This is a genomic window from Streptomyces sp. NRRL S-646 (assembly GCF_000720765.1).
Lineage (GTDB): Bacteria > Actinomycetota > Actinomycetes > Streptomycetales > Streptomycetaceae > Streptomyces.
In genome coordinates this window covers 1-115,343 of the sequence record NZ_JODC01000010.1, presented here as the reverse complement: position 1 = coordinate 115,343, position 115,343 = coordinate 1, and the positions used below count along the sequence as shown (strand labels likewise).

Here is a 115,343-nt window from a genome sequence, read left to right as displayed (position 1 = left end):
TCAGCGACACCGGGCCCAGTCTCTACGGCCACTTCGGGCAGGGCTGTGTGCACACCCGTATCCCCTTCGACCTGTACTCGGCCGACGGGGTGGCGGCCTACCGGCGGTTCATGGAACGGGCGGCGGATCTGGTCGCCGAGTTCGGCGGGTCCTTCTCCGGGGAGCACGGGGACGGGCAGAGCCGCGGTGAGCTGCTGCCGCGGATGTTCGGCGAGGAGCTGGTCGAGGCCTTCGGGCGGCTGAAGGCGCTCTTCGACCCGCTCGACCGGATGAACCCCGGGAAGGTCGTGGCGCCGTACCGGCTGGACGAGAACCTGCGCCTGGGCGGCGACTGGGCCCCGTACGCACCCCGTGACCTGCACTTCCGCTTCCCGGACGACGGCGGGTCCTTCGCCGAGGCCGCCAACCGGTGCGTCGGCGTGGGCAAGTGCCGGCAGCTGACCAACAAGGGCGGCTCGGTGATGTGCCCCTCCTACCAGGTGACGCGGGAGGAGGAGCACTCCACGCGGGGGCGGGCGCGACTGCTGTTCGAGATGCTCGACGGGCACGGCGACAGCGCGATCCGGGACGGCTGGCGGTCCGAGGCGGTGCGGGACGCGCTCGACCTCTGTCTGGCCTGCAAGGGGTGCAAGAAGGACTGCCCCGCCGATGTGGACATGGCCACGTACAAGGCGGAGTTCCTGTCCCACCACTACGCGGGCCGGCCCTGGCGCAGGCCCCGCTCCGACCTGTCCATGGGCTGGCTGCCGGCCGTCGCCCAGGCCGTCGGGCGGGCCCGGCTCGGACCGCTCGTCAACGCGCTCACCCACACCCCGCCGCTGTCCCGGGCGGCCGTGGCGGTGGCCGGGGTCGAGAACCGGGAGGTGCCGCTGTTCGCGGGGCGGACGCTGCAGCAGTGGTTCGCCGGCCGCCGTGAGCCGTACGGCGACGGGTCCCGCGGGAGTGTCCTGCTGTGGCCGGACACGTTCACCAACTTCTTCCACCCGCATGTCGGGCAGGCGGCCGTGGAGGTGCTGGAGCGCGCGGGGTGGCGGGTCGAGCTGCCCCGGGAGCCGCTGTGCTGCGGGCTGACATGGATCTCCACCGGTCAACTCGCCGTCGCCGAACGGGTGTTGAGCCGCACCGTGCGTCATCTCGCCGGGCATGTCCGGGCGGGCGGGCTGGTGGTCGGCCTGGAGCCGAGCTGCACCACCGTGTTCCGTTCGGACATGAGCGAGCTCTTCCCGGGCGACCGTGACGTGCGCAGGCTCCGCGACCGGACAGTGACGCTCGCCGAACTGCTCACCGAGCACTCCCCCGGCTACCAGCCCCCGCAGGTGCCGGACCGCTCGGCCCGGGCGCTGGCGCAGGTGCACTGCCACCAGCATGCGGTGCTCGGCTGGGACGCCGACCAGGAACTGCTGAAGCGGGCCGGCGTCGACGCCGAACAACTGGAGTCCGGCTGCTGCGGGCTGGCCGGCAACTTCGGCTTCGAACGCGGCCACCTGGACGTCAGCGAGGCATGCGCGGAACGCGTGCTGCTGCCCCGGCTGCGCGAGACGGACCCGGCGACAGTCCTGCTGGCCGACGGCTTCAGCTGCCGCACCCAGGTCCACGAGTTCGACAGCGGCGGCCATGAGGCGGTGCATCTCGCGGAACTGCTGGCCTCGGCGCTGCCCGACGGTGCGCACGGCAGCGCGTACGGCGTCGGCGCGGACGTACGGCCGTCCCCGCCGGGACGCCGCGCCCAGTCCCTCGCCCTGGCCGGGGTCGGGCTGAGCGCGGCAGCCGTCGTGGCGGGGCTGACCCGCGGGCTGCGGCGGTGAGGGCCGCCGCGGTCAGGAGGCCTTGGCGGAGCGGTTGCGGACGATTGCGAACGCCGCTGCCGCCAGGCCCAGTACGCCCACGACCAGCCCGGCGACACCGAGTCCGCGGGCCGTGGAGTCGCTGCCGGGCGCGCTCGACGCGGAGCTGCCGGCGCTCTTGGGCGCCGCCGACGACGAGGCCGAGGCGCTGCCCTCCTCGGCACCCTTGGCGGTCAGCTTGAGGACCGGTGCCGGGTTCTCCGGCTCGTCCGCGCCGGACTGGGCCACGTCGATCCAGCGGACGGTCTTCCCGTCGGAGTACGTCTGCAGGGTCTTGAAGGTCAACTGGTCGGTGTCGTCGGGCAGTTGACCGAAGGCGACGTTGAAGTCCTGGTACTGCCCGGCCCCGATCCTTCCGCCCGTCCAGGTGATCTCGGAGACGGCGTCGGTGATGGTGCCGTCGTCCGTCTTGACGGGCGTCTTCAGCTTGGTGTTCGTGACCTTCGCCGTCCAGCCGTTCTGCGGCGGCGAGACGAGCACGCCGAGGACGGGGTGGTCGGTGGGCAGGTACACCTGCACTTTGGTGGTGCTCGCGGTGTCCTCCTCGTTGGGGACGCGGAAGGTGAGGACGCCGTCCGTGGCGCCCTTCGCATAGCTCTCGGGGTGGACGGTGACGTGCGCGGAGGCCATTCCCGCGGCGGCCAGGAGCCCGCCGGCGGTCAGAGCGGTGACGGTGCCGACACGGCGCAGGGCGGTGCGTGCAGTGGACATGGGTGAGCCGATCTCCGTACTGAGGAAGGGATGTCGAGGTCAGATCGCGTACGACATCCCCGGCGGCGGACCGCGCCGCTGCACCGTGTGCCGCAGCAGCAGCCCTCGCAGCGGCCGCGGGCTCTCCGCCCCCAGGTGTACGGCGTTCGGCGCGGCAGGCAGGGTCTTGGCCCCGCCACGCACGCGCCACCAGGCCGCGAGGCCCGGTACGAGCGTGGCGGCCCGGCGCAGCAGCGACCACAGCGCGACCTCACCGCGCCGCAGCCACCAGGTCAGCACCATGGCCGCGCCGACATGGGCGGCGGTGGCGTGCGGGGTCAGGGCGTGGGAGTGGCCCATGTGCATGGCGCCCATGTCGTGCATGCCGTACATGCCACGCATGAGCATCATGGGGTGCGGGCGTACAGCGTCGAAGGCGAGGTGCAGCCCGCCCTGAGCCATGAGCGTGCCCGCGCCGATCGCGGCCAGCGAGCGCTCCCGGGCGCCCAGCAGACACCCGGCCCCGAAGACCGGTACGAACCCCACGGCCTGCACCCACACGGGCGGCGCCGTCCCGGTCGACAGCGCGTGTCCTCCGGCGGCGAGCAGCACGCACAGCGCGGCGAACACCGCAGCGCGCAGCACGCGTACCGAAGGAGACGCCCTCATGGCGCCCGATCCTGCCATGCGCCGGCAAGGCTCCGCCCGGCGGATCCCCAAGCGCACAGGTGCAGACTGGAGACCCTCGAAGAAGTGCCGAGCAAAGGCGGTGACGGGGTGACGGCCCAACTGCGCATCCGTATCGACGGCGTCGATCTGCCGGGTCGTGCGTGTGGGCCCGACGGCGGCATGCCGTCGTACACGGACATCCATGTGGCCGTGCAGCGCCGGGACCGGCCGGGCGAGCTTCTCGATCCGCAGCCCGGCGACGCCGTGACCGCGAGTTGGACGCTGGAGTGCACGGTCACAGGTACGGACGTCAAGGGGCCGTATGTTCAAGGGCGTCCGGGCGGGCGGTTCGTCTATCTGTCCTGGGGGACGGTCGACGACTCGGGTGCCTTCGGCATGTTCCGGCGCGCCAAGCTGATGCTGGACGCCGTGCCGGCCGACGTGCTCGACACCGCCGTGCGCGAGGGACTGCTGGTGGGGCGCCTGCGGCTGACCGACGCCGGCGGAAACCCGCTGTGCGCACGGGTGGTGCCACCGCGCATCGCCTGGAGCGCGGAACAGGGGTGAGGGCCGGGGCCCACGGCGGTCTGCGTACCATGGGCGCCGTGACAGCCCGTGCACAGCATCGCGATGCGCCGCCGCATTCTGTGCGGTGGCGGGTGCTGATCGTGCTCGGACTACTGGCCGGGCTGCTCGCCATGCACGGCCTGGCGCCCGGTGGTGCCGTCGTCGAGCACTCCGCCGCACCGCACATGACGGCGGCGGTCGCCGTGCACGGCGGCTGTGCGGGCGACGACTGCGGTGGCGGCCATGCCCATCACGCCGACCAGACCTGTGCGTCCGGCGCCCTGAGCGGCGGACCCACGCTGCCCGCGCTCGTCGCCGACCCGGTGGCCGTACCCGCACTCTCCGACGCCCCCTGCCCGTACGCGGGCACGGCCCCGGACAGTGCACGCGCGCCGCCCTCCCTGGCGGAACTACAGCTCCTGCGGATCTAGACACCACCCTGCACCGCGCCCACGCACCACCGGCGACGCGGTGCGCCTCGGCACGTCCGGATCCCTTTCACGCAGCAACGCAGGAGTTCCACCATGCGCAACACCCGTACATCCCTGGCCCGTCGCACCGCCCTGGTGGCCGCGACCGTCACCGCCGGGCTCGTCCTCGCCGCCTGCGGCGGCAACAGCGACAGCGGGAGCGGCGGCCACGACAGCCACACCTCCGGCTCGTCCTCGTCCTCGCCTTCGCCGAGCGCCGCCGCTCACAACGCGCAGGACGTGTCCTTCGCGCAGGGCATGATCCCGCACCACCAGCAGGCCCTGGAAATGGCGAAGCTGGCCGCCGGCCGGGCCTCGTCCGCCAAGGTCAAGGATCTCGCCACGCGCATCGAGAAGGCCCAGGACCCGGAGATCCGCACCATGAGCGGCTGGCTGAAGTCCTGGGGTCAGTCCGTGCCCTCGGCGATGCCCGGCATGGACCACTCGGCCCACTCGGGCATGGCCGGAATGATGGACAGCAAGGACATGGCCATGCTGGAGAAGGCGACCGGCGCGGAGTTCGACACCATGTTCCTGACCATGATGATCGAACACCACAAGGGTGCCGTGCAGATGGCCGGCACGGAGAAGGCAAAGGGCGCCTACGCCCCCGCCACCTCCATGGCCGACGCCATCATCACCGGCCAGACCGCCGAGATCACTGAGATGAACAAGCTCCTCGGCAAGGGCTGACACCCCTGGGGAGGGGCCGCTGCCGGTCCCTCCCCCGCGCCCCATAGGGGCGCGGGGCTGTATTCATATGCGGCTCCGCCGCGTGGGCGCGACCAGCCACGACGGCGCAGCAGACAAAAACGCACCGCGGCCCCCCCACGGCCTCACCGCACAAGCGCGGCCAGCACCTCCGCGCAGATGGCCATGGCGGTCTCCGCCGGCGTACGCGCACCGATGTCCAGACCGATCGGACCATGGATACGCCCGAGGTGCTCCTCGTCCAGGCCCGCCTCGACGAGCCCGGCGGCCCGACGCTCCTGCGTGTGACGCGAACCCAGCGCACCCACGTACGGGATGCCCGAGGTCAGCGCGGCATGAAGGGTCGGGACGTCCACGTCCGGCTCGTGACTGAGCATGATCAGACAGGCGGCGGCCGGACGCTCGGCACACAGGGCGCCCGCATCCCGGGCGACCGACGTCACCGTGGCCTGCCAGCCGAGCAACCCGGCCTGGGCGACCAGGAGTTCGGCGAGTTCGCCACCGCCGACGATGACGAGGTGGGGGACGGCGGGGCAGGTCTCGACGAGGCAGAGTCCGGCCTCGGTCGCGTGCACCTCGCGGCCGGCGTGGTGGCGGGCGAGCAGGTCGCGGGCGCTGGCGGCGGCCTGGGGCGGCACGTCCGGGCCGTCGGCCCTGCCGTCCAGGGTGACGACGGTGCTGACGGCATGCGTACGCCGCTCGTCCAGCCAGGTCACCAGCGCCGCGTCGGCACCCCGTCCGAGCAGCTCCCACCAGCGGGCCGGAACGGCGGCCAGGGGCTGGAGCAGGATCTCGGCCTGGCCCCCGCAGGTCAGCCCGGCCTCCTTCACGCCGTCCTCGTGCACCGCCACCGCGACCACGCGGGCGGTGTGACCGGGCGGAAGCGAGGCGGCCTCGGCGGCGAGCTGCCGGTCGAAGGCGCCCCGGTAGAGCCGGCCGTGGCAGTGCCCGTCCTCGTCGACGAGGATCGCGTCGGCCGGATGCCGCGGCCCGAAGCCCCGCTCGCTGAGCGGACGCGCAAGGACCGCCGCACGGCCCTGCGCCGCCCGCTGTCGTGCCGTACCCGCCAGTTCACGCATGGATCCAGCGTAGTCCGCAGGTCAGTACACGTCCCTGACGTAGCGCTTCTCGCTCGCGAGCTGCTTGACGTACGCCGCCGCGCCCGCCTCGTCCAGGCCGCCGTGCACCACCGCGATGTCGCGCAGGGCCTGGTCGACGTCCTTGGCCATGCGGGAGGCGTCGCCGCAGACGTAGAAGTGCGCGCCGTCCTGGAGCCAGGACCACAGCAGCGGGCCGTGTTCGCGCATCCGGTCCTGGACGTAGACCTTGGCGCGCTGGTCGCGGGAGAAGGCGGTGTCCAGGCGGGCCAGGGTGCCGTCGGCGAGGAAGGCGGTGAGCTCCTCCTCGTAGTAGAAGTCGGTGGCCCGGTGCTGCTCGCCGAAGAACAGCCAGCCCGGGCCTCGGTGGCCGAGGGCTCGGCGCTGTTCCAGGAAGCCGATGAAGGGGGCGACGCCGGTGCCGGGGCCGACCATGACCATCGGGGTGGCCGGGTCGGCGGGCGGGCGGAAGTGTGCGGAGCGCTGGACGTGGACCGGTACCGGGGTGTCCTGCTCGGCGTCGGCCAGAAAGGGGGAGCAGACGCCCTGGCGGGGGCGGCCGTGCAGGTTCTCGTAGCGGACCACGGAGACGGTCAGCGAGACCAGGTGGGGGTCGGTCAGCGGGCTGGACGATATGGAGTACAGGCGTGGCTGCAGTCGGCCCAGCGTGTCGGCCCACTCCTGGGCGTCGGCCCTGACCCGGTGCTCGGTGACCACGTCCACGGCCTGCCGGCCCCAGGACCACTTCGCCAGCTCGCCCTTGTTGTCGGGGCGCAGCAGCTTCTTCAACTCCCTCGGGTCGCGCGCCCGTTCGGCGACGAAGCGGAGCAGGTCGGGGCTGATGCGGGTGATGTCGAGGTGCCGCAGCAGGGCCTCGCCGAGGGGGACCTCGCCGGCGCCCTTCACCTCGACCGCCGCCTCCGCGTCCAGGCCGGTGACGGTCAGCCACTCGCCCACCAGTTCACGGGAGTTGAGCGGACGGACGCCGAGCGCGTCGCCCGCCTCGTAGAGCAGCGGGGTCTCGCTGTCCCGGGTGTCGAAGGTGAAACGGCGGACCTCCTTGCCGGCGCCGGGGAGGCTCAGGAGACGGTTGCCGGTGAGGCGGGCGGTGACGGGGGCGGGTTTCTTCGTACGGGGAGCAGAGGGGGGCGGCGGAGCCGGTGCAGGCCGTTCCGGCGTACCGGACAGGGCCGTGAGTACCTGGTCGAGCCAGGCGTGGGCCGCGTCCTCGTAGTCGGGTTCGCAGTCCGTGCGCGGGGCGAGGCGCAGTCCGCCGAGCTCGTCGAGGCGCTGGTCGAGGCGGCGGCCGTGGCCGCAGAAGTCGTCGTAGGAGGAGTCGCCGAAGGCGAGCACCGCATAGCGCCGCCCGTCCATGCGCAGGGTGTCGGACGCCGCGAGGGTCTCCCAGAACCCGCTGCCGTTGTCGGGCGCGTCGCCGTCGCCGAAGGTGCTGGTGACCAGGAGCAGGTCGGCGCCGGACGGCAGCGCGGCGGGGTCGGCCTCGTCCATGCCCAGCAGCGAGGCGGCGTGCCCGTCGGACTTGACCCGCTCGGCGACGGCGGCGGCGAACTCCTCGGCGTTGCCTGTCTGCGAGGCCCAGAGGATCACGACCTCACGGCCGGGTGATGACGTGGTCGGTACGGCCGTGTCGGCGGCCCTCGAGTACATGCCGGCCAGCACCCCGTTGACCCACAGGGCGTGCTCGGGGCTGAAGGGCGCGGAGGGCGGCAGCACCGGAACGCCCGGGGCGCCGGACGGGATGCCGGCGAGGAACCCGACGAGGTACTGCCGTTCCTGCGCGGTGAGCACGGGCGGCGGAGCGGGCGCGAGCCCGAAGGGATCGGAAGCGGGAGCCGCAACCGATGCGACCTCGACTGCCGCTTCCACGCCCGGCGTTCGCACCGTCACAGGGGTCGACACCTTGGTCAGCGACACCGCGCAGACCTTCAGCTCCGGCTGGAAGGACAGCGGGTCGACGGCGTCGCTCGTCACGGCGTTGACGCTCAGATACTCCCCGAACAGATCGTTCCAGTGGAACGGCGCGAAGCAGCTCCCGGGCCGTACCCGGTCGGTGACGACCGCGGGCAGCACGGCCCGTCCGCGCCGTGAGGCGACCTCCACCGAGTCGCCGTCGGTGACGTCCAGTTGAGCCGCGTCCTGCGGGTGGAGCTCCACGAACGGTCCGGGGTTGAGCTTGTTCAGCTTGGGCACCTTCGCCGTCTTGGTCAGCGTGTGCCACTGGTGCTGCAGCCGCCCGGTGTTCAGTACGAACGGGTAGTCGTCGTCGGGCATCTCGGCGGCCGGAAGGTGCGGGCGGGCGAAGAAGGCGGCACGGCCGCTCGCGGTGGGGAAGGTGAGGGAGCCGTCCTCGCCGACGTAGCGGACGGGGTTGCGGTCGGGTCCGGCGCCGCTCGCGGCGGGCCACTGCACGGGCGTCTCCCGCAGCCGCTCGTACGTCACCCCGCGCAGGTCCCAGCCGGTCTTCGGGTTCCAGGCCTGCTTGATCTCCTCGAAGATCTCCTCGGCGCCGCCGTACGAGAACCCCTGCTCGTACCCCATCTCCCGTGCCACGGACGCGATGATCCGCCAGTCCGCCGTGGCCTCGCCGGGCGGGTCCGCGGCGGGCCGGGCGAGGGTGAGGTTGCGCTCGCTGTTGATGAGGACGCCCTCGGTCTCGGTCCACAGGGCGGCGGGCAGGACGATGTCGGCGTAGGCGTTGGTCTCGGTGTCGGCGAAGACGTCCTGGGTGACGACGAACTCGGCGGCCTCCAGGCCCTCGATGACCGTCTTGCGGTTGCCGACGGAGGCGACCGGGTTGGTGCAGATGATCCAGCAGGCCTTGATCTCGCCGTCGGCCATCTTCTGGAACATCTCGACGGTGCCCTTGCCGACCCCGTCGGCGCGGATGCTGCCGGGTTCCAGTCCCCAGAGCTCCTCTACGAACGCCCGCTCCTCGTCGACGAGCACGGACCGCTGGCCGGGGAGGCCGGGGCCCATGTAGCCCATTTCGCGGCCGCCCATGGCGTTCGGCTGGCCGGTGAGGGAGAACGGGCCGCTGCCCGGACGGCAGATCGCGCCCGTCGCCAGATGCAGGTTGACCAGGGCGTTGGTGTTCCAGGTGCCGTGCGTGGACTGGTTGAGGCCCATGGTCCAGCAGCTGGTCCACTCCCCCGCCTCGCCGATCAGCCGGGCGGCCTCCCGGATGTCGTCCTCGTGGATGCCGGTGATCTCGGCGACGGCGGCCGGCGGGTAGTCGGCGAGGAAGGCGGGCATCTCCTCCCAGCCGTCGGTGTACCGGGCGATGAACTCGGGGTCCGTGTGGCCGTTCTCGTACAGGAGGTGCAGCAGCCCGTTCAGCAGGGCGAGGTCGGTTCCCGGCTTGATCTGCAGGAACAGGTCGGCCTTCTCGGCGGTGGCGGTGCGGCGCGGGTCGACGACGACGAGCTTGGCGCCGGCCGATTTCACCCGTTCCATCATGCGCAGGAAGAGGATCGGATGGCAGTCGGCCATGTTGGAGCCGATGACGAGGAAGAGGTCGGCCCGGTCGAGGTCCTGGTACGAGCCGGGCGGTCCGTCGGCGCCGAGCGACAGCTTGTAACCCGTGCCCGCGCTGGCCATGCACAGCCGGGAGTTCGACTCGATCTGGTTCGTCCTGACGAACCCCTTGGCCAGTTTGTTCGCCAGGTACTGCGCCTCCAGGCTCATCTGCCCGGAGACGTAGAAGGCGATCGCGTCCGGCCCGTGCTCGTCGACGATGGCGCGCAGGCGCCGGGCCGTCTCGCTGACGGCCGCTCGGACGGCGTCCGGCACCGGCTCCTCGCCCCGCTCGTGCCGGACGAGGGCCGTGGTCAGCCGGCCGGGAGCGGCGAGCAGGTCGGCGGTGGTCGCGCCCTTGGTGCACAGGCGGCCGAAGTTCGCGGGGTGCTCCTTGTCGCCGGACGCCTTCAGGACCGTACGGCGTCCGTCCGGTCCGAACCCGACGTCCAGCACGATGCCGCAGCCCACCCCGCAGTACGAGCAGACCGTCCGCACCTTCCTCGTGTCGGCGTTCCGCGAGTCCGGCGCGGCCACGGGCACCCCCTGCCTCTCATGATCGTCCCGTACGGGTGGAGCTTCCGTGACGGTACGAAATGCCCATTACACGGGTGTCTCCAGGGCCGGTCATCAGGGGTTACGCCGGGCGCACAGGGGTCGGACGGGCGGTGTGAGAGGTCTTCCGGGAGGCGGATCGGGGCGTGAGAGGTCAGCTGCCGACTCCGATGGACGCCAGCAGCACCAGCACGAGGGTGGTGGCGCCGAGCAGGCCGTGGCCGGCGACGACCGGCACGGGCAGGTGCCGTTCGGCGGGTGTCATCGCCTCGCTCCCGGCGGGGGCCGCGCGGTACACGGGGATCCAGCGGGCGAGCAGAGTGAAGCCCAGCAGGGCGACGGCGACGAGCACGCCGAAGGACGTCCAGGCCAGGGCGTCCTTGTCGGCGGCGAGATAGACGATCCACACCACCAGTCCGGCGGCCGCCAGCAGGAAGTGGCCGAAGACGAGCGGCGCCGGGAAGCCGGTGGTCCGGGTCTGCTGCTGGCGCAGACCCCCGCCGGAGATCCAGCGGACGAGGAGGACGAATCCGCCGAGGGCGGTGACGATCCAGGCGACGAGAGCGGCGATGTCCATGTCCGGCTCCGGTGGCTCAGGCCCGGTGGTTCTGGTCAGGGCGTCGTACGGGTACTGCGGTAGCCCTCCGCCTGCACGGATTCGGCGGCCACGCGGACGCCGTAGCGGTAGGCGAGCTTGCCGCCCAGATATCCGGAGACGCCGAGGGTGGCCAGGGCGACGGCGGAGAGTGTCAGCTGCCCGTTGCCGACGCTCTGCCCTCCCGCGTAGCCGTCGCCCTGACGCCAGGCGAAACCGGCCGCGTATGCGGCGGTCACGGCGAGATTCAGGGCCATGTGCACCAGCGCCGTACGAAAGGCCGGTGTCCCGGTGGGGATGGCGAACAGGTCGAGGAAGCCGACGCTGGCCGCAGCCAGGGCGCCGAGCACACCGATCGCGATCAGCCAGGCCGAACCATGGGTCAGGAAGCCCGGCCGGTCGACGATCTTGGAGGCGATGTCGAAGACCAGACTGCACACCCAGGCCCCGATCGGAACGGTGACCAGGATCGGATGGAACGGATGCCCGTACGGTCCCGCCAGCGCACCGCTGACCGGCTGCTTCGCCTGACGTAGCTCACTGTCGACCGTCATGGGCCACCTCGCCTGAGAGGCATTTCACCAATAAGTGTTGGTCTTATTTGCCCGGAGGTCAACCGCGAACGCCGAGTACCCCGAATCGGAGTTACCGTGAGCCCGTGACCTCCGGCTCCGACCCCATTGCCGCGCTCGCCGTCCTCGGCGACGAGTCGCGGCGCCGGCTGCTGGACTTCGTACGGCGGGCCCGGCGGCCGGTGACCCGGGAGGAGGCCTCGGCGGCGGTCGGGATCTCCCGCAAGCTCGCGGCCTTCCACCTCGACAAGCTGGTCGCTTCGGGTCTGCTGCAGTCCCGGCACGGCGGCCACGGCCCGCGCCGGGTCGGCCGCGCGCCGAAGGTGTACGAGCCCACCCCGCACACGCTCTCCCTGAGCCTCCCCCCGCGCCGCCACGACCTGCTGGCCTCGCTCCTGACCGAGGCCCTGACGGCACAGAAGCAGGGGGAGAACGCGCAGGAGGCGGCTTTGCGCGTGGCCGAGGCAAGGGGCGAGGCAGTGGGCGCCGAGGCCCGCGCCGGCGACATCATGGCCACCCTGGAATCGCTCGGGTTCGAGCCCGCCGAGGAGGGAGCCGGCCGCACGGTGCTGCACAACTGTCCCTTCCATCCGGTGGCCGCCCAGGCACCGGATCTGATCTGCGGCATGAACCAGGCCTTCCTGCGCGGCTGTCTCACCGCGTCCGGCCACCCCGAGACGACTGCCGTGCTGACTCCCCAACCGGGAATCTGCTGCGTCGAGTTGCGCACCGACCGGTAAGAAACGGCAAGGGCCGGCAGGGAAATGCCGTGCGCGTTCGAATTCACGGTCCCTTCGTTTTCTCCACGGAATGCCACCGGAATGCAATGCGTGCATTGGGGCGGGGAGGTCCGTTCTCACAGTCACCCTCCGGTCGGAAATGAGGCAACGAAACGACCGATTAACTGACGCGTAGCGGACGGGAATCGTCACACCGGTGCACTCCTGGTCACTGTCCTTCACGCACAGCGTCATCAGGAGGGACCATGTCCTTCTTCGCCAGGGCATCCTGGCCAGGAGACCATCGCGACGAGCTCGTCGCGGGCACGCTCGTCGCGGCCGTCGTCGTCGTACTCGGATACGCCTCGGGCATCGGCGCCCAGGCACCGACGACCATCGACACCGCATCCCCACCGGCGTCCGGGACCTCTCCCACGCCGCACCAGCCCTCGGCCCGCTCCGAGACCGGCCCTCCCGACACCACCGCCGGGAATTACGGGTCCGGCCCGGCGGGCGGCTATTGGCCGGGGGGAAACGGCGCCGGAATTCCCGCGGCGGGCAGCACACCGTCCACAGGCGGGGAAAACGGCCACGATCACGGCACGGGTGGAACGGGCGGCGGACACACAACCACCCCCTCGCCTTCCCCCACCCCGACCCCCACCCCCTCGGACCACTGCGACGAGGGTGAAGTCCGGCTCGTACAGCCTCTGTTGAACGGCGTGGCCACTCAGGTCACCGGCCTGCTGAACGGGCTCCTGACGCCGGCTTCCCCGAGCCCTTCGCCCTCCCCGTCGCCGTCGTCGTCGACCGACACCCTCTCCTCGCTGTGCGTCGGTGTCGCCGCGTCACCCTCGGTCATTCCGGAGGTGCTCTCATGAGACGCCGCGCCCCGTCCCTGCTCGCCGCCCTCCTGGCCGCCCTCGCGACCCTGCTGCTCGCCGCACCCCCCGCCTCGGCCCACACGGAGCTGGAGTCCTCCGCCCCGAAGGACGACGCCCGGCTCTCCCACACCCCCGCCACCGTGCGGCTCACCTTCAGCGAGCCGGTCGAACCGGCCGACGTCCGCATCAAGGCGGCGGGCAAGAGGCTGACCGTGTCCCGGGGCGACCACGGCAACAACGCCGTGGAGGTCACCGTCCCGAAGATCTCGGAGCGGGAACAGAGCAAGGACCGGGGCGATCTGACCCTGGTCTGGCAGGTACTTGACATGGAGGACGGGCATCTCACGTCAGGGACGCTCTCCTTCCGCCTCACCGCGAATGCGGGCCACTCGGCCGGAGCAGCGGCGATCCCGGAACCGTCCGAGACGGTGCACTCCGCCTGGGTCGCCGTGCGCTGGGCCGGATATCTCTCGCTCGCCCTGTTCGTCGGCGGTCTGGCGTTCCTCGCGCTGCTCTGGCCGCAGGGCGCGTGGGACCGCCGTACCCGCCGTGTCCTCACGCTCTCCTGGACCACCGGTCTCGCGGCGAGTCTGCTCGCGCCCGGACTCCAGGGCGCATACGGAACGATGGGCACGCTCGACGACGTGTTCCGACCCGGCACTTATACCGACCTGTTGAACACCGAGGTCGGCATCGTGGCCGCCTGCCGGGTGCTGATGTGGGTGCTCGCCGCCATCGCGCTGGCCGCCCTGCTGCAGGGCGGGGACCGGGCCGCACGGTCGCCCGGCTGGCGCGTCGGCGCGCTCGCCGTCGGCCTCGGACTGCTGCGTACGACGAGCATGACCGGCCACAACTCCGAGGGCACGCACCCCGGTTGGGGCGCGGTGGCCGACCTGGTCCATCTGCTCGGCGTCTCGCTGTGGCTCGGCGGTCTGACGGTGCTGCTGCTCGGGGTGCTGCCCCGGCGCCGTCCCGACGAACTGTCGGCCGTCGTGTCCGGCTACTCCCGGCTTGCCGGGGCGTCGGTCGCGGCGATCGTGGCGGCGGGGGCGGTGCTGACCTGGCAGGTGGTCGGGTCCCTCGACGCCCTCTTCCACACCGGCTACGGGCAGCTCCTGCTGCTCAAACTCGCCGTACTGGCCGCGGTGTTGCTGATCGCCCAGCGCAGCCGCGGCTGGGTGAAGACGCGGCTCGACATCGCCGTACTGCTGCGCGGCGACCGCGCCACCGTACGGCCCTTCGTCCACTCGGTCGCGGCCGAGACGGGGCTCGTCCTCGTCGTTCTCGCCGCTACGAGTCTGCTGGTCACGTCCGCCCCCGGCCGCTGACCGGCGCGTGCCCCACCCTCCCCTCACAGGGAATCTCACAAGGGAGAAGCACCACCATGCACACAGAGGAAACCACCGCACCCGCGTCGCACCACCGGCGCTCCCGTGCGGGCAACCGGGTGCTGCTGGCCACCGGCCTCGGCGCCGGCCTCGCCGCCGTCGCCGGCCTCGGCCTGCTCCAGGCGTCCGCCGGGGCCGCGGCCCCGCAGACCGCCACGCCGGCGGCCGAGGCCCAGTCGATGTCGGACATGGACCACTCGTCAGGCAAGGCCGCGGCGGCCGACCACACCATCGAGATCAAGAGCTACAAGTTCGCCCAGCCGAAGCTGACGGTGAAGGTCGGCGACACGGTGAAGTGGGTCAACGAGGACTCCGCTCCGCACACGGTCACCACCACCAGCGGCCCGGCCAAGTTCGACTCCGGGACCCTGCAGAAGGGCGACAGCTGGTCGTACACCTTCACCAAGGCCGGTACGTACGACTACTACTGTGCGGTCCACCCGGACATGACGGCGTCGGTCACCGTGGTCGCGGACAGCGGCGGCGGCTCGGGCGGCTCCACCGGGGGCAGCACCGGCGGCTCGACCGGAGGGTCCACCGGCGGCTCGACGGGCGGTTCCACCGGCGGCAGCACGGGTGGCTCGACCGGCGGCTCCACGGGCGGATCGACCGGTGGGGGCAGCAGCTCCGGCGGGGGCGACGGCGGCGACGAGCAGTGCGTCAGCGTCCAGCAGGTCCTGCTGCCGATCCTGCAGCACATCAACAAGGCACACCTGGAGCAGTCCCCGGGCCAGCAGGTCCAGGACGCGCTCAAGCTCGACGACTACATCAAGATGCACACCGTCTGGCTGGAGTCGATCATCACCCCCGCGGTGAACGGCGCCGGCAGCGTCTCCGACGACACCCTCAGCGTGCTCCTGCAGCACATCAACAAGGCGCACCTGGAGGAGTCGCTCGGCCAGCAGGTCTCCGACCTCCTCAACCCCGACGCCTACGTCAAGATGCACACCGTCTGGGCCGAGCACCTGCTCGCCCCGACCGAGAACTACATCACCAACTCCTGCTGAACCACTTCCTGCTGGCTTCTCCTCAGCAGGACGCGGCGGGGCGGGCGAGGCGCAGTCGGCCGGCCCGCCGCCGGCTCCCTTCTCCCCCCCCCTCACTCCCCTCGCCCCTCCAGGGGGCGAGCCCGACCCCGGCACGTACGGTGCCGCCCCGGACCGCTGCATCGTCGAACTGACCGCGCGGTTCGGCCCGTTGACCACCCTGCGCCGCCGGCTCACCGCCCTGGACGCGACCCTCACCGTGGCGCCCGACTCCGACGACTGTGTGCTGACCTTGGAGCTGGCCGGCCGGCCGCTGGGCGGCAGGCTGCTCACCTTCGTCAGCACCAGCCTCACGCCCACGGACGAGGCCACCCGGCTGCACGTCCCCGGCGAACTCGCCCTGGCCGGTGATCCGGCCCCGGCCATCTTCGGCTTCCGCGTCGTCGAGCGCACCGCCGACCGCCTCCTGGTCCTCGGCACACTACGGCTGCCGTACCGCCCCCTGCGCCGTACGACCGGCCTCACCCTGCCCCGCATCCGCCCCGCAGACCGCATCCGGCTGCTCGTAGCCGCGGAGTTCACATGCCCCGTCTGACCGCCCTCCTCGGCGCCCTCTTCCTGGCGGGCGCCGCCCTCGTCCTGCCCGCCCCCGCGGTGCAGGCGGCCACCGGCCACCAAGTCCTCATGTCGGGCTACGCGTTCTCGCCCCGCACCCTGACCATCACCGCCGGGGACACCGTCACCTGGACCAACCAGGACCAGGCGCCCCATGACGTCGAGACCACCTCCGGTCCCGCCTCGGTCCACTCCCCGATGCTCAGCAAGGGCGGCAGCTGGAGCCACACGTTCACGACGCCGGGGACCTACGGCTATGTCTGCACCGTGCATCCGGACATGACGGCCCAGCTCGTAGTGAAGGCGGCCGCCGCACCCGCGCCCACCGTCCATCGGCACCAGCACCCGACGGCCGCCGCACCCACCACCCGGCCGGCCACCACGATGCCGTCGTCCATGCACATGGGCCACAGCGCCGAGGCCGCCGCACCCGGAGCCTCCAAGACGCCCGCCCCCTCCCCCACGGCCTCCGCCTCCGCCGCCCCCGCGGCAGCACAGCCCCCCGTGGACAACGCCGCCTCCGCCACCCGTTCCCTCAGCCCCCTCCTTCTCCTCACCGGCGTCGTAGCGGGCGTGGCTGTCCTGTGCCTGCTCCTGGTCGGCTCCCGCTCTGCCGCCGCCGCGTCCCGCAACGAGGAGCCGGGGCCGAGCTGACCTCGCACCGGGCGGCCTCATGCCCGGCGCAGCACCACCAGCACGACCAGCAGCACGGTTGCGCCCGCGCTCGCCCCGTGGGCGACGACCGCCGTCAGCGGAAAGTGGCGCTCGGCGGTCCGTCCGCCCCGGGAGTGCCGTCCCGAGCTGGGCAGCCAGCGCAGCAGCATCATGAACCCGAACGCGGCGACCACCAGCACCACGGCACAGGCGGCCCAGGCCGTGCCCCGGACCGCGCCCGCGAGATACGCCGTCCAGCAGGCCAGACCGGTGACGGCCAGCACGACATGCCCCACGACGAGCCACAGCGGCAGCCGCGTCACCCCCGGCGTGCGCTGCCGCAGGCCGCCGTGGCGGATCCACACCGAGGCCAGATAGCCGCCGAGCCCCGCGGTCAGCAGCCACGCGCACAGAACGAAGACACCCACGCGCTCCAGCACAGCGCAGGGAACGGGCGCAGGCCGGACATCCATTCACCGATTCACCCGTAGGCGTGAACAGTGGTGCGAATCCCTTGCCAGCCCTTGATCTGCGGGGATTCCCCCGGACGTCATCGACCGGCCACCAAACCTGTCTCGTTCGTTTTCTTGAATCATTCGTGTTTGTGCGGGTAGCTTGGGTGCCATGACTTCACCCCAGACTCCGACCACCGCCGAGGAGCTCCGCGGTGCCGGCCTGCGGGTGACGGCCGCCCGCGTCGCGCTGCTCGAGACGGTCCGCGAGGGTGACCACCTCGGCGTCGAGGCGATCGCCTCGGGTGTGCGGGACCGTGTGGGCCACATATCCCTGCAAGCCGTGTACGAGGCACTGCACGCCCTCACCACGGCCGGACTCGTACGCCGCATCGAGCCGCCGGGCAGCCCGGCCCGGTTCGAGGGCAGGGTCGGGGACAACCACCACCACCTCGTGTGCCGCTCGTGCAGTGCCGTCCTCGACGTCGACTGCGCGGTCGGTCATGCCCCCTGTCTCACCGCTTCGGACGACCGAGGCTTCGCCATCGACGAGGCCGAGGTCATCTACTGGGGCCTGTGCCCCGACTGTTCCACCGCTCGCACGGCCTGAGCACCAACCCCGGAAGGATTCCCATGTCTGAGAACAACGCCGCTGAAGCGAAGTGCCCGGTGGCGCACGATCGCGCTCTGCACCCGACCCAGGGCGGAGGAAACCGCCAGTGGTGGCCGGAGCGGCTGAACCTGAAGATCCTTGCCAAGAACCCTGCCGTGGCCAACCCGCTCGGTGAGGAGTTCGACTACGCCGAGGCGTTCAAGAGCCTCGACCTCCCGGCCGTGAAACAGGACATCGCCGAGATCCTGACGGACTCCAAGGACTGGTGGCCTGCCGACTTCGGGCACTACGGCCCGTTCATGATCCGTATGGCCTGGCACAGCGCGGGCACCTACCGCATCAGCGACGGCCGCGGCGGCGCCGGCGCCGGCCAGCAGCGCTTCGCCCCGCTGAACAGCTGGCCGGACAACGGCAACCTGGACAAGGCCCGCCGTCTGCTGTGGCCGGTCAAGAAGAAGTACGGCAAGAGCCTGTCCTGGGCCGACCTCATGATCCTCGCCGGCAACGTGGCGCTGGAGTCCATGGGCTTCACCACCTTCGGCTTCGGCGGCGGCCGCGAGGACGTCTGGGAGTCGGAGGAGGACGTCTACTGGGGCCCCGAGAAGGTCTGGCTCGACGACCAGCGCTACACCGGCGACCGTGAGCTGGAGAGCCCCCTCGGCGCGGTCCAGATGGGTCTGATCTACGTCAACCCGGAGGGCCCGAACGGCAACCCGGACCCGATCGCCGCTGCCCGCGACATCCGTGAGACCTTCCGCCGCATGGCGATGAACGACGAGGAGACCGTCGCCCTCATCGCCGGTGGTCACACCTTCGGCAAGACCCACGGCGCGGGCCCGGCCGACAACGTCGGCGCCGACCCCGAGGCCGCCCCGATCGAGGCCCAGGGCCTCGGCTGGAAGAGCACCTACGGCTCCGGCAAGGCCGGCGACGCGATCACCTCCGGCCTGGAGGTCACCTGGACCGCCACGCCGACCCAGTGGGGCAACGGCTTCTTCAAGAACCTCTTCGAGTACGAGTACGAGCTCACGCAGAGCCCGGCCGGCGCGAACCAGTGGGTGGCGAAGGACGCGGAGGCGATCATCCCCGACGCGCACGACGCGTCGAAGAAGAAGCTCCCCACGATGCTCACCACCGACCTGTCGCTGCGCTTCGACCCGGTCTACGGGCCGATCTCGCGCCGCTTCTACGAGAACCCGGAGGAGTTCGCGGACGCCTTCGCCCGCGCCTGGTACAAGCTGACCCACCGTGACATGGGTCCGAAGTCGCTGTACCTCGGCCCGGAGGTCCCGGCGGAGACCCTGCTGTGGCAGGACCCGCTGCCTCAGGCGGAGGGCGAGCCCATCGACGCCGCCGACGTCACGGCCCTGAAGGCCAAGCTGCTCGACTCGGGTCTGTCCGTGGCCCAGCTGGTGTCCACCGCGTGGGCGTCGGCCTCGACGTACCGCAACAGCGACAAGCGCGGCGGTGCCAACGGCGCCCGTATCCGTCTGCAGCCGCAGGCCGGCTGGGACGTCAACGAGCCCGACCAGCTGGCCCAGGTCCTCCGCGTCCTGGAGGGCATCCAGTCGGAGTTCAACACCGGTGCCAAGAAGGTCTCCCTGGCCGACCTGATCGTCCTCGGTGGTGCCGCCGCCGTCGAGAAGGCCGCCAAGGACGCCGGTCACGACATCGAGGTGCCCTTCACCCCGGGTCGTGTGGACGCCACGGAGGAGCACACCGACGCGGAGTCCTTCGCCGCGCTGGAGCCCACCGCCGACGGCTTCCGCAACTACCTGGGCAAGGGCAACCGTCTGCCGGCCGAGTACCTGCTGCTCGACAAGGCGAACCTGCTGGGCCTGAGCGCCCCCGAGCTGACCGTCCTCGTCGGCGGTCTGCGCGTCCTCGGCGCCAACCACCAGCAGACCGCGCACGGCGTCTTCACCGAGACCCCGGGCAAGCTGACGAACGACTTCTTCGTCAACCTGCTCGACCTGGGCCACACGTGGTCGCCGGTCTCCGAGGACCAGACGGTCTTCGAGTGCCGTGACGACGCGACCGGCGAGGTCAAGTGGACCGGCACCCGTGCCGACCTGGTCTTCGGCTCGAACTCCGAGCTGCGTGCGCTCGCCGAGGTCTACGCGGCCGACGACGCGAAGGAGAAGTTCGTGAACGACTTCGTCGCGGCGTGGGTCAAGGTGTCGAACGCGGACCGCTTCGACATCGCCTGATCCGCACGGCCACCGAGCTCGGTCACTGAGCAAGGCCACCGACGTCCGGGCTGTCCCGCAGGGGGCGGCCCGGACGTCGCCTTTTCTGCCCGTACGTCTTCCGCCACCACGCCCGGTGACGGGCATCGCCCTGTCCGTACCCGCTGACACCCGTCAGCGAGGGCAGCGAGGCACCGCGGTTCCACGACCCGAGCAGGTCTCGGTTGACGGCGATGATGCCGCTTCGGCCGCGTCCTTGGCGCGCCGTGGAAGCCGGCACGTGATCCCCAGCCCTCCCCCGGTGCCTACGGCCACGCGGTGGGTGGCACTGCGCTCCGGAGACCTCGCCCACCTGCACGTGCACCCGGGCGGTGAGCCCGGTGACGGAACGACCCGGCCGGGCCCGGACATCCCGTTCACCGCCCCGGTGCCCTGCACCGGCACCTACCGAATGTTCCTGGCTTCAAGCACGCCGGTGAGGTCCACACCGCCGCCTTCGCCGCGTCCGCCAGGTCGAGGGACTCGGCGATGCCCTCCCGGTACGTGCAGGGCGCGCTGCCCGGGCTCGGCTTCTTGAGGCGCGCGTACTCCGGGACCGGCGCCGAAGGGTCGACTCCGGTCACCTCCCCGTCCGGGCCGACCCGGTCCGCCATGCGCCGGCTCAGGTAGCCGGTGCCGCAGCCGACATCCAGGACACGGTCGCCCGCTTCGGCACCGCTGAGTTCGGCGAGGCGGACAAAGGCGCGGTGTCCCGCTCGACTACTCGGACTTGATGGCCCTGAGCATGTTCAGCCGGGCTGCCCTGCGGGCCGGCCACATGGCGGCCAGCAGCCCGACCAGCGCCGCCAGCAGCAGGAAGAGCCGAACCGGCCGGAGTCACGCAGGAACCCCAGGACCTCAGCGCCGCACGCGAGTCCAGGTTCCCGGTCGGCTCGTCCCCGAAGACGATGTCCGGCTTGGACGCGAGCGCCCGGGCGACAGCGACACGCTGCTGCTGGCCGCCCGAGAGCTGGGCGGGGCGGTGCGTGAGCCGGCCCGACAGACCGACCATCTGGACGACGCTGTCCAGCCACTCCATGTCCGGGGTCCGGCCCGCGATGTCCATCGGGAGCGTGATGTTCTCGAGCACGGTGAGGGTCGGCAGCAGATTGAACGCCTGGAAGATGAAGCCGACCTTGTCCCGGCGGAGTTTGGTGAGCTGCCTGTCCGTCAGGGCTCCCAGCTCGGTGTCGCCGACGCGGACGGAGCCGGAGGAGAAACTGTCCAACACGGCGGCCCCCACTCCAAACACCAGCTGTCTCATCATGACCCGCGCCACTTCTCCGGCCGTCATAATGGACTCATGTCCTCCAGCCCACAGCATTCCGCACCCACCCCGAGCGACTTCTCGGGCGCGGTCGCCGAGGACCTCGCCCTGTACCGGGAGAAGTTCCGCCGCCGTCTGCCGGAGTCGCTGGACGAGCTGCACGGGCCGACCCACGGTGTCGTGGATCTGCCCCTGCACATGGCCTGGTCCGGGCTGACTTCGTACGACCTGGGCAAGCCACGCCAGCGCATGGGCCTGTACCGCACCGTCCTGCACGAGGGCCTGCACGACGACCTGCCCCGCTACCTCAACCAGGACCTGCTCCTCCAGCTGTGGCCGGTGCTGCGCACTCTCGTCGGCCGCACCGTGCGCGCCGTATGGGAGGACGCCTTCCCTCAGCTCGCCTCCCTCACCCGGGCAGCCGCGTGACGGACATGCCGGAGCTGCACACGCGGCTCCTGGCGGATGTGATCGCGCTCGGTTCCCGTATCCACTGGTTCTCACCGGCGGCTACGCCGTGCGGGCGCACCGCCTCGTGAACCGCCCCAGCCAGGACCTCGACGTCGCCACCGAGAACCCTGCGCCCATGGCCGACATCGCCGCCACGCTCCGCGCCGGCCTGGAAGCCCGCGGCTGGAAGGTGCACGCGCTGGAAACTGCCCCGCTGTCCGCCCGCTTCACCGTGTCCGACCCGACCACCGGGCAGGAATGCGAAGTCGACATCCTCAAGGAGATCTTCTGGCGGCCGGTCACCCAGAGCCCGTACGGACCCGTCCTCGCGGAGGAGGACGTCATCGGGACCAAGGTCCGCGCCCTCGCCGACCGAGGAGCGCCCCGCGATCTGATCGACGTGTTCGCAGCCTCGCGGCGATGGACAAATTCCGAGCTCGAAGAGTTCGGCCGCCGTCACGCGCGCGGCCGCTTCGAGCGCGAGGATCTGCAGGCGAACCTCACGGGCGCCGAGTGGACCGACGATGAAGCCTTCGCCGCCTATGGGCTCGATGACGCCACGATCACCGCTGTCCGCGCTTGGGCCGTGGAATGGGCCGACGACCTCGCGGCTCGCCTCCTCGAAGAGGGCGATGATCCGGACTACGACTGATCGTGTCCGGATGAGATCACACCTACGAGCGATCAATTGGCGCCTACCGTTGTGCGTCCCCTGCTTTGGCTTTGGCGACAAGGCGCCAACGAGGTGTAGCGGATACTGCATCCGTTTCAGGGGGGCGCTCAGCGCGGCGCAGTGATCGAGGTCGTGTCTGGTGGGCTTGGCCAGTCGCAATCGCGGTGCGCAATGCCAAAATCCGCCCCATTCACACTGCTGTCGCCGACAGCCGAACGTTACGTCAGCGACCGATGTAGAGAAACCGCAAGTAGCAGACCAACGAGAGCCCACGCCGGCTGAGCTTGGCAGCCTCGAAGGAGGCGCTCAGTGTCCCGTGGAGCGCGCTGTTCTGCTGGAGTGCGACCGTGCGCCGGCTGAACTCCTGGCGCTGCTGTCGGGCCCGATCGCCGGCAAGCGTGTTTCCTCGAGTGAGCTGCGCCTGATCGTCCTCCATCTGCTTTCGCGCTTTCACGCGCAACGCATCGGTCTCAGACTCCACAGCGTTGCGCTGAGCAGTCAGCTGGGCCCGGCGGTGGGCGACGCCCTGCTCGATCGGCTGTCGCTCCGACGTGGTGAGGGCGTTCGGCTGCCGAGCCTCGGCCGAGGCGACCAGTTGTCTGCGCCAGACGTCGAGAGCGATGGCCTTGGCTTCGCCGATGCCGTGGACATCGACGACACGGCCGCTGCTCAGCACGAGCACGGCGCCGGTGCTGTTGTATTGGGTGTTCTGCACAGAGCGGTAGCCGGTGAAGTCAGCTGCCGTACGGATACCCGCCGCAGCCAGCCGCGCGGCGAGTTTCGGTCCTATGCCGTGCGGCGGGTCATGGGCGATCAGCCGTTGGCCGAGTTGATTGCGCACGTACCCGGACTGCTTGTCTGTGAGTGCCTTGGCCAGGGCTCTACGAAGTTCTTCCGAAAGGCCGTCGATCTTCTTGTCCATCTCGCGCTGTTTGCTGACCTTCCGCTTCTCGGCCTCCTTGAGCTCGGCGTGGTACTGCGCTGTGCGCTTGGCCTGAGCTCTCGGGTAGGCCGCGGTCCGCTTCGCCTCTGCCGCGTCGAACTTCGCCCGCTCCTTGCGCAGCTTCTCAGCTGCCTTGACCGGGTCGTCGAGCTGGGCCAGTTCGTTCGTGAGCTTCGTGAGGACGGCCCGCGACTGAATCCGCTCCGCGCGGCGGCTTCTGGCGAACACGGTGAGCGCCACGGCGACAAGAACGGGTATACCTGGCCCGATCGATGGCGCCGCGAGCCCCAGGACGACCATCAAGACGCTCGCCGCCAGCGTGAGCGGCCAGAGCACGGCTGTGGCGACATCCAGCGGTGCCCGGATATGGAAGCCGTCCGGTGAAGTGACCGACAGGGTGGTCGGCGTCGGTGCGGGTGGCGGAGAGACGTGTCCGGCCATCCATCCGGGCAATCCGCCACTACCAGGAGCGGAGGCTGTGCCTTGGGCCGATACCGTTGATGTCGTCGTCGCAGCCGCCCGTTGCCTGGGAACCGCCAAGGCAAGCGGAGGCAACACGTCCAACGGCTGAAAGGCCAAAGACCGCACCTGGTCGGCCAGGCCACTCACGGTCTGGTCGGGGTGGGCCAGGAGAGCCTGCAGTCTCGTGGAACCGCCCGGATTCTTGAAGTCATCCTCGGTGAGCAGCAGGAATTCGCCACTGGGCTCGTGCAGTCGATTCCACAAGGCAGGGTCGGCTGCGATCGCCTTGAGCGACAGGTAGATGACCCAAGCGGAGAACCGGTCCAGCGCTGCTCCGAAGTCATCATTCCCCCGCATGGGCGACTGGTAATTGCGGTGCCCTCGCTCAGTGCCACCCATGCCGGCCAGCGCCGGGACGTACATGCCGTCGTAGTCGACCAGCCGCAACGTGTCGTCGCTGGCTACGAGCAAGTTGCCGTGCTGAAGGTCGCCATGAGCTATCTCGTGGTCTGCCAGATCACGAGTCAGTGCCTCGAAGCGGTCGGCCAGACGATCGACGGCGAACCCGTGAACATGGTTGTCGTCGAGCCAGGAGGACAGAGTGACAGCCTCGACCCATTCCATCTTCAGGACCGGATAGCGATCCCGCCCGACGCTGATGGCGTCGGGTAGGTACTCGAATCCCAGATTCCACGATTGTGAGAGTTCTGCCGGGTCCAGCTGTGCGAGTCGGGAGCTGATGGCCTCGTATCGGCGTTCCTGGTCGGGGACGTGGCGGGTGAAGCACTTGACCGCATACCGCCGCCCCGAGGAGGCCGCGGTCAGCGAGAAGACGCTCGCGAAGGCACCGGAGATGGCGCGAGGTAGACCGAGCCTGGTCAACTCCGGGTGTGCACCTTTGAGTTCGGGGTGTTGGAAGCACAGCTGCGTGTGCTGCAGAGCTTCCGCGTAGTCGGCGCCGCTGGGGAACTGACGCTGCGGACCGGTGGCCGAGCCCACGTTCACCGCCCCTCGAAATCAATCCGCACGAACGCCACATCGTCGTTGCGCAGTTGCCGGCAGTCCCGCAGACCAGTCAGCCAGTCCTTGAACCCGTCCAGGTCATCGGGCCCGGCGAACTCCAGCAGCTGGCTTACGGCGTCTTCCTGGTCCGGAGCCGACATGAGCCATGCGGCCAAGGCGTCGGTCATCAGTAGCAGCCGGTCCCCGGAGCGGCATCGGCCTTCCGTGAACCTCGTGCGGCGAGCCAGCAATGCCACGTCGTGGTTGCGGCTGCCGAAGAGATGGGGAGTTGTGCCGAATTCCTCGACGGCCGCCACCGGGAACGCTTGTACCAGCCGGTTGTCGTGCAGGTGGAACAGGCAACTGTCCCCCAGGGCGGCAGCACGCCACCTCCAAGCCGGTTCCATTGTGTCGGCGTGGGAATCGGGGTCCGGGTCGACGCGCACCGTGAGCAGCGTCGCGTAGGCGCCTTCTGCGAGCTTGGTGTGCTCGTACCACTTCAACGGGCGCCCTTCCGCATGGCGCGTCTGCGTGTACTGCACGAGCCAGGGCTCCCACTGGGCCACCGCCGACGAAGCGAACTCCTCGAACGGCGTGCCTCCAGACACCACGTCCGGCAGTTCCATGGCGCGCTCGGCCGCCGCGCGGGACAGGAGACGCGCCCAGTCCTTGGCCAGTGCGCTCTCCGTAGCCCCATCGCACACGCCGGCGGTGATCGGCTCCCGCAGCATGTAGTCGTGTGGGCGGCCGGGAAGCACGGCGACGGCGTCTTCGCATTCCGCCTCCGTGCTTCCATGCTTGGGGGCCACGAGGTGCGTGACGTACACGCATGAGGTGGAAGTCGTCACCGCAGTTCGGTGGCCCGGGTGCCGATGTCGAGGAACTGCACGACTGTGGTGATGTCCGCGTTGTAGACGAAGCCGCGGGTGGTCTCGCTGACCCGCTGCCCCTGCGAGGCGGCATATGAACGCATGTGACTGGGCAGCGGGCTCGACATGGCGAACAGTGTCCGGGCGTAGCTGTCGGGGAGGCCGTCGGCCGAGTCGGGGAAAGCCGTGGGCGTTCCGCCTGCGGCAGACACATGCAGGTTGAACAGCAGCGCCGCTCCGTCGGCCGTGGCGTGCGAGGTGATGGCCTCGGCGGCCGCGGTGGGGTCGCCGTCGGTGGACTCGCCGTCCGTGAGGTTGATGACGATGGGAGGGAAACCGGCCGGGTAGCGCTCGGTCCAGCCGGCGACAAGACCCTCCGCGTACTGCAGCGCACGGTTCATCGGGGTCCCACCATGGGCGAGCGGGTCCATCCACAGCGGGAAGTTGACCACGGTCTCCACGAGACCACCGGCACCGTCGGGCACCTTCTTGCTTCGCTCGTCGACACGAGCCGGGTTATCCGCCACCTCACTCAGCGGTACGAGATCCCGGCTTGCGAGCGACCCCGCGAACGCCGAACCTACGGTGGCACCGTAGCCGACGACCGCGACGTGGAAGTAGTCGCGTACGCCTTCTTCTTTTGCGCACTTGACCGAGAGTTCAGTAAGGAGCCGATTGATGGCGTCGGCAACGACATCGGCTTTCTGCTGAGGTACTTCACCGCCGATGGGATCGCTCATGGAGGTCGACTGATCGACGAGAAAGATGATGCTCGTCGGATTGCTGCGGCTGATCTCTGCCGTATACGGCACGTTGGGCTCCTGGCTGACACGAAGAAGTCGGTCGTTGGAGAAGCTCATGCGACATGCTGACGTGCCGGTCACCGGCATACCAAGTCATCGAGATCCCCCAATCTTATGATAGAGCGCGGAAGTTGGCCTATGGAGGCATTCAGTGATTGAGCCGCCCCGTCACTCGCTCCGCTCGGCTGGCCCACACATGCCAGGCCGGCAGCCGCACGCCGTTCGGCAGCAAGGCCGTGTGGCTGAGGGCGAGCCTCAAGTGGTGAGCGTCCTCCGCATCGACGGACGCCCCGTGATCCAGCAGAACCTGGGCAGCCCCCATACCCCGGCGGACGTCGAAGTCGTAGGGGTAGCCGTCGGCCGTGACATTCCTGTCGAGCAAAGCTCCGGGAATCGCGTCCGCCAGCATGAGTTGAAGCCGGTCGCCGACAAGCTCGTCGTGCTGACCGGAGTCCGCGTCGAACGAAGACAGGCCCGTTTTCGCCTCAGCCGCATCCAGCAGCGCATGCGGCATGCCGGCCCGCACGGACCAGAAATCGCGGTCGCCGAACACGATGAGATGCGAACGGGCGCGTGTGATGGCCACGTTCCACAGATTGACCTCGCGACAGAGCCAGTTGACCGCGCTCGGGCGCATTCTCGTGCCCGCGACGAGGGACAGGAGGATCACGTCCTGCTGTCCTCCCTGGAATGTGTGCACGGTACCGACCCGTACCCGCGCTTCGTGCTTCCAGCGCTCGGCGATCAGGTCTTTCTGGGCCCGGAAGGGGGTGACGACGCCTACCGTCGAACCTTCAGGAAGACGCATAAGCAACCGCTCCACCGAAAGATGGACGCGATCTGCCTCCTCCTCGTTCACCCACGACCCGTTCCTGCCTCTGCGCGCCGTTCCCACCACATCGAGCCACTGAACAGCGTCGACTCCATCAAGGCGCCGCAACGACCGGGGCTCTGTGAGAACCGTCAGCCGGTCGCCATAACAATGCCGGTTCGAGATGCCGACAATGTCCGGGTGACAACGGAAGTGCTCGTCCAGCAGCAGGGTTTCTCCGGCCGCGCGTGCAGCCGCATGGAACGAGGAGTAACGGCGGTGCTCGAAACGGTGCTCATCGAGCCAACTCGCCCGCAGCCCGGCTCCACGGTGTGCCTCTGCCTCCTGCCGAGGCTGAAGTGTGGTGATGTGCTGCAACTGCATGGGGTCACCGATCACGAGGGCCCGCCGGGCACGGAAGAGCAGAGGCAGCACATCCGGAGTGGAGCACTGGCTCGCTTCATCGACGATGACCAGGTCGAAGAGAGCGGCCCGGTCCCGGAAGCGTCGTGGGGACCTCGCGGTGACGGCCCAGCCGCAGACCTGCGGCAGGATCCGCTCCAAGGACGACCACTGCCGCGGTGATCGTGACTTCACGGCTTCGATACGGTCGTGGATGGCCGCACGCGCAGTCATTGCCTGCTCCGCCACCGACACCCGCAGCAATGCTGCCGCTGTCTCCCGGACCTGTCGATCGACCTCCCGGAGCATCGTAAGGAGTTGGGCGTCCTCCGGCGCCGCATCGGCTTCGGTGATTTTCCGCCGCCAGGCGGCTTCGGCCTCCGCGAAAGACAGTAGATCGGTGAAGCTCTGGCGCCCCGCAGCCCGTACGGACAGCGAGGCGAGGCCGCGCAGGCATCGGCTTCGCAGCCACCCTCCGAAGATCCGGAGGCGGACTGCCGCGCGAGCCCGGCGCAGCCATCGTCCGAGGGAAACATCGTCGCCCAGAGCCGTGGCAAGCGTCTGAGGGTCGGCGTTGTGTCGTTCGGCGTAGGAGAAGCGCAGTCGGCCGAGGTCAGCCAGTTCTCGCTCTCGACGGGAGACTTCCGCGAGATGACGACGTAGCACTTCTTGAGCTCGTAGATGGTTCCGCAGTTCGCCTCGGTGCATCTGGGAAGACTGGTGGGGCCGGACGCTGCCGGTCAGCTGCTCCAGCGTTCGCAACTCCTGTTCGACGGCTGTCTGGTTGCCCGTCCGTACGAGAAGTCCCGGGGCCAGGGCTTCGCAACGCTCCCAGACCTCGTCCACCGCCTTGTTGTTGGTCGATGCCACGAGCACTGTCTGGCCGGCCGCTCTGGCCGTGGCTACCGCGTTGACGATGAGCTGGCTCTTCCCGGTGCCGGGTGGCCCGGTGGCGACCGTGAGTTTGCGGACCATGGCCGCCCGGATGACCGCTTCCTGCCCTTCGTTCAGTTCCAGGGGAGCGACGATCTGCACCTCTCGCTCGGCGTCCGCGTCCGCTCCTAAGGCCGCCCGCGCGGTGAACGCTCCGAGCGCGGTGCCCGCGAACTGCCCGACGCTCTGTTGCAGCGTTCTGTAGTCCTTCATCAGCTGTGCGGTGGCCGCGGAGTCCGACCGTGCGGCGAAGACGACCGCTACGTTGCGAGCGCCCTCATGCGCGGCGTACAGCGAGCTGCCGTCGCCGAGCGATCCGGGGTCGAGATGCTCCGTGTCGGCCAGTCCCAATTCCTGCAGCAGACTGCGCAGGTCGCGGACCATGTCCTCCCGGAATCCCGGCCGCCAGTTGGGCTGGTACGCGGCGAGCAATTCTTTGCCTTCGTCCTTGCCCAGCCGGTCGAGGACGAGCTTCGGATGCAGGACGATCGGCCCTGTAGGGGTGACCACGCTTCGTCCCTGCGGTCCTCGTTCGACCTCTATCTGACGCATGGCGAGCGGTGCACACACCTGCCGCTTGCCGTCGTAAAGGACGGCAAGAGGGTATCCGTACCAAAGGTCGGTACCGTCCTGGCGAGCTCGCTCGGCAAGGTCCATGACGCGTTCCGGCGCTTGCACCGAGGCTTCCGTACCGGAGAGCAGGACTTCCTCCCCGGCCGGCCAGACCGCGCGTGGAGGATCGCTGCCCACCAGCGGAAGTAGTTCATCGGTGCCGTTCTCCGCCTCCAGGCAGTGCTGGTAGTACGTCAGCAGCTGTGTCCATTCGACGTCGGTGAAAGCGGAGTCGTCGTGGGCTGCCTCGGTGGCTTTGACCGGTGCCGGAGTCATTCCTCCTGTGCCATCGCTGACTGCGGTGAGCGGGGCAGGCAACGGCTTGAGGGCGGGAATCTGGCGGCCGGCTGCGGCACGCGCGAGGTAGATGTCGCCCGTCACGTGAAGACTGGACTGGGTCGGCGTCTGCCGCCGTCCGTCAGGTGCCTTTTGCAGGTCACGGCTGATGTGCCGGAACAGATCGTTCGCGGAGACCTGCCCGTCACCGTCCAGGTCGGCTTGTCCCGAGTGCAGACCCTCGACTATCGCTCTGGTGAACTGCGAGGGCTGATCCGCATCAGTGGTGAACGCCTGTTCCCAGTGCTGTGACGCGGTGATGACGTACACTCCGCCGGCCTCGACGATCGGTGCGGTGGCCGAGTGCGAGGCCCCCTTGCTGCGGAAGCCCTGTACCGCGCTGCCGCTGAAACAGCAGTCGAGCAGCAGGACTTTGCGTCGAGCCGCGCATTTCTCCAACTGGTCTGTCACGAAAGAGGCTTCGAGGGCGGTCTCCTGTATTCGGCTGGCCTCGGTGTCCGTCGTGATGTAGTACAGCTGGCCGTCTTCACGGTCGTACGCCCCATGGCCGCTGAGATAGAGCACGACCAGTTCGTCCGGCTCGCGTTCCCCCAGAAACCGTTCGACGGCCTGCTTGACAGCCACCCGCGACGAGTCCTCGACCCGTACACACGCCTCGTACCCTCCGACCGCGGGCATCTCCAGCACCTGGCTCAGGTAGTGAACATCTGCCCGCACGGAGGGCAGGGCGGAGAAGGTGCCGTCCTCGTAAGCAGCGGTGCCCACGAGTAAGGCATGCTTTCGGCTCATCGCCCGTCCCTCGGTCCAGCATCCGACCTGTCGGCTTGGCCGGCTCGCAGCGCCTTCACCTCACGCCCGGATACTCCGCCCTGGAACTCCGTAACCGTTCCATCGGAATGCACCACGCGCACCTTGCGGCTTTTTCGGACCTCGACCCACGCTTTGATGGCGGTCCTTGCCAGCGCAAGGGTGCCTGTGGTGAGGACGAGCACGACTTCCGGGGTCAGCAGTTCCGCCCCTTTCGTGCCCTCCGTACCCGGCTGCATTTCAGGCGGTGCGAAGCGCACTTGGGCGCCGTCCAACCGGTTCAGCACCTCACGGAGCTCCTTCGCTTCGAGCTCCGCATGCCGCGGGTCCGCGCCGAACACCTGGATCCGCGCGGACTCGATCTCATCGGACATGTTTCCCCTCGTACCGCCAACTTGCTTGTGATGTAAGAGAATTAGGAACGTTGCTGATGTGCCGTCACCTTGGCGACACTTCCTGTCCGCCATGATCCAGGTGCCCAACGCCTACGCCTCGCGCCTTCGTCCGGAACCCGCAGGATCGCGTACAGCGGCTCGCCCAGGTCCGCCCACCTCCGCAGAGCGTCCCGGTCCACGAGGTGAATCCCATAGCGTGGGCCGCTGGCTCTCGCGGCTGCCGTAAAACCGCCGGTGGTGACGATCACCGCGAAATGGGCACCGTGGTCGTGGCGATAGGTGCCATTAATCCGCTGCACATCCTGGTCCCCGACCCTTCGGTCCGGTCGCAGCCGCTTGCACTGCACGACGACCCGGCGTCGCGAACGATCGACGACTAGTACGTCGGCGCCCTTGTCCCCCGCTCTGCCCACATGCTCTGCGGCCAGTCCGTCGCGGCGCAGCAAGGCGCAGACCGCCAGCTCGAACGCCCTGGGGTCCAGGGCATCGAGATGCGTCAATGAATAGCGCACGGGCCCCGCGGGAAGCGAGGAACGGCCGGTCAGCCTCTGTATGACCAGCCGTCCCGGTTTCAGGCCCAGCCCCGCTGCCACTGCCGTCAGAGCTATGCCCGTCCACACCGGCCACTGCTCAGCCATCTTCCACAGACCAGTGACCCCAGCCAGGGCGCCCGCGCCCCACACCCACCAGGGAACCGCAGCCCACCCGCCTTGACTCCGCCTGCGCCGCATCAGGCGCCCGGCCCGAAGAGTGCCCACATACCGAAGGCAAGACCGAACATCGCAAGGCCTGCCACGTCGGTGATTGTGACCAAGGTGGAGGCATGGTCTCGGCAGCGCGCGAAAAGCCCCCTGCGCCTGCGGCGACACGGTCGATGGAAGGCCGTCGGCCCCCCACAACGCGACACCAGCACGACCCCACCCATCACCAGTAGTGCCATGACAAGCAGCACCGGATCCCCCGTTCCCCCGACCAAGCCTTCATGAGTACCCGGAAAGCTTCCTTTCCGACCAGTACTTCTTCGGCCGAACCGCCTGAAAGAGAGGGCACATTGGAGCGGCGACGACGGGCTTTCTTTCTTCATGTGTCCCTGCACCCTCGGGCCGACGGTTGCGGGACAACGCACGGCTTATTCGGTGCCGTCGGCCACGGCTGGGGTTCAAGCCGCCGGACCCGATCGCTGGCGGCCCGGTCGAACGTACCTTCACGGCGTACACCGACCACGTCCGCAAAGTCGACAACCTCGTCGTTGCCGAAGCGGCGCGAGCATGATCGAGCTCAGAAACTCAGCTCCGATGACCCCCCGAAAACCAGCGTCGTTTGAGCGTCAAGAGTCATGAGACGTCCGGTGCAGCCTGGGCGGGCAGGCCCGCTGATTCACATAAAACCGGAGGCCAGTGCAGCCGTCGTGGGCGGACTGCCCGCTCGACCTGATGCATCAGCGGAAACAGGTCGAGCATCCCGATCAGCCATGGAACAGCACGTCAGGAGCCCTTTGCAGCCGGCTCCAGAATCGCCACGCACTCCACATGATGCGTCATCGGAAACAGATCGAACGCCCGCAGCATCCGCACCCGGTACCCCCCGTCCCGGAAGTACCCCAGGTCCCGCGCCAGTGCCGCCGGGTCGCAAGCCACGTAGGCGATCCGGCGGGCGCCCAGTGACGACAGGTGGGCGACCGTCTGGCGGCCGGCGCCCGCTCGCGGGGGGTCCAGGACGATGAGGTCGACCTCGGTGATCCCGGTGCGCGGCAGTACGGCTTCGACCTTGCCCTGTTCGATCCGCACCCGTTCGAAGTCGGCGAGGTTGTGCCGGGCGTCCTCGACGGCCCGCTTGCCCGACTCGATGCCGAGCACCGCGCCCTTGTCGCCGAGCCGGTCGGCCAGGGCGCCCGCGAACAGGCCCACACCGCAGTACAGGTCGAGCGCCATCTCGCCCTTGCGCGGCAGCAGCCCCTGCATGACCGCGGTCACCAGGGTGTCGGCGGCCTTCGGGTGAACCTGCCAGAAGCCGCCGCTGCCGACCCGGTGCGTCCGCCCGTCGGCGCGTTCGCGCACGAAGGGACGGCCGTGGACGCGGTGCACCCCGCCGTCCTTCTCCTCCACCCGCATCACGGACACCGGCTTGTCCAGCTCGACGATCGGCAGGCGCGCGCCCGGCTTCGGCGTCAGGATCACCTGGCGGTCCTGCGAACCCGTCGCCGCGATGGCGTCGATCGACGCCATACCCGCCCAGTCGCGCTTCTCGATGCCCAGCTCGCTGACACCCTCGGCCGCGATCATGCAGTGGTCGATCGCCTCGACCTCGTGCGAGCGGTGGCGGCGCAGACCGGCACGGCCGTCGGCGTCCACCGCGTACTGCACACGCGTCCGCCAGGCGGGCACCTCACCCGCGGGCAGCTTGTCGCCCTCGGCCGGCATCACCGTGCCGTCCCAGCCGGCCTCCTCGGGCGTGAGGCCCGCGAGCCGCTGCAGCTGCTCGGCGAGCACCTCGCCCTTCAGCCGCCGCTGCGCCCCCGGCTTGGCGTGCTGCCAGTCGCAACCGCCGCAGCGGCCGGGGCCGGCGTAGGGGCAGGGCGCCTCGACGCGGTCCTTGGAGGCCGAGAGGACCTGGACCGCGTCCGCGCGCAGGAACCGGGCCCCCTCCTCGCCCTCGGTGACCCGCGCCACGACCCGCTCACCGGGCAGCGCGTGCCGGACGAACAGCACCTGGCCCTCGGTGGTACGGGCGATGCAGTGCCCGCCGTGGGCGACGGGGCCGATCTCGACCTCGTACTCCTCCCCGACCAGCGACTTCTTCGGTTCTGCCTGCATGGCGGGGTGACTCCACAACATCGAAAGGGAAACGGCCGGACAACAGCCCACCAGTCTACGTGGGTGTCGTCCGGCCGTTGACCGACGTGTCTCAGCCCTTGGAGTCCGAGGGCTGCTTCGGCCGGCCCTCCTGGGCCGGACCGCGCCGCACCGAGCCCGGCGCGTTCCACTCCTGCCGCTTGCGGGCCCTGCTCTTCGCCGCCTCCGAGGACTGCAGCTGATAGGGCACGGACGTCACCATGATGCCCGGCGTGAACAGCAGCCGGCCCTTGAGCCTGAGCGCGCTCTGGTTGTGCAGCAGATGCTCGTACCAGTGGCCGACCACGTACTCGGGGATGATCACGGACACCGCGTCGCGCGGCGACTCCTTGCGCAGGCCCCTGACGTACTCGATGATCGGCCGCGTGATCTCGCGGTACGGCGAGTCGAGCACCTTCAGCGGTACGTCGATGCCGCGCCGCTCCCACTCCTCCTTCAACGCCTTCGTCTCCGCCGCGTCGACGTTGACGGTGAGCGCCTCCAGGCTGTCCGAGCGCATCAGCTTGGCGTAGGCGAGGGCACGCAGCGTGGGGCGGTGGATCTTCGAGATCAGGACGACCGAGTGGACGCGGGACGGCCGTACGCTGTCGTCGCTCGGGCCCTCGGGCGCCACGATCTCCGCGGCCACGCGGTCGTAGTGCTTACGGATCGCGGTCATCGTCGCGTAGAAGATCACCATGCCGAGCAGGGCGACCCAGGCGCCGTGCGTGAACTTGGTGACCAGGACGACGACCAGCACCAGGCCGGTGAAGAAGGCACCGAAGGCGTTGATCGCGCGGGAGCGCACCATGTGGCGCCGCTTGGCCTGGTCCTTCTCGACGGCCAGATGGCGGTTCCAGTGCCGGACCATGCCGGTCTGGCTGAGCGTGAAGGACACGAACACGCCGACGATGTACAGCTGGATCAGCCGGGTCGAGTCGGCGCCGTAGATCACGACGAGCAGGGTCGCCGCGCCCGCGAGGAGCACGATGCCGTTGGAGAAGGCGAGGCGGTCGCCGCGGGTGTGCAGCTGGCGGGGCAGATAGCGGTCCTGGGCGAGGATCGAGCCGAGCACCGGGAAGCCGTTGTAGGCGGTGTTGGCGGCCAGGAACAGAACAAGGGCGGTGGCCGCGGCGAGCACCACGAACAGGAAGCTGCCCTTGCCGAAGACGGCCTCGGCCACCTGGGTGATCACCGGGTTCTGCACATAGCCGGAGCCGATCGCGACGCCGTGCTTGAGCAGGTCGGTGGCCGGGTTCTCGGCCATGCGGACCTTGGTCGTCAGGGCGAGGACGATGATCCCGCAGAACATGGTGACCGCGAGCAGACCCATCGCCGCGAGCGTGGTCGCCGCGTTCTTCGACTTGGGCTTGCGGAAGGCCGGCACACCGTTGGAGATCGCCTCGACACCGGTGAGCGCGGCACAGCCGGAGGAGAAGGCGCGCAGCATCAGGAAGACCAGCGCGAAACCGGCCAGCCCCTGGTGCTCGGCCTTGATCGTGTACGAAGCCGTCGGCGCCCGCATGGTGTCGTCGAGCACCAGCCCGCGGAACGCACCCCAGGCGATCATGACGAACACGCCGCCGACGAACACATATGTCGGGATCGCAAAGAGCTTGCCGGACTCCTTCACGCCGCGCAGGTTCATCAGCGTCAGCAGCACGATCACGGCGACCGCGCACAGCACCTTGTGCTCGACCACGAACGGGACCGCGGAGCCGAGGTTCTCGATGCCGGACGCGATCGAGACAGCGACGGTGAGGACGTAGTCAACGAGCAGGGCGCTGGCCACGGTCAGGCCCGCCTTCGCACCCAGGTTGGTGGTCGCGACCTCGTAGTCGCCGCCGCCGCTGGGGTAGGCATGCACGTTCTGCCGGTAGGAGGCAACCACGGTGAACATCAGCACGACGACCGCGAGGGCGATCCAGGGGCTGAAGTGGTACGCCGACACGCCCGCGATGGACAGGACCAGCAGCACCTCTCCCGGGGCGTAGGCCACGGAGGACAGCGGGTCGGAGGCGAAGACGGGGAGGGCGATGCGCTTCGGCAGGAGCGTTTCGCCCAGCCGGTCACTGCGCAGTGCGCGCCCGATCAGAATCCGTTTGGGCACGTCGGTCAGTTTGGACACAACAGGTAATCGTAGGCGTTCGAACGGGGACCCAACCACCCTCCCCCACCCATCTGCCCTCCGAGTGAAAACGAAGGTGGCTCCGGCGACGGATTCCGCAGGCCGCCGCGCCCTCATGCCTATATGACAATCACCGCCCCAGTTGCCGCCCCTTGGAGGTTCCATGCACGCCACCGCAGAGTTGATCGGCGCCGCGGCGGCCCTCGTCGGCCTCGGAATCCTGACTCTTGCCAGCGTCCGCAGCATCAGCCGTCGCTGAGGTCACACGCCGTGCGGCAACCGTGCACAGGGGTGCCGACGTCCTACCGCGCGTGTGTAGCTTGGGCGTCGGTCTGAGACCCTGATGTGGCCGAGCAGTAACTCTTGACACTGGAAGGACGGTCGTGCACATCGTCATCATGGGCTGCGGAAGAGTGGGTTCCGCGCTTGCCCAGACCCTGGAGCAACAGGGGCACACGGTCGCAGTGATCGACCAGGACCCCACGGCCTTCCGCCGCCTCGGCCCCGGATTCGGCGGCCGCCGGGTCACCGGGATCGGATTCGACCAGGACACCCTGCGCGAGGCCGGTATCGAGGAGGCCGGTGCCTTCGCCGCCGTGTCCAGCGGCGACAACTCGAACATCATCTCCGCGCGCGTGGCCCGCGAGATGTTCGGTGTGGAGAACGTCGCCGCCCGTATCTACGATCCGCGTCGTGCCGAGGTCTACCAGCGCCTCGGTATCCCCACCGTCGCGACGGTCCGCTGGACGGCCGACCAGATGCTGCGCCGGCTGCTGCCCTCGGGCGCCGAGCCGCTGTGGCGCGACCCCACGGGCGGTGTCCAGCTCGCCGAGGTGCACGCCTCCGCCGCCTGGGTCGGCCACAAGATCAGCAAGTTGCAGGAGGAGACGGGCGTCCGCGTGGCGTTCCTGACCCGGCTCGGTGAAGCGATCCTGCCCAGCTCGCAGACAGTGCTGCAGGAGGGCGACCTGGTGCACGTGATGATGCGCACCGACGAGGTCGACAAGGTCGAGGCGTCGTTCGCCAAGGGTCCCGAAGAGGAGGGCGGTCACTGATGAGGGTCGCCATTGCCGGTGCCGGCGCGGTCGGCCGCTCGATCGCGGGCGAGCTGCTGGAGAACGGCCACGAGGTCCTGCTCGTCGACAAGGCGCCGACCGCCATCTCGGTCGAGCGCGTCCCGCAGGCGGAGTGGCTGCTGGCCGACGCCTGCGAGATCACGTCGCTGGACGAGGCGGCGCTGCAGCGCTGCAACGTCGTGATCGCCGCGACGGGCGACGACAAGGTGAACCTGGTCGTCTCGCTCCTGGCCAAGACGGAGTACGGCGTCCCGCGCGTCGTGGCCCGCGTGAACAACCCCAAGAACGAGTGGCTCTTCAACGAGTCCTGGGGCGTCGACGTGGCGGTCTCGACCCCCCGTCTGATGTCGGCCCTGGTCGAGGAAGCGGTCTCGGTCGGCGACCTGGTACGCCTCCTCCGCTTCAGCCACGGCGACGCGAACCTGGTGGAGCTGACGCTGCCGGAGGAGTCGGCCCTGGCCGGCACCCAGGTCGGCGATGTCGAATGGCCCGAGGACACGTCCCTGGTCACCATCATCCGCGGCACCCGGGTCCTCACCCCGTCCCGCGACGACTCCCTGGAGCCGGGCGACGAACTCCTGTTCGTGGCCGCCCAGGCCCGAGAGGAGCAGCTGGAGGATCTGCTCTCGGTGCGGCGCGAGGATACGGCGAACTGACGAAGGGCGCCCCCCTGAAGGTGGGGCGCCCTTTTTTCAGCCCGTCCGGCGTTTGAGGACGAGGCCGTTCAGGCCGAAGCGGGGGTCTGGGGGCGCAGCCCCCAGGTTCGGGACGGGAAGGGGCGGCGGGGGCGGAAAACGCCCCTACGCCTCCCGCCGGTGCCGCCCACCGCTGGGCTCGGCCCCCGCGGCAGCGGCCCGCTCCTTCTCGGCCTGCTCCTCCGCCTCCATCTCCGCAAACACGTCGATCGGCGCGGGCGCCTTCGCCAGGAACACCCAGGTGAGCCAGACAGCCAGCAGGAACGGCGGAATCTTCAGCGCAACCAGCACCCAGCCCAACTGCGCCGTGTTCGCCCACCAGTACAGCGGGAAGAGAATCGCGCACTTGGCGAGCAGAATCAGACCCCAGGCCCAACTGGCCTTCGCGTACGCCTTCTTGCGCCCCGGGTTACGCGTCCGCCAGGAGAGGTTCTCCTTGAACACCGGCCCGAGGATCAGCCCGAGCAGCGGCACCCCGCACAGGGTCGTGACGATGTACGCCAGCGCCAGGCCCAGCGTGTAGAGCATGCCGGGGAGGTAGAAGTCCTTGGCGTTGCCCGTCATCATCGCGAAGACGACACCGAAGGCGACACCGAAGACACCGCTGAACGCGTGCTTGACGGTGTCCCGCATGACCAGACGGACCACCACGAGCAGCAGGGACACGGCGAGGGCGGCGATGGCCGACCAGTGCAGGTCCTTGTTGATCGTGAAGATGGTGACGAAGAGGAGGCCGGGCAGCACCGTCTCGACCATGCCCCGCACTCCGCCGAACGCCTCGAACAGGGCGGCCTCGGTCACCGCCCGGGCGTCGTCGGCTTGAGTGTCTTCGGTCGGCTTGTCGAGCGACGTCACCGGCTACTCCCGTCCGAGGGGTCTGAGTTCGTATTTCGGATTGAACAGCACCCGGCGGCCCCGGCTGAGCGAGACGCGGCCCGATGCGATCAGCCTGCGCCCCGGTTCTATGCCCACGATGGAGCGCCTGCCGAGCCACACCACGTCCAGGGCGGCGGAACCGTCGAACAGCTCGGCCTCCAGGGCCGGGACGCCCGCACGCGGCCGCAGGGTGACCGTGCGCAAGGTACCAGTAACCGTGACGATCTGTCGGTCGTGACAGTCACCGATCCGGGTACATCCGGCTGTCGCGGTGTCCTCCCGCAGCTCCTCGGACTCCAGGTCCTCCTGCGACGAGGAGAGCCGGTCGAGCATGCGCCGGAACCGGCCCGCCGGCTTTTCGGAACGAGGAACAGCACTCATATCTGAAGCGTACCGGGGTGCACTGACAGCTACGTACCCGCGGCTCCGGCGCTCGAACCGACGCCCTTGCCGCGCAGCTCACCCCTCAAAGCGGTACCCCATCCCAGGCTCGGTGATGCTGCATCTCCCGGGGGACAACCCCCGGACCCCCGGCCTGCCGCGCAGCTCACCCCTCAAAGCGGTACCCCATCCCAGGCTCGGTGATGAAGTGCTTGGGATGCGACGGGTCCGCTTCCAGCTTCCGCCTCAGCTGGGCCATGTACACCCTCAGGTAGTTCGTCTCCGTCCCGTATGACGGACCCCACACTTCCTGCAGGAGCTGCTTCTGGCTCACCAGCCGGCCCGTGTTGCGCACCAGCACCTCGAGCAGATGCCACTCCGTGGGCGTGAGCCGTACGTCCTTCCCGCCCCGGTTGACCTTCTTCGCTGCCAGGTCGACGGTGAACTCCTCGGTCTCCACGGTGGTCACGTCGTCCTCGCCGGCGCCGACCGGCTCGGCGCGGCGGACGGCGGCCCGCAGCCGGGCGAGCAGTTCGTCCATGCCGAAGGGCTTGGTGACGTAGTCGTCGGCGCCCGCGTCGAGGGCCTCGACCTTCTCGTCGGAGGTGTGCCGGGCGGACAGCACCAGGATCGGCACGCGGGTCCAGCCGCGCAGGCCGCGGATCACTTCGACGCCGTCCATGTCGGGCAGGCCCAGGTCCAGGACGACCACGTCGGGGTGGCGGGCGGCGGCGAGCTGGAGGGCGGTGGTGCCGTCGTGGGCCGCGTCGACCTCGTACTTGCGCGCCTTGAGGTTGATCACGAGGGCACGCACGATCTGCGGCTCGTCATCGATGACCAGCACACGGGTCATGTGGCCTGCCTTTCGGGTTCCGCCGGGTGGAGAAGCTCGGGCGAGCGCGGTCCGGCCGCGCGCAGGGTGAGGACCATGCTGAGGCCGCCGCCGGGTGTGTCCTCGGCGGTGAGGGTGCCGCCCATGGCCTCGGCGAAGCCGCGCGCCACGGCGAGGCCGAGGCCCACGCCGGCCCCGCGCGGGGCGTCGCCGTAGCGCTGGAAGGGCTCGAAGATGCGCTCCTTGGCCTCGTCGGGGACGCCGGGGCCGCGGTCGACCACGCGCACCTCGACCCGGTCGGCGATGGCGCTGGCGGCGACCAGTACCGCCCGGCCCGGCGGGCTGTACTTGACGGCGTTCTCGACCAGGTTGGCCACCGACCGCTCCAGGAGGCCCGGGTCCACGTCGACCATGGGCAGGGTCTCCGGCACGTCCAGCTCGACGCTGTCCTCGGGCACCCCGACCAGCGCCATGGGTACGACCTCGTCGAGGTCGGCCTCGCGGATCAGCGGGGTGACCGTGCCGGTCTGCAGACGGGACATGTCGAGGAGGTTGCCCACCAGGTGGTCGAGCCGGTCGGCGCCCTCCTCGATGCCCTCCAGCAGCTCCGCCTGGTCCTCGTCGGACCACGCCACGTCGTCCGAGCGCAGTGACGACACGGCCGCCTTGATCCCGGCCAGGGGGGTACGGAGGTCATGGCTCACGGCGGCCAGCAGCGCCGTCCGGATGCGGTTGCCCTCGGCCAGCGTCCGGGCCTGTTCGGCCTCCTCCTGGAGGCGCCGGCGGTCCAGTACGACGGCCGCCTGGGCGGCGAACGCGGCCAGCACCCGGCGGTCCTCGGCGGGCAGCACCCGGCCGGTCAGCGCCAGCGCCATGTGGTCCCCGGCCGGCACGTCGACGTCCGCCTCGTCCGGCCGCTGCACCGCGGGGCCGAGGCCTGCGCGGCCCGCGCAGGTCCACGGGTCGTGGTCGCCGGCCCGTTCCAGGAGGGCCGCCGACTCCATGCCGAAGGTCTCGCGGACCCGTTCGAGGAGCTCCTCCAGGCCGGTCTCGCCGCGCAGGACGTTGCCCGCGAGGAAGGACAGGATCTCCGACTCGGCGCGCAGCCGGGCCGCCTGGTGGGTGCGCCGGGCGGCGAGGTCGACCACCGAGGCCACCGAGATGCCGACGCCCACGAAGATCACGATGGCGACGATGTTCTTCGGGTCGGCGATGGTCCAGCGGTGCAGGGGAGGTGTGTAGAAGTAGTTCAGCAGCAGCGAGCCCACCGCGGCCGAGGCCAGCGCGGGCAGCAGGCCACCGAGGAGCGCCGCCGCGACCGTCACTGCCAGGAAGAGCAGCATGTCGTTGGCGAGCCCCAGGTGGACGGTGTTCAGGAGCGCGGCGAGGACTGCGGGGCCGAGCACGCCGACCAGCCAGCCCCCGATGATCCGCGACCGGCCCAGCCGCGCCCCCCGGGCCACCGGCAGCCCGCGCCCCTTGCCCGCCTCGTCGTGCGTGATCAGGTGGACGTCGAGGTCGGGCCCGGAATCGCGGGCGACCGTCGCGCCGACGCCCGGCCCGAAGACGTACTGCCAGCTCTTGCGCCGTGAGACGCCGAGCACGATCTGGGTGGCGTTGGCCCCGCGCGCGAAGGCGAGCAGCGCCGCCGGTATGTCGTCGCCGACCACGTGGTGGAAGGTGCCGCCGAGGTCTTCCACGAGGGTGCGCTGTACGGCCAGTTCCTTCGGCGAGGCGGCCGTCAGGCCGTCGCTGCTGGCTATGTAGACGGCCAGCACCTCGCCGCCCGCGCCCTTCTCGGCGAGGCGCGCGGCCCGCCGGATGAGGGTCCGGCCCTCGGGTCCGCCGGTCAGGCCGACCACGATCCGCTCCCGGGAGCCCCAGATCTTCGACACCCGGTGGTCGCTGCGGTATTGCTTCAGGTACTCGTCGACCCGGTCCGCCACCCACAGCAGGGCCAGCTCCCGCAGGGCGGTCAGGTTGCCGGGCCGGAAGTAGTTCGACAGGGCCGCGTCGACCTTGTCGGGCTGGTAGATGTTGCCGTGCGCCATGCGCCGGCGCAGCGCCTGGGGCGACATGTCGACGAGCTCTATCTGGTCCGCCCGCCGCACCACCTCGTCCGGCACGGTCTCCCGCTGCCGTACCCCGGTGATCGCCTCGACCACGTCGCCCAGCGACTCCAGGTGCTGGATGTTGACGGTCGAGACGACGTCGATGCCGGCCGTGAGCAGCTCCTCGACGTCCTGCCAGCGCTTGGCGTTGCGGGAGCCGGGGACGTTGGTGTGGGCGAGCTCGTCCACCAGAGCCACCTGGGGGCTGCGGGCGAGGACGGCGTCGACGTCCATCTCGGTGAAGGCCGTGCCCCGGTACGCCAGCTCCTTGCGGGTCACCTGCTCCAGGCCGTGCAGCATCACCTCGGTGCGCGGCCGACCGTGGTGCTCCACGAAGGCCACCACGCAGTCGGTGCCCCGTTCCACCCGCCGGTGCGCCTCGGAGAGCATCGCGTACGTCTTGCCGACGCCCGGTGCCGCACCGAGGTAGATCCGAAGCTTGCCGCGTCCCATGGCCCCATTGTCTTCCGGTCACTGCTGCCCACGCAGCGTCGACCTTACGGCCAGCAATCGCGACAAAAGGTCCCGGGAGCGGCCTCGGAGCCGTCTTTGACGGAACTCTGACGCCGGGGCGCTCAGTGCTCGACGATCTCCCCGTCGCCCAGCTCCAGCACCCGGTCGGCGAGGTCCAGCAGGGTCGCGTCGTGGGTGGCCACCAGGGCGGTGACCTGTTCGCTGTCGACGACGGCCCGCAGCAGCTCCATCACGGCGTGGCCGGTCTCCGCGTCCAGCTGGCCGGTCGGCTCGTCGGCGACGAGGAGCGCGGGGCTGTTGGCGAGGGCGCGGGCGATGGCGACCCGCTGCTGCTGGCCGCCGGACAGCTCGCCGGGCCGCTGTGCCGCGTGGTCGGCGAGGCCGACGAGGGCGAGCAGCAGCTCGACGCGCTCCTCGCGCTCCCGCACCTCGGCCCGGCGCAGCCGCATCGGCACGCCGACGTTCTCGGCGGCCGTGAGGATCGGGATGAGCCCGAAGGACTGGAACACGAAGCCGACGCGATCCCGCCGCAGGGCCAGGAGTCCGTCCTCGCCGAGCTCGGACAGGTCGAGGCCGTCGACGCTCACGCGCCCCTCGTCGGGTACGTCGAGTCCGCCGACGATGTTGAGGAGCGTCGTCTTGCCCGACCCCGAGCGCCCCTTGAGGGCCACGAGTTCGCCGCGCGGCACCTCGAAGGAGACACCGCGCAGGGCGTGCACGGCGGCCGCTCCCTGGCCGTAGGACTTGTGGACGTTCTCGACCCGCACCATGGTCCCGGTGACCACCTGACTCATGCGCCCTCCCCCGTGCAGCCGTCGGCCGGGCGTCAGTATCACCGCCCGGCGCCGGCGGTTCAACGGTTCAGCTCGGGTTGTCCCCGTGGGTGAGGGTCTCCCAGGCCACGAAGAGGTTGTTGCTGCCCGCCGGGCGCTGCTGCTGGGTCAGCGTCTGGGTGTTGGTCATCGCGATACCGAGGCGGTTGTGCAGGGCGTTGTAGCCGACCTCGGTGACGGGCCCGAGCCCGAGTTTCAGCGAGCCGCCGCACAGCCAGCTCGGGACGGCGGCACCCAGCTCGTACTTGGCCTGGAACCCGAGCGCCTGCCGCAGCCGTTCGCCGACGTCGGTGCCGTACAGGTCCTGGCCCTGGATCCGGCTGGTCTCGGCGACGTGCGAGATCGCGGAGATGCCGTAGCCCGTGTGGGTGAGGTCGCGGCAGGTCTCCTGGGTGAGCCCGGTGACGAAGGTGGACTGCCCCTGCCAGTAGCCCACGATCTTCGCCTTGGTGTCGAGGTTCTGGCTGGGCACGGTCCTGGGCAGGTCACCGTCGGAGGAGAGATAGACATAAGCGGCCGTACGCGTCCGGAACTTCGCCATGGCCTTGTCGTACGAGGCCTTGTCCTCCAGGAAGACGGAGATGCCGACCGCGGCCTCCATCATCGACAGCTCCCAATTGCCGTTGGAGTTGGAGCCGTTGATGATCTCGGGGAGGTAGACGTTCCGGAGCATGGTCGCGAAGCGGCCGGAGTTGGCCCAGCTTCCGGTGTACGTGTACTTGATGATCTCGGCGGCCTTCGGCCAGGAGGAGCCCGCCCAGCCGGTCTGCAGGGGCGCGTTGCTGTTGGTGTGCTCCTTGATCACGGCGGACCAGGCGTCCATCAGCTCGATCGACTTCTTCGCGTAGCGGTCGTCGCGGGTGATGTACCAGGCGAGTGCGTCGGTGTACGCGGCTATCGCGTCCTTGCGCTCGTCCGTGCAGCCGTAGTCGGGGTTGGAGTACGAGCCGCACTCGACGGTCGCCCGCGGCTTCGGCGTGCGGTTCAGGTCGGCGTACTTGCTCGCCAGCATCTGGTCGAAGGCGCCCTTCCAGGGCTGGGCGCCCGCATTGACCTTGCTGCGGGTGAAGTCCAACTGCGCCTTGGAGACGGTGACTCCGGGGTGCACGAAGGCGGTGGGGGCGGCGTCGGCATGGCGGGCGGCAGGCCAGGCGATCATGCCCACGACAAGCGCGGAGGCGGTCGCGAGGAGTGCGGTACGGCGCATGGTGGGGGCATCCGTTCTCGTATGCGAACGTGAAGCGTCTCCATGAACAGACGCATTGAGCGGAGACCGTAGGTACAGACCAATCCGTCGTCAAGAGTTCACGCATACAAAAGAGCCGCACCCCAAAGGGTGCGGCTCTCGAACAGTCGCGCCCCGAAGGGGCGCGGGGAACTGCGCGACCAGCCACGACGGCCCAGCAGACGACCGACGGCCAACCGCGGCACCGCCCATCCGCTCAGCACAGCGGAGCGACTAGCGGACCTCGGTGATCTCCGGGCCGCGCTGCAGCTGCCCCATGCCGCCGGAGAAGCGCGAGCCCTCCTCCTGCTGGACGCCCTCGGGGACCATCTGGGCGTCGTTCGGCAGCTTCAGGACGATCGGGTCCCGGGGCGCCATCGGGCCCTCGCCGCGGACCACGACCGTGTCCCGGAAGATCTGCTCGAGCAGACCGGCCGCCTGCGGCTGCACCGCGCCCTGGCCCGAGATCACACCGCGCAGGAACCAGCGGGGACCGTCCACACCGACGAACCGCACGACCTGGAACCCGCCCGTGCCGTCCGGCAGCTGCACCGGCACCTGGGCCCGCAGCTCCCAGCCCAGCGGGCCCTCGACCTCGTCGATGATCCCACCCTGCTGGGTGATGCCCGAGCCGATCTCCTCGCGCACCTCGCCCCAGATGCCCTCGCGCTTGGGAGCGGCGAAGGCCTGCAGCTGGATGGCGCTGTCGCGCAGCACGACGGTCGCCGCGACGATCGCGTCGCCCGCGACCTCGACCCGCAGCTCCATGCCGTCGACCCCGGGCACGAAGAGCCCGCCCAGGTCCACGCGGCCCTCGGCCGGGTCGCGCACCTCCGAGTCGTCCCACGGCCCGTCCGGCCGCGGCTCGGGCTCGAGCCTCACGCGCTCGCGCTCTTCGTCGTCCGCCTCAGTGTCGACACTGTCGACGACCTGCTCGGCCTCGCCGGCCGCGTCCTCGGCGGCACCCTTCTTGTTGCGACGTCCGAACACGTCACTGTCCTTCCCGGTCGGATACGACCGAAGCGTATCGATTCCCACCCGTAGTGCCGCTCATGGCGGCCTGACCGTTTGTGCTGCTCGTCCCGGCCACCGCGGCATGACCTCCGGTGGACCCGAAGCCCCCTTCGGCCCGTGCCGAGCCGGGAAGCTCCGCGACCTCCTGGAAGCGGACCTTCTCGACCTGCTGGACGACCAGTTGGGCAATCCGGTCGAAGCGCTCGAACCGCACGGCCTCGCGCGGGTCGAGATTCACCACGATCACCTTGATCTCCCCACGGTACCCGGCATCAACCGTCCCCGGGGCATTCACCAGGGCGACACCGCAGCGGGCAGCGAGCCCGGACCGCGGGTGCACGAAGGCCGCGTACCCCTCCGGGAGGGCGATGGACACCCCCGTGGGCAGTACGACCCGCTCGCCCGGCTTCAGTTCACACGACTCGGTGGTACGCAGATCGGCGCCCGCGTCACCGGGATGTGCGTAAGACGGAAGCGGTACGTCCGGGTCGACGCGCCGGATCAGTACGTTCACGGGGTCACGGCTCACGGGTTCACCTCGAAGGCGCGGGCGCGCCGCCTCTGGTCCGGGTCGTCCATGGCGGCCCGGATCTCCTGCGGGCGGCCGTTGTCGATGAAGTGGTCGACCTTCACCTCGATGAAGAGCGCGTCGGCGCGCACGGCCACGGGCCCGTCCGGGCCGCCGATGCGTCCGGTGGCGGACGAGTAGATCTTGCGCCCCGCCACCGCCGTGACCTCGGCCTCCAGATACAGCACCGTCCCGACCGGAACGGGCCGCACGAAGTCCGTCTCCAGCCGTCCGGTCACGGCGATCGTCCTGAGCAGCCAGTTCAGCGAGCCCAGGGTCTCGTCCAGGGCGGTGGCCAGCACCCCGCCGTGGGCAAGGCCGGGCGCCCCCTGGTGAGCGGGCTGCACGGTGAACTCCGCGGTGATCGTGACGCCTTCGCCGGCGCGCGCCTCCAGGTGCAGTCCGTGGGGCTGCCCGCCGCCGCATCCGAAACACTGTTCGTAGTGGGCACCGAGCAGCTCACCGGGCGCGGGAGCATCAGGGTGCCGCACCGGTTGCACCGCGTCGGCGGGAGGCTGAAGAGCTGGGGAAGTACCACTCACAGCCGCAGACCTTACCCGCCCGCCCGTCTCCCACCGCCGCCCTACTCGACGGCGCTTCGCGCCGACACCCCCTGATCCGCGCCATATCCGGACACCGTGCCAAGCTTGGCTGCATGCAGCTCTCCGCCACCCCTTACGAAGAACGCCTCACCGCCCCCCGCTCGTGGTGGCTGATCTCCTTCCTGGTGGGCGTCTCCTTCGCCCTGATCCTGCTGCCCTTCGGCACTCTGCCGCTGCTCGGCGGTCTGGTCGGCGGCACGGCGGCGATGGCGGTCGCGGCGAGCGCGTACGGCTCGGTCCGCATCCGTGTGGTGGGTGACTCGCTGATCGCGGGCGAGGCGAGGATCCCGGTCACGGCGCTGGGCGAGGCGGAGGTCCTGGACCCGGAGGAGGCGCGCGCCTGGCGCACCTACAAGGCCGACACCCGCGCCTTCCTCCTGCTGCGCGCCTACATCCCCACGGCCCTGCGCGTGGAGGTCACCGACCCCGAGGACCCGACGCCGTATCTGTACCTGTCGACGCGGGAGCCGGAGCGCCTGGCTCAGGCGCTGAGGACGGCCAGGGAGGCCGTGGCGTAACAGCTCTCACCCCGCTGAGCCGTCCCCCAGCTCCAGCGGCCGCTCCGGGGCTTCCAGGGGCGGGAGCTCGGGGAGCGCGTCCCAGGGCACCTGGATCTTTCTCAGGTCCTTGCGGATCCGCGCCGCAAGCTTCTTCGTGTCCCGGCGGTTCATGACCGCCCCTACGGCGGCGCCCACCATGAAGGGCATGAGGTTCGGCAGGTCGCGGACCATGCGTTTCATGATCTGCTGGCGCAGTTCGCGCTTCATGGGTCCGTTCAGCGCGGAACTCACGGTCGACGGCTTGGTCACGTCGATCCCGCGCTCTCCCGACCAGGAGTTCAGATACGCGGTGCTGCGCTGCTTGAGGTTGCCGGGCGGGCGTACGCCGTAGACCTCGTGGAGTTCGGCGATCAGTTTCAGCTCGATCGCCGCGACCCCGGTGATCTCGGCGGCCAGTTCCGTCGGCATCGCGGGAGGTACGGGCAGCATCGCCGCCGCTCCCACCCCCGCTCCGACCGTCGATGTGGCGGCCGCTGCGCCCGCCACGAGCTTGTCCGCGAGCTGCTCGGGCCCCAGGCCCGGGAACTGTCTGCGGAGCGCCGCGAGATCCCGTACCGGGATCCGCGGGGCGTTCTCGATGATCCGGTCGGCGACATAGGCCAGGCCCGCCCTGGCGGCGCTGCCGCCCTTGCGGACACCTTCCCTGGCCTTGTCGCGGAACACCGCGGCCCGTCGCCTGGCGACGGGCACGGGTGTCTGCGACGGGGCCGGGAGGTCAACCCGGCCGGCCGCCGGTTCGAGCGAGGCCGATCCTGTGGGCCCTGTGGTGCCCGGTGTCGTACCGGACGGGCCTCGCTCGTCATCACGCGCGCCGTGAGGGCCGTCGGACGGCCCTTCGTCCGCTCCCGGCATGAGGGAGCGGCGCTTCCAAGGTGGGGTCGAGCCAGTCACGGCCGACCCGGCCTCAGTCGCAGTCGCGGCAGATCGGCTGACCGTTCTTCTCCCGGGCCAGCTGGCTGCGGTGGTGCACCAGGAAGCAGCTCATGCAGGTGAACTCGTCCTGCTGCTTGGGCAGCACCCGGACGGCCAGCTCCTCATTGGAGAGGTCCGCACCGGGCAGCTCCAGGCCTTCGGCGGCCTCGAACTCGTCGACGTCCACTGCGGAGGTCGACTTGTCATTACGCCTGGCCTTGAGTTCTTCAAGGCTGTCCGAGTCGACGTCGTCGTCGGTCTTGCGTGGGGTGTCGTAATCCGTTGCCATGTCGCGCTCTCCCCCTCTGGGTGTCTGCGGTGTCTCCAGCGCACGTAACGCGTGAGAGGCCGGACTTGTGCCCGACCCGAGGCGGAGATTTTGCCTCACATCAAGGTCTGTTACTCAATCGACACCCAACCGGACTCCTCAAGAGTGATCGGCTTGGATGGCGAACGGGACCGTACACGGTCCCTTGCCGCTCTTCAAAGGCGCCTCACCCTGTACTTCCCGTGATCAGGACACCCGAAAACCCGGATTTTCCCGGCTTTACGGCAGTCCCCATGATCACGGAGAGTAGATGGCTGGAAAATCGCCCTTGTGATCGATCACACATGGGATGCGCCGTTCGGCGGCCAGAAAATTCCGCGCAAAGCGAACATCCCCGTGTGTCGGCGACATGATCTCAGATCGGCAGCGCGACGCGCATCACGAGCCCACCCCCCTCACGAGGCTGGGCCGAGATGTGCCCGCCGTGGGCCCGGGCCACGGACCGCACGATGGAAAGACCGAGGCCGACGCCCTTGTCGCTGCCTGTCCGCTCCGTGCGCAGCCGCCGGAAGGGCTCGAAAAGATTGTCGATCTCGTACGCGGGCACCACGGGCCCGGTGTTCGACACGACCAGGACGGCCTGACCGTGCTGGACCTCGGTGGTGACCTCGACCCAGCCGTCCTCCGGCACGTTGTACCGCACGGCGTTCTGTACCAGGTTCAGCGCGATCCGCTCCAGGAGCACGCCGTTGCCCTGCACGACCGCGGGCTTCTGCTCGCTGCGGATCACCACGCCCTTGGCGTCCGCCTCCGAGCGCACCTGGTCGACGGCCTGCTCGGCGACCTCCGCGAGGTCCACCGGCTTGCGCTCGACGATCTGGTTGTCGCTGCGGGCCAGCAGCAGCAGGCCCTCGACGAGCTGCTCGCTGCGCTCGTTGGTGGCCAGCAGCGTCTTGCCGAGCTGATGCAGCTCCGCCGGCGCGTTCGGGTCGGACAGGTGCACCTCGAGGAGCGTGCGGTTGATCGCGAGGGGCGTGCGCAGCTCGTGCGAGGCGTTGCCGACGAAGCGCTGCTGGGCGGTGAAGGCGCGCTGCAGGCGCTCCAGCATGTCGTCGAAGGTGTCGGCCAGTTCCTTGATCTCGTCGTCCGGGCCGTCCAGCTCGATCCGGCGGGACAGGTCCGAGCCGGCCACCGCGCGCGCGGTGCGCAGAATCCTGCCGAGCGGGGACAGCACGCGGCCGGCCATGGCGTAGCCGAAGGCGAAGGCGATGATCGCGAGGCCGAGGAGGGCCAGCAGGGAGCGGCTGAGCAGGTCGTCGAGGGCGTGCTGGCGCTGGATGGCGTCGCAGTTCTTGAGGATCGAGCTGACCTCGCTCAGCGGTGCCGAGTTCACGGCGGGGCAGGTGGTGCTGGTGATGTCGAAGTTGCCGGACACCGAGAACGCCTGGCCACTGCCCTCATGGAGGGCCTGGGCCGCCAGCAGATAGATGATCGACAGCAGCAGGATGCCGGCGATCAGGAACATGCCGCCGTACAGCAGCGTGAGCCGTATGCGGATGGTCGGGCGCAGCCAGGGGAACGGCGGCTCTGGCTTCCTGGGGTCCCAGGTGGGCTTGGGGGGTGCCGTGGGGAGAGCGGGTGTTGCGGCCATCGCGCATCAGATCCGGTAACCGGAGCCGGGCACGGTGACGATCACGGGCGGTTCGCCCAGCTTGCGGCGCAAGGTCATGACGGTCACGCGCACCACATTCGTGAACGGGTCCGTGTTCTCGTCCCAGGCCTTCTCCAGGAGCTGCTCCGCGGAGACGACCGCGCCCTCGGAGCGCATCAGCACCTCCAGGACGGCGAACTCCTTGGGCGCGAGCTGGACCTCCTTGCCGTCGCGGAAGACCTCGCGGCGGTTGGGGTCGAGCTTGATGCCCGCACGCTCCAGGACCGGCGGCAGCGGCACACTGGTGCGCCGGCCGAGGGCACGCACGCGGGCGATGAGCTCACTGAACGCGAAGGGCTTGGGGAGATAGTCGTCGGCGCCGATCTCCAGGCCCTCGACGCGGTCGCTGACGTCGCCGGAGGCCGTGAGCATCAGCACGCGCGTGGGCATGCCGAGTTCCACGATCTTGCGGCAGACGTCGTCGCCGTGGACGAGCGGGAGGTCGCGGTCGAGGACGACCACGTCGTAGTCGTTGACGCCGATGCGCTCCAGGGCGGCCGCACCGTCGTACACGACGTCGACGGCCATGGCCTCCCGGCGCAGTCCGGTGGCCACCGCATCGGCGAGCAGCTGCTCGTCCTCGACGACGAGTACGCGCACGTCGCTTGTCCTTCCTGTGTCCATCCGCGTAGCGCCCACAAGGGCACACGCGGGCAGGGGCCTGCATGAGTGTGTGGCTCCATCCTGCCCTTTTCGGTCATAAGTCGGCGGTAAGGCGGGTGGGCGGGGGATGAGGGCAGGATGAAGGACAGGTGTGAGACCCGGGAATGCGAGATTTTCTCGCCGGGTTGAGGTTTCCGTGGAAGGGAGCGGGGGGAGGACGGTTCATACCCCGCGATCACGCTCTGCTAGTGCCGCAGCACCATGCGGTACGGCGCAATCCGCTTTCCGCAGAGTGGGCGTGGGTGTCCGGCACCGTCGCCACCCCCGGCGCCCGTGTGCCGGGCACCTGATGGAGACGTGATCGCCCCTTCCCAACGGCACACCCCCGTGCCACCGACCCACGACCCAGGACGAGGGGGCGCAGCATGGACGCATTCACCGCAGGACTTCTGCAGCGCATAAGGACGACCGAGTCCGACCTGACGCGGGCTCGCGACGAGGGCGACGACTTCCTCGTCGAGGTGGAGCAGGGCGAGCTCGACGACCTGCGCCGCCTCGCCGCCGAGCACGGTGTGGAGGTCGGCGCCTAGCGTCTGCGTCTGATCAGCGCGTTACGTACGACAGCGGGCCCCCGGCGAATCCAGCGCCGGGGGTTTGCTGGTTCTGGCGGTCGACGGGAGTGCATCGGCTGAGGCGCCCCCGGAGGCGAACGAAGCCGCCCAGTCAGTCGTGCCAGGCGCCGAAGTCCTCCAGGAGGCGCTGGAGGGGCTCGAAGACGCCCGGGGTGCCGGCGATCGTCAGAGCGTGTGCGGGGCGCTCTCCGGGGCGTCCACCGGTCAGCGCGCCCGCTTCCCGGGCGATGAGGTCGCCGGCCGCGAGGTCCCACGGGTGCAGCCCGCGCTCGTAGTAGCCGTCGAGGCGGCCGGCTGCGAGGTCGCACAGGTCGACGGCGGCCGAGCCGCTGCGCCGGATGTCGCGCAGCAGGGGGATCAGCTTCTGTGCGACCTCGGCCTGGTGGGTGCGGACCGCGGTGACGTAGTTGAAGCCCGTCGAGACCAGGGCCTGGTCGAGGGGCGGCGCGGGGCGGCAGGTCAGCTCACGCTCGCCCTCCCAGGCGCCCGTGGCGCGGGCTCCGCCGCCGCGGACCGCGTGGTACGTCTCGCCGCGCATCGGGGCCGCGACGACCCCGACGACGGTCTCGCCGTCCTGCTCGGCCGCGATCGAGACGGCCCAAGTGGGCAGCCCGTACAGGTAGTTGACCGTGCCGTCGAGCGGGTCGATCACCCAGCGGATCCCGCTGGTGCCCTCGGTGGAGGCGCCCTCCTCGCCGAGGAAACCGTCGTCCGGGCGGCGCTCGGAGATCATGTCCGTGATCAGCTTCTCCGCCGCGATGTCCATCTCGGTGACCACGTCGATCGGACTCGACTTGGTCGCGGCGACCGCGAGGTCGGCCGGGCGGCCGTCCCGCAGCAGTTCCCCGGCGCGGCGGGCGGCCTCCTGGGCCAGTGCGAGCAGTTCCTGATGCAGGGGGTCGGTCACGGGGCTCCTCACACGTAGGGGCTGTCGACGCCCGCCGCGGCCGGGCGGGGGGCACGGGCCGGACAGCAGCCGACCGGGCAGACGTTGTGGCTCGCGCCGAGCGCGCCCAGGGCGCAGGGCGTGACCTCCTCGCCGCGTTCCACGGACGCCCGCTCCAGGACGAGGTCGCGGATCGCGGCGGCGAAGCGCGGGTCGGCGCCGACGGTGGCCGAGCGGCGCATCGGCAGACCCAGTTCCTCGGCCTTCGCCTTGGCCTCCGTGTCGAGGTCGTAGAGGACCTCCATGTGGTCGGAGACGAAACCGATGGGGGCGATGACGACCGCCGGGGCGCCGGCCGCGTGCCGCTCCTCCAGGTGGTCGCAGATGTCGGGCTCGAGCCACGGGATGTGCGGGGCGCCGGAGCGTGACTGGTAGACGAGCTGCCAGGAGTGGTCGATGCCGGTGCGCTCGCGGACCGCGTCGGCGATCAGCTGAGCGACCTCCAGGTGCTGCTCGACGTACGCGCCACCGTCGCCGTGGTCCTCGACCGGGCCGGAGGTGTCCGCGGACGCGGTGGGGATCGAGTGCGTCGAGAACGCGAGGTGCGCGCCGTCCCGGACGTCCTCGGGGAGATCGGCCAGGGACTGCAGGACACCCTCGACCATGGGCTCCAGAAAGCCTTCGTGGTTGAAGTAGTGCCGGATCTTGTCGATCTTCGGCAGCTCCAGGCCCTCGGCCTCCAGCTCGGCGAGCGAGTCGGCGAGGTTCTCGCGGTACTGGCGGCAGCCCGAGTACGAGGCGTAGGCGCTGGTGGCGAGGACCAGGATGCGGCGGTGCCCCTCGGCGACCATCTCGCGCAGGGTGTCCGTCAGGTAGGGCGCCCAGTTGCGGTTGCCCCAGAAGATCGGCAGGTCCAGGCCGTGGTCCGCGAAGTCCTTGCGGAGGGCGTCCAGCAGGGCGCGGTTCTGGTCGTTGATGGGGCTGACCCCGCCGAACAGGAAGTAGTGCTGTCCGACTTCCTTCAGGCGTTCCTTGGGGATGCCCCGCCCGCGCGTCACGTTCTCCAGGAACGGGACCACGTCGTCCGGGCCCTCCGGGCCGCCGAACGAGAGCAGGAGCAGGGCGTCGTAGGGGGTGGCATCGAGCGCGTCTGACATGGGTCGATCCTGCCACCCGGCGCTGACAGCCGGGAAACGGCGGGGTGACGAGCGGGGGCGGGACGCATTCCGGACGTGTTCACCGGCCGAATTGCCGGGTGCATTAGGGTGACCTCACTCGTAAGCTGTATCAGCCACATTCGCACCTTACTGAGCTCCAGCCAGCACCTTTCCGTCGCCAGCACCTTTCTGAGCCGTAGCCATCGGAGACCCCGTGCCCAGCCCCTACCGCGCCCTGTTCGCCGCCCCCGGCACCAAGGGCTTCTCCGCCGCGGGCCTCCTCGGCCGGATGCCGCTGTCGATGATGGGCATCGGCGTGGTCACGATGATCTCCCAGCTCACCGGCCGCTACGGGCTCGCGGGCGCCCTCTCGGCGACCATCGCGCTCGCGGCCGCGGCGATCGGGCCGCAGATCTCCCGGCTGGTGGACCAGTACGGGCAGCGCAGGGTGCTGCGGCCCGCGACGCTCGTCGCGCTCACCTCGGCGGCCGGCCTGCTGCTCACCGCACACTTCGGGTGGCCGGACTGGCTGCTGTTCGTGTGCGCCGCGGGCATCGGCTCGGTGCCGAGCCTCGGCGCGATGATCCGCGCCCGCTGGGCGGCCCTGTACCGGGGCACTCCGCAGCTGCACACCGCGTACTCCTTCGAGTCGGTGGTGGACGAGGTGTGCTTCATCTTCGGGCCGATCATCTCCATCGGCCTGTCCACGGCCTGGTTCCCGGAGGCGGGGCCGCTGCTCGCCGCCTGCTTCCTGGCGACCGGCGTCTTCTGGCTGACCGCCCAGCGTGCCACCGAGCCCGAGCCGCACCCCCGGGAGAAGCACGGCGGCGGTACGGCGCTACGCGCGCGTGGCCTGCAGGTCCTGGTGGCCACCTTCGTGGCGACCGGGACGATCTTCGGTTCCGTCGACGTGGTCACCGTGGCGTTCGCCGACGAGCGGGGCCACAAGGCCGCGGCGAGCATCGTGCTCGCGCTGTACGCGGCGGGTTCCTGCGTGGCGGGGGTCGTCTTCGGGCTGCTGCACTTCAAGGGGGCGCCCGGGCGTCGCTGGCTGCTGGGCATATGCGCGATGGCCGTGAGTATGATCCCCCTCCTACTGGTCGGAAACTTGCCGTTTCTGGCCGTGGCGCTGTTCGTTGCGGGTCTGTCCATCGCTCCCACGATGATCACGACGATGTCCCTCATCGAAGAGCACGTACCACGCGCACAGTTGACCGAGGGCATGACCTGGGTGAGCACCGGCCTCGCGGTCGGTGTCGCGCTCGGCTCCTCGGCGGCCGGCTGGGTCATCGACGCGGCCGGCGCGCGGGCCGGGTACGGGGTTCCGGCGGTGTCCGGGGCCGTCGCGGTCGCGGTCGGTTTCCTGGGGTACCGCCGGCTCAGCAGGCCGGCTCCGCGTCGGGGAGGCACCGTTGAGCAGCACGACGAGCGCGAAGAACGGCACGTGGCGTAACTGGGGCGGGAACGTCACGGCCCGTCCCGCGCGGGAGGTCGAGCCGGCCTCCGTGGAGGAACTGTCCGAGGCCGTACGGCAGGCCGCTCAGGAGGGGCTGACGGTGAAGGCCGTCGGCACCGGCCACTCCTTCACGTCCATCGCCGCCACCGACGGTGTGTTGATCCGCCCTCAACTGTTGACCGGCATCCGCAAGATTGATCGCGACGCCATGACGGTCACGGTGGAGGCCGGCACTCCGCTCAAGAGGCTCAACATGGCGCTGGCCCGCGAGGGTCTGTCGCTGACCAACATGGGCGACATCATGGAGCAGACTGTCTCCGGCGCCACCAGCACCGGCACGCACGGCACCGGCCGCGATTCGGCCTCGATCGCCGCGCAGATCAAGGGACTTGAGCTGGTCACGGCCGACGGCTCGGTGCTGACCTGCTCCGAGAAGGAGAACCCTGACGTCTTCGCGGCGGCCCGGATCGGCCTCGGCGCCCTCGGCATCGTCACCGCGATCACCTTCGCCGTGGAGCCGGTCTTCCTGCTGACGGCGCGCGAGGAACCGATGCCCTTCGACAGGGTGCTCGCCGAGTTCGACGAACTGTGGGCCGAGAACGAGCACTTCGAGTTCTACTGGTTCCCGCACACCGGCTCCACCAACACCAAGCGCAACAACCGCAGCGCGGGCCCCGAGAAGCCGGTGAGCCGGCTCGCGGGCTGGTTCGAGGACGAGTTCCTCTCCAACGGCGTCTTCCAGGTGGCCCAGTGGGTCGGCCGCGCGGCGCCCGCGACCGTCCCGACGATCGCCCAGGTCTCCAGCAAGGCCCTCTCCGCCCGCACTTACACCGACATTCCGTACAAGGTCTTCACTTCACCACGCCGGGTGCGCTTCGTGGAGATGGAATACGCCGTCCCGCGCGAGGCCCTCACCGAGACGCTGCGCGAACTGAAGACGATGGTGGAGCGCTCCGGTCTGCGGATCAGCTTCCCCGTCGAGGTGCGCACGGCCCCCGCCGACGACATCACGCTGTCCACGGCATCGGGCCGCGACAGCGCGTACGTCGCCGTCCACATGTTCCGGGGGGCGCCTTATCAGGCGTACTTCAGCGCCGCCGAGCGCATATTCACCGCCCACGAGGGCCGACCGCACTGGGGCAAGGTGCACACGCGGGACGCCGAGTACTTCTCCCGGGTCTATCCGCGCTTCGGCGAGTTCACTGGGCTGCGGGACCGGCTGGATCCGGACCGGCGCTTCCAGAACGACTACCTGCGGCGGGTGTTGGGGCCGTAGCCATTGGTTCCGTTTCTGCCGATTCCGTGAAGTACGCCACGTTCAAGATCCCGGAAACCCCGCAACGGGCGGCCGGGTCCGGTCCGTTGCCAGAAGTTGGACGGCGCGCCAATCCACGCACGTGGCCCGAATGGAGTACTGTTGCGAGCCCTGGGTCCGGTCTCCCGCCAGGGCGTCCGTGACCTTCAAGGACCGCCGGGAGGGGGCTAGTTGCACAGGGTGACGGAGTTGGTCACTTAGCGTTGCGAATAGGTAACCGTGCCATAACGGCGATCCAGGGCCCTGGCCCGACACGCCGGGCAACTCGGCAAGGTTGTGGCAGGCTGCACCCGGGCAGGCCACACTCGACTAGCGGAAGCAGCGACGCACGTGACGTCGGCAGGCACCACCCGGGAGGTCCCCATGCCCGAACTGCGTGTCGTGGCCGTCTCGAATGACGGCACACGGCTGGTGCTGAAGGCTGCCGACGCAACGGAGTACACGCTTCCGATCGACGAGCGGCTGCGCGCCGCCGTCCGCGGCGACCGGCCCCGCCTCGGCCAGATCGAGATCGAGGTGGAGAGCCATCTCCGCCCCCGTGACATCCAGGCGCGTATACGCGCCGGTGCCTCCGCTGAAGAAGTCGCCCAGCTCGCCGGTATCCCCGTCGACCGCGTACGACGCTTCGAGGGCCCCGTGCTCGCGGAGCGCGCGTTCATGGCCGAGCGGGCCCGCAAGACACCCGTCCGCCGGCCCGGCGAGAACGCCGGACCCCAGCTCGGCGAGGCCGTCCAGGAGCGGCTGCTGCTGCGCGGCGCCGAGAAGGACACCGTGCAGTGGGACTCGTGGCGCCGCGACGACGGCACCTGGGAGGTCCTGCTGGTCTACCTGGTCGCGGGCGAACCGCACTCGGCGAGCTGGACGTACGACCCGCCCCGGCGGCTCGTCCAGGCCGTCGACGAGGAGGCGCGCTCGCTGATCGGCGAGTCCGAGGACCTCGCCGCGCCGGAGCCCAGCTTTCCGTTCGTGCCGCGCATCGCACGGCTGCCGCGCGACCGTCCGCTGGACCGTTCCCTCGACCGGCCGAGCCTGCCCGCGCAGGCCTCCGAGCCCGCCGAGGAGAGCACCGGTGAACGGGACTCGCTGACCAGCCTGTTGGAGGCGGTACCGAGCTTCCGCGGCGATCTGGTGGTGCCGGAACGTCCTGCGGAGGCCTCGCCTCCGCCGCCACCGCCGGAGGAGCCCGCCACCGCCGAACCCGAGGAGGAGGAGCCCCCGGCCCCCGCGGCCTCGGCCGGTTCCGCCTACGCGGACGTCCTCATGCCCCGCTCCGTCACGAGCCACCGCGACCGCCTCGTCGGCGCCACGGACCGCCAGGCCGAGGCCGACGGCGTCCGCCCGGGCCGCCGCGCGGCGGTCCCCAGCTGGGACGAGATCGTGTTCGGGACGCGGCGCAAGAAGCAGGAGTAGTCGGTCGTACGTGAATGAGAGGGGGCCGCGTCAGCTGGACGCGGCCCCCTGTCGTCGTGCACGCGCAGCCTGCGGGCAGTCGTGCCACTGGGGCGGCTCCCGACCCGAGGAAAGGCGACACCCGGCAGGCGCCGGCGAGCGAGACCGACCCGCCCGCAGTCAGCCCGCGCTACTGCGGATCGGCCCCCACAGCGACCGGCCTCGCCGGGTCCGCCGACCACTCCGACCAAGACCCCACGTACAGCGCCGCGTCGATCCCCGCCACGGCCAGCGCCAGCACCTCGTGCGCCCCTGAGACACCCGAACCGCAGTACACGCCGACCGGCGAACCGTCGGCCGCGCCAAGTGCCTTGAACCGCTGGGCGAGTTCCGCCGCAGGCAGGAACCGCCCGTCCGCCCCCACGTTCTCGTTCGTGGGCGCCGACACCGCCCCGGGAATGTGCCCGCCCACCCGGTCGATCGGCTCCACCTCCCCGCGGTACCGCTCCCCCGCCCGCGCGTCGAACAGCACTCCGGCCCGCGCGAGCGCCGCCGCGTCGTCGGCGTCCAGTAGCCCCGCACCGCGCGGAACCGGCTCGAAGTCACCCTCCGCCGGCGCGGGGGCCGACGTCTCCAGCGGCCCCTCCCACGACGGCAACCCGCCGTCGAGGACCCGCACGTCCGGGTGACCCGTCCAGCGCAGCAGCCACCATGCACGGGCCGCAGCCCAGCCCTGCCCGCCGTCGTACGCGATCACCGGCGTCCCGGCCGAGACGCCCGCCCGTCGCATCGCGGCACCGAAGACCCCGAGGTCGGGCAGCGGGTGGCGGCCGCGTTCCCCGGGCGTGGAGGCGAGCTCCGAGTCCAGGTCGACGTAGACGGCACCGGGGATGTGCCCGGCCGTGTATGCGGCCCGGCCGTCGAAGGGCGGCTCGCCGGCCGCCTTGGCCACACTGAGCTGCCAGCGGACATCGAGCAGTACGGGCGGGCGCGGCCCCGCCAGGGCGCTCGTGAGTTCGGAAGCGGAGATGATGGCGTTCATGTCCCCCATCCTTACGCACGGGGTGGCCGCATCGTCCATGTCCGGCTACTCTGCTCCGCCGGACAGGCCCGATCACGAGGCGTACGGGTTCGGGCACATGCTGTACAGCTGATCGACATCCGTCGGCAATCGCACAGAAACGGACGACAAACCGCACACCGGGCATCCTCTTGGCATGCGGCGCGCCCGGAGCGCGGGGTCGCATCTGTGGTGCGAGCATCTGCACGGAGATCCGGAGTGCGGAAGCGACACGGCGACCGCGAGGGGTCGAGGAGAGAGTGACGATGACGGAGGCACGGGGGTCGGCCGGCCCGAGCGATGAGACGCACGCCCGGCACGCGCCCGGCACGCCCTGCTGGGTGAGCCTGATGGTGCACGGTCTGGCCGCGACCCAGGAGTTCTACGGTGCGCTGTTCGGCTGGGAGTTCCAGCCGGGCCCCCAGCAGCTGGGCCCGTACGCGCGGGCCCTGCTCGACGGCTACGAGGTGGCGGGCATCGGCCAGCTGCCGCCGGACCGCCATCTGCCGATCGCCTGGACGCCCTACCTCGCCTCGGACGACGTGGACCTGACCGCCGAGACGGTACGGCTGTGCGGCGGCACGATCGGGGTGGGGCCCCTGGACGCCGCCGAGGCCGGCCGTCTCGCGATCGGCTCGGACCCCGCCGGTGCCGTCTTCGGCATCTGGCAGGCGGCCGAGCACCTCGGCACCGCTCTCACGGGCGTGCCCGGCACCCCGGCCTGGAACGAGCTGCTGACCTTCGAGTCGGCGAGCGTGGCCAAGTTCTACGAGACCGTCTTCGGCTACGAGGAGGAGCCGGTCGTCTCCGCCGACTTCGACTACGTGAGCCTGCACATCGAGGGCCACCCGGTCGCCGGCATCCACGGCGTGGGCACCGCCCTGCCGCGCGACCGGGGACCGCACTGGATCACCTACTTCGAAGTCGCCGACACGGACGAAGCCGTCGTCCGCCTCGTGGACCTGGGCGGCCATGTCCTCAAGTCCCCCAGGGACAGCGCCCACGGGCGCGTGGCCACGGTCGCCGACCCGGAGGGCGCCCGCTTCTCGCTGATCGAGAGCCCGCGGTGAGAGCCTGGCAGTCCTTCTAGGCCTGCGACACGGGCAGTACGTCCGGTGACAGAGCCGCGGAGCCGGACGTCGTCGCCGTCATACGGCGGCGGTGGTGGCGGCGGCACAGGACTTCGTAGCCGACGGCTTCGGACTGGTTGACATCGCCGACGACGACCTGCGCGCCCTCGACGACCATGGCGCCGCCTACCGTCCGGGCGTTGTGCGTGGCCCGGGCGCCGCACCAGCACAGGGCCTCCACCTGAAGGACCTCGACGCGGTCGGCCAGTTCGACCAGGCGCTGGGAGCCGGGGAACAGCTTGGTGCGGAAGTCGGTCGTGATGCCGAAGGCGTAGACGTCCAGGCCCAGGTCGTCGACCACGCGCGCGAGTTGGTCTATCTGCTGTGGTGCCAGGAACTGCGCCTCGTCAGCGATGACGTAGTCCGCGCGGCCGCCCTGCGAGAGGTGGTCGACGACGTAGGCGTACAGGTCCTGTCCGTCCTCGACCTCCACCGCGTCCGTGACCAGGCCGAGGCGGGAGGACAGCTTGCCCTCGCCCGCGCGGTCGTCACGGGTGAAGATCATCCCTGCCAGGCCGCGCGCCGAGCGGTTGTGCTCGATCTGCAGAGCCAGCGTCGACTTCCCGCAGTCCATGGTTCCGGAGAAGAACACCAGCTCGGGCATGGGGAGTTGAACACCTTTCGGTGGAGTGGATCGGAGGGCGGGCGCGTCAGGAGCGTACTTCGAGCAGGGGGACCAGCTGTTCGGCAGGGGTCATCGAGCCGTGGTTGCCGACCATCGCCGACTCCTTGGGCTCCCGCTCCGAGGCGATGATCAGGACGTCGTCGCGGGCGGCCGCGACCACGTCGCCGATGCGGGCGTACACACGCTCGTCGATGTGCGGTCCGAACCAGCCCGCCGCGATCGCCTCGTCCCGCGAGGCCACCCAGAACTGCTCGCCGAGCACCTCGCGCCAGCAGGTGAGTACGTCGTTCTCCGCGCCCGGTACGGCGTACACGTGCCGCGCTCGGCCCTCGCCGCCCAGCAGCGCGACACCGGCGCGCAGCTCCCAGTCCTCGTCGAAGTCGATGCGGTGCTCTTCGTCGAAGAGGATGTCGACCATTCCGTGGTCGGCGGTGACGTACAGCGCGGTGCGCGGCGGGAGTTGCTCGGCGAGGCGCTGGACGAGGCGGTCGACGTGCATGAGCTGGCCGCGCCAGGTGTCCGACTCGACGCCGTAGCGGTGGCCGGCGCCGTCGAGTTCGGCGTAGTACGTGTAGACCAAGGAACGGTCTCCGGCGGCCAGTTGCCGGGCCGCGAGGTCCATGCGGTCCTCGCCGGACAGACGGCCGTGGAACGTTCCGCCGCTGAGTGCGACCTGGGTCAGCGGGGTGTTCTCGAAGGTCGGCGACGTCACCTGGGCCACGTGCACCCCGGCCCCGTCGGCCAGCTGGAAGACCGTGGGATACGGCTGCCAGGTGCGCGGCGGGGTCCACGGCCGCCAGCGCAGCTGGTTCATCAGCTCGCCGGTGTCCGGGTTGCGCACGGTGTAGCCGGGCAGACCGTGGGCGCCGGGCGGCAGGCCGGTGCCGACGGAGGCGAGGGAGGTCGCGGTGGTCGCCGGGTAGCCGGCGGTCAGGGGGCGGCCGGTGCCCCCTCGCGAGGTGCCGAGGAGCGAGGTCAGGAAGGGCGCCTCGTCCGGGTGCGCCTTCAGCTGCTCCCAGCCGAGTCCGTCGATCAGGAACACGCAGTTCCGGTCGGCGGGGGTCAGCTCGGTGATCGCGGCGGCCATGCCCGGCACGGCCATACCGGCGGCCAGGGTGGGCAGCAGGTCGGCAAGGGAGCCGCTGCCGTACTCGGGCAGTGGTGCGGAGTCGACGGCGAGGGGTTCCGGGTGGGTGTCCCAGGGGGCGGACTGCGACATCAGCGGGTGGTGTCCGCGGTGGCCTCGGAGAGGGACTGGGCGAAGGCGAGCGCCTGGCGCACCGTCTCCGGTCCGTCCCCGGCTTCGCTGACGCGCAGGCTGAGGTCGTCCGCCGTCGAGCTGCCCGTGTACCCGTGGTCGGCCTCGCAGTTGGGGTCGCCACAGGCGGCCGGCTCGAGGTCGATGCGGGAGACCGCGCCCCAGCCGATGGTGAGGACGACCTCGCGGGGCAGGGTGCCCGGCTGGTACTGCTCCGGGTTGGCCACCACGCGGCTGACCACGACCGAGGAGATCCGGCCGAGTTTCACGGACTCCGTCGAGGTCGTGGCGTACGGCGTCGGGGAGGTGGTGTCCGCGGCCTGCTCGTCGGTGTGGCTGACGATGAAGCGGTTGCCGGTGAGGACGAGCACCGTGACGTGCCGCCGCACCTCGTTCGCGTCGAACGTGGTCTCCTGGTGGACCAGGAACGACCGGATGGGCTCGCCGCCCACGGCGGCCTCCACCGCCTCGGCCACGAGGGCCGGGTAGTAGCCGCTGCGCTCGATCGCCGCGCGCAGCCCCTGGGTCGTCGTACTGGTCTTGGCCATGACGTCCATCCTACGGGGGTGCACTGACTGCGAGGCACCGGTCAGCGCTGTCTCCGGAGGACGTCTCAGTAGACGGGAAGGGTGCGCGGCCCGAGGTCGTCCCGGGCCGGTGGCGGCGCGAGGCGGACGGAGGCGCCGAGGACGGTCAGACCACGGGGTGCGACGACGACCGGCTCCAAGGTCACCGCGACGACCTCGGGGTGGTCGTCGACCAGTCTGGACACCCTGAGCAGCAGCTCTTCCAGCGCAGGGGTGTCGACCGGGGTCGAGCCACGCCAGCCGAACAGGAGCGGTGCCGTCCGGATCGACCGGACCAGCGAGGCCGCCTCCCGGTCGGTGACCGGGACCAGCCGGTGCGCCATGTCGCCGAGCAGCTGGGAGGCGGCTCCGGCGAGCCCGAACGACAGGACGGCCCCGGCCGCCGGGTCGATGACGGCCCGTACCACCGTGTCCACGCCGCGTGGTGCCATCCCCTGCACCACCGGCCGCAGCTCCTCCGGCTTCCCGAACAGCTCGGTCAACTCGGCGTAGGCGCGACGCAGTTGTTCCTCGTCGGCGAGATCCAGTCGTACGCCGCCCAGGTCGGCGCGGTGGCGCAGGTGCGGGGCGGTGGCCTTGAGTGCTACGGGGTAGCCGAGGGTCTCGGCGGCGCGGGCGGCGTCGTCCGGGGTGAACGCCGGCACCGCCCTGCGCACCGGGATGCCGTACTGCCCGAGCAACTCGCAGGTCTCCTCGGTGCCGAGCGTGAGCCCCTGCCCGCGCGCGAGCATGCCGTCGATGAGCCGGGCGGCTCCCTTCTCGTCGATGTCCTCGAACTCGGGCACCTTGCCTGGGTCGGCGCTGTCGCGGCGCCATTGCGCGTACTTCACGGATTCACCGAGGGCACGGACGGCGCGCTCGGCAGCGGGGTAGGCGGGGATGAGGCGGGAGCAGGTGGCGGGGGCTGCGGGTTCCTGTGCCCGTACCGGAGGGGGAAGTTGCTGTGAGGGGCGGAGCCGGCGGGTGGCGGTCGCTGCGGTGTCCGGCTGCGGTGCGGTGCTCGTCGCGGCCGACAGGGCCTCCGCAAGGCCCCCGAGCTCCACGTGCACCACCAGCACGGGCTTGCCCGGAACGGACTCGGCGGCCGATCGCAGCGCCTCCGCGAGCTCGGCGTCCCCCGGCGACTCCTCCCCGATCGCCGGGATCGCGGTCACCACCACCGCATCGCACGCGTCGTCCCCGAGGGCTCGCAGCAGCGCCGCGTGGAAGTCCTCCGCCGAGGCCCCGGTGGTCAGGTCCAGTGGCCTGAGCGGCCTGAGCCCCTCGGAGAGGCACGCGTCGTACGTCAGCAGGCCGAGGGACTCGGAGTTCCCGAGGATCGCCACGCGCGGCCCCGCCGGCAGCGGCTGGCGCGCGAGCAGCAGGCCCGCGTCGACCAGCTCCGTGATCGTGTCCACGCGGATCACGCCGGCCTGCCTGAGCAGCGCGGACACCGTCGCGTGCGGCAGCCGCGTGGCCCGTACGGCATGCCCCTGGGGGGCGGAACCGGCGCCCTGGACCACGACCAGCGGCTTCGCGGCTGCGGTGCGCCGCACGAGACGGGTGAACTTGCGCGGGTTGCCGATGGACTCCAGGTACATGAGGACGACATCGGTGTCCGGGTCGTCGTACCAGTACTGGATGACGTCGTTGCCGGACACGTCCGCGCGGTTGCCGGACGACACGAAGGTGGACACGCCCGTGACTCCTGTGACGCCGCCGCCGCGGCGCTGCAGCCGGGACAGCAGCGCGATGCCGATGGCGCCGGACTGGGCGAACAGACCGATCCGGCCGGGGCGGGGCATCTCGGGGGCGAGTGAGGCGTTCAGCCGTACCTCGGGGGACGTGTTGATGATCCCGAAGGCGTTCGGCCCGATGATCCGCATGCCGTACGTGCGCGCGTGCCGCACGAGTTCGCGCTGGCGCTCACGCCCCTCGGGCCCGCTCTCGGCGTACCCGGCGGAGACGACGACGAGTCCCTGCACGCCGTGCTCGCCGCACTCGGTGACGGCCTCGGGGACGTGCTCGGCGGGCACGGCGACGACCGCGAGGTCGACGGGGCCGTCGATGTCCCGGACGGAGCGGTGGGCGGGGACGCCGTCGAGCTCTTTGACGTCTTCGGGGAGCGCCTTGTTCACGGCGTACAGCGCCCCGGTGAAACCGGCGTCACGGATGTTGTCGAGGATGCTGCGGCCGACGCCCCCGGGGGTGCGGCCGGCGCCGACGACGGCGACGGAGCCGGGCACGAGCAGCCGTCGCACGGACCGCCCCTCGGCGCGCTGCTCACGCGCGCGCTGGACGGCGAGGGAGCGGTCGGTGGGTTCGAGGTCGAACTCCAGGCGTACGACGCCGTCCTCGAAGCTGCGCTTCTGGGTGTACCCGGCGTCCGTGAACACCTTGATCATCTTGTTGTTGGCGGGCAGCACCTCGGCGGCGAAGCGGCGGATGCCGCGCTCCCGGGCGACCGCGCCGATGTGTTCGAGGAGGGCGGAGGCGACGCCGCGCCCCTGGTGGGCGTCCTGGACAAGGAAGGCGACCTCGGCCTCGTCGGCCGGAGCTGACGCGGGCATGCCATCGGCACCGATGCGGTCATAGCGTACGGTGGCGATGAACTCGCCGCCGACTGTGGCCGCGAGTCCCACCCGGTCCACAAAGTCGTGGTGCGTGAAGCGGTGGACGTCCTTGGCGGACAGACGAGGGTAGGGCGCGAAGAAGCGGTAGTACTTCGACTCGTCCGAAACCTGCTCGTAGAAGCTGACCAGGCGCTCGGCGTCATCAACGGTGATGGGGCGGATGCGCGCGGTGCCGCCGTCGCGCAGCACCACGTCGGCCTCCCAGTGGGCGGGGTACTCGTGCCGGTCCGGCGAGGTCTGCATGGGCCCCAGAGTACGGCTCGCGTCCGACAACGGCGCGAGGCAGTCTGTGGAGAACACGGCAGTCCGTCGAGAAGAGAACAAGGACGTAGGTCGGGCCGAGGCCGCGGTCCGACTGCCCACCCCGGACGGGACACAGGACCGCTCCGGAGACGCTTCGCGTTGTGGGAAACTGGTCTAGACAACCCTGAGACTCTGAAGGGCAGCATCACATGGCTGAGCGCCGCGTCAACGTCGGCTGGGCCGAGGGCCTCCACGCCCGCCCCGCTTCCATCTTCGTCCGGGCCGCCACGGCCGCAGGTATCCCGGTGACGATCGCCAAGGCCGACGGCACCCCCGTCAACGCGGCCTCCATGCTGGCCGTTCTCGGCCTGGGCGCCCAGGGCGGCGAGGAGATCGTCCTCGCCTCCGAGGCCGAGGGTGCGGACGTCGCCCTCGACCGTCTGGCGAAGCTGGTCTCCGAGGGGCTCGAGGAGCTTCCCGAGACCGTCTGATCACGGCACCACAGAAGGGCTCGTCCGAATTGCCGGGCGAGCCCTTCGCATTTCCCGCGCAAGGGCGGTGGAATTTCCGATCGCGGGCAGCGGAAATAATGCCCCGCGAAATTGTTCTCTCTTTGTATACGGCGCCCGTGTTAATGCCGCAGGCCCGACATGTTTACGGCATGTTGCGAGTTCCTCACACCGTTGGCCCGCTCCGGGCCGCCGAACCGCAGCCGGTGCACCGCGCTCGAGCGCTCGGTGTGCAGCGTCGTGACCGCTCGCGCGCGCTCGCTGTCGCCGCGGGCCACGGCGTCGACGATCGCGCCGTGCTCGGCCCAGGACTCCACGGGGTTGGCGGGTGCCTCCACGGCGTACATCCATGCGATCTTGTGGCGCAGCTGGGTCAGCATCGAGGTCAGCGCGGGGCTGCCGGCGGCCTGGGCGAGCGTCTCGTGGAACCAGCCCCCCAGGGAGCGCAGATCCTCGCTGTTGCCCCTCCTGGCCCGCTCCTGGCCCAGCCTGACCAGGCCGCGCAGGACCTTGAGATGGGCATCGGTGCGCCGCTGGGCGGCCCGGGAGGCGCCGAGCGGTTCCAGGAGCATGCGCATCTCCAGCAGGTCGGCGGCCTCCTGCTCGGTCGGTTCCGCGACGCACGCGCCCGCGTGCCGCCGGGTCACCACGAAGCCCTCGGCCTCCAGGGTGCGCAGCGCCTCGCGCACGGGGACGCGCGAGACGCCGTAGCGGCGCGCGAGGAGTTCCTCGGTGAGCCGGCTGCCGCGCTCGTAGACACCGGCGACGATGTCGTCCCGGATCGCCGTGCACACCGAGTGCGCCGGAATACGCATGACCGACCTCCGACTTAATCCCCGTGAAACGTCGATGATTGACGTCTATCGGTGACTCTATTGCACGGAGCCGGAATTTCCGACGGCGGGCCGGAATCCATGGATATTTTTTGGACAGCGGGGCGACAGAAACACCGAAAGCCCCGGCTCGGGAGCCGGGGCCTGAAGGTGATCCTGCGATCCGTCGTCAGACGTTCACGCCGTGCGAACGCAGGTAGGCGACGGGGTCGATGTCCGAGCCGTACTCGGAGGTCGTACGGGCCTCGAAGTGCAGGTGCGGTCCGGTGGTGTTGCCCGTCGAGCCGGACAGGCCTATCTGCTGGCCCGGGGTGACCGTCTGGCCCACCGAGACACCGATGGACGACAGGTGGCCGTACATGGTGTACATGCCGTCGGCCATCTTGATCACTATCTGGTTGCCGTACGCCCCGCCCCAGCCCGCCTCGACGACGGTGCCGGCGCCGACCGCGTGGACGGCCGTGCCACTCGCGGCGTGGAAGTCGATGCCGGTGTGGCTGCCGGAGGACCACAGGGAACTGCTGGCCTTGTAGCCGGTGGAGACGTACGAGTTGGAGATCGGCGCCACGAACATGTTGAGGCGCTTGCGCTCGGCCTCGCGGGCGGCGCGCTCCTTGGCCTCGCGCTCCTGCTTGGCCTTCGCGGCGGCCTTCTCGCGTGCCGCCTCCTGGGCCGCCTTCTTGAGCGCGGCCTCCTCGGCGGCCTGCTTCTGGGCGTCGGCCTGCGCGTCGATCTTGTCGGCGATCGTGTCGCCGATGCTGATGACGGGGGTGAGGCCGGTCTGCTCGACGGAGGTGTCGGCGGCGAGCGCGGGGGCTGCCAGGGTGCCGATGACGCCGGTGGTGGCGAGGGCCGCGACCCCGGCGGCGCGGGTGGTGGTGCGGTGCATCCGCGTGGGACGACGGTGCTTCCCGGTGGCGCGCGTGAACGCCATGTAGTGGCTGGTCCTTTCCTTCCCTCTCGCCTACCGGGTTAGCTGACGGGTTCGGAGCAGGAAGGTCTCCTACGGACCCCCTCGCTGCATGCGCGGGCGTCCGATTCACCCCAGGGACTGCGATGGGTCCCCGGCTCCCCTGGCTCGCGCCGTACGGGGACTCGGCGATGGCTGTCCGGTGCCGCGGATGCGGCGCGGTGCCTGACGGACAGCCCGGACGACGCTAAGCGGGAGCACTTTCAATCCCCAAACGGATCAGGCCTTTTGTAGCGCATGCCACAGGGCAGACAGGCAACCTCTCCCTCAATTCGGACATTAAGGGGCCCTGGTGACGCATCAGTCACCAGGGCCCCTACGCGCGCGTGCCGCTGAGGGAGCCTCTACTCGGCCGCCACGACGGTGACTTCGCCGATCCCGAGCGCCTCGACGGGCTCCTTGATCTCGGCCGCGTCACCGACGAGAACCGTCACCAGACGGTCCACCGGGAAGGCGCTCACGGCCGCCGCGGTGGCCTCCACGGTGCCGGTCGCGGCGAGCTGCTGGTACAGCGTCGCCTGGTAGTCGTCGGGCAGGTGCTGCTCGACCTGGTCGGCCAGTGTGCTGGCCACGGCCGCAGCGGTCTCGTACTTCAGCGGTGCCACACCGACGAGGTTCTGTACGGCGACGTCGCGCTCGGCGTCGGTGAGGCCGCCCTCGGCGAGCGTGCGCAGCACCGTCCACAGGTCCTGCAGCGCCGGGCCGGTGTTCGGGGTGTCCACGGAGCCGCTGATGGCGAGCATCGCGGCACCGGAGCCGTCCGGGGCGGACCTGAGGACCTGGCCGAACGCACGCACACCGTAGGTGTAGCCCTTCTCCTCGCGCAGGACGCGGTCCAGGCGGGAGGTGAGGGTGCCGCCGAGGCAGTACGTGCCGAGCACCTGGGCCGGCCACACGCGGTCGTGCCGGTCGGCGCCGACGCGGCCGATGAGCAGCTGCGTCTGGACAGCGCCGGGACGGTCCACGATGATCACGCGCCCGGTGTCGTCGGCAGTCACCGGCGGCACGGGGCGGGGGTCGGCCTTGGAGCCGGTCCAGGCACCCAGCGTGTCGCCGAGCAGCGCGTCCAGGTCGATGCCGGTGAGGTCGCCGACGACGACGGCGGTGGCCGTGGCGGGCCGGACGTGACGGTCGTAGAAGGCGCGTACGGCCGCCGCGTCGATCTTCTCGACCGTCTCCTCGGTGCCCTGGCGCGGGCGCGACATGCGCGAGGTCGCCGGGAACAGCTCCTTGGAGAGTTCCTTGGCGGCACGGCGCGAGGGGTTGGCCAGCTCGTGCGGGATCTCGTCGAGGCGGTTGCGGACCAGCCGCTCGACCTCGCTGTCGGCGAACGCGGGCGCCCTGAGGGCGTCGGCGAGCAGGCCGAGCGCCTTGGCGAGACGGGAGGCAGGGACCTCGAGGCTCAGACGTACGCCCGGGTGGTCGGCGTGCGCGTCGAGGGTGGCGCCGCAGCGCTCCAGCTCGGCGGCGAAGTCCTCGGCGGAGTGCTTGTCGGTGCCCTCGGAGAAGGCCCGCGCCATGATCGTGGCGACGCCTTCGAAGCCGGCCGGCTCGGCCTCCAGGGGGGCGTCCAGGAGCACCTCGACGGCGACGACCTGCTGGCCGGGGCGGTGGCAGCGCAGGACGGTCAGGCCGTTGTCGAGCGCGCCGCGCTCGGGGGCCGGGAACGCCCACGGCTTGGCCTCGCCCGCCCGGGGCTGCGGGTGGAACTGCATCGTGGCGAGCTCGGTCACTTGGCCGCCTCCTCGTTCTGGTCGGTGGCTTCCACCGTGGCTTCGGACTCGGGGTCTTCGGGGAAGTCCTCGTCCTGGGTGTGCTCCGCGGACTCGGGCGAGAGCGGCTCGTAGACGAGCACCGCGCGGTTGTCGGGCCGCAGACGGGCCTTGGCGACCTCCTGGACCTCCTCGGCCGTCACCTCCAGGACGCGCTGGACGGCGGTGAGGGCGAGCTGCGGGTCACCGAACAGGACGGCGAACCGGCACAGTTCGTCGGCGCGGCCCGCGACCGTGCCGAGCCGGTCCAGCCACTCGCGCTCCAACTGGGCCTGGGCGCGCTCCATTTCCTCGGCCGTGGGGCCCTCCGCGGCGAACCGGGCGAGCTCCTCGTCGATGGCGGCCTCGATGACCGGCACCTCGACGTCACCGGAGGTCTTCACGTCCAGCCAGCCCAGGGAGGGCGCTCCGGCCAGCCGCAGCAGGCCGAATCCGGCCGCGACGGCCGTGCGGTCGCGCCGTACCAGCCGGTTGTAGAGGCGGGAGGACTCGCCGCCGCCGAGGACGGTCAGCGCCAGGTCGGCGGCGTCCGCCGCGCGCGTGCCGTCCTCGGGCAGCCGGTAGGCCGCCATCAGGGCGCGCGCCGGGACCTCCTCCTCGATGACCTCGCGCAGCTGCTCACCGATGATCTCGGGCAGCGAGCCGTCGCGGGGCTCCGGCTTCCCGTCGTGCGAGGCGATGGACCCGAAGTACTTCTCGATCCAGGCGAGCGTCTGCTCCGGGTCGATGTCGCCGACCACGGAGAGGACGGCGTTGCCCGGCGCGTAGTACGTGCGGAAGAACGCGCGCGCGTCCTCCAGGGTCGCCGCGTCCAGGTCGGCCATCGAGCCGATCGGCGTGTGGTGGTAGGGGTGGCCCTCCGGGTAGGCGAGGGCGGTCAGCCTCTCGAACGCGGTGCCGTACGGCACGTTGTCGTAGCGCTGCCTGCGCTCGTTCTTGACGACGTCGCGCTGGTTCTCCATGGACTCGTCGTCGAGGGCGGCGAGCAGGGAGCCCATACGGTCGGCCTCCAGCCAGAGGGCGAGCTCCAACTGGTGGGCGGGCATGGTCTCGAAGTAGTTGGTGCGCTCGAAGCTGGTGGTGCCGTTGAGCGAGCCGCCGGCGCCCTGCACCAGCTCGAAGTGCCCGTTGCCCTTGACCTGCCCGGAGCCCTGGAACATCAAGTGCTCGAAAAGGTGAGCCAGGCCGGTACGTCCCTTGACTTCGTGGCGCGAGCCGACGTCGTACCAGAGGCACACCGCTGCGACCGGGGTCAGGTGATCCTCCGAGAGCACCACGCGCAGGCCGTTGGCCAGGCGGTGCTCGGTCGCTGTCAGGCCCCCGGTGCCTGCCTGGTCTGTGGCCGTGTGACCCATGGGCATGTACGTCCCTTCGCCTCGCGGATGCGGTGGTTCGAACCGCGGTTTTCCTGCCGGTCCTGCCACTGTATGCAAGCGCGCAGATCGTCGGCGAAGTTCCCGGGCGACGTACGCCCACAGCGGATCGCGTAGCCTGCGGGCAGTCGCGGCGAGGTTGGCCCCGCGCACCGGCCCGGACCGCCGACACAGGGTCCTGGGCCGCGTTGTCAGTGCCGCGGTCCACAATGGTCCGCGACAGATACCGTTCACGCTTCAGCATGAGCGAGCCGAAGGGGACGTGAGCACCCGTAGGCGAGCAGCCAGAAAAGAGGAGCCGGCAGCGATGGCCCGCCGCAGCACGAAGACCCCGCCGCCCGACGACTCGTTCGAGGAGCGCATCCTCGACATCGACGTCGTCGACGAGATGCAGGGCTCCTTCCTCGAGTACGCGTACTCGGTCATCTACTCCCGAGCCCTGCCCGACGCCCGCGACGGCCTCAAGCCGGTCCACCGTCGCATCGTCTACCAGATGAACGAGATGGGGCTGCGCCCCGACCGCGGCTATGTGAAGTGCGCGCGCGTGGTCGGCGAGGTGATGGGCAAGCTGCACCCGCACGGCGACGCGTCGATCTACGACGCCCTGGTACGCATGGCCCAGCCGTTCTCCATGCGCGTGCCGCTCGTCGACGGCCACGGCAACTTCGGCTCACTGGGCAACGACGACCCGCCGGCCGCCATGCGGTACACGGAGTGCCGCCAGGCCCAGGCGACGAGCCTGATGACGGAGTCGATCGACGAGGACACGGTCGACTTCACGCCCAACTACGACGGCCAGGAGCAGGAGCCGGTCGCCCTGCCCGCAGCCTTCCCGAACCTGCTGGTGAACGGCTCGTCGGGCATCGCGGTCGGCATGGCGACGAACATGCCGCCGCACAACCTGTCCGAGGTCATCTCGGCCGCCCGGCACCTGATCCGCTACCCGGGCGCGGACCTCGACACCCTGATGAAGCACGTTCCCGGCCCCGATCTGCCCACCGGCGGCCGCATCGTCGGGCTCGCCGGCATCCGGGACGCGTACGAGACGGGCCGCGGCACCTTCAAGATCCGTGCGACGGTCGAGATCGAGACCGTCACCGCCCGCCGCAAGGGCCTGGTCGTCACCGAACTGCCCTTCACGGTCGGCCCGGAGAAGGTGATCGCCAAGATCAAGGACCTGGTCGGCTCCAAGAAGATCCAGGGCATCGCCGACGTCAAGGACCTCACCGACCGCGCGCACGGCCTGCGCCTGGTCATCGAGATCAAGAACGGCTTCGTGCCGGAGGCCGTCCTGGAGCAGCTCTACAAGCTGACGCCGATGGAGGAGTCCTTCGGCATCAACAACGTCGCACTGGTCGACGGCCAGCCGCTCACCCTGGGCCTCAAGGAGCTCCTGGAGGTCTACCTCGACCACCGCTTCGAGGTCGTGCGCCGCCGCAGCGAGTTCCGCCGCACCAAGCGCCGCGACCGGCTGCACCTGGTGGAGGGCCTGCTCACGGCGCTCGTCGACATCGACGAGGTCATCCGTCTCATCCGCTCCAGCGAGAACAGCGCGCAGGCCAAGGAGCGTCTGATGGAGCGCTTCTCCCTGTCGGAGATCCAGACCCAGTACATCCTGGACACCCCGCTGCGCCGTCTGACCAAGTACGACCGCATCGAGCTGGAGTCGGAGAAGGACAGGCTCAACGCGGAGATCGCGGAGCTGACCCGGATCCTGGAGTCGGACGCGGAGCTGCGCAAGCTGGTCTCCTCCGAACTGGCCGCGGTGGCCAAGAAGTTCGGCACCGAGCGGCGTACGGTCCTGCTGGAGGCCTCGGGCACCCAGACGGCCGCCGTACCGCTGCAGGTCGCGGACGACCCGTGCCGGGTCCTGCTCTCCTCCACCGGTCTGCTGGCCCGCACGTCGAACGGCGAGCCCTTCCCGGAGGACGCCGACGCCCGGCGCGCCAAGCACGACGTGATCGTGTCGGCGGTCCCGGCGACGGCACGTGGCGAGATCGGCGCGGTGACCTCCTCCGGCCGCCTCCTGCGGATCAACGTCGTCGACCTTCCGCAGCTGCCGGAGACGGCGTCGGCACCGAACCTCTCCGGCGGGGCGCCGCTGTCGGAGTTCCTGTCCCTGGAGGACGACGAGACGGTGGTCTGCCTGACCACGCTGGACGAGTCCTCCCCCGGTCTCGCTCTCGGCACCGAACAGGGCGTCGTCAAGCGTGTGGTCCCCGACTACCCGTCCAACAAGGGGGAGTTGGAGGTCATCACGCTCAAGGACGGCGACCGGATCGTCGGCGCGGTCGAGCTGCGCACCGGTGAGGAGGACCTGGTCTTCATCACGGACGACGCGCAGCTGCTGCGCTACCAGGCCGCGCAGGTCCGCCCCCAGGGCCGTCCGGCGGGCGGTATGGCGGGCATCAAGCTCACCGAGGGCGCGAAGGTCATCTCCTTCACGGCGGTGGACCCGGCGGCCGACGCGGTCGTGTTCACAGTCGCGGGCTCGCGCGGCACGCTCGACGACTCGGTCCAGACGACGGCGAAGCTGACCCCGTTCGACCAGTACCCGCGCAAGGGCCGCGCCACCGGCGGGGTGCGCTGCCAGCGGTTCCTGAAGGGCGAGGACTGTCTCTCCCTGGCCTGGGCGGGCACCGTCCCGGCCAAGGCGGCGCAGAAGAACGGCACCCCGGCCGACCTCCCGGAGCTCGACCCGCGCCGCGACGGCTCGGGCGTGTCCCTGGCCAGGACGGTGGCGGTGGTGGCGGGCCCCGTCTAGGCCGGCGGCTCCACGAGATCCTCTTCCGGATCCTGTACGTAGCGCAGGACGCCCCACATACCGTGCTCGTCGGCGGTGTGCGGGGCGTCGCTGCTGCACGCCTCGAGTTCCTTGCCGAGGGCGGGCGCGTCGATGCCGGAGCCGATGAGAACCAGCTGGGTGAGGCGGGCGTCGCCCGGCGTCCAGGCCTCCGGGTAGAACCGGAGGAAGCGCCCCACCGCGTGCACGGCGTAGCGGTTGTGGACGTCGTGGGCCCCGAAGTCGACGTACCCCTTGATCCGGTACAGCCCCTCGGGCCTGCTGTCGAGGAACTCCATCAACCGGCGTGGGTCCAGGGGCACTTCGGAGCTGAAGGACAGGCTGTCGTAGGCCGCGTGCAGATGATCGGCGTGACCGTCCTCGCCGTGTTCGTGCAGGTCGTCGAAGGACAGCTGCCCGATGCGCTCCTCGCTCGGCCTGCAGTCGAAGAGGAACTCGGGATCGATGCGGCCGTAGGTGGCCGGGACGACGGCTGCACGGTCGACGAGCGAGCGGACGAGCCCGAGGACGCGATCCGCCTCCGGCGCCCGGTCGAGCTTGTTGACGACGACGAGGTCGGCAAGGGCGAGATGCCGGTCGATCTCCGGATGCTTCACGCGCGTGTCGTCGAACTCGGCGGCGTCGACGACCTCGACGAGGCCGCCGTACACGATCCCCGGTTGCTCACTGGCGAGCACCATGCGCACGAGTTCCCGGGGTTCGGCGAGGCCACTGGCCTCGATCACGATGACGTCGATGCCGGCGGAGGGCCGGGCGAGCCGCTCGAGATAGAGGTCGAGCTCGCTGACGTCGACCGCACAGCACAGGCAGCCGTTGCCGAGCGAGACGGTGGAATCGCCGAGCGCTCCGGCCACGGCCATGGCATCGATCTCGATGGAGCCGAAGTCATTGACGACGGCACCTATACGGCTGCCACCGCTGCGGTGGAGGAGGTGATTGAGGAGGGTGGTCTTGCCGGAGCCCAGGAATCCGGCGAGGACGACGACCGGGATCTGCCGCAGGCTGTGGCTCGGCTGACTCAACGTGCGACCTCTCTGACACCGACGCGTGCACCGGATCGCGGTCCCGGCGCACATAGGAGAATTGAATGCCGGACCAGGATACGAGCCGGAATAATCACTGCGAAGTGAACGATTGTTAGCAGCACTTGCGGGGCAGACGTTGGGCAAGGCGCCGGAGTGTGCGACCCTCGCTTCCCTCCGTGCGCCTCCTCTCCGCCTCCCCGCCGATCAGAGCCGCTCGGCACCCTGGGAGACGGCAAGCGCCGCCCACCGCTCGCCGGTCCCCATCAGTCGACCCGCATTCCGACGACCGGCGGAACGGCCGCCTGACTCGGGGGTTGACATGGCCACACAGAACTTTGGGGCGCGGGTACTGAGGTCCGCCGCCGCCCTCGGCATCGGCGTAGCTACAGGCGTCCTCGCCACGCTGGCGACGCAGCGCCATGCGCTTGAGTCGTTGCGCATACGCCTGGAGCACCTGGAGCGGAGCGCACACACCCAGCAGGACACCAACCTCGCCACTCAGCAACGCCAGCACTGGGAGCTGCTGAGCAAGGCGATCGACGATCCCGACCTCGCCGAGGTGCTGGACCTCTACGAGGGGGGCGTGTCCCCCAAGCAGCGCCGCCAGTACCTCTTCGCAAACGCGCTCTACACCAACCTGCTCTTCTACTACCGCATCGGCAATCTGAGCAGGGACGAGTTCTTCAAGCACGTCCGGGGGACATTCCAGAACCCGATCGTCAGGGAGTACTGGCACGCCACCCGGCAGCAGCGGGCAAGCATCGCGGACACCGACGAGGCAGAACTCGGCATGCTGGTGGACGACCTGCTGCAGCAGCTCGAGGAGGCGGACACCGAGGAGTGGTGGGTGGTGGGCGAGCCACCGGGCGGGCCGGATGCGTCATGACATCGAGGGCCGGCCCGGAGCGGAGCTGCGCCGCTCGGATCGGCCCTCCCCGACCAGCCAGGACTAGGCGTCCGGAATGTCCACCTTTGCTTTGACCAAGGTCTCGCGAGTAATCACGACAATTCGCTCATAGTCGGCGCGAGCCGCATCGGGCGGTAGCGCAGATTCCAGCGAATCAGTCATATCCGTGCCGATTATGGCGAAATTCCCATCTGCCAATTCGAAGATATCGGGGCATGTTGCCCCATTTGTGCTACCTCGATGGCGTGGAGCAACGCCAAGGCGGCGGACGATCTGACTCACTGTTGAATTCCTTTTGGTCTCAGGCACACAAGGCACAAGCACCTGCGCACGCTAATGCCGTGCGCGGTGGCATCCTTGCAGTCCTGAGCACAAACCTGACCCCCGACCCCACCGCATGGCACGGACAGACCACCCGGGCAGACCACCGACGGTGCGCACCGCAGTCAACCTTTCCATCCACCACGAGGTGGGCCCATTTACGGCTTCGTTATTCACCGATTGGGGTGAGCCGCACCTGTGGACCGAATGAACGCCCCAAAGGGTGACGGAAGTTGACGAAGACTCCGTTCCCACCCCACAGGGGGGCAGGATGACCGTCAAGCCGCTGGCACCGACACCGGCGCCCCCGGCCCCACATACCGCGCCACCGGCCGGATGATCTTCGAGTCCTCCGCCTGTTCCAGGATGTTCGCGCTCCAGCCCACCACCCGCGCCGCCGCGAACGTCGGCGTGAACATCTCGCGGGGCAGACCGCACAGTTCCATGACCACGCCCGCGTAGAACTCGACGTTCGTGTGGAGTTCGCGGCCGGGCTTCAGTTCCGCAAGGATCGTCTCGACGTGACGCTCGACCTCCACGGCGAACTCCACGCGCGGCCCGCCGAAGCTCTGGGCCACCTCGCGGAGCATCCGGGAACGGGGGTCCTCGGTGCGGTAGACGGGATGACCGAAGCCCATGATGCGGTCGCCGGCGAGGACGCGTTCACGGATCCAGGGGTCGATACGGTCCGGGGTGCCGATCGCGTCCAGAGTGTCCAGCGCCCGGCTGGGCGCACCACCGTGCAACGGACCGGAGAGCGCCCCCACGGCTCCGACCAGGCACGCGGCAACATCCGCTCCCGTCGAAGCGATGACTCGCGCCGTGAAGGTTGATGCATTGAAGCCGTGATCAATAGTTGAGATCAAGTACTGCTCGACCGCCCGCGCCCGCTTCGGCTCCGGCACCGAACCCGTAAGCATGTAGAGGTAGTTGGCCGCATAGGAGAGGTCGTCCCGGGGCTCCACCGGTTCGAGACCGCGGCCCAGCCGGTGCAACGCCGTGAGCAGGGTCGGTACGGCCGCGGCGGCCGCGAGGGCGTCCTGACGGCGTTCGGACGCGTCGATGTCGTACACCGGCCGGAAGCCCTTCGCCGCGCCGAGCAACGACAGCGCGGTGCGCATGCCGGCCAGCGGACCCGAGCGCCCGCTCGCCGCCGCAATGGCGGGCAGGGCCGCCCGCACCTCGTCGGGCAGTCGCCGCAGGGCCGCCGTCCCGGAGACGAAGGCCGCACGCTGCGCCTCGTCCGGCAGTTCGCCGTGGATTAGGAGATGCCAGACGTCCTCGAAGCCACGGGTCTGCGCGAGTTCGACGGCCGAGTACTGGCGGTAGTGATAGAAGCCCTCGAGCCCCCGGACGTCCCCGATCTCGGTGTCGGTGACGACGACGCCGGCGAGCCCCCGTGGCACGTCGACGGTGGCGATGGCTGGCCTGTTGACGGACATGATTCCTCCCTGGACTTGATTCAACTGTCGATGCTTGACTAATTCGCTGTCAATATTGACTGAATCAATGCTTTGAATCCATGCGTCGTGATGCGGATACGGTGACCCCATGCGCGATCAAGACCCTCCCGCCGGTCACGCCGAACGCCGGCTGACCACCAAGGAAGCCGCCGAACTGCTCGGCGTGAAGCCCGAGACCGTGTACGCGTACGTGAGCCGCGGCCAGCTCAGCAGCCGACGCGTGCCCGGCGGCCGGGGCAGCACCTTCGACGTCAAGGAGGTGGAGGCACTCGCCCGGCGCAACAGGCGGGAGAGCAGCGGGAGTTCACCGTCGGGCGGCGAACTCTCCGTGCGGACCCGCATCACGCTCATCGAGACGGACCGGTACTTCTTCCGCGGCGTCGACGCCACAGAACTGGCCACGCGCCACTCCTACGAAGAGGTCGCCGAGTGGCTGTGGACCGGCCGGCTGCAGCCCGGCACCGCGTTCACCGCACCCGAGTCCTCCGTCGCCGTGGCCCGCCGCGCCGTCGACGCGCTGCCCGAACACACCAGCCCGACCGACCGGTTGCGGGTTGCGGCGATCGCCGCTTCGGTGGCGGACCCGCTGCGCTTCGACCTCTCCGAGGACGCCGTGCTGGGCACAGCGCGAACCCTCATCCCCACCCTGGTCGCGGCCCTGCCGCCGGCCCGGCGCGGTCACCGGGACGAGGGTCCGCTGGCGCACCGTCTGTGGACGCGGCTGAGCGGAGTCGACCCCGACGAGGCCTCGCTGCGCGCGCTGGACACCGCACTCGCCCTCCTCGTCGACCACGACCTCGCCGCCTCGACGCTTGCCGTGCGCGTCGCCGCCTCGGCCCGCGCCCACGCCTACGCGGCCGTCTCCGCCGGGCTCGGCGTGCTGGAAGGCCCCCTGCACGGAGCTGCCAGCGGCCTCGCCCACCGGCTGCTGCTCGACGTGCTCGACGAGGGCAACGCGGCGCCGGTCATCGCGGAAGAGCTGCGGGCGGGCCGCCGCATTCCGGGACTCGGCCACCGGCTCTACCCCGGCGAGGACCCACGGGCGCGGGTCCTGTTCGACCTTCTGGCGGAGATCCCCCGAGCCGCTCCGGCCCTCGCCGCGGCCCGCGACATCGTGGCCACCACCGCGCGCCACACCTCGCTTCATGCCAACGTCGACCTGGCCCTGGCCGTGCTCACGGCGTCCTCGGGCATGCCTTCCACTGCCGGCGAGACGATCTTCGCCGTGGCACGTACGGCGGGCTGGATCGCCCACGCACTCGAGGAGTACGGGGAACGCCCGCTGCGCATGCGGCCCAGTGGACACTACGTCGGCCCGAAGCCGCCCCAACCGCTGCCGTAGCAGGATCGGCCCCGGCCGCGAGGACACCGACGCGGCCGGAAGTCGCTGTGCGCCGAGTCAGGTTAGGCTCACCTCTGTGAGTACGTGCTCAACCGTCTCCCGGGTTCTCGACGAGCCCCTTTCGGGAACCGCGGCCACCGCGAGGACCTGGCTGCTGCTCGAGCAGCCGGGCCCCTGGGGCGCCAAGGCGCTCACTTCGAGCCACCTCGATCCGGCACTCGGCCGCGCCCTGGAGGCGGCCGCGAAGGGCACAGGCGTACGCATCGCACTGATCCGCCGCCCGGGACGCCACGCCGACTGCGGCACTCCCACCACGCGGCACGTGTACGCGGCCCACACCGCACCCGGCAACGCATGGCTGCACTCCGCCACGGTCCGCGATCCGCGGGCTCTGCTCGACCTCGACTTCGGCGCGCTCGGCAGGGGCGAGCACCACACCTTCGACTCGGCGCTCGGTGCCCGACCGGACGCCGGTGGTCCGCTCGCGCTCGTCTGCACCAACGGCAAGCGCGACCGCTGCTGTGCGCTGCTCGGCCGCCCGCTCGCGGCCGAGCTCGCCGCCTCCGAGGTGCAGGGGGTCTGGGAGGTCACTCATCTGGGTGGCCATCGCTTCTCGCCCACACTGCTCGTCCTTCCGTACGGCTACGCGTACGGCCGCGCCGAGGCCCGCGCCGTCATGGAGGTCCTGCACGGTGTCCAGGAAGGACGGATCGTCGTGGAAGGCTGCCGCGGGAGCTCCGCCTGGGAGCGGCCCGGTCAGGCGGCCGAGCTGGCCGTGCGCACCGCCGCGCGCGAGTACGCCGCGGATGCCCTGAGCGTCGTACGAACGGACGGAGCTGCGCCGCGCTGGCAGGTGACCGTCGTCCACGCGGACGGACGCCGGTGGCGCGTCGAGGTGGCCCAGGCCGCCTCCCTGCCGCCCCGCGCGGAGAGCTGCGGAACGTCGGTTCTCGGTTCACCTGCGCATATGAAGGTCTTGGCGGTGCACGAGCTGCGCACGACCGCGCTCGCGAGTTGACCCGCTGATCAATGCTTCGTCCCGCTCGGTTCAGCATTGATCAAGAGATGCATGCCACACCCCTACGGCAGTTCCGGCACGTCCACGTACCGTCGTGGGTATGAGCCCCACTCCCCCCGCACGCCGTCTGCGCCTCGGTCTGCCGAAGCGGGTGTTCTCGCAGGTGCTGCTGATGCAGGTGGCGATCGCCGCGGGAGTCGCGGTGCTCGCGACCGGGTTGTTCCTGGCACCGTTGAGCAAGCAGCTCGACCAGGAGGCGATGCGCCGGGCGCTGGCCATCGCCGAGACCACGGCGCAGAACCCGCAGATCGCCGAGGGGGTCCTGCACACCCCACCGACCAGCAACGGCCCGGTGCAGAAAGAGGCCGAGCGGATCCGGCGGGCCACACACGCCGAGTACATCGTGGTGCTGGACCGGCACTGGGTGCGCTGGTCACACCCCACTGAGTCGGAGATAGGCGACATTGTCTCCACGAACCCCGAGGACGCCCTGGCCGGCAAGGAGGTCATGGAGATCGACAGGGGCACCCTGGGCCGCTCGGCCCGCGGCAAGGTGCCGCTGCGGGACTCCACCGGCAAGATCATCGGGGCGGTCTCTGTCGGGATCAAGTACGACAGCGTGCGGGCCGACCTCATCGGCGCGATCCCTGGGCTGCTCGCCTACGCCGGCGGCGCACTGGCGGTCGGTGCGCTGGCCGCCTGGCTGATCTCGCGGCGGGTCCAGCGGCAGACCCGCGACCTTGCCTTCTCCGACATCTCGGCGCTGCTCGCGGAGCGCGAGGCGATGCTGCACGGCATCCGGGAGGGCGTCGTCGCCCTGGACCGGGCCGGCCGGATACGCCTCCTCAACGACGAGGCACACCGGCTGCTGAGCATCGAGGCAGACGCCGTCGGCCGGCCCCCGGACGAGGCACTCGGGGAAGGGCGTACTGCCGACATCCTGGCCGGCCGGGTGACGGGCACCGACCTGCTCACCGTGCGCGGTCAGCGCGTCCTGGTCGCCAACCGCATGCCGACCGACGACGGCGGCGCCGTGGCCACCCTGCGCGACCGCACCGAACTGGAGCAGCTCGGCCGGGAACTCGACTCGACGCGCGGCCTGATCGACGCCCTGCGCGCCCAGGACCACGAGCACGCCAACCGTATGCACACGCTCCTGGGGCTGCTCGAACTGGAGATGTACGACGACGCCGTCGAGTTCGTCGGCGAGGTGGTCGGCGACCACCGGGTCACGGCGGAACAGGTCACCGAGAAGATCCAGGACCCGCTGATCGCCGCTCTGCTGGTCGGCAAGGCGACGGTCGCAGCCGAGCGCGGTGCCGCCCTGTGGGTGTCGGACCGGACGCGGCTTCCGGACCGGTTGATCGACCCCAGGGGGCTGGTCACGATCGTCGGGAACCTGGTGGACAACGCGCTCGACGCGGTCGCGGGCACCCTCCACGCGCGTGTGGAGGTCGAGTTGCGAGCCGAAGGGCGTACCGCCGTCCTCAGGGTGCGCGACACCGGTCCCGGAATCCCGGCAGAACAACACGAGTTGATCTTCACTGACGGGTGGTCCACGAAGGAGCCGCCCGCACACCGCAAGCGCGGCATCGGCCTGTCCATGGTGCGCAGGCTCGCGGAGCGGCAGGGCGGCAGCGCGACGGTCGGTGAAGCGGACGGTGGCGGGGCGGAGTTCACCGTCGTCCTGCCGGAAGCACTGACCGAGCCGGCACCGGCGCCCGCCCTGACCGCCACCGCGGACACGACCGTGAAGGAGGAGTCGCGATGATCGAGGTCCTGGTCGTGGACGACGACATGAGGGTCGCGCGCGTCAACGCCGCCTACGTCGAGAAGGTGCCGGGCTTCCACGTCGCCGGCGAGGCGCACAGCGCCGCCGAGGCCCTCCGTCAGCTGGAGACGCTGCCCCGTCTGGACCTGGTCCTCATGGATCACTACCTGCCTGACGAGACGGGTCTTGCGGTCGTCCAGGAGATGCGGCGGCGCGGCCACCAGACCGACGTGATCATGGTGACGGCGGCCCGTGACGTGTCGACCGTGCAGGCCGCGATGCGGCACGGCGCGCTGCAGTACCTGGTCAAGCCGTTCGCCTTCGCGGGCCTGCGCGCCAAGCTCGAGGCGTATGCGGAGCTGCGCCGCACGCTCGACGGCGGCGGTGAGGCGGAGCAGGCGGAGGTGGACCGCATCTTCGGCGCCCTGTCGGCCTCTTCGGAGCCGGGGCTGCCCAAGGGCCACTCCCCCACCACCGCGGAGCTCGTACGTCAGTCCCTGATGAGCGCCGAAGGCCCGCTGTCGGCCCAGGAGATCGCCGACCGGACCGGCGTGAGCCGCCAGACCGCCCAGCGCTACCTGAAGCTCCTGGAGCGCACGGGACGGGCCCGGCTCACCCTGAAATACGGCGACGCGGGCCGCCCTGAACACCGTTACGTGTGGGCGACCCGCGCCTGAGGGCCCGGCCGGTGGGGCGGGGGAAGGGGCCGTGCCCCTTCCCTGCATACGGATTCAGCCCGCGGCCTTCTCCACGAACTCGGTGGTGAACGTCTTGCTCAGATCGATCTTGGCGTTCTTGATGTTGGGGTTGAACGCCTTGAGGACCTTCTCGACGGTCTCGGGGCCGGCCTTGGGCATGACGCCGTCCTTGGTGAACATCGGCAGGGTGCTCTCGATGGCTGCCGCGTAAAGGATCTTGTTGCCCTGCGAGTAGTCGGCGGGCATCTTGTCGGCGATCTGCGTCGAGCTGTGGGTGGACATCCACTTGAGCGTCTTGACGAATGCATTGGCCAACTTCTGGACGGTGTCCTTGTGACTGTTGACCCAGTCCGTCTGCATGTACAGGCTTGACGACGGGTACGGGCCGCCGAGCGCCTCCTGAGAGCCCTCAGGGGTGCGCATGTCGAGCAGAACCTTGCCCGCCTTCTTGTCCAGGACGGTGGCGACGGTCGGGTCTGTCGTCATGCCGCCGTCGATGGCACCCTTCTGGAGCGCCGCGATGAAGGTCGGTCCCGCTCCGACCGCGACCGGCGTGAAGTCGCTGACGTTCACCCCGTTCTTGACGGCAAGGTACTTGGTGAGGAAGTCGGTCGACGAGCCCAGACTGGTGATGCCGAGCTTCTTGCCCTTGAAGTCCTTGGGTGACTTGATGTCGCCCGCCGCCTTGCTGGAGACGATCTCCACCTCGCCGGGCGCGTGCGAGAACTGCACCACGGACTCCACGGCCTTGTCCTTGGTCTGCAGGTCGAGGGTGTGGTCGTAGAAGCCGACAGCCCCTTGGACCTGCCCGGAGACGAGCGCGGTCTCGGCCTGGACACCGGCGGGCTCGCTCAGCAGCTCCACGTCGAGGCCCTCGGCGTCGAAGTAGCCGAGCCGCTGGGAGAGCATGGCGGGCAGGTAGATGACCTTGTCGAGGCCGCCGACCATGATCTTGACCTTCGTCCCCTTGCCGTCGCCCTTGCTGGTGGAGGTGGTGCTGGCCGCGTCGTTGGCACAGGCGGTGAGGGAGGAGAGGGCGAGCAGGCCGGCGGCGGCCAGGGTGGTGTATCTGGCGGACTTGCGCATGAGGGTTCACGTCCTTGTGAGAGTGGCGGTGCAGTGAGGGAAAACGGACCCAAGAGGGCGGCCGGTGCTAGGAGTTCGTCGGCTTCCAGCGGAAGACGCGGTGCTCGACGAAGGTGAGCAGTCCTTCGGCCGCCAGCGCGACGACGGCGAGGATGACCATGGCGGCGTACACACCGGCCGGGTTGAAGGTGTTCTGGGACTGCGAGACGAGCAGGCCGATGCCCTTGGTGGCACCGATGTATTCGCCGACGATGGCGCCGATGAGCGCGAAACCGAAGCTGACGTGGAGGCTGGTGAAGATCCACGAAGTGGCCGACGGGATGACGACCTGAAGGGTCACCCGACGGTCGCTGGCGCCCAGGATGCGGGCGTTGGCGACCAGGTTTCGGTCCACCTCGCGGGCGCCCTGGAAGGCGTTGAAGAAGACCGGGAAGAAGACGAGGACGACCGCAGAGGCAACTTTGGAGGCCGGTCCGAGGCCGAACCAGATCAGGAAGATCGGAGCGAGGATGATCCTCGGCATCGAGTTGAGCACCTTGATGTATGGACCAAGGACATCGGCGAGGAAGGTGATCCGTCCCAGGGCGATGCCGAGGACCACACCGGCTGCCACGCCGAGCACCCATCCGAGCAGTGCCTCGTAGAGCGTGTACCAGATCTGCTCCCCCAGCGACCCCTGCGCCGTTCCGTGCATCACCCAGGTCCAGATCTGGTCCCAGATCTTCGAGGGCATCGAGAAGTTGAACGGATCGATGACCTTCGCGCGGGAGAGCGCCTCCCACAGGCCGAGGACGGCGACCAGGAGCAGTACGCGGGTGACCGTGACGACGATCTTGCGTCTACGGGCGGCACGCGCGCGTGAGTGCGTACGGCTCATCTTGCCGCCGGGCTCGCTCACGGTCGGTGCGACCTGTGCTTCGGGCATGACGTCAGGCGACATTGGCGGCACCCCTCTCACGGGTGATCCGGACCTCTTCGCCGAGGGACTCCCAGATCTCGCGGTAGATCTCGATGAACCGCGGCTCCAGACGCACCGACTCGACCTTGCGCGGCCGCGGCAGGTCGATGTCGAAGACCTGCTTCACAGTGGCCGGGCCGGCCGTCATGACGACGACCTTGTCGGCCAGCGCGATGGACTCCTCCAGGTCGTGTGTGACGAAAACCACGGAGGCACCCGTGCCGGACCACAGCTCAAGCAGCTCGTCCGACATCAGCGCCCTGGTCTGCACGTCGAGCGCCGAGAAGGGCTCGTCCATCAGCAGGATCTCGGGGTCGTTGACGAAGGTCGCGGCGAGCGCGACGCGCTTGCGCTGGCCGCCGGAAAGCTGGTGCGGGTAGCGGTCCTCGAAGGCGGCGAGCCCGACCCGGGCCAGCCACTCGCGCGCCTTCTCCTTCGCCTCCGACTTGGACACACCCCGAAAACGCGGGCCGGCCATGACGTTCGACAGCACGGTGCGCCAGGGGAAGGTGGCGTCCTGCTGGAAGACGAAACCGACCTTGTCGCCGACGCCGCGAACCGGCTCCCCGGCGACCAGGACCTCGCCCTCGGTGGGCTCCTCCAACCCGCTGACCAGGGTCAACGTGGTCGACTTTCCGCAGCCCGTGGGGCCGACGACCGCCACGAACTCGCCGCGCCCGACCGTGAGGTCCAGCTCCCTCACGGCGGTGTGCAGACCCCCCGACGGGGTCCTGAAGATCTTGCTCGCGCCCCGTAGCTGGATGGCGGGGCTGGTGTCTGCGCTCATGGCCGGGGACGGTAGATGTGGCCCGGGCCACAGCAGCAGCCTTGTGAGCGCATGCCGTTCTTTTGCTTGCAACAGCCTGTTGTGCTCGTTTTGCGCGCGCTACAACAGCGGAGCCGAAACACAGGCGAAACGCTCGCCAGGCCTTGACAGAAAGAGGCCCGATGATTGACGTCCTGGTCGTGGACGACGACTTCCGCGTTGCCGAGATCAACGCCAAGTACGTGGGAAAGGTTCCCGGCTTCCGGGTCGCCGCCCGCGCGCACAGCGCTGCCCAGGCGCTGGCCAGCGTGCAGCGCGGGGCCATCGACCTGGTCCTGCTCGACCACTACCTGCCCGACCAGACGGGTCTCGAACTCGTCCACCGTATGCGGGAACAGGGCCTCGGCACGGACGTCATCATGATCACCGCGGCGAGCGACGTGGCGACCGTGCAGGCCGCGATGCGCCTCGGCGCGCTGCACTATCTGGTCAAGCCGTTCACCTTCGCCGCCCTGCGCACCCGACTCGACTCGTACGCCGCGCTGCGCCGCACCGTCGACCGGGTCGGCGGCCGCGGCATCGCGGGCCAGGAGCAGGTGGACCGGATCTTCGGTGCCCTGCGCACGACGCCGGCGCCCTCGTCACCAGGCCTGCCCAGCGGCCACTCGGAACCGACGACCGATCTGATCTGCCGGGTACTCCACCACGCCGAACACCCGCTCTCGGCCCACGAGGTGGCCGCGGAGACCGGCCTCAGCCGCTCCACCGCCCAGCGTTACCTCCGCCACCTCGAACAGGCCGGCCGCCTCCGCCTCTCCCTCAAGTACGGCGACACGGGACGCCCTGAACACCTGTACGCATGGGTGGCGCCGTAGCCCGAAGTCTGCGCTGTGTCCCGTACGGCTGTGCGACAGGTGCACGACGACGATGAGGCCTGCGCCCTACGACGGTGAGGGCGGCGCTTCCTACGCGGCCCCCGCCCCCGTCAGCGCCCGCACCTCGGTCTCCGCGTGCTTGGCCTCGTCGGGGACTTCGTCGGAGGTGACCGTCCCGAGCCAGCCCGCGAGGAAGCCCATCGGGATCGACACGAGGCCGGGATTCTGGAGCGGGAAGTACTGGAAGTCGACGGCCGGGAACAGCGATTCGGGACTGCCCGACACCACCGGTGACAGCACGACGAGGGCGAGTGCGGGGACCAGCCCGCCGTATACGGCCCACACGGCACCGCGGGTGGTGAAGCCGCGCCAGAACAGCGAGTAGAGCAGCACGGGGAGGTTCGCGGACGCGGCAACTGCGAAGGCGAGGCCCACCAGAAAGGCGACATTGAGGTCACGGGCCAGCAGGCCGAGGGCGATCGCGACCACGCCGATACCGACCGAGGCGACGCGCGCCACAGCCACTTCGCTGCGCGGCTCGGCACGGCTGCGCCGCAGTGACGCATACAGGTCGTGGGCCACGGACGCCGAGGAGGCGAGCGTGATTCCGGCGACCACCGCGAGGATGGTGGCGAAGGCGACGGCGGCGACGACCGCGAAGAGAACCGTTCCTGCGGTGGAGTTCGCACCGCCGCCCAGGGCGAGCGCCAGGAGCGGGACGGCCGTGTTCCCGGCCGCGTTCGACCCGCGTACGGCATCCGGCCCCACGATCGCGGCCGCCCCGAAGCCGAGGATGATCGTCATCAGGTAGAAGCCGCCGATCAGCCCGATCGACCAGAGTGCCGAGCACCGCGCCGCCCGGGCGGTGGGCACGGTGTAGAAGCGGGACAGGATGTGCGGCAGCCCTGCCGTGCCCAGTACGAGGGCGAGCCCCAGGCTGATGAAATCGAAGCGGGCGGTCCAGTCCCCGCCGTACTTCAGCCCCGGGGCCAGGAACGCATCGCCGTGACCACTGCGCGCGGCCGCCGTCAGCAGCAGCTGGTCGAAGTCGCCGTGGAACCGCAGCAGGACGAGCACAGTCAACGCGACCGTACCCGCAAGCAGCAGCACCGCCTTGACGATCTGGATCCAGGTGGTGGCCCGCATCCCTCCCAGCGACACATAGATCACCATGAGAGCGCCGACACCGATGACCGTCCAGGCCCGCGCCGCCGCGCTCGTACCCCCGAGGAGCAGCGCGACCAGACTGCCCGCCCCCACCATCTGCGCCACCAGATACAGAACGGACACGGTGACCGAGGAAGTTCCCGCCGCGATCCGCACGGGCCGTTCGTTCATGCGCGCCGCGACCACGTCGGCGAGCGTGAACCGCCCGCAGTTGCGTACCAGTTCGGCGACCAGGAAGAGCACCAGCAGCCAGGCGACGAGGAAGCCGACCACGTACAGCAGCCCGTCGTATCCGAACAGCGCGATGAGCCCCGTGACGCCCAGGAAGGAAGCGGCCGACATGTAGTCGCCCGCGATGGCAAATCCATTCTCCATGGGCGAGAAGAGACGTCCGCCCGCGTAGAACTCCTCCGCCGAGCCCTGCCGGTTACGGCTCACCCACGTCGTGATCGCCAGCGTGATGGCGACGAATACGCTGAACAGGAACAGCGCAAGCGTCTGATGGCCGCCCGTCACAGCGCACCACCCTGAACTCCGCGCGTCAATTCCTGTGTGTTCCACCGCAGTTCGAGCGCGGCCCGGTCCCGGCGCAGCCGTGCATGCCGGGCGTAGGCCCAGGCGAACAGAAAGGTGCTGAGGAACTGCCCGAGCCCGGCGAGCATCGCCACGTTCATGGCGCCGGCCACGGGATGCGCCATCAGCCCGGGCTCGGTGGTGGCGGTCACGAGGTACGCCAAGTACCAGACGAAAAAGGCAGCGACTCCCGGCACGACAAACCTGAGGTATCTGCTGCGCACCTCCTGGAACGCCGCGCTGCGCTGCACCTCGAGATACACGTCGGCCGCAGCGGCCGCCTCGTCCTCGCTCGCCCGGCACCCAGGCCCGGCCCCGGGCACGGGCACGGGCACGGGACCACCGACGCCGTCAGACTCGCCCCACCCGGAGGCAAGTGCGTCGTACCACGGGTCGTCGTACCTCGCACCTCCCGAAGCCTTCGCAGAGGACGAGTCGTGATCGCGGTGCTCGGCCGAACCATCGGCGCCACCCCCGCTTCCGCGGGGACGACCGTTGCTTGACTGCATGCCCAAGGATGGACAGAACGGAAAGATCCCCGACTCTTCTTCTCCGCGCTCTTCACCCCATCAGGTGACTCATCCCGCCGGTGGCCGCGCGAGTCCCTTTGCATACGCGTAACGCACCGCCTGGGCACGGTCCTTGAGACCCGTCTTGGCGAAGAGGTTGTTGATGTGGGTCTTCACGGTCGCGGTGGAGACATGCAGCTTGCGGGCGATCTCCTGGTTGCTGAGGCCGTCGGCGATCAGCAGCAGCACCTCGGTCTCGCGCGCGGTGAGCCCGTCCGGCGCCTCGGTCACGGCCGGCGGCTGCGGCTCCGGGCCGGACAGCCGCTCCAGCAGCCGCCGTTGGATGCTCGGCGACAGACCGGCGTCCCCGGACAGCACGCTGTGCACGGCCCGTACGATCTCGTCCCCACCTGCGTCCTTGGTGAGATAACCCCGTGCCCCAGCCCGCAACGCCGGGAACAAGGACTCGTCATCCGCGTACGTCGTGAGCACCACGACCTGCGTCCCGGGGTACTCCGCGCGAATGCGCCGGGTCGCCTCCACACCGTCGCAGCGCGGCATGCGCAGGTCCATCAGCACCACGTCCGGGGCGAGTTCCGCGACGAGTTGCACCGCCTCGTCCCCGTCCCCCGCGGCACCGACGACCTCGATCCCGGGCAGCAGGCCCAGCAGCATCACGATGCCCTCACGCACCACGGTCTGGTCGTCCGCGACCACCACGCGCGCAGGCCGCTGCTCCGCCCCTTCCGTCATACGGGCACCTTCAGCGTCACCGCGAACCCCTCCTCGTCCGGTCCGGCCTCCAGCGAACCGCCCAACAGCTCGGCACGCTCGCGCATGCCCAGCAGACCGTACCCGGCGCCCGCCCCTGCGAGTTCGCCCGGCGCACCGCCGGAGTCCCTTACATCCAGCGTCACTTGATGGTCGCCGTAGTCCAGCCGCATCCGCACCTCGGCCCCCGGCGCGTGCTTGCGCACGTTCGTCAGGGCTTCCTGCGCGACCCTGCGCACGGCCTGCGACGCCTCTGCGGGCAGCTGTCTGCGCTCACCCGTAATGGTGACCTCGGCACCGGCCGACGTACCGACGAGCTGCGAGAGGAAGTCCTCCAGCGGAGTCAGCTCTCCGCGCAGCGCCGAGAGCGCCTGCCTCGTCTCGTCGAGACCGTCACGGGCCATCCCCCTTGCCGCCACCACCCGCTCCAGGATCTGCTCCCGGCCGGCGCCTCGCTCGATCAGCAGCCGGGCCGCCTCGAGGTGCACGAGTTGGGCCGAGAGGCTGTGCGCCAGCACGTCATGGATCTCCCGTGCGATGCGGGCCCGCTCCGCGAGCGCCGCCGACTCCGCCTCCGCGGCCCGGGCGGCACGCTCCTGGGCGAGCAGACGCTGGGCGCTGCCCCGGGCTTCGGCGTCGAGGCGCAGGACGTAACCTGCCAGGGCCAGGCCTGCCGTCGTGGCCGCGGTGGTCAGCCACACGTCGTTGTTGACCGCGGCGTAGGACGCGAGTGCCACGGACGCCGTCGGCAGGGCGACGGCCAGCGGCAGCCGTTCCAGCGCGGTGATGGCGCAGCCGCACCAGAGAACGAGGGCCGGTGCCCGGAAGCCCCCGGCCTGGGCCCCGACGGCCAGTCCCAGGAGCAGCAGCAGGATGCCGAGCGAGGGCCAGAGCCTGTGCTGGAACGTGGTCCGGTACAGGGCCCAGGCGAGCAATCCGGCCACCACCACACCGAGGGCACCCACGACCGTCACCCAGCCGTGGACTCGACTGCTGGTGAAGGCACCCCACAGCAGGATGACGAGGGCGAACAATCTCACCACCCAGGCGAGTATGCGCCGAGGTCGCGAGGTGCCTGCCCGCCCGAGCGCCTCCCGCGAGGGCCAGCGCATCCAGGCGTTCTGCGTCACACGCGCTCCTTCCGCGCCGGGCGGACCATGGGGTCACCGTACGCCGTGCCCCCACCGCCCGCGGGAGCCACGGACTGCGCCCGCCAGACCAGAGTTCCGGAGCGGACCAGGAGGGTGGCCGCGAGGGCTACGAGAAGGGCGGAGCTGTCCTGGTGGACGCCGAGGGTCGCACCGAGCGCGAAGAGGCCGACACGCAGGGCGATGCCGAAGACCCAGACAGTCACGCTCGCCTTGGTGCTCTTGCTCCACACGGTGCCGTCCGGCTCCACCCATATGCGGGTCGTCCAGGCCCATCCGGCGCCGGTGGCAAGGCCGATGAGCAGCTCGGCGCCCAGCAGGACGACCGACTCCGTGCGGTGGTGGGCGTCGACGATGCCGGGCTCACGCAGGGCGACGAAGGCGAGGATCACGGGCAGCAGCCACCAGCGCCTGCCCGCACCGATCTGCTGCGCGCGGAACTGCCGCACGACTACGAGAACGACGACAGCCGCGATCGCCAGCGCATTGACGAGCCCGGACATCAGAGCCTCCGTGAGCGAAGAAGGGAGTCGGCAGCGAATGCTGTCGACTCCCTCGACGCTACGGAAATTCGCAGGTCAGCAGATCGGAGCAGGGGTGGATCGTGGGTGGACCCGCAGACCGCTGCAGGCTCCACCCACGGGTGGAGGCGACGCACAACCACCCTGGCCGCCCCGGCCGGGCCCCACCCCGGCCCAGGCCGAGTACAGCGGCTACGCGTCGATGCGCGACCGGTCCAGCGTCGCCGCCGAGCTGGAGATGAACTCCTTGCGCGGTGCCACGTCGTTGCCCATCAGCAGATCGAAGACCGTCTCTGCGGAGTCCAGGTCGGAGAGGTTGATCCGGCGCAGGGTTCGGTGCCGCGGGTCCATCGTCGTCTCGGCCAGCTGGTCGGCGTCCATCTCGCCGAGGCCCTTGTACCGCTGGATGGAGTCCTTGTACCGGATGCCCTTGCTCTGGAACTCCAGCAGCTTGTCGCGCAGTTCACGGTCCGAGTACGTGTAGACGTACTTGTCCTGGCCCTTCTTCGGCTGGACGATCTCGATACGGTGCAGCGGCGGCACCGCGGCGAACACCCGGCCCGCCTCGACCATGGGCCGCATGTACCGGTGGAACAGCGTCAGCAGCAGGGTCCGGATGTGCGAGCCGTCCACATCGGCGTCGGTCATCATGATGATCTTGCCGTAGCGCGCCGCGTCGATGTCGAACGTGCGGCCCGAGCCGGCTCCTATGACCTGGATGATCGCGCCGCACTCGGCGTTCTTGAGCATGTCGGTCACGGACGACTTCTGGACATTGAGGATCTTGCCGCGGATCGGCAGCAGCGCCTGGAACTCGGAGTTCCGCGCGAGCTTGGCGGTGCCCAGCGCGGAGTCCCCCTCGACGATGAACAGCTCGCTGCGGTCCACGTCGTCGCTGCGGCAGTCGGCGAGCTTCGCGGGCAGCGACGAGGACTCCAGAGCCGTCTTCCGGCGCTGGGCATCCTTGTGCTGGCGGGCCGCGATGCGCGTCCGGGCGGCGGCGACCGCCTTCTCCATGACCACACGCGCCTGCGCGGCGGCGTCCCGCTTCGTGGAGGTCAGGAACGCCTTGAGTTCCTTGGAGATCACGGTGTTCACGATGCGACGGGCCGCCGAGGTGCCGAGGACCTCCTTGGTCTGGCCCTCGAACTGGGGCTCGGCGAGGCGGACGGTGACGACCGCGGTGAGGCCCTCGAGGGCGTCGTCCTTGACGATGTCGTCCTCGGCGACGCGCAGCAGCTTCTTCGCGCGCAGCACCTCGTTCATCGTCTTGGTGACCGCCTGCTCGAAGCCGGCGACGTGGGTGCCTCCCTTGGGGGTGGCGATGATGTTGACGAACGACTTCAGGGTCGTGTCGTAGCCGGTGCCCCAGCGCATCGCGACGTCGACGCCGAGTTCGCGGGTGACCTCGGTTGGCGTCATCTGGCCGTGGTCGTCCAGGACCGGGACCGTCTCCTTGAAGGTGCCCGTGCCGGAGAAGCGGAGGACGTCGTTGACCGGCTTGTCGCTCGCCAGGTACTCGCAGAACTCGCTGATGCCGCCGTCGAAGCGGAAGGACTCCTCTCCCTTGCTGCCGCCCTCGCCGAGCCCGAACTCGTCACGGACGACGATGGTCAGCCCGGGCACCAGGAACGCCGTCTGACGGGCACGCTGGTGCAGGTTCTCCAGGGAGAGCTTGGCGTCCTTCAGGAAGATCTGGCGGTCGGCCCAATAACGCACGCGCGTGCCGCTGCGGGTCTTGGGGATCCGCTTGGCCTTGCGCAGCCCGCTGGTGGCCTCGAACTTGGCCTCGGGGCCGTTCGCGGCGAAGGCACCCGGCACTCCGCGGCGGAAGCTGATCGCGTGGGTGTGGCCGCCGCGGTCCACCTCGACGTCCAGGCGGGCCGACAGGGCGTTCACCACGGAGGCACCCACACCGTGCAGACCACCGGAGGCGGCGTAGGAGCCGCCGCCGAACTTGCCGCCGGCGTGCAGCTTGGTCATGACGACCTCGACGCCGGAGAGACCGGTCTTGGGCTCGACGTCGACCGGGATGCCCCGGCCGTTGTCCCGGACCTCCACCGAGCCGTCGTCGTGGAGGATCACCTCGATGTGGTCGCAGTAGTTCCCGAGAGCTTCGTCGACGGAGTTGTCGATGATCTCCCACAGGCAGTGCATCAGACCACGGCTGTCGGTCGACCCGATGTACATGCCCGGGCGCTTGCGCACGGCCTCGAGCCCCTCAAGGACGAGCAGGTGCCGCGCGGTGTAGTTGGAACCGTCCCGGTCTGCTCCTGCCAGCAGCGCTGTGGACGGCACGGACGTCTCGGCGGTCACGCGGTTCGCTCCTCGCTGAATTTCAGGTGGGGCCCTGGTGGGTAAGGACCCGGCTTCGGTCGCCGTCAAGAGGGTACCGAGGCCTGGTAGAGCCGTTGTAACGCCACCCTCGTCTGGAGTTAAGACTAGTCGAGAGTCGCATGCGTGTTCGATCCCTCGATGGAGTGAAGTACATATCACGTTCCCTTCCAGGCATGAACCATTTAGGCTCCGGGCACGTCCTCATGAACAACCGGCAAGCCAGCCGGGAGGACCAGACATTGACAGACCGCGCGAACCCGTACGACACACAGACACGCAATACGGCACATTCGCCGCCAACCGGCAGCAGACAGCCGGCCTCGAAAGATTTTTTCGAGGAAAAGCCCGGGGCGGGAACGTTTTAGGGCTGGTTGGATGTTGACCCTGGTACGACAGCTCGTCGAGCTAGAGAAGAGGCGACGTGACTACTGTTCTGACCCCCGCGAGCCCACTGACGGCCGCCGATCGCTGCGACCGCTGTGGCGCGCAGGCCTACGTGCGCGTTGTCCTGCTCAGCGGCGGAGAACTGCTCTTCTGCGCCCACCACGGCCGCAAGTTCGAGCCGGAACTCAAGAAGATCGCCGCTGAGATACAGGACGAGACGGAGCGGCTGACGTCCATTCCGGCATCCGCCTCCGAAGAAGAGCGCTGATACCTCGCACCTACGACGAGCCAGCTCCGGCACAGGCCGGTACGGGCGGCGCGGCCCCTGCTTCAGGGACCGCGCCGCCCGCGCTCGTACCGCAGAAGCCGTCCAGGCACCGTCAGTGGGCCCTGCCGGGCCCGCTCCGCCGGTCCATCCCCCGTAGGGCTTCGGACACGCGCGTATAGACGCCAGGGCTGCCCGCACGACCGCAGCCACTCCCCCAGGACACGAGCCCGATGAGCTTCCCCTGGGCGACCAGAGGCCCGCCGCTGTCCCCCTGGCAGGCGTCGTGGCCTCCTCCCGCCTCCCCGGCGCACAACATGCTCTTGGCTTGGTACGTGCCGTCGGCGCTGCCCGGATACGCCTCCTCGCACCGGGCGTCGGGCAGCACGTGCACGCGTGTCGCCCGCAGACTGTGTGCGTAGTCACCACCACCGGTGAGATCCCCCCACCCGGAGACGGTCGCGCTCGTGCCCGGCTTGTACGCAGGATCGCCGGCGGCCGCCATCTCGATGACCGACCGGCGCGGCAGCGGTTTGGCGAGGGTGAGCACGGCGAAGTCCTCGGCGTTGCTGTCGCTGTCGAAGGTCGGACTCACCTGGATGTCACGCACCGGGATCTCCCGGCCGCGGTCCGAGAGCAGGTCCGTGCGGTTCGCGATGACCTTGAGGTCGTGGACGCGCTCCGGCGGCGCCCCCAGGACGTCCTCGCCCATGCAGTGGGCGGCAGTGAGCACGGTCGTACGGCTGATGGCCACACCTCCACAGAACTGCCCCGCACGCGTACCCCCGAACCGGTCACGGCTGGAGAGCGCCACCGTCCACGGACTCTCGGACACGTCGATCGGGAAACTCCCTATGACAACGCTGTCGGCGGCCACGGGAGCAGTGGAAAGCAACGGTATTGCGGTCGCCGCGGCCACAAGGGCCAGCGGCCGGGCCAGCGCCCGGACAAAGGGACGGCGCATACAGGCTCCTCACTCTGGGATGGTCGTGGGAGACCCAGAGTGATCCAGCCCGTCACACCCCGCACCTGCGCGAGAGCACGAGAAGGCCCGGTTCCCCACGCGGGAGAACCGGGCCTTCGGTGTCGTACGACGGCGACCTAGTCGAGGTAGTCGCGCAGCACCTGGGAACGCGACGGGTGGCGCAGCTTCGACATGGTCTTCGACTCGATCTGGCGGATGCGCTCGCGCGTGACGCCGTACACCTTGCCGATCTCGTCGAGGGTCTTCGGCTGACCGTCGGTGAGACCGAAGCGCATCGAGACGACGCCCGCCTCGCGCTCGGACAGGGTGTCGAGCACCGAGTGCAGCTGCTCCTGCAGGAGCGTGAAGCTGACCGCGTCGGCCGGGACGACGGCCTCGGAGTCCTCGATGAGGTCACCGAACTCGCTGTCGCCGTCCTCGCCCAGCGGGGTATGCAGCGAGATGGGCTCGCGGCCGTACTTCTGGACCTCGATGACCTTCTCCGGGGTCATGTCGAGTTCCTTGGCCAGCTCCTCCGGGGTGGGCTCGCGGCCCAGGTCCTGGAGCATCTGGCGCTGCACGCGCGCCAGCTTGTTGATGACCTCGACCATGTGCACCGGGATACGGATGGTGCGGGCCTGGTCGGCCATGGCGCGGGTGATCGCCTGACGGATCCACCAGGTGGCGTACGTGGAGAACTTGTAGCCCTTGGTGTAGTCGAACTTCTCGACCGCGCGGATCAGACCGAGGTTGCCCTCCTGGATGAGGTCCAGGAAGAGCATGCCGCGGCCGGTGTAGCGCTTGGCCAGGGAGACCACCAGACGGAGGTTGGCCTCCAGGAGGTGGTTCTTGGCGCGGCGGCCGTCCTCGGCGATGATCTCCAGCTCGCGCTTGAGCTTGGGGGCGAGCTTGTCGGCGTTGGCCAGCTTGTCCTCGGCGAACAGGCCCGCCTCGATGCGCTTGGCGAGTTCGACCTCCTGCTCGGCGTTGAGCAGGGGGACCTTGCCGATCTGCTTGAGGTAGTCCTTGACCGGGTCGGCGGTGGCGCCGGCCGCGGCGACCTGCTGGGCCGGCGCGTCGTCCTCGTCCTCGTCGGAGAGGACGAAGCCCGCGCTCTCGGCGCCCTCGGGCTCGTCGGCACCCTTGGGGGTGTCCTCGAGCACCTCCTCCTCGATGACCTCGGCGTCGTCCTTCTTGGCACTGGTCTTCTTGGCCGCCGTCTTCTTGGCGACGGTCTTCTTCGCGGGCGCCGCCTTCTTGGCGACCGCCTTCTTCGCAGCGAGCTGCTTGGCGTCGTCCTCGACGGGCGTGTCGGCGGCGGGCGCCTCGGAGGTGGCGGTGGCGGTGGCCTTCTTGGCGGTCACCGTCTTCGCCGCGACCGTCTTGGTGGCGGTGCGCTTGGCCGGACTCTTCGCTGCGACGCTCTTTCGGGTGCGCTTGGGCTCCGCGGCACTGACCATCAGCGTCACACCCTCTTCCTCGAGGATCTGGTTGAGGCTGCGCAGTACGTTCTTCCACTGAGTGGCCGGAATCTGGTCAGCTTCGAAGGCCCGACGCACATCGTCGCCGGCGATCTGCCCCTCAGCCTTTCCCCGCTCAATCAGAGCCATGACAGAGACGGACTCGGCGATCTCCGGCGGGAGCGTACGGGATGTGCTGGCCGACACGAACAACCTCTCGGAACGTTGGAAAACGGCTTCCGGCCCCGTCCAGGACGGACAGGAGCCGACCGCCGGCTTGGGGATTGGGCCGACGGCGCGGGCGGGACCGGGAAGATGCACAGCGCCGCAAACGGCGTCCGTATTCCCTCCTCGGCTGTCACCTCTTAGGTCATCGCGCTGTTTCCCCAAGTGTTACGCCCAATCTGCGTGGCCCGAATCACACCCTGTAAGCACCCAAAAGCGATCAGACAGGGACAGACGGGGCCGCTCGCGGGTGAGATCGGGGCTTTCCCAAGGTGCTCGCGGCCCGTGGCGCCGTCGGACCCCGCAGGATCCCGGAGATCCTGCGGGGTCCGACGGAGGCGGTTCGGCGGCCGAGCCATGCCCCAGGAGGGGGAGGCATCTCCCGGCCGCGCCGCCCGCGGGGTGCGGTCAGTGTTCGCGTGGCGCGGGCACCACACGCTCCACCTCGGGGTGGACGGTCAGCAGCTGGCGCATGGCGGTCTCGGCCGCCGTGCCGTCCCCTGCGCCGAGGGCGTCGACGATCCTGCCGTGGTGCGCCAGCGACGTCTCGTTCGGCCGGTCGCAGCCGGTCACCGGGCCGCCGGAGACCTGGAGGGCGGCCGAGACGATCCCGGAGAGGTGCTCCAGCATCCGATTGCCCGCAACCTGGATCAGCAGGGAGTGGAACTCGGCATCGGCGCGGGAGAAGGTGATGGCGTCACCCTGCCCCATGGCGTGGCCCATGATCTCCACCATGTCGGCGAGCCGCTGCTGGACGTCCTCCCGCCCGTGCCCGGCGGCGAGGCGGGCGGCGAGCGGTTCGATCGTCCAGCGCAGTTCGCTCAGCTCGCGGCGCTGGTCGTCGCGCTGCGGGCCGAAGGCGCGCCATTCGATGATGTCCGGATCGAGGAGGTTCCAGTCGCTGACCGGGCGCACACGCGTACCCACGTTCGGGCGAGCGCTGACCAGGCCCTTGGCCTCCAGGACCCGGAGCGACTCACGGACGACGGTGCGGGAGACCTCGAAACGCTGGCCGATTTCCTCGGGCACCAGCGGACGGTCGGCGCCCAGATCGCCGGAGACGATCATCTGGCCCAGCTGCTGGACGAGTTGGCCGTGCAGCCCGCGTCCGCGGCTGCCGGCGGCGCGCCGGCCGACGCGGCCCAGCTCCGGGTCCGCGCTCTCCCAGGCGGGGGCTCCGACGCGGTCGACCACATGGGCCTCGGCGTAGGGGTAGCGATCGAGATCGCCCGGGCCGGCCAGACCGGAGTCGGCGGAGCGGGCGGCGGTCATCATGGTGTGCGCAAGGGTACTCACGGATCCTTTGTCGGCGTCGTCTCCAACTCCCTTGAGGTCTTTGGTGAAAAGCACACGAAAGGGTGATCGCTCACCCCGTCGCAATTGACGCCTTATCGGAAAGAAATGGGCTTTCCCCAGGGAGTTGCGCGCAGGGTAGGACGAAAGCGCGCGGACGGTTGTCATCGGACCCTGCTGCGCAGGGTGGTGAGCAGATACGCGCAGAGCAGAGCGGTGAGCGACAACGTCAGGGCACCACCCACAGGTTGGGCGATCACCCTCGCCACGGCCCACAGATAGCGCTCTCCCCCGAAGGGCCACTGCAGCAGGAACACCTCGCGCAACCGCAGTGGAAGCCCGGCCGCCATCCGCACGGACGATCCCGCCAAGGCCCTCTGTACGAGCGGAACGACGAGGACCGGAACGGAGATCACGGCAGCGAGTCCTGCCGTGGTGGACCGGAAGACGCCCGCGGCCAGCACTCCGGCCCAGGCACATCCGACGACGAGACCGAGCCAACTCGCGCTCATCGAAAGCCAGTCCGCGGGAACTTGCATGAGCCCCCGTCCGTAGACGATGTAGAGCACTTCGGCGTCGCAGCCGACCGTGAGGAAGGCCAGCATCAGCGCGGTGGCCGTGGCGACGAGGAGTTTTGCGGCGAGCAGCCCCAGCCGACGGGGCACGGTGCCGCGATCCGCCGCAAGTGCGGGATGGCGGAACTCGTCACCGAATGCCAGCGCGCCGAGGAGTCCCGCACCGAGCGCGGCGGGCGGCAGCGGCAGCTCGCGCGGCCACGCGGCCAGCAGGCGCGCCTGCGGGGTGTGTCCGATCCGAGCCAGGAGGACGGCGGCGAGGGCGGACACGACGAGCACGACGGCGCCGGTGACGAACCCCGTACCGATGCCGGCGGCGCGACGGATTTCGTAGCGCAGAGGGCGGAGGGGGCTGGGAGCCGGACGGACGGAGATGGGGGGAGGGAGGGAGGGAGGGCTATCGAGGGCGCCGGCTTCAGTCGGGCGTACGGCCGGCGTCGGGGCACCCCCGGACGTCACACGTGACTGGGGCGGGTTGAAGGGTGGCTTCAGCGCGCCGATGTTGCGGGGCGTCTCAGCCGGAGCCGGGGGTTGCGGTGCGGGGTGCGCTTCGTGGGACGCATCGGCCGCAGTCGGGGAAGTCGGTTCGCCACCTACCGGCCGGGATGCGTCGACCGGGGCCGAGCAGTGCTGTGCCGCGCCGGGTTCCGGGACCGCGTCCGCCGCACGTGGCTCGTCCGGCACCTGCGGCTCGTCGGCGGATTCCGCTCCGCCGACGGGGAATTCCACCGCTCCGGGCCCCATGTCCCCGATCTCGTCGGCGAGTTGATGTACGAGGATGCCGTGGCGGAAGGCTGTCTCTCCGATGTCGGCGCAACTACTGCCGTAGACGGAGAGGCGGTTGCCGCCCTCGTGTACGACTTCGACGGAGCGCTGCGCGGTGCGGGCCTCCTTGGTGAGCAGGGCGGCGAGGCGCACGACGTGCGGGCTGCGGACGGCGACGCGGGGGCGCAGCCGGGTGCGGGCGAAGTCCTCGGCGTCCTGGTCGGCGACGAGCCTGCCCCGCTCCAGCGTGACGACCCGGTCGGCGCTGCGCGCGGCCTCCTTGGGGTCGGCCGTGGTGACCAGGACGGTGCCGCCCTGGGCGGCGTGGGCGTGGAGCATGCCGTACAGCCAGCGGGCCTCGCGAAGAGAGAGACCAGCGGCGGGTTCGTCGAGCACGAGCGTGTGCGGGTCGGACAGCAGGACACAGGCCAGGCCGAGGCGGCGGTCCATGCCGCGGGAGAGGGTGCCGAGGCGTTCGTCGCGCAGGCTGACGAGGCCGACCACCTCGAGGACCTCGTCGGCGCGGCGGGCGGGGACTCCTGCGGCGGCGCACAGCATGCGGAGATGGCCACGGACGGTACGGGCCGGGTGTCCCGGTACATCACCCAGGAGCACGCCGACTTCGCGCCCCGGATGGGCGATGCGGTGCAAGGGGCGGCCCTTGAAGTAGGTGATGCCACGGCCCTGTTGGAGTTCGAGCATGAGTTTGAGTGCGGTCGTCTTGCCCGCCCCCGGCGCGCCGAGCAGCGCGGTGACGCGGCCTGCGCGTACGTCGAAGGAGACGTCGTCGACGGCGGGCGGAAGCTCCTTGCGGGGATTGCTGGTCAATCCGTAGGCCTGGATCACCCGAAGCAAGATAGCGCGCTATGTCCGATTTTTCGGGTATAGCGTGGCCCGCTCTGCAGGCCGTGACCGGTCCGCCCGGCACCCTGCCGTCACACTTCGGGGCGCAGCATGGGGGGGTTGAGCAGTGTGGCGCCGCCGGCCCGGAACAACTGGGCCGGGCGGCCGCCCTGGCGTGTGGTGGTCCCGCCGGTGGGGACGAGGAAGCCCGGCGTGCCCGTCACCTTGCGGTGGAAGTTGCGCGGGTCGAGGGCCACTCCCCACACCGCCTCGTAGACCCGGCGCAGCTCGCCGACGGTGAACTCGGTGGGGCAGAACGCCGTGGCGAGGGACGAGTACTCGATCTTGGAGCGGGCGCGCTCCACACCGTCGGACAGGATCTGCGCGTGGTCGAAGGCGAGCGGCGCCACCGGTTCGCCGTCGCGGCCGTAACCGCCCTGCTGCAGCAGCTCCTCGACCGGCGCCCAACGCGCATTGCTGGCGTCGCCGCCCGCTCGGGGTGCGGGCAGGTCGGGGGCGAGCGCCAGGTGGGCGACGCTGACCACGCGCATGCGCGGGTCCCGCTTGGGGTCTCCGTAGGTCGCGAGTTGCTCCAGGTGTGCACCGTTGTCCTGAGCGGGAACGGCAGGGTCGTGGGCGCGCAACCCGGTCTCCTCGGCCAGCTCGCGTGCGGCTGCCTGCGCCAGATCCTCGTCGGCCCGTACGAAGCCGCCCGGGAGCGCCCAGCGTCCCTGGAACGGTGGTTCACCCCTGCGGACCGCCAGCGCGCACAGGGCATGGCGGCGCACGGTCAGCACGACCAGGTCCACGGTGACGGCGAAGGGCGGAAATGCTGACGGGTCGTAGGGCATGCGGCGATCATAGTCGTCTGCCTGACGATAAACACTCCTTTCGTCGGCCGCTTCGACGGCTTCCACTTCGGTCCGGTATGAGCCTCGCTCCCTGGTTCCGGGTGCTGTGCGGTGGTACGTCGTCCGAGGTCACACTCCCAATTGCAGCCCGTCGGCTGCCTCCTCGACCATGGCGAGGCCGAGGCGGCTGACCCGTGCGGAGAAGGGGGCACCGGCGATTCGAAGTCCCCTCAGGACGATCTCGCCCAGGGGTGCACTGTGCATGGGCCGCAGTGTGACCGTCCCGGCCGGAGCGTCCGGACGGATACCCGCGAGGGTCACCAGCAGCAGCACGCCGGCGGCCGCCGCGGTGGCGGCCGGACGACAGGCCGCCGGGTGCGGGAGGGGCGCGCTCCCGGCGGTGCGCTGCTCCCCCGCGTACATCTCGGGCAGCCGGTGCCCGAAGCTCTCGGCCGCCGCCAGGGCCCCTTTCAGCAGCGAACCTGCCTCCTTCTCGTAGCCGGCGCCGGCCAGGCCTGCGACGGCGATGGCCGTCTCGTGGACCCGCACGGCACCGCTGCGGTGGCCGAACGGGTTGTATCCGGCCTCCTTCGCGCCCAGTCCCCGCAGCCCCCAGCCCGAGTCCATCCCCGGGCCGCCGAGCAAGCGGGCGAGTTGTTCGGTCTGCACCTTGTCGAGCAGCCCAGGGGCCGGCTCGCCCCCGCCGAGCAGGCCGGTGTCGAGGAGATGGGCGGCGGCAGCACCCAGGTACGGCAGCGGGGTGCCGTCGGGGGCGAGAGCAGCGGCCGGCCTGCCTCCACCCCGGTCGTCGACCCAGAATTCCTCCCTGAACTGCGCCCGCAGCATCTGGGCCCACCGCCGCAGCTCGGCGCCGCCCGGTCTCCCGCAGCCATCGAGCAGATCGGCGCCCAGGAGGGCCGCGCGGTGGGCGTGGGCCTGCGTCTCACAGCGGACGGGACCGCCGGGATGCGGGTCACACAGGTAGGTGCCCTCGCCGACGGTCGTCCGCAGCCAGGCCAGACAGCGCTCGGCCGCCGGCAGCAGTTCCTCCGTCTCGGCCTCGGAAAGGCCCCAGCGGCGTGCCTCCGCGAGGAGCGCGGGGAAGAGCAGCGTGGCTTCCGTGCCGGTACAACCCGGCGGCAGATGGATGCCCGCATCCCGTCGTGGCCCGGGGAGCATGCCGGACTGCGGCCCCGCGCCCCTGAGTTGGGTGCGTGCGAGGGTACGCAGCGTGCCTACGGCAAGCCGGGTACCGAGGGGCAGCGTCATCCGCGCAGCCGCCAGTGCCTCAGCCGGGGCCGGACCGCAGCGCCAGGGGGCTCCTGCCGCGAGTTGCATGTCGGAAGGGTGCGCGGGGTCGCGCAGCAGGAGGGCATGGAGATCCCCGACGCTTGTCTGCAGCAGCGGCTGAACCCTGGGGTCGTCACCGGACGCCCGAGCGGCGGCAAGAGGGCTCGTGGCCGTGCGGCTCGCGGCCCGGACAGGCCCCGCTCCGTCCGCCCGTACCCTCAGCTCCACGCTTGTGCTGCCGCCAGGGGACAGCTCGAACTCCCAGCGCAGCAACCCGGCGGAGGCCAGTGCGTCCGCGGGCGGCGGATCTGCCGTGACCGACGAGCTCCCGGTGGCGCAGGACCAGCGCAGGCCCGAGTCGTGGACGCTGGCGGGCAGTTCGGGTCCAGCGGTGCCCGATGCGATGGCGCCCAGGTCGGCCAGGTCCGTACCGAGAGCGACTTCGAGAGGCACTCGCAGGGGGCGCCGGGCCGCGCTGTGCAAGGTGATGCGCTCCGTCCCGTCCGCGTGGCGAATGCGCTCGACGACGACGTCCGGGTCCGGGCCGGAGTGCGGCGAGGCACGCAGCGTGCCCACGAAGCGGGCTCGGTCGGCCGAGGTCATCCGGGCTTGCACCGCCAGCGGTTCGCGCCCCGCCACGCGGACCTGGCAACGGGAGAGCACGCGTCGGCCCGCGCGGTAGAACCCTTCCAGTCCCTGGCCCGTCATCTGCCCGTGCTCCGACGAGATGGCGAGTCCAGGGAGCGCGACGCAGATCATGGCGGTATGCGTGGACGGCAGTTCCACGGACCAGCGGGGTGCCGGCAGCGTTGCAGCTCGGGGCGACGGAGTTGTTCCTGGGGGTGGGAGGGCGGACGAGCGGGGCGTCTGGCCTGGTGGTGAGGGCAGAATCCGGGCCTGGCCTGTGGGTGACGGCGATGAGCGTTGTCGGCCTGTGAGTGGGTCGGAGGGTCGGCCCCGATCGGCCGCCCCGGCCGGGAGTTGGTCCGAGGGCGTCGGCAAGGGCGTGGAGCAGCCCGGCTCGCTCGGCTCGAGTGCACAGGACCCCGCGTCGGGCGGGCGGACGGCGGTGAGGCCCTGGACGGTCTGCTTGCCAGAGAGTCGGTCCTGATCGGTCGCCCCGGTTGCGGGCCCGGGTCGTTCCGTCGCCCCAGGCAGGTACCAGCCCTGGCCGCTCGGTGGAGAGGCGCGTGTGGCGTCGGCCGCGGACCGGGCGTCGCGCCGGGCGGCACGGTCCGCGTGTGTCGGCAGGCGGGCCCCCGTCCCGGGAGACAGCGTGGACCGGCTTGAGCCGGGAGTGCCGTCGCCGGCAGCGGAGGGCTGAGTCGGCTGATGCATGGGGCGGCTTCTTCTGCGCTTGGTGCACCTCGGGCGTATGCGGCGCCGGGTGGGGGGATCCGGACGGACGTGGACTGTGTGGCGGCCCCGCCCATTCAGGCGTTCCGCCACTCAGGTGAACGGCAGAGCAGTCCTCCGGGTCACGCCCGCGGCGAGCCCGCCCGGACGGGCGACGGCGACGCTGCCCGCCCCCGGCGAATTCTGGTTCCCGCGCATGGGGCGCCCCGCAACTGCCGTCGATCCGGGCCCCCCGACCAACGTTCGCCCAGCACCTGCTCACGCCTCCTCCTGTGTGCCGTCGCTTCCGGGACGCAGGCTTTCGGGGCACTGGTCGCCACGGCGCGCCGCGCCCTTCCCGGGAGTACGCGGACGCGTGCGGCCAGTCCGTGCGGAGTCGGGACGGCTAGCGCTTGCCACTGCCGTCCGTGCGCGAGGGACGCTCGTACCGCTCCCCCGGCCCTCTGCCCGCGCCGAGCGGGAGTGGCTGCGGAGCGTGCCACTGGAACGGACACGGCGTCGCAGGCGGGAGGTCTCCTCCGACACCGACACCGACTCCGACACCGACTCCGACACCGATGCGGAGGCCGAGTCGGACACCAGCTCCGACGTCCGCCCCGACTCGATGGCCTGGGCCGTCACCGGCTCTGCGGTTCCCTCCTTGCCGTGCGACTGCTGGGCTGCCGGCCGCCCCCGGTCCTGTCGCTCCGCGCGCAGGCAGCGGCGGATCGACTCAGGTTCCAGCCCTTCGTTGCAGGCCTGGTGCAGCAGGCGGGCGAAGAGGTAGCCCGGATCCGCGCCGAGCGCCATGGCGAGGGCTTCCCGGGCTTCCAGGTCGTCACCTGCGGACCAGGCGACCCAACCGGCCAGCGTCAGCGGTGCCGCCGCGTGTTCGCCGTAGGGTCCGACGCACCGGCGGGCCAGGGCCCGCCAGAGCCGGAGTGCGAGCGCGGCCTCCTCGCCCTCCATCCACTCGGCCGCGCGGTCTCGGGTCGCACGGTCCTGCAAGCCGAGAATCAGTGCCGCGGCTTCGTCGTGTGCGAGCAGTTCGTCATCGCGGAGATCCGCCGTCAGCGTGCCGGACACGGGCGGTACGCCCGCAAGTCGGCGCATGATCTGCGCGGACAGCTCCAGTGTCTCTTCGGCGACACCCTCGCGGCCGGCGCCGTCGAGGATCCTGGGGACCAACGCCATGCTCGCGGTGTCCAGGGCGCTCTCCTGCTCCAGGGCGGCCGCAGTCTCCCAGGGCAGCAGCCTGGCGCGCAGTTCGCGCAGCGTGCCCCGTACCTGCAGGCCGGCGTAGGTGGCAGCGGCGGCCAGCACGGAGGTGCCGGGCAGGCCCATGGGAAGCCCCTCGGGCGGGCAGCACGCTTCGTGCCCGCAGCAGTAGGACCAGAAGCGGCCGTCCGAGATGCACAGCGCCTCGATCACCGGCACATCGAGCTGACCGCACTCGACGCGCAGTTTCTGGGCCAGCGGGCGCAATCGTTCCATGACCTGCCGACCCGACTCGCCCTTTGCCGGCTCCTGGCAGAGGTAGGCCACCATCTGTTCGGGCCGGGCTCCCCTGCGCTCACTGCCAGTGACCAGCCCGTGGGCCAACTGCTGGGCAACCGAAGCCCAGTCGTCCGCACTCGCCGGAATGCCGAGCCGGGCGCGGCCGCCGAAACGACCGCGGCCGTCCCTGTCGTGCAGGGCGACCAGGACGATGCTTTCCTCGGGCCGGTACCCCAGCAGATAGGGGAGGGCATCGGCCAGTTCGGCCGGGGTGCGCAGCGTGACCTGGTGCTCGGGGCCATGGCTGTCGTAGGCGGTGCAGTCGACGTGGTCCGGACGGCCCGGGCGCTCCTCGCTAGTGTCTTGCGCACCGTACGTGCCTTGGTCGTCGCGTCCGCCGTGGTCGTCCGAAGCGGCCGGGCCGACGTGCTTTTCCCGTCGGCCGGGTGCGCCGTCACCGTCGTGGCGCTCGGCGCCTTCACATCCGGAGGCTTTGCCGTTTTCGGGGGATCCAGTGGTTTCGCTGTGATTCGTCATGCGCAGACGATCTCGCGGATCGCGATATTCCGGTTTGCCCTGTGGATAAGTCGGGCCAGGGACACGTCAAGACCTCCTCTCCCCCACGGACCTGGCCGGGCTTGTCAGTGCCGTCCTGTTTGATGGGATGCATGGAGCACACGAGCAACACGGAACTCCGGGCGGCCGCCGACACAGTCCTCGCCCGCCTCGTCGGGGACGCCACGGGGGGCGCCCGGCTGCGCGAGGACCAGTGGCGGGCGATCGAGGCGCTGGTCGCCGACAGACGCCGGGCGCTCGTCGTGCAGCGCACGGGGTGGGGCAAGTCTGCGGTGTACTTCGTGGCGACGTCACTACTGCGGGCCCGGGGCAGCGGGCCCACGGTCATCGTCTCCCCGCTGCTCGCACTGATGCGCAACCAGGTCGAGGCCGCAGCACGGGCCGGTATCCATGCACGGACGATCAACTCCTCGAACACCGAGGAGTGGGACACCGTTCAGGACGAGATCGCCGCCGGTGAGGTCGACGTCCTGCTGGTCAGTCCGGAGCGCCTCAACAACCCGGACTTCCGGGATCAGGTGCTGCCCAAGCTCGCCGCCGCCACCGGACTCCTCGTGGTGGACGAGGCCCACTGCATCTCCGACTGGGGGCACGACTTCCGCCCGGACTACCGGCGGCTGCGCACCATGCTCGGTGATCTCCCGCCGGGCGTCCCGGTGCTCGCGACCACTGCCACCGCCAACGCGCGCGTGACCGCCGACGTCGCCGAACAGCTCGGCACCGGGGGCTCGTCGGACGCCCTGGTGCTGCGAGGCCCGTTGGACCGGGAGAGCCTGAGCCTGAGCGTCCTGCGGCTGCCGGACGCCGCACACCGTATGGCCTGGCTCGCCGACCACCTGGGCGAGTTGCCGGGTTCCGGGATCATCTACACACTCACCGTGGCCGCGGCCGAGGAGGTCACTGCTTTCCTGCGGCATCGCGGCCACACGGTCGCTTCCTACACGGGCAGGACCGAGAACGCCGACCGGCAGCAGGCCGAGGACGACCTCCTCGCCAACAGGGTCAAGGCCCTGGTCGCCACCTCCGCACTGGGCATGGGGTTCGACAAACCGGATCTCGGATTCGTGGTGCACCTCGGCTCGCCGTCCTCGCCCATCGCCTACTACCAGCAGGTGGGCCGCGCCGGACGCGGCGTCGAACACGCCGAGGTGCTTCTGCTGCCGGGGAAGGAGGACGAGGCGATCTGGGATTACTTCGCGTCGCTCGCCTTCCCGCCGGAAGACCTGGTGCGCCGCACTCTCGACGTGATCGCGCACGCGGACAAGCCCTTGTCGCTGCCCGCCCTGGAGCCCTTGGTGGAGCTGCGCCGCTCCCGCCTGGAGACCATGCTCAAGGTTCTCGACGTGGACGGGGCGGTCAAGCGGGTCAGGGGCGGCTGGATCGCAACGGGGCAACCGTGGACGTACGAGGCGGAGCGGTACGACTGGGTGGCGCGGCAGCGCAGCACCGAGCAGCAGGCGATGCGCGAGTACTCCTCGACGACCGAGTGCCGTATGGAGTTCCTGCAACGCCAGCTGGACGACGAGGGCGCCAAGCCCTGCGGCCGCTGCGACAACTGCGCGGGCGCGCGGTTCACCACGGACATGTCCACGACGGCACTGGACGCGGCGCGTGTCGATCTCGGCCGGGCGGGCGTCGAGGTGGAGCCACGCCGTATGTGGCCGACCGGCCTGCCGGCGATCGGCGTCGACCTCAAGGGCCGCATCCCGATCGGTGAACAGGCCGCTCCGGGGCGGGCGTTGGGCCGCCTGTCGGACATCGGCTGGGGCAACCGGCTGCGGCCGATGCTGGCGCCACACGCCCCCGACGGCCCCGTGCCGGACGACGTGGCGAAGGCCGTCGTGGGCGTGCTCGCCGACTGGGCCAAGGGGCCGGGGGGATGGGCTTCGGGGGCGGCTGACCCGCAGCCCCGCCCGGTGGGTGTGGTCACCGTCTCCTCGCGCACCCGCCCTCAGTTGATCAACTCCCTGGGCGCGCGGATCGCGGAGATCGGCAGGCTGCCGTTGCTCGGCTCCGTGGAATACACGAGCGACGCGCCCCACGTCTCCCGGAGCAACAGTGCACAGCGCTTGAAGGCACTGACCGGCACGCTGATCGTGCCGCCCGCCCTCGCTTCCGCTCTATCCGAGGCCGGAGGTCCGGTCCTTCTCGTGGACGACTTCACCGAGACGGGCTGGACTCTCGCGGTCGCGGCCCGCATGCTCCGACGTGCCGGTGCGCAGGGGGTGTTGCCACTCGTCCTGGCCGTCCAGAGCTGACCGCGGCGCGGCCCCGCCCGCCCAGCAGCCCTGCCTTGAACCCTCCGCCCCAACGGCGCACCAACTCGGGGTGAACGGTCAGCTCATGCGTCGTGACGCAACGCACTGGGTAGGGATATAAACCGCACACCGTCATGTTTCGGTCAGTGGCCCCAATTGCTCGTTGCCGCATCCAAGTTCGACAGGAAGAATTGAAGTCCGCTCCCCGCACGGCTCGTCCGTGGTCCGGTAGGGCTCTGCTGCGGCGTGCGCTCCCCTGAACAAGACCCCCGCCCGCAGTGTGGGCGCGTAGCCGAAGGGAGGACCGTGACCTTCGGATTCGCTCCGTCCTCGGCGGCATCCACGTCGACGTCTGCCGACCTGTCCGCCGCATCCGCCAACCCTCTCACCCGCATGCTCGAACCCGCGGAGTGGGCCGCCGCCGGAATTCCCCTGCTGCGCAACCCCCGAGAGGTCGTCAGCGGACTCCATTCCCGGCATCGCCCAAGGCCCGCGACCGCGGTGGTGGCCGTCCTCGACCCGGACGAACGCCTGTGCGCGAGCGCCTCGTTCACCCGCCGCCCGACTCCCGCCGACGGCTGGATGTTCCGCAACACGCTGCTTGCGCAGCTTCGCCGGGTCATCCCTCACGACCTGCGGCGCCGCACACCGGTGCGCACCGCGGTGCTGCTCTACTGCCGTGAGGGCGACGCGCGTTGGACCGAGGAGGACGGCGCATGGATGTGGGGCCTGCGTGACGCGTGCACACTGCACGGACTGCGCTGCGGGGCGTACATCACGCTGACCCGGGACGGCTGGCAGGTGCTCGGGGAGGGCCGCGGCGGGCGCCGGCCCAGCGCGGACTCCTCACCGGAGCCCTTCGGCATGTCCGAGGCGCCGCCCCCGCTGCCACGCACCGGTGGTGCCGCCTCGGAGGTCCTGCGCCGCGCTGCGGCCCGCTGAGAACACCGACGGGCCACGCTCGACCGACCAGCACGCTTCCCTCGTACGCCGGCTTCGCGGCCCACCGCACGAGGGGCGTTGCACGCAACGGTCAAGGCCCCGTCGACACTCCGAGCAACCACCGCCGCATGCTGTGGGGGACGTTCGCTGCACGAACGACGGGTGTCCGCCTGGCGCTCCGACGTTCCCCCACGTCCTGGTCACCCGCCGCAGGAGCAGACGGAAGCGCTCGCGCACCGGGCATTCCTGCCGTATCTGCGCACGCCGAAACGCCAGCTGTGCCGATGCCGCCACAGCGGCGTCCTCGTCGCTCCGGCATCCCCGTGGGCGTACCGGAACAGACTCAGACGCTCGCGCCCAGCACCGAGTTGATCTGCTGCGGGTCGCCGCAGACGATCAGCAGGGCTCCGGCCCGGGTGAGGGCCAGCGGCAAGGCGGAGGCGGCGGCTGGGTCGGGACCGCCGTTGACGGCAACCACGACCACGGGACGCGAGGCGGCGCGACCAGCGGCAGAGGCGTCCGTGTAGAAGACGTCGTCGCCCGCGTCGTGCTGCGCCCAGTAGGAGGCTTCACCGAAGGACAGCTCGTGGGCGGCCCACGGGTGCTGCTCACCGGTGGTGATCACCAGTACGTCGCCGGGGGCACGACCCGAGTCCAGAAGCAGGTCCACGGCTTCCTCGGCGGCGTCGAGCGCGCCCTCCGCCGAGGCCGGGATCAGCTGGATCTGCGGGTTGGCCGCAGCAGTGACAGCGGCAGGGGCAGCCGGGACCGAGGGTCCGGGCTTGGCCACGGCCACGTCACGCGACGTGCGCTGCACCGGCGGCGTGGGCCGGAGCGGACCAGGACGACCGGGACGCGGCGGAGCCGCGGGACGGGGACCGGGTACGGGACGGGGGGTCGGCGCGGTGCGGGGACCCTGGGCACTCTCGTGAATCTGAGGCTCCTCGGGAATGAGAGGCATGGGCTGATATTTATCAAACGTTGGTGCGGCTCGCGTCGGCGGGTGGCACATGAGCGCGAGCGGAATCGTCAGAAGTCGAAGCCGAGCTGGCCCTCGATCTCCGGAACGCCTCCGTCCGCCCAACTGCGGACCTTCTTGAGATGTCGCCACTGGGGCAGCGCATCAAGATACGCCCACGACAACCGGTGGTACGGGGTGGGCCCCCGCTCCGCCAGTGCGGCCTTGTGCACGGGCGACGGATACCCGGCGTTGTCCGCAAAACCGAAGTCTGCATGGTCGATACCCAGTTCGGCCATCATTTTGTCGCGCTGAACCTTGGCGATCACCGAGGCCGCCGCGACCGCCACGCACGACTGGTCGCCCTTGATGACCGTACGGACCTGCCAGGGCGAGCCCAGATAGTCGTGCTTGCCGTCGAGGATCACCGCGTCGGGACGGACCGGCAGAGCCTCCAGGGCGCGACCCGCCGCGAGGCGCAGTGCTGCGGTCATGCCCAGTTCGTCGATCTCCTCAGGCGAGGCGTGCCCCAGCGCGTACGAGGTCACCCACTTCTGCAGTTCCACGGCAAGAACGGTGCGCCGCTTCACGGTGAGCAGCTTGGAGTCGGTGAGGCCCTCGGGAGGCCGACGCAGTCCCGTGACCGCCGCGCAGACGGTGACGGGGCCGGCCCACGCACCGCGCCCCACCTCGTCGACACCGGCAATGATCTTCGCTCCGGTCGTGGCGCGGAGGGAGCGCTCGACGGTGTGAGTAGGTGGTTCGTACGGCATGGCGCCTTCAGCCTACGCCCCGCGGATCACTCGGCGACACCCCGGCTCCCCCTACCACTTCAGGACTGCGGCGCCCCGCACTCAGCCGACACCCGGGCGCAGCAGCGGAACCATCAACTGGTCGATCATCTCCTCGAGATCACGATCGTCCCATTCGCTTCCGCGTAGCTTGGAGCGGTACATCATCATGGCCGGTATGACATCGAAGACATAGCTGTTCGCCGCGTCGGGTCGCACCTCATTCCGCTCTATTCCACGGGTGATGACCTCGCGAAGCAGCTTGATGGTGGGCTCCACGATCCCGTCGAAGATCACGCCATGGAAGCGCTCCGCCTGAATCGGGTCGCACTCGTGAATCACGGAGCGGACCGCGAAACCGGGTCGCGAGAACATCGCCTCACGCGCCTGCCGGCACAGCGCAAGCAGATCTTCGCGCACGCTGCCCAGGTCGGGCGTCTCCTCTATGCGCGGCAGTCCGGCCTGCAGGGCGTCAGCGACGAGATCCTCCTTGGACGGCCAGCGTCGATAGACGGCGGCCTTGCCGGTCTGGGCGCCGGCAGCGACACCCTCCATGGTGAGGCCGTTCCAGCCGACCGTGCTGAGCTGTTCCAGGGCGGCATCGAGGATCGCGCGTTCGAGCACGGCGCCGCGCCGACGGAGGGAGGCCGCCTGAGCGGGGGCGGCCGTCCAGCGCGAAGTAACCATCTGCGTATCTCCAGCGAGCAGGGGGAGCGGGGTTTTCGGGGGGTGGGACCGCACCACGTGGCAACAACGGAGGATTCGCCACGTGACACCAATTTAAGTGAACGCTTGCGTTCACTATCGGGGACTCACTACGGTTGACGCGACAGTGAACGCGAGCGTTCACTAAGGCACTTGTGGGGGACCCATAGTGACAACCTCTCAGTTGATCAAGGAAAAGAAGCCAGGTGCGGCTCGCCGGGAGGGGCATCCCGGCATTGCGCTCGCAGTCATCGCGGCCTGCCAACTCATGGTGGTACTCGAGCCACCGAGTATGAGGCGGGCTGGAGTGGACTTCAACAGCCCTCCGCAACGTTCCCCAGCTCACAAGCCGTTTGCCCCGGAGGGGTAGGGCCCGCCCAACGGGGCTGCGACGTCTGGGAGGTCGGGCCAGAGCGTCGATGGAGCGCTGGAGGAAGTCCCTGACCTCCTTCGCCGTCAGCGCATCGGAGGGCCGCCTCGAGGCCGCCGTGGGATGCCGGTCACCCTCAACTTCCCTTGCAGTCACGTCTCTACGCTAGGAGGGCAACCTCAGCGTGGTCACGCCGAAGGTCCGTCCGGAGACACAGAGCACGCCCCAAGAGGGTGCTTCTCGGACAGCCACGCCTCCAGTTGCGGGAGACGGTCCGTCGTCGTCATGTACGAGATCCGCCACTCCCGCGCCGTCTCGACTTCGTTCTTCCACCAGTAAACGGCTGTGATCGGCGCGTCGATGTGAACGCCCGCTGCCAGCTTGCTCTCGACCGCACCTCGTGCCAGCGCCATCGCGAGGGCTTCGTCGTCGATGGTCGTCTGCGCGATCACGACCTCGGTCATGCCACTGCCTCTCAAGCTAGGTGCGCTATGACCCTACCCAGCGGCCTGTCGTGCTCGCGCAGTTCCAAACGGCCAAGCAACGGCCAGGGCGCGCAGCAACAGCTCAGAGTCGGCGGACATTGGCGAGGTCGTCTACACCACGACATGCCCAACTCGATCAGGGCCTGCCTTCAGCGGGCAGACTGGTGATCGCCCGGCGGGCGGCCACGTGCTCGGGCATGATGCCTGCATGGTGTCGGGGGGAGAAGCGGAGGCCGCCACGTCCGAGGGGCGACTGATCGGCGGGCGGTACCGGCTGGGCGAGCAGCTCGGCGCGGGCGGCATGGGGGCGGTGTGGGCCGGGCTCGACGTGCTCGTCGGGCGGGAAGTCGCTGTGAAGGAGGCGTACGTCGCCCAGGGCCCGTCACGCGTCGAACGGATCCTGCGCGAGGCGCGCGCCGCGGCCCGGGTGAACCACCCCTCGGTCGTGACCGTCCATGACGTGGTGATGGAGGACGGCCGGCCCTGGATCGTTATGGAGCGCGTGCACGGCGAGTCCCTCGCGGACCTCCTGGAACGGCAGGGGCCCCTGCCCGAACGGGAAGTGGCACGGATCGCCCTGTGCGTGCTGGAGGCCCTCTCCGCCGCTCATGTCCGCGGTGTCCTGCACCGCGACGTGAAACCGGGGAACGTGCTGCTCGGCACCGACGGTCGCGTGGTCCTCTCGGACTTCGGCATCGCGTACATCGCGGGCGAGGAGTCCCTGACCCGGTCCGGCGAGTTCATGGGGTCGCTGGCCTACACCGCGCCGGAGCGCATGGGCGGCAGCCGCCCGGGCCCCGCCTCCGACCTGTGGTCGCTGGGTGTGCTGCTTTTCCAGATGGTGGAGGGGTGGTCGCCGTTCCAGCGGGATTCGGTGGAGGGGACGGTCGGTGCGGTGCTCACGGCAAAGACTCCGGGGACGCGGCGAGCAGACGCGCTGGCCTCCGTCATCGCCGACCTGTTGTCCAAGGAGCCGGGCGAGCGGCCTGAGGCGGACCAGGTCGTGGTTGCGCTGCGCGGCGTGGCGGGCGAGGGCGTCGGCCGACACGACATACCGACCACGAGCGGCGGCAGCGGCCGGCGACTGTGGCTCGGGGCGGCCACCATCGCCGTAACCTTCGTGCTCGTGCTCCTGGCGATGAACGGCTGGCCGGGCAATGGCAAGAAGGAGCCGAGCGCCGACGGCTCACCCACGCCGTCTCACACTGCCACTCCCACGCCCACGGTCACAGCCGCCAAGGGCTATGTCCACGTCCGGGAAGACGAGTTCGGGCTCGAAGTACCGGCCGGATGGCAACGGCACGCCAAGAACGCCGACGGGCAGTACCGCTATACAAAGGGCTCGTACGAGCTCGTCGTCGTCCCCGGCCGGGACAGCGTGAAGGCGTATGCGGGTGGTCCGATCGACTACCAGCGGGACGACGAACCCGAATTGCAGCCCTATCGCGACTCGACCTGGGGTACGGCCTCGGGCATCCGCCTCGTCGAGGCGGGCGACCGGACCTTGGCGGAAGGGCAGTTCACCTGGCAGAAGGACGAGCGGGGACAGGAGGTGTTCGCGCGGAACCTCGTCCTCCTCGTCGACGGGCGCTACCACGTGGTCCTCGTACTCGGGCCTTCGAACGAACGGGAAACCGTGGGGCGGATCTACGACAGAGCCACGGCGACATACGTGGCGACAGGTAGCGGGACATAGAAAGTTTCCCTGTCTCCATGAAAGTCGTCGGCGCCTCGGCGTGCCTCCTCCGGCACCCACTGCCAGCTCGTGTGAGCAGAGGCACGACCGTCAGCAGAGTGGCGTGTGGCCCACTACCGGTAGCGGCGGGCGGGGGCCAACCAGGTCACCGCCATCGACGCTTCCGCTGCATCGTCCTCGTCACCGGGATCGTCAGGGGCGAGGGCTTGCCGGACCTGCTCGATCTGCCGCTCGATCCCCCGCAGGTTCTCCTGAAGATCCATCGTGACCACGCCGTCCACGGTGACCTTCAGCGGGTCAGCAATGAGCTTGGCTCGCCGCTCCCCAGCACTTCGAGTGCGACCGCGCGCGTCGACCGCAGGCGGAAGAACCTGCGCTCCAGATCGTCAGGCACAGTGCAGAGTCGGACGGAGGGGAGGGTCCGGCTCCACACCGTGCGGTGAGCGTACTTACGCAGACGGCGCCCTCGTACGACGCGATGGCGTCTTCTTTACGGCGCCGCCGGTCTCATCCGACCCCTGCTCGGGCTCGGCCGTACCTCCCGTCGGGTCCGGCTCGCCGACAGCGATCGGCGCTGGCTCGGCCTCGTCGCAAGGCGGCGACTCCCATGCGTCCGGGTTTGTCACCGGCGCCGCGATCTCCGGCGGCGGGCATGCGGCGTTGTGCCGGAAGAGGCGGGCGGCCTGGTGGTCGCGGATGGCGTCGGCGCGGCGGGCGAAGGTGGGATACATGACCTCGGCCTCGTAGCGTTCGCCAGCGATGGACCTGGTCAGGTTGGCCCGTGTGGTGCCGACCAGGCAGTACAGGACGGCTTCGCCGGCGAAGTGCTCGTACAGCTCGACTTGTGCGGTTCCCCGGAACAGGCGGCCCGGGGCTGGGCGGTGGCCAGCGGCGTGGTCGGCGTACAGGGTGTAGCGGGCGTGGGCGAGAGCCTCGCCGGGCATGGCGGTGTCGAGATTGGCCCGGTGCGGGCAGAACGGACCCTCGGGCCCCGATACCCGATCCCGCTGGTACAAGGCGACGTCCGCTCAAGAGACGCTTGACTTCGCCTGACTGTCCACACCCTTGGGGATGCTCTTGGTTCCTTGGTCGGCCGGAGTTCCTCCGTCACTGGAATGTAGGCGTCGACGAAACAGGGAGTCTGTGGGAGCGAAATTGGGTACGGGGATCTTCGTGCCGTTTGCCCCGGACTGCGACAAGCTCTCGCTACCAAGGGAACGGTGACAAGCCCGACCGAGTAGGGGGATGTGCATGCAGGAAGAGCCGAACGACGAAGCGGCACGGATCGCCGCCAACGCCATCGGTGCCTCCGCCCATTCCCGTGTCACTCACCCTCGACCTCGACGAAGTCCGGCACATCGGCCCAACACGTGCCGAAACACTTGGCCCAGGGGCCCTTCGCCGGTGCGGCTCGACCCTCGGCACCGACCACATGGTCTTGCGCGTTGGGCACAACGGCTGTCGGCGTCGTGCGAAAAGTGGACCGTCCACGGCGCTTGGGGTTCGCCGTTACCGGTCCACTTTTGAGGCGTCGCCGACAAACGGCCAGCCGCACCCGAGGCCACGAACTCCCAGACACCTGACACAGCGTCAGCCGAGCACTCCCACGAACACGCCCCTGACCAGCAGGAATAGAAAACTACAACTGGATTACTAGAGGGCGTCTGAAAAGCCTGTCAGTGGGCAAGTTTCCTGGTAGCGGGGTGGTGCGCACTTTCGGGGAGCTGAGGTGTGCGGGCTGCGCACCCGCTACTTGACGGATCTGTCCGATCCGGAGTGGGAGATCCTCTGTCCGCTGGTTCCGGCGGTGAAGCCTGGTGGACGACCGGCGAGACATACCCGGCGGGAGATCCTCAACGCGTTGGTGTACTGGCTGCGGGCCGGCTGCGCCTGGAGGCTGTTGCCGCATGATCTGCCGCCGTGGCAGACCGTCTACCACTACTGGCGGCGATGGCAGCAAGAAGGCGTGTGGGAGCGGATGTTGACGGCGCTGCGCGAGCGCGAGCGTGTGCAACTCGGCCGTGATCCCACGCCCAGCGCGGCCATCGTGGACAGTCAGAGCGTCCGAGCCAGTGAGCGCAGTGGCCTGCACGGGTACGACGGTGGCAAGAAGGTCAGCGGCATCAAACGCCACCTGCTCGTCGATACCCGCGGCACTGTCCTGGTGGCCTGTGTGAGCCCGGCGAGCGTCGGCGATCGTGACGGCGCCGCGGTGCTGTTCTCGATGCCTTTTCGCGTCTGCGTCACGTGTGGGCGGACCAGGGGTACCGCGGCGCCGACTTCCACGCCTGGGCCCGGGAGGCCACCGGCATCACCGTGGAGGTCGTGCAGCGCCGCGACGGAGGATTCCGCTCGACCTGGACTCGAGTGGGGACACCGCCTCCGGCAGTGCCCGTCTTCGCGGTTGTCCCGCGGCGTTGGGTGGTAGAGCAGAGATTCGCCTGGCTGGGACGGTGCCGTCGCCTGTCGAAGGACTACGAGTACCTGCGCGTGTGTTCGGAGAACGCCATCTACCTCACCATGGCCATGCTCCTCGTGCGGTGCCTTGCGAGATCAGCCCACTGAACCTCTTTCATCCTGGGGTCTGAGGAGTGAAACAGGCTGGTCAGGTGGGGTGACGTAGCGAAGCCCCTCGTCGTTGGTGTGGTGATCTCACTCAACACGCCGACGGCCGGGGGGC

At 70.1% G+C, this 115,343-nt stretch carries 97 protein-coding genes, 5 pseudogenes and 1 riboswitch (1 of these 103 running past the window's edge); of the genes and pseudogenes, 36 read left to right on the top strand and 66 right to left on the bottom strand.

Translation table 11 applies throughout. The features are described from left to right. Positions 1–1,805 carry the 3' portion of an FAD-binding and (Fe-S)-binding domain-containing protein gene (locus IH68_RS0126415; protein ID WP_030939668.1) on the top strand. Its footprint begins 1,315 nt before the window's first position, so only the last 1,805 of its 3,120 coding nucleotides appear in the window; the start codon falls outside the window, past its left edge; the stop codon is at positions 1,803–1,805. A 12-nt stretch (positions 1,806–1,817) separates the two neighbouring features. Here IH68_RS0126415 and IH68_RS0126410 read toward each other — a convergent pair whose 3' ends face one another. Continuing rightward, positions 1,818–2,555 carry a YcnI family protein gene (locus tag IH68_RS0126410; protein ID WP_030939665.1) on the bottom strand — a complete coding sequence of 246 codons (738 nt, stop codon included), beginning with the start codon at positions 2,553–2,555 and terminating at the stop codon, positions 1,818–1,820. Positions 2,556–2,594: 39 nt separating this feature from the next. Beyond that, a complete protein-coding gene (locus IH68_RS0126405) occupies positions 2,595–3,203 on the bottom strand; it encodes a hypothetical protein (protein WP_030939663.1) in 609 nt (202 codons plus the stop codon). A gap of 108 nt (positions 3,204–3,311) precedes the next feature. Here IH68_RS0126405 and IH68_RS0126400 point away from each other — a divergent pair, with 108 nt between their 5' ends. From IH68_RS0126400 to IH68_RS0126390, 3 genes are all read left to right on the top strand, one after another. Next, positions 3,312–3,770, top strand: coding sequence for a DUF5990 family protein (locus tag IH68_RS0126400; RefSeq protein ID WP_030939660.1), 459 nt, complete (start codon positions 3,312–3,314; stop codon positions 3,768–3,770). 38 nt (positions 3,771–3,808) lie between these two features. Then, complete coding sequence (locus tag IH68_RS0126395) at positions 3,809–4,201, top strand: DUF6153 family protein (protein WP_030939658.1); 393 nt, start codon at positions 3,809–3,811, stop codon at positions 4,199–4,201. 93 nt (positions 4,202–4,294) lie between these two features. Further along, positions 4,295–4,933: a DUF305 domain-containing protein gene (locus tag IH68_RS0126390; protein WP_030939656.1), complete on the top strand. Its 639-nt coding sequence runs from the start codon at positions 4,295–4,297 to the stop codon at positions 4,931–4,933. 143 nt (positions 4,934–5,076) lie between these two features. Here IH68_RS0126390 and IH68_RS0126385 read toward each other — a convergent pair whose 3' ends face one another. From IH68_RS0126385 to IH68_RS0126370, 4 genes are all read right to left on the bottom strand, one after another. Further along, a complete protein-coding gene (locus IH68_RS0126385) occupies positions 5,077–6,030 on the bottom strand; it encodes an XdhC family protein (RefSeq protein WP_030939653.1) in 954 nt (317 codons plus the stop codon). A gap of 21 nt (positions 6,031–6,051) precedes the next feature. Further along, positions 6,052–10,119: a molybdopterin-dependent oxidoreductase gene (locus tag IH68_RS0126380; RefSeq protein ID WP_030939651.1), complete on the bottom strand. Its 4,068-nt coding sequence runs from the start codon at positions 10,117–10,119 to the stop codon at positions 6,052–6,054. A 172-nt stretch (positions 10,120–10,291) separates the two neighbouring features. Further along, entirely contained in the window at positions 10,292–10,714 is a 423-nt protein-coding gene (locus IH68_RS0126375; protein ID WP_030939649.1) for a hypothetical protein, read from the bottom strand. 35 nt (positions 10,715–10,749) lie between these two features. Further along, entirely contained in the window at positions 10,750–11,286 is a 537-nt protein-coding gene (locus IH68_RS0126370) for a DUF2231 domain-containing protein (RefSeq protein WP_030939647.1), read from the bottom strand. Between the two features lie 104 nt (positions 11,287–11,390). Here IH68_RS0126370 and IH68_RS0126365 point away from each other — a divergent pair, with 104 nt between their 5' ends. From IH68_RS0126365 to IH68_RS0126340, 6 genes are all read left to right on the top strand, one after another. Then, on the top strand, positions 11,391–12,044 hold the full coding sequence (locus tag IH68_RS0126365) for a helix-turn-helix transcriptional regulator (protein WP_030939645.1): 654 nt from the start codon (positions 11,391–11,393) through the stop codon (positions 12,042–12,044). A 245-nt stretch (positions 12,045–12,289) separates the two neighbouring features. Continuing rightward, complete coding sequence (locus IH68_RS53555; RefSeq protein ID WP_078912618.1) at positions 12,290–12,904, top strand: hypothetical protein; 615 nt, start codon at positions 12,290–12,292, stop codon at positions 12,902–12,904. Continuing rightward, positions 12,901–14,235, top strand: coding sequence for a CopD family protein (locus IH68_RS0126355; RefSeq protein WP_078912617.1), 1,335 nt, complete (start codon positions 12,901–12,903; stop codon positions 14,233–14,235). Before IH68_RS53555 ends, IH68_RS0126355 begins: the two co-directional genes overlap by 4 nt. 56 nt (positions 14,236–14,291) lie before the next feature. Next, on the top strand, positions 14,292–15,302 hold the full coding sequence (locus tag IH68_RS0126350) for a cupredoxin domain-containing protein (protein WP_030939641.1): 1,011 nt from the start codon (positions 14,292–14,294) through the stop codon (positions 15,300–15,302). A 190-nt stretch (positions 15,303–15,492) separates the two neighbouring features. Then, the gene (locus IH68_RS0126345) at positions 15,493–15,876 is read left to right on the top strand and encodes a hypothetical protein (protein ID WP_051833743.1); all 384 of its coding nucleotides are present in this window, start codon (positions 15,493–15,495) and stop codon (positions 15,874–15,876) included. After that, complete coding sequence (locus IH68_RS0126340) at positions 15,864–16,550, top strand: cupredoxin domain-containing protein (RefSeq protein ID WP_051833742.1); 687 nt, start codon at positions 15,864–15,866, stop codon at positions 16,548–16,550. The genes IH68_RS0126345 and IH68_RS0126340 overlap by 13 nt, the downstream gene beginning before the upstream one ends. Before the next feature lie 17 nt (positions 16,551–16,567). Here IH68_RS0126340 and IH68_RS0126335 read toward each other — a convergent pair whose 3' ends face one another. Then, on the bottom strand, positions 16,568–16,978 hold the full coding sequence (locus IH68_RS0126335; RefSeq protein WP_030939636.1) for a hypothetical protein: 411 nt from the start codon (positions 16,976–16,978) through the stop codon (positions 16,568–16,570). A gap of 196 nt (positions 16,979–17,174) precedes the next feature. Between IH68_RS0126335 and IH68_RS0126330 the strand changes: the two genes are divergently transcribed. From IH68_RS0126330 to IH68_RS59870, 3 genes and pseudogenes are all read left to right on the top strand, one after another. Next, the gene (locus IH68_RS0126330; protein WP_030939633.1) at positions 17,175–17,612 is read left to right on the top strand and encodes a Fur family transcriptional regulator; all 438 of its coding nucleotides are present in this window, start codon (positions 17,175–17,177) and stop codon (positions 17,610–17,612) included. 23 nt (positions 17,613–17,635) lie between these two features. Continuing rightward, on the top strand, positions 17,636–19,825 hold the full coding sequence (katG, locus tag IH68_RS0126325) for a catalase/peroxidase HPI (RefSeq protein WP_030939630.1): 2,190 nt from the start codon (positions 17,636–17,638) through the stop codon (positions 19,823–19,825). A 249-nt stretch (positions 19,826–20,074) separates the two neighbouring features. Beyond that, positions 20,075–20,314: pseudogene (locus IH68_RS59870) on the top strand (hypothetical protein); the annotation flags it as partial. A gap of 26 nt (positions 20,315–20,340) precedes the next feature. Here IH68_RS59870 and IH68_RS58280 read toward each other — a convergent pair. Further along, positions 20,341–20,496: pseudogene (locus tag IH68_RS58280) on the bottom strand (class I SAM-dependent methyltransferase); the annotation flags it as partial. A 174-nt stretch (positions 20,497–20,670) separates the two neighbouring features. After that, a pseudogene (locus IH68_RS0126315) lies at positions 20,671–21,077 on the bottom strand (ABC transporter ATP-binding protein); the annotation flags it as partial. 69 nt (positions 21,078–21,146) lie between these two features. Here IH68_RS0126315 and IH68_RS0126310 point away from each other — a divergent pair. Both IH68_RS0126310 and IH68_RS50160 read left to right on the top strand, forming a co-directional pair. Then, positions 21,147–21,539 (top strand): hypothetical protein, encoded by a 393-nt coding sequence (locus IH68_RS0126310; RefSeq protein WP_030939626.1) that lies wholly within the window; start codon positions 21,147–21,149, stop codon positions 21,537–21,539. A 5-nt stretch (positions 21,540–21,544) separates the two neighbouring features. Further along, a pseudogene (locus IH68_RS50160) lies at positions 21,545–22,212 on the top strand (nucleotidyl transferase AbiEii/AbiGii toxin family protein). Positions 22,213–22,456: 244 nt separating this feature from the next. Here IH68_RS50160 and IH68_RS0126300 read toward each other — a convergent pair. The 8 genes from IH68_RS0126300 to IH68_RS0126265 form a co-directional block, all read right to left on the bottom strand. Further along, positions 22,457–24,637, bottom strand: a complete 2,181-nt coding sequence (locus IH68_RS0126300; RefSeq protein ID WP_234341591.1) for a hypothetical protein — start codon at positions 24,635–24,637, stop codon at positions 22,457–22,459. Between the two features lie 2 nt (positions 24,638–24,639). After that, the gene (locus IH68_RS0126295) at positions 24,640–25,488 is read right to left on the bottom strand and encodes a protein phosphatase 2C domain-containing protein (RefSeq protein WP_030939624.1); all 849 of its coding nucleotides are present in this window, start codon (positions 25,486–25,488) and stop codon (positions 24,640–24,642) included. After that, complete coding sequence (locus tag IH68_RS0126290; RefSeq protein ID WP_234341589.1) at positions 25,485–26,399, bottom strand: vWA domain-containing protein; 915 nt, start codon at positions 26,397–26,399, stop codon at positions 25,485–25,487. The genes IH68_RS0126295 and IH68_RS0126290 overlap by 4 nt, the downstream gene beginning before the upstream one ends. Positions 26,400–26,460: 61 nt before the next feature. Next, positions 26,461–30,156, bottom strand: coding sequence for a caspase, EACC1-associated type (locus IH68_RS0126285; RefSeq protein ID WP_030939622.1), 3,696 nt, complete (start codon positions 30,154–30,156; stop codon positions 26,461–26,463). Then, positions 30,153–30,548, bottom strand: a complete 396-nt coding sequence (locus IH68_RS0126280; RefSeq protein WP_030939621.1) for an effector-associated constant component EACC1 — start codon at positions 30,546–30,548, stop codon at positions 30,153–30,155. The genes IH68_RS0126285 and IH68_RS0126280 overlap by 4 nt, the downstream gene beginning before the upstream one ends. Positions 30,549–30,589: 41 nt before the next feature. Next, positions 30,590–31,207 (bottom strand): restriction endonuclease, encoded by a 618-nt coding sequence (locus IH68_RS53545; protein WP_234341588.1) that lies wholly within the window; start codon positions 31,205–31,207, stop codon positions 30,590–30,592. Positions 31,208–32,053: 846 nt separating this feature from the next. Then, positions 32,054–33,382, bottom strand: a complete 1,329-nt coding sequence (locus IH68_RS0126270) for a class I SAM-dependent RNA methyltransferase (protein ID WP_030939618.1) — start codon at positions 33,380–33,382, stop codon at positions 32,054–32,056. Positions 33,383–33,473: 91 nt separating this feature from the next. Further along, positions 33,474–35,528 (bottom strand): APC family permease, encoded by a 2,055-nt coding sequence (locus IH68_RS0126265; RefSeq protein ID WP_030939616.1) that lies wholly within the window; start codon positions 35,526–35,528, stop codon positions 33,474–33,476. Positions 35,529–35,911: 383 nt separating this feature from the next. Between IH68_RS0126265 and IH68_RS0126255 the strand changes: the two genes are divergently transcribed. Both IH68_RS0126255 and IH68_RS0126250 read left to right on the top strand, forming a co-directional pair. Then, entirely contained in the window at positions 35,912–36,583 is a 672-nt protein-coding gene (locus IH68_RS0126255; protein WP_030939613.1) for a potassium channel family protein, read from the top strand. Next, positions 36,583–37,260, top strand: coding sequence for a potassium channel family protein (locus IH68_RS0126250; protein WP_030939611.1), 678 nt, complete (start codon positions 36,583–36,585; stop codon positions 37,258–37,260). Before IH68_RS0126255 ends, IH68_RS0126250 begins: the two co-directional genes overlap by 1 nt. Before the next feature lie 144 nt (positions 37,261–37,404). Here IH68_RS0126250 and IH68_RS0126245 read toward each other — a convergent pair whose 3' ends face one another. The 9 genes from IH68_RS0126245 to IH68_RS0126205 all read right to left on the bottom strand — a co-directional run bounded on the left by IH68_RS0126245 (position 37,405) and on the right by IH68_RS0126205 (position 46,155). Continuing rightward, on the bottom strand, positions 37,405–38,154 hold the full coding sequence (locus IH68_RS0126245; protein WP_030939609.1) for a DUF3159 domain-containing protein: 750 nt from the start codon (positions 38,152–38,154) through the stop codon (positions 37,405–37,407). 3 nt (positions 38,155–38,157) lie between these two features. Continuing rightward, positions 38,158–38,556 (bottom strand): OB-fold nucleic acid binding domain-containing protein, encoded by a 399-nt coding sequence (locus IH68_RS0126240; RefSeq protein ID WP_051833739.1) that lies wholly within the window; start codon positions 38,554–38,556, stop codon positions 38,158–38,160. 166 nt (positions 38,557–38,722) lie between these two features. Next, positions 38,723–39,409, bottom strand: a complete 687-nt coding sequence (locus IH68_RS0126235) for a response regulator (protein WP_030939606.1) — start codon at positions 39,407–39,409, stop codon at positions 38,723–38,725. Next, positions 39,406–41,952 (bottom strand): sensor histidine kinase, encoded by a 2,547-nt coding sequence (locus tag IH68_RS0126230; RefSeq protein WP_030939604.1) that lies wholly within the window; start codon positions 41,950–41,952, stop codon positions 39,406–39,408. The genes IH68_RS0126235 and IH68_RS0126230 overlap by 4 nt, the downstream gene beginning before the upstream one ends. A gap of 122 nt (positions 41,953–42,074) precedes the next feature. Continuing rightward, the gene (locus tag IH68_RS0126225) at positions 42,075–42,767 is read right to left on the bottom strand and encodes an ABC transporter ATP-binding protein (RefSeq protein ID WP_030939602.1); all 693 of its coding nucleotides are present in this window, start codon (positions 42,765–42,767) and stop codon (positions 42,075–42,077) included. Between the two features lie 67 nt (positions 42,768–42,834). After that, positions 42,835–44,013, bottom strand: coding sequence for an alginate lyase family protein (locus tag IH68_RS0126220; RefSeq protein ID WP_030939600.1), 1,179 nt, complete (start codon positions 44,011–44,013; stop codon positions 42,835–42,837). A gap of 252 nt (positions 44,014–44,265) precedes the next feature. Then, positions 44,266–45,021: a DUF3710 domain-containing protein gene (locus IH68_RS0126215; RefSeq protein WP_030939598.1), complete on the bottom strand. Its 756-nt coding sequence runs from the start codon at positions 45,019–45,021 to the stop codon at positions 44,266–44,268. Position 45,022: 1 nt separating this feature from the next. Continuing rightward, the gene (dut, locus tag IH68_RS0126210; RefSeq protein WP_030939596.1) at positions 45,023–45,574 is read right to left on the bottom strand and encodes a dUTP diphosphatase; all 552 of its coding nucleotides are present in this window, start codon (positions 45,572–45,574) and stop codon (positions 45,023–45,025) included. Further along, positions 45,571–46,155, bottom strand: coding sequence for a PaaI family thioesterase (locus IH68_RS0126205; protein ID WP_030939595.1), 585 nt, complete (start codon positions 46,153–46,155; stop codon positions 45,571–45,573). Before IH68_RS0126205 ends, dut begins: the two co-directional genes overlap by 4 nt. Positions 46,156–46,268: 113 nt before the next feature. Between IH68_RS0126205 and IH68_RS0126200 the strand changes: the two genes are divergently transcribed. Continuing rightward, positions 46,269–46,733: a DUF3093 domain-containing protein gene (locus IH68_RS0126200; protein ID WP_030939593.1), complete on the top strand. Its 465-nt coding sequence runs from the start codon at positions 46,269–46,271 to the stop codon at positions 46,731–46,733. Between the two features lie 6 nt (positions 46,734–46,739). Here the strand turns inward: IH68_RS0126200 and IH68_RS50155 are convergent, their stop codons facing one another. From IH68_RS50155 to IH68_RS0126180, 4 genes are all read right to left on the bottom strand, one after another. Beyond that, the gene (locus tag IH68_RS50155; protein WP_030939591.1) at positions 46,740–47,666 is read right to left on the bottom strand and encodes a hypothetical protein; all 927 of its coding nucleotides are present in this window, start codon (positions 47,664–47,666) and stop codon (positions 46,740–46,742) included. Positions 47,667–47,679: 13 nt separating this feature from the next. Further along, positions 47,680–47,976 carry a DUF4193 domain-containing protein gene (locus IH68_RS0126190; RefSeq protein WP_005481602.1) on the bottom strand — a complete coding sequence of 99 codons (297 nt, stop codon included), beginning with the start codon at positions 47,974–47,976 and terminating at the stop codon, positions 47,680–47,682. A 394-nt stretch (positions 47,977–48,370) separates the two neighbouring features. After that, entirely contained in the window at positions 48,371–49,606 is a 1,236-nt protein-coding gene (locus tag IH68_RS0126185) for a sensor histidine kinase (protein ID WP_030939589.1), read from the bottom strand. A 6-nt stretch (positions 49,607–49,612) separates the two neighbouring features. After that, on the bottom strand, positions 49,613–50,266 hold the full coding sequence (locus IH68_RS0126180) for a response regulator transcription factor (RefSeq protein ID WP_003993508.1): 654 nt from the start codon (positions 50,264–50,266) through the stop codon (positions 49,613–49,615). A gap of 428 nt (positions 50,267–50,694) precedes the next feature. Between IH68_RS0126180 and IH68_RS57275 the strand changes: the two genes are divergently transcribed. Further along, a complete protein-coding gene (locus IH68_RS57275) occupies positions 50,695–50,859 on the top strand; it encodes a hypothetical protein (RefSeq protein WP_016432180.1) in 165 nt (54 codons plus the stop codon). 133 nt (positions 50,860–50,992) lie between these two features. On the opposite strand, the gene IH68_RS0126170 is transcribed toward IH68_RS57275, so the two are convergent. Together IH68_RS0126170 and IH68_RS0126165 are read right to left on the bottom strand one after the other, a co-directional pair. Then, positions 50,993–51,808: an inositol monophosphatase family protein gene (locus IH68_RS0126170; RefSeq protein WP_030939587.1), complete on the bottom strand. Its 816-nt coding sequence runs from the start codon at positions 51,806–51,808 to the stop codon at positions 50,993–50,995. Positions 51,809–51,816: 8 nt separating this feature from the next. Next, positions 51,817–52,944, bottom strand: coding sequence for a ferrochelatase (locus IH68_RS0126165; protein WP_030939585.1), 1,128 nt, complete (start codon positions 52,942–52,944; stop codon positions 51,817–51,819). A 214-nt stretch (positions 52,945–53,158) separates the two neighbouring features. Here IH68_RS0126165 and IH68_RS0126160 point away from each other — a divergent pair, with 214 nt between their 5' ends. The 3 genes from IH68_RS0126160 to sepH all read left to right on the top strand — a co-directional run bounded on the left by IH68_RS0126160 (position 53,159) and on the right by sepH (position 57,125). After that, positions 53,159–54,397, top strand: a complete 1,239-nt coding sequence (locus tag IH68_RS0126160) for an MFS transporter (protein WP_030939583.1) — start codon at positions 53,159–53,161, stop codon at positions 54,395–54,397. Beyond that, positions 54,357–55,676, top strand: coding sequence for a D-arabinono-1,4-lactone oxidase (locus tag IH68_RS0126155; RefSeq protein WP_030939580.1), 1,320 nt, complete (start codon positions 54,357–54,359; stop codon positions 55,674–55,676). The genes IH68_RS0126160 and IH68_RS0126155 overlap by 41 nt, the downstream gene beginning before the upstream one ends. 402 nt (positions 55,677–56,078) lie before the next feature. Then, entirely contained in the window at positions 56,079–57,125 is a 1,047-nt protein-coding gene (sepH, locus tag IH68_RS0126150) for a septation protein SepH (protein WP_030939578.1), read from the top strand. Between the two features lie 169 nt (positions 57,126–57,294). Here the strand turns inward: sepH and IH68_RS0126145 are convergent, their stop codons facing one another. Then, positions 57,295–58,155, bottom strand: a complete 861-nt coding sequence (locus tag IH68_RS0126145; RefSeq protein WP_078912614.1) for a sulfurtransferase — start codon at positions 58,153–58,155, stop codon at positions 57,295–57,297. A gap of 275 nt (positions 58,156–58,430) precedes the next feature. On the opposite strand from IH68_RS0126145, the gene IH68_RS0126135 reads away from it, so the two are divergent. Then, complete coding sequence (locus IH68_RS0126135; RefSeq protein ID WP_030939575.1) at positions 58,431–59,234, top strand: VOC family protein; 804 nt, start codon at positions 58,431–58,433, stop codon at positions 59,232–59,234. A gap of 16 nt (positions 59,235–59,250) precedes the next feature. Here the strand turns inward: IH68_RS0126135 and IH68_RS0126130 are convergent, their stop codons facing one another. The 4 genes from IH68_RS0126130 to IH68_RS0126115 form a co-directional block, all read right to left on the bottom strand. Continuing rightward, the gene (locus IH68_RS0126130; protein ID WP_030939572.1) at positions 59,251–59,898 is read right to left on the bottom strand and encodes a thymidine kinase; all 648 of its coding nucleotides are present in this window, start codon (positions 59,896–59,898) and stop codon (positions 59,251–59,253) included. Between the two features lie 46 nt (positions 59,899–59,944). After that, on the bottom strand, positions 59,945–61,138 hold the full coding sequence (locus IH68_RS0126125; protein WP_030939570.1) for an alkaline phosphatase family protein: 1,194 nt from the start codon (positions 61,136–61,138) through the stop codon (positions 59,945–59,947). Beyond that, entirely contained in the window at positions 61,138–61,725 is a 588-nt protein-coding gene (locus IH68_RS0126120) for a DUF5998 family protein (RefSeq protein WP_030939568.1), read from the bottom strand. Before IH68_RS0126120 ends, IH68_RS0126125 begins: the two co-directional genes overlap by 1 nt. A gap of 65 nt (positions 61,726–61,790) precedes the next feature. After that, positions 61,791–64,619, bottom strand: coding sequence for a bifunctional GNAT family N-acetyltransferase/acetate--CoA ligase family protein (locus IH68_RS0126115; protein WP_030939566.1), 2,829 nt, complete (start codon positions 64,617–64,619; stop codon positions 61,791–61,793). Between the two features lie 209 nt (positions 64,620–64,828). On the opposite strand from IH68_RS0126115, the gene IH68_RS0126110 reads away from it, so the two are divergent. Then, a complete protein-coding gene (locus tag IH68_RS0126110; RefSeq protein WP_030939563.1) occupies positions 64,829–65,110 on the top strand; it encodes an HPr family phosphocarrier protein in 282 nt (93 codons plus the stop codon). 140 nt (positions 65,111–65,250) lie between these two features. Here IH68_RS0126110 and IH68_RS0126105 read toward each other — a convergent pair whose 3' ends face one another. The 4 genes from IH68_RS0126105 to IH68_RS0126090 all read right to left on the bottom strand — a co-directional run bounded on the left by IH68_RS0126105 (position 65,251) and on the right by IH68_RS0126090 (position 70,058). Then, positions 65,251–65,943, bottom strand: a complete 693-nt coding sequence (locus IH68_RS0126105) for a GntR family transcriptional regulator (protein ID WP_030939562.1) — start codon at positions 65,941–65,943, stop codon at positions 65,251–65,253. A 187-nt stretch (positions 65,944–66,130) separates the two neighbouring features. Beyond that, the gene (locus IH68_RS0126100) at positions 66,131–66,895 is read right to left on the bottom strand and encodes a M23 family metallopeptidase (RefSeq protein WP_030939561.1); all 765 of its coding nucleotides are present in this window, start codon (positions 66,893–66,895) and stop codon (positions 66,131–66,133) included. A 12-nt stretch (positions 66,896–66,907) separates the two neighbouring features. After that, positions 66,908–67,072, bottom strand: a riboswitch (cyclic di-AMP (ydaO/yuaA leader). 203 nt (positions 67,073–67,275) lie between these two features. After that, on the bottom strand, positions 67,276–68,664 hold the full coding sequence (locus IH68_RS0126095; RefSeq protein WP_030939560.1) for a M16 family metallopeptidase: 1,389 nt from the start codon (positions 68,662–68,664) through the stop codon (positions 67,276–67,278). Next, positions 68,661–70,058, bottom strand: coding sequence for a M16 family metallopeptidase (locus IH68_RS0126090; RefSeq protein WP_030939559.1), 1,398 nt, complete (start codon positions 70,056–70,058; stop codon positions 68,661–68,663). Before IH68_RS0126090 ends, IH68_RS0126095 begins: the two co-directional genes overlap by 4 nt. A gap of 325 nt (positions 70,059–70,383) precedes the next feature. On the opposite strand from IH68_RS0126090, the gene IH68_RS0126085 reads away from it, so the two are divergent. Next, positions 70,384–72,840: a DNA gyrase/topoisomerase IV subunit A gene (locus IH68_RS0126085; RefSeq protein ID WP_030939558.1), complete on the top strand. Its 2,457-nt coding sequence runs from the start codon at positions 70,384–70,386 to the stop codon at positions 72,838–72,840. Here IH68_RS0126085 and IH68_RS0126080 read toward each other — a convergent pair. Next, on the bottom strand, positions 72,837–73,901 hold the full coding sequence (locus tag IH68_RS0126080; RefSeq protein WP_030939557.1) for a CobW family GTP-binding protein: 1,065 nt from the start codon (positions 73,899–73,901) through the stop codon (positions 72,837–72,839). The two genes, IH68_RS0126085 and IH68_RS0126080, sit on opposite strands and share 4 nt — an antisense overlap. Positions 73,902–74,223: 322 nt before the next feature. Between IH68_RS0126080 and IH68_RS0126075 the strand changes: the two genes are divergently transcribed. After that, positions 74,224–74,790 carry a DUF6082 family protein gene (locus IH68_RS0126075; RefSeq protein WP_030939556.1) on the top strand — a complete coding sequence of 189 codons (567 nt, stop codon included), beginning with the start codon at positions 74,224–74,226 and terminating at the stop codon, positions 74,788–74,790. A 63-nt stretch (positions 74,791–74,853) separates the two neighbouring features. Here the strand turns inward: IH68_RS0126075 and IH68_RS53535 are convergent, their stop codons facing one another. Together IH68_RS53535 and IH68_RS0126070 are read right to left on the bottom strand one after the other, a co-directional pair. Further along, a complete protein-coding gene (locus IH68_RS53535) occupies positions 74,854–75,093 on the bottom strand; it encodes a hypothetical protein (RefSeq protein ID WP_078912612.1) in 240 nt (79 codons plus the stop codon). A 317-nt stretch (positions 75,094–75,410) separates the two neighbouring features. Then, positions 75,411–76,574, bottom strand: coding sequence for a citrate synthase/methylcitrate synthase (locus IH68_RS0126070; protein ID WP_030939554.1), 1,164 nt, complete (start codon positions 76,572–76,574; stop codon positions 75,411–75,413). 109 nt (positions 76,575–76,683) lie between these two features. On the opposite strand from IH68_RS0126070, the gene IH68_RS0126065 reads away from it, so the two are divergent. From IH68_RS0126065 to IH68_RS0126050, 4 genes are all read left to right on the top strand, one after another. Further along, positions 76,684–77,937: a citrate synthase gene (locus IH68_RS0126065; protein ID WP_030939552.1), complete on the top strand. Its 1,254-nt coding sequence runs from the start codon at positions 76,684–76,686 to the stop codon at positions 77,935–77,937. Positions 77,938–78,013: 76 nt separating this feature from the next. Continuing rightward, positions 78,014–78,955 carry a sucrase ferredoxin gene (locus IH68_RS0126060; RefSeq protein WP_030939550.1) on the top strand — a complete coding sequence of 314 codons (942 nt, stop codon included), beginning with the start codon at positions 78,014–78,016 and terminating at the stop codon, positions 78,953–78,955. A gap of 100 nt (positions 78,956–79,055) precedes the next feature. After that, positions 79,056–80,726: an ATP-binding protein gene (locus tag IH68_RS0126055; protein WP_030939548.1), complete on the top strand. Its 1,671-nt coding sequence runs from the start codon at positions 79,056–79,058 to the stop codon at positions 80,724–80,726. Further along, the gene (locus tag IH68_RS0126050; protein ID WP_030939546.1) at positions 80,723–81,403 is read left to right on the top strand and encodes a response regulator; all 681 of its coding nucleotides are present in this window, start codon (positions 80,723–80,725) and stop codon (positions 81,401–81,403) included. The genes IH68_RS0126055 and IH68_RS0126050 overlap by 4 nt, the downstream gene beginning before the upstream one ends. A 54-nt stretch (positions 81,404–81,457) precedes the next feature. Here IH68_RS0126050 and IH68_RS0126045 read toward each other — a convergent pair whose 3' ends face one another. The 3 genes from IH68_RS0126045 to IH68_RS0126035 form a co-directional block, all read right to left on the bottom strand. Then, positions 81,458–82,510, bottom strand: a complete 1,053-nt coding sequence (locus tag IH68_RS0126045; RefSeq protein ID WP_030939544.1) for an ABC transporter substrate-binding protein — start codon at positions 82,508–82,510, stop codon at positions 81,458–81,460. A 67-nt stretch (positions 82,511–82,577) separates the two neighbouring features. Next, on the bottom strand, positions 82,578–83,450 hold the full coding sequence (locus tag IH68_RS0126040; RefSeq protein WP_030939542.1) for an ABC transporter permease: 873 nt from the start codon (positions 83,448–83,450) through the stop codon (positions 82,578–82,580). Next, the gene (locus IH68_RS0126035; RefSeq protein WP_030939540.1) at positions 83,440–84,255 is read right to left on the bottom strand and encodes an ABC transporter ATP-binding protein; all 816 of its coding nucleotides are present in this window, start codon (positions 84,253–84,255) and stop codon (positions 83,440–83,442) included. Before IH68_RS0126035 ends, IH68_RS0126040 begins: the two co-directional genes overlap by 11 nt. 161 nt (positions 84,256–84,416) lie before the next feature. Between IH68_RS0126035 and IH68_RS0126030 the strand changes: the two genes are divergently transcribed. Continuing rightward, positions 84,417–85,109, top strand: a complete 693-nt coding sequence (locus IH68_RS0126030; protein ID WP_030939537.1) for a response regulator — start codon at positions 84,417–84,419, stop codon at positions 85,107–85,109. Between the two features lie 90 nt (positions 85,110–85,199). Here the strand turns inward: IH68_RS0126030 and IH68_RS0126025 are convergent, their stop codons facing one another. The 6 genes from IH68_RS0126025 to IH68_RS0126000 all read right to left on the bottom strand — a co-directional run bounded on the left by IH68_RS0126025 (position 85,200) and on the right by IH68_RS0126000 (position 92,114). Next, positions 85,200–86,792: a cation acetate symporter gene (locus tag IH68_RS0126025; RefSeq protein WP_030939535.1), complete on the bottom strand. Its 1,593-nt coding sequence runs from the start codon at positions 86,790–86,792 to the stop codon at positions 85,200–85,202. Then, complete coding sequence (locus tag IH68_RS0126020; RefSeq protein ID WP_030939533.1) at positions 86,789–87,358, bottom strand: DUF485 domain-containing protein; 570 nt, start codon at positions 87,356–87,358, stop codon at positions 86,789–86,791. The genes IH68_RS0126025 and IH68_RS0126020 overlap by 4 nt, the downstream gene beginning before the upstream one ends. A gap of 69 nt (positions 87,359–87,427) precedes the next feature. Beyond that, entirely contained in the window at positions 87,428–88,111 is a 684-nt protein-coding gene (locus tag IH68_RS0126015) for a response regulator transcription factor (protein ID WP_030939531.1), read from the bottom strand. Then, positions 88,108–89,259, bottom strand: coding sequence for a sensor histidine kinase (locus IH68_RS0126010; RefSeq protein ID WP_030939529.1), 1,152 nt, complete (start codon positions 89,257–89,259; stop codon positions 88,108–88,110). Before IH68_RS0126010 ends, IH68_RS0126015 begins: the two co-directional genes overlap by 4 nt. After that, positions 89,256–89,780 (bottom strand): DUF1453 family protein, encoded by a 525-nt coding sequence (locus tag IH68_RS0126005; RefSeq protein ID WP_030939526.1) that lies wholly within the window; start codon positions 89,778–89,780, stop codon positions 89,256–89,258. Before IH68_RS0126005 ends, IH68_RS0126010 begins: the two co-directional genes overlap by 4 nt. 210 nt (positions 89,781–89,990) lie before the next feature. After that, on the bottom strand, positions 89,991–92,114 hold the full coding sequence (locus tag IH68_RS0126000) for a DNA gyrase/topoisomerase IV subunit B (RefSeq protein ID WP_030939524.1): 2,124 nt from the start codon (positions 92,112–92,114) through the stop codon (positions 89,991–89,993). Positions 92,115–92,556: 442 nt separating this feature from the next. Between IH68_RS0126000 and IH68_RS0125995 the strand changes: the two genes are divergently transcribed. Next, positions 92,557–92,787, top strand: a complete 231-nt coding sequence (locus IH68_RS0125995) for a DUF7455 domain-containing protein (RefSeq protein WP_030939522.1) — start codon at positions 92,557–92,559, stop codon at positions 92,785–92,787. A 112-nt stretch (positions 92,788–92,899) separates the two neighbouring features. Here the strand turns inward: IH68_RS0125995 and IH68_RS0125990 are convergent, their stop codons facing one another. From IH68_RS0125990 to IH68_RS0125955, 7 genes are all read right to left on the bottom strand, one after another. Continuing rightward, positions 92,900–93,748, bottom strand: coding sequence for a S1 family peptidase (locus tag IH68_RS0125990; RefSeq protein ID WP_030939519.1), 849 nt, complete (start codon positions 93,746–93,748; stop codon positions 92,900–92,902). 137 nt (positions 93,749–93,885) lie between these two features. Continuing rightward, positions 93,886–95,415 (bottom strand): RNA polymerase sigma factor, encoded by a 1,530-nt coding sequence (locus tag IH68_RS0125985; protein ID WP_037885288.1) that lies wholly within the window; start codon positions 95,413–95,415, stop codon positions 93,886–93,888. Between the two features lie 426 nt (positions 95,416–95,841). Further along, complete coding sequence (locus tag IH68_RS0125980) at positions 95,842–96,729, bottom strand: FadR/GntR family transcriptional regulator (protein ID WP_030939515.1); 888 nt, start codon at positions 96,727–96,729, stop codon at positions 95,842–95,844. Positions 96,730–96,890: 161 nt separating this feature from the next. Further along, positions 96,891–98,912, bottom strand: a complete 2,022-nt coding sequence (locus IH68_RS0125975; protein ID WP_030939514.1) for an ATP-binding cassette domain-containing protein — start codon at positions 98,910–98,912, stop codon at positions 96,891–96,893. Between the two features lie 89 nt (positions 98,913–99,001). After that, positions 99,002–99,760, bottom strand: a complete 759-nt coding sequence (locus IH68_RS0125970; RefSeq protein ID WP_030939512.1) for an NUDIX hydrolase — start codon at positions 99,758–99,760, stop codon at positions 99,002–99,004. Positions 99,761–99,889: 129 nt separating this feature from the next. Further along, positions 99,890–101,809 (bottom strand): glycogen debranching N-terminal domain-containing protein, encoded by a 1,920-nt coding sequence (locus IH68_RS0125965; protein ID WP_078912611.1) that lies wholly within the window; start codon positions 101,807–101,809, stop codon positions 99,890–99,892. A gap of 855 nt (positions 101,810–102,664) precedes the next feature. After that, a complete protein-coding gene (locus IH68_RS0125955) occupies positions 102,665–104,419 on the bottom strand; it encodes a DUF4192 domain-containing protein (protein ID WP_030939508.1) in 1,755 nt (584 codons plus the stop codon). A 131-nt stretch (positions 104,420–104,550) separates the two neighbouring features. Between IH68_RS0125955 and IH68_RS0125950 the strand changes: the two genes are divergently transcribed. Beyond that, positions 104,551–106,716, top strand: a complete 2,166-nt coding sequence (locus IH68_RS0125950) for a RecQ family ATP-dependent DNA helicase (protein WP_030939506.1) — start codon at positions 104,551–104,553, stop codon at positions 106,714–106,716. Positions 106,717–107,022: 306 nt separating this feature from the next. Then, positions 107,023–107,658: a hypothetical protein gene (locus IH68_RS0125945; RefSeq protein WP_030939504.1), complete on the top strand. Its 636-nt coding sequence runs from the start codon at positions 107,023–107,025 to the stop codon at positions 107,656–107,658. A 343-nt stretch (positions 107,659–108,001) separates the two neighbouring features. Here the strand turns inward: IH68_RS0125945 and IH68_RS0125940 are convergent, their stop codons facing one another. The 4 genes from IH68_RS0125940 to cutA all read right to left on the bottom strand — a co-directional run bounded on the left by IH68_RS0125940 (position 108,002) and on the right by cutA (position 110,946). Next, entirely contained in the window at positions 108,002–108,619 is a 618-nt protein-coding gene (locus tag IH68_RS0125940) for a hypothetical protein (protein WP_078912610.1), read from the bottom strand. A 68-nt stretch (positions 108,620–108,687) separates the two neighbouring features. Next, on the bottom strand, positions 108,688–109,389 hold the full coding sequence (locus IH68_RS0125935; RefSeq protein ID WP_030939500.1) for a ribonuclease HII: 702 nt from the start codon (positions 109,387–109,389) through the stop codon (positions 108,688–108,690). An 81-nt stretch (positions 109,390–109,470) separates the two neighbouring features. Further along, positions 109,471–110,094 carry a TetR/AcrR family transcriptional regulator gene (locus IH68_RS0125930; protein ID WP_030939499.1) on the bottom strand — a complete coding sequence of 208 codons (624 nt, stop codon included), beginning with the start codon at positions 110,092–110,094 and terminating at the stop codon, positions 109,471–109,473. Between the two features lie 576 nt (positions 110,095–110,670). Beyond that, positions 110,671–110,946, bottom strand: coding sequence for a divalent-cation tolerance protein CutA (cutA, locus tag IH68_RS0125925; RefSeq protein ID WP_051833738.1), 276 nt, complete (start codon positions 110,944–110,946; stop codon positions 110,671–110,673). A 229-nt stretch (positions 110,947–111,175) separates the two neighbouring features. Here cutA and IH68_RS51860 point away from each other — a divergent pair, with 229 nt between their 5' ends. Then, positions 111,176–112,663 carry a serine/threonine-protein kinase gene (locus IH68_RS51860; protein ID WP_051833737.1) on the top strand — a complete coding sequence of 496 codons (1,488 nt, stop codon included), beginning with the start codon at positions 111,176–111,178 and terminating at the stop codon, positions 112,661–112,663. Positions 112,664–112,776: 113 nt separating this feature from the next. Here the strand turns inward: IH68_RS51860 and IH68_RS58275 are convergent, their stop codons facing one another. Together IH68_RS58275 and IH68_RS51855 are read right to left on the bottom strand one after the other, a co-directional pair. Continuing rightward, a complete protein-coding gene (locus tag IH68_RS58275) occupies positions 112,777–112,935 on the bottom strand; it encodes a hypothetical protein (RefSeq protein ID WP_234341586.1) in 159 nt (52 codons plus the stop codon). Between the two features lie 177 nt (positions 112,936–113,112). Beyond that, positions 113,113–113,607 (bottom strand): ferritin family protein, encoded by a 495-nt coding sequence (locus tag IH68_RS51855; protein ID WP_051833736.1) that lies wholly within the window; start codon positions 113,605–113,607, stop codon positions 113,113–113,115. A 785-nt stretch (positions 113,608–114,392) separates the two neighbouring features. Between IH68_RS51855 and IH68_RS53520 the strand changes: the two are divergent. Next, positions 114,393–115,228: pseudogene (locus IH68_RS53520) on the top strand (IS5 family transposase). The last annotated feature ends 115 nt before the right edge of the window (positions 115,229–115,343 follow it).

What these genes read in the sequence shown, in the direction of transcription:
- IH68_RS0126410 (WP_030939665.1), bottom strand. Translation starts at nt 2,555, where the DNA reads ATGTCCACTGCACGCACCGCCCTGCGCCGTGTCGGCACCGTCACCGCT.
- IH68_RS0126405 (WP_030939663.1), bottom strand. Translation starts at nt 3,203, where the DNA reads ATGAGGGCGTCTCCTTCGGTACGCGTGCTGCGCGCTGCGGTGTTCGCC.
- IH68_RS0126390 (WP_030939656.1), top strand. Translation starts at nt 4,295, where the DNA reads ATGCGCAACACCCGTACATCCCTGGCCCGTCGCACCGCCCTGGTGGCC.
- IH68_RS0126385 (WP_030939653.1), bottom strand. Translation starts at nt 6,030, where the DNA reads ATGCGTGAACTGGCGGGTACGGCACGACAGCGGGCGGCGCAGGGCCGT.
- IH68_RS0126375 (WP_030939649.1), bottom strand. Translation starts at nt 10,714, where the DNA reads ATGGACATCGCCGCTCTCGTCGCCTGGATCGTCACCGCCCTCGGCGGA.
- IH68_RS0126370 (WP_030939647.1), bottom strand. Translation starts at nt 11,286, where the DNA reads ATGACGGTCGACAGTGAGCTACGTCAGGCGAAGCAGCCGGTCAGCGGT.
- IH68_RS53555 (WP_078912618.1), top strand. Translation starts at nt 12,290, where the DNA reads ATGTCCTTCTTCGCCAGGGCATCCTGGCCAGGAGACCATCGCGACGAG.
- IH68_RS0126355 (WP_078912617.1), top strand. Translation starts at nt 12,901, where the DNA reads ATGAGACGCCGCGCCCCGTCCCTGCTCGCCGCCCTCCTGGCCGCCCTC.
- IH68_RS0126350 (WP_030939641.1), top strand. Translation starts at nt 14,292, where the DNA reads ATGCACACAGAGGAAACCACCGCACCCGCGTCGCACCACCGGCGCTCC.
- IH68_RS0126340 (WP_051833742.1), top strand. Translation starts at nt 15,864, where the DNA reads ATGCCCCGTCTGACCGCCCTCCTCGGCGCCCTCTTCCTGGCGGGCGCC.
- IH68_RS0126330 (WP_030939633.1), top strand. Translation starts at nt 17,175, where the DNA reads ATGACTTCACCCCAGACTCCGACCACCGCCGAGGAGCTCCGCGGTGCC.
- katG (WP_030939630.1), top strand. Translation starts at nt 17,636, where the DNA reads ATGTCTGAGAACAACGCCGCTGAAGCGAAGTGCCCGGTGGCGCACGAT.
- IH68_RS0126310 (WP_030939626.1), top strand. Translation starts at nt 21,147, where the DNA reads ATGTCCTCCAGCCCACAGCATTCCGCACCCACCCCGAGCGACTTCTCG.
- IH68_RS0126290 (WP_234341589.1), bottom strand. Translation starts at nt 26,399, where the DNA reads ATGCCGGTGACCGGCACGTCAGCATGTCGCATGAGCTTCTCCAACGAC.
- IH68_RS0126285 (WP_030939622.1), bottom strand. Translation starts at nt 30,156, where the DNA reads ATGAGCCGAAAGCATGCCTTACTCGTGGGCACCGCTGCTTACGAGGAC.
- IH68_RS0126280 (WP_030939621.1), bottom strand. Translation starts at nt 30,548, where the DNA reads ATGTCCGATGAGATCGAGTCCGCGCGGATCCAGGTGTTCGGCGCGGAC.
- IH68_RS53545 (WP_234341588.1), bottom strand. Translation starts at nt 31,207, where the DNA reads ATGGCTGAGCAGTGGCCGGTGTGGACGGGCATAGCTCTGACGGCAGTG.
- IH68_RS0126270 (WP_030939618.1), bottom strand. Translation starts at nt 33,382, where the DNA reads ATGCAGGCAGAACCGAAGAAGTCGCTGGTCGGGGAGGAGTACGAGGTC.
- IH68_RS0126250 (WP_030939611.1), top strand. Translation starts at nt 36,583, where the DNA reads ATGAGGGTCGCCATTGCCGGTGCCGGCGCGGTCGGCCGCTCGATCGCG.
- IH68_RS0126240 (WP_051833739.1), bottom strand. Translation starts at nt 38,556, where the DNA reads ATGAGTGCTGTTCCTCGTTCCGAAAAGCCGGCGGGCCGGTTCCGGCGC.
- IH68_RS0126235 (WP_030939606.1), bottom strand. Translation starts at nt 39,409, where the DNA reads ATGACCCGTGTGCTGGTCATCGATGACGAGCCGCAGATCGTGCGTGCC.
- IH68_RS0126230 (WP_030939604.1), bottom strand. Translation starts at nt 41,952, where the DNA reads ATGGGACGCGGCAAGCTTCGGATCTACCTCGGTGCGGCACCGGGCGTC.
- IH68_RS0126225 (WP_030939602.1), bottom strand. Translation starts at nt 42,767, where the DNA reads ATGAGTCAGGTGGTCACCGGGACCATGGTGCGGGTCGAGAACGTCCAC.
- IH68_RS0126220 (WP_030939600.1), bottom strand. Translation starts at nt 44,013, where the DNA reads ATGCGCCGTACCGCACTCCTCGCGACCGCCTCCGCGCTTGTCGTGGGC.
- IH68_RS0126200 (WP_030939593.1), top strand. Translation starts at nt 46,269, where the DNA reads ATGCAGCTCTCCGCCACCCCTTACGAAGAACGCCTCACCGCCCCCCGC.
- IH68_RS0126190 (WP_005481602.1), bottom strand. Translation starts at nt 47,976, where the DNA reads ATGGCAACGGATTACGACACCCCACGCAAGACCGACGACGACGTCGAC.
- IH68_RS0126185 (WP_030939589.1), bottom strand. Translation starts at nt 49,606, where the DNA reads ATGGCCGCAACACCCGCTCTCCCCACGGCACCCCCCAAGCCCACCTGG.
- IH68_RS57275 (WP_016432180.1), top strand. Translation starts at nt 50,695, where the DNA reads ATGGACGCATTCACCGCAGGACTTCTGCAGCGCATAAGGACGACCGAG.
- IH68_RS0126165 (WP_030939585.1), bottom strand. Translation starts at nt 52,944, where the DNA reads ATGTCAGACGCGCTCGATGCCACCCCCTACGACGCCCTGCTCCTGCTC.
- sepH (WP_030939578.1), top strand. Translation starts at nt 56,079, where the DNA reads ATGCCCGAACTGCGTGTCGTGGCCGTCTCGAATGACGGCACACGGCTG.
- IH68_RS0126145 (WP_078912614.1), bottom strand. Translation starts at nt 58,155, where the DNA reads ATGGGGGACATGAACGCCATCATCTCCGCTTCCGAACTCACGAGCGCC.
- IH68_RS0126135 (WP_030939575.1), top strand. Translation starts at nt 58,431, where the DNA reads ATGACGGAGGCACGGGGGTCGGCCGGCCCGAGCGATGAGACGCACGCC.
- IH68_RS0126130 (WP_030939572.1), bottom strand. Translation starts at nt 59,898, where the DNA reads ATGCCCGAGCTGGTGTTCTTCTCCGGAACCATGGACTGCGGGAAGTCG.
- IH68_RS0126125 (WP_030939570.1), bottom strand. Translation starts at nt 61,138, where the DNA reads ATGTCGCAGTCCGCCCCCTGGGACACCCACCCGGAACCCCTCGCCGTC.
- IH68_RS0126120 (WP_030939568.1), bottom strand. Translation starts at nt 61,725, where the DNA reads ATGGCCAAGACCAGTACGACGACCCAGGGGCTGCGCGCGGCGATCGAG.
- IH68_RS0126115 (WP_030939566.1), bottom strand. Translation starts at nt 64,619, where the DNA reads ATGCAGACCTCGCCGGACCGGCACGAGTACCCCGCCCACTGGGAGGCC.
- IH68_RS0126110 (WP_030939563.1), top strand. Translation starts at nt 64,829, where the DNA reads ATGGCTGAGCGCCGCGTCAACGTCGGCTGGGCCGAGGGCCTCCACGCC.
- IH68_RS0126105 (WP_030939562.1), bottom strand. Translation starts at nt 65,943, where the DNA reads ATGCGTATTCCGGCGCACTCGGTGTGCACGGCGATCCGGGACGACATC.
- IH68_RS0126100 (WP_030939561.1), bottom strand. Translation starts at nt 66,895, where the DNA reads ATGGCGTTCACGCGCGCCACCGGGAAGCACCGTCGTCCCACGCGGATG.
- IH68_RS0126090 (WP_030939559.1), bottom strand. Translation starts at nt 70,058, where the DNA reads ATGGGTCACACGGCCACAGACCAGGCAGGCACCGGGGGCCTGACAGCG.
- IH68_RS0126085 (WP_030939558.1), top strand. Translation starts at nt 70,384, where the DNA reads ATGGCCCGCCGCAGCACGAAGACCCCGCCGCCCGACGACTCGTTCGAG.
- IH68_RS0126075 (WP_030939556.1), top strand. Translation starts at nt 74,224, where the DNA reads ATGGCCACACAGAACTTTGGGGCGCGGGTACTGAGGTCCGCCGCCGCC.
- IH68_RS0126070 (WP_030939554.1), bottom strand. Translation starts at nt 76,574, where the DNA reads ATGTCCGTCAACAGGCCAGCCATCGCCACCGTCGACGTGCCACGGGGG.
- IH68_RS0126065 (WP_030939552.1), top strand. Translation starts at nt 76,684, where the DNA reads ATGCGCGATCAAGACCCTCCCGCCGGTCACGCCGAACGCCGGCTGACC.
- IH68_RS0126055 (WP_030939548.1), top strand. Translation starts at nt 79,056, where the DNA reads ATGAGCCCCACTCCCCCCGCACGCCGTCTGCGCCTCGGTCTGCCGAAG.
- IH68_RS0126050 (WP_030939546.1), top strand. Translation starts at nt 80,723, where the DNA reads ATGATCGAGGTCCTGGTCGTGGACGACGACATGAGGGTCGCGCGCGTC.
- IH68_RS0126045 (WP_030939544.1), bottom strand. Translation starts at nt 82,510, where the DNA reads ATGCGCAAGTCCGCCAGATACACCACCCTGGCCGCCGCCGGCCTGCTC.
- IH68_RS0126040 (WP_030939542.1), bottom strand. Translation starts at nt 83,450, where the DNA reads ATGTCGCCTGACGTCATGCCCGAAGCACAGGTCGCACCGACCGTGAGC.
- IH68_RS0126035 (WP_030939540.1), bottom strand. Translation starts at nt 84,255, where the DNA reads ATGAGCGCAGACACCAGCCCCGCCATCCAGCTACGGGGCGCGAGCAAG.
- IH68_RS0126030 (WP_030939537.1), top strand. Translation starts at nt 84,417, where the DNA reads ATGATTGACGTCCTGGTCGTGGACGACGACTTCCGCGTTGCCGAGATC.
- IH68_RS0126020 (WP_030939533.1), bottom strand. Translation starts at nt 87,358, where the DNA reads ATGCAGTCAAGCAACGGTCGTCCCCGCGGAAGCGGGGGTGGCGCCGAT.
- IH68_RS0126015 (WP_030939531.1), bottom strand. Translation starts at nt 88,111, where the DNA reads ATGACGGAAGGGGCGGAGCAGCGGCCTGCGCGCGTGGTGGTCGCGGAC.
- IH68_RS0126005 (WP_030939526.1), bottom strand. Translation starts at nt 89,780, where the DNA reads ATGTCCGGGCTCGTCAATGCGCTGGCGATCGCGGCTGTCGTCGTTCTC.
- IH68_RS0125990 (WP_030939519.1), bottom strand. Translation starts at nt 93,748, where the DNA reads ATGCGCCGTCCCTTTGTCCGGGCGCTGGCCCGGCCGCTGGCCCTTGTG.
- IH68_RS0125970 (WP_030939512.1), bottom strand. Translation starts at nt 99,760, where the DNA reads ATGCCCTACGACCCGTCAGCATTTCCGCCCTTCGCCGTCACCGTGGAC.
- IH68_RS0125965 (WP_078912611.1), bottom strand. Translation starts at nt 101,809, where the DNA reads ATGATCTGCGTCGCGCTCCCTGGACTCGCCATCTCGTCGGAGCACGGG.
- IH68_RS0125955 (WP_030939508.1), bottom strand. Translation starts at nt 104,419, where the DNA reads ATGACGAATCACAGCGAAACCACTGGATCCCCCGAAAACGGCAAAGCC.
- IH68_RS0125950 (WP_030939506.1), top strand. Translation starts at nt 104,551, where the DNA reads ATGGAGCACACGAGCAACACGGAACTCCGGGCGGCCGCCGACACAGTC.
- IH68_RS0125940 (WP_078912610.1), bottom strand. Translation starts at nt 108,619, where the DNA reads ATGCCTCTCATTCCCGAGGAGCCTCAGATTCACGAGAGTGCCCAGGGT.
- IH68_RS0125935 (WP_030939500.1), bottom strand. Translation starts at nt 109,389, where the DNA reads ATGCCGTACGAACCACCTACTCACACCGTCGAGCGCTCCCTCCGCGCC.
- IH68_RS0125930 (WP_030939499.1), bottom strand. Translation starts at nt 110,094, where the DNA reads ATGGTTACTTCGCGCTGGACGGCCGCCCCCGCTCAGGCGGCCTCCCTC.
- cutA (WP_051833738.1), bottom strand. Translation starts at nt 110,946, where the DNA reads ATGACCGAGGTCGTGATCGCGCAGACGACCATCGACGACGAAGCCCTC.
- IH68_RS51860 (WP_051833737.1), top strand. Translation starts at nt 111,176, where the DNA reads ATGGTGTCGGGGGGAGAAGCGGAGGCCGCCACGTCCGAGGGGCGACTG.
- IH68_RS51855 (WP_051833736.1), bottom strand. Translation starts at nt 113,607, where the DNA reads ATGCCCGGCGAGGCTCTCGCCCACGCCCGCTACACCCTGTACGCCGAC.